The sequence below is a fragment of the Streptomyces flavofungini genome, from assembly GCF_030388665.1.
Lineage (GTDB): Bacteria > Actinomycetota > Actinomycetes > Streptomycetales > Streptomycetaceae > Streptomyces > Streptomyces flavofungini_A.
The window spans coordinates 8,890,957-9,002,793 of the sequence record NZ_CP128846.1; the positions used below are offsets into that span (position 1 = coordinate 8,890,957).

Annotated in this window: 111 protein-coding genes, 6 pseudogenes and 1 riboswitch (2 of these 118 cut by a window edge); of the genes and pseudogenes, 65 read left to right on the plus strand and 52 right to left on the minus strand. The window is 72.7% G+C overall.

Annotated elements, in window-relative coordinates; genetic code table 11:
- The 3 genes from QUY26_RS38430 to QUY26_RS38440 all read left to right on the plus strand — a co-directional run.
- Positions 1-261, plus strand: the 3' end of a protein-coding gene (locus tag QUY26_RS38430; protein WP_289955052.1) for an amidohydrolase family protein. It extends 720 nt beyond the left edge of the window; only the last 261 of its 981 coding nucleotides appear in the window; its start codon lies beyond the left edge, outside the window; its stop codon occupies positions 259-261.
- Positions 262-504: 243 nt separating this feature from the next.
- Positions 505-1,851, plus strand: coding sequence for an aminotransferase family protein (locus tag QUY26_RS38435; protein WP_289955054.1), 1,347 nt, complete (start codon positions 505-507; stop codon positions 1,849-1,851).
- Between the two features lie 72 nt (positions 1,852-1,923).
- Positions 1,924-2,733 carry a class I SAM-dependent DNA methyltransferase gene (locus QUY26_RS38440; protein WP_289955056.1) on the plus strand — a complete coding sequence of 270 codons (810 nt, stop codon included), beginning with the start codon at positions 1,924-1,926 and terminating at the stop codon, positions 2,731-2,733.
- A gap of 58 nt (positions 2,734-2,791) precedes the next feature.
- Here the strand turns inward: QUY26_RS38440 and ccrA are convergent, their stop codons facing one another.
- Positions 2,792-4,141 (minus strand): crotonyl-CoA carboxylase/reductase, encoded by a 1,350-nt coding sequence (ccrA, locus tag QUY26_RS38445; protein ID WP_289955058.1) that lies wholly within the window; start codon positions 4,139-4,141, stop codon positions 2,792-2,794.
- A gap of 209 nt (positions 4,142-4,350) precedes the next feature.
- On the opposite strand from ccrA, the gene QUY26_RS38450 reads away from it, so the two are divergent.
- Positions 4,351-5,217, plus strand: coding sequence for a crotonase/enoyl-CoA hydratase family protein (locus QUY26_RS38450; protein ID WP_289955059.1), 867 nt, complete (start codon positions 4,351-4,353; stop codon positions 5,215-5,217).
- Positions 5,218-5,285: 68 nt separating this feature from the next.
- On the opposite strand, the gene QUY26_RS38455 is transcribed toward QUY26_RS38450, so the two are convergent.
- Both QUY26_RS38455 and QUY26_RS38460 read right to left on the minus strand, forming a co-directional pair.
- Positions 5,286-5,939, minus strand: a complete 654-nt coding sequence (locus QUY26_RS38455; RefSeq protein ID WP_289955062.1) for a response regulator transcription factor — start codon at positions 5,937-5,939, stop codon at positions 5,286-5,288.
- A gap of 502 nt (positions 5,940-6,441) precedes the next feature.
- Complete coding sequence (locus tag QUY26_RS38460) at positions 6,442-6,855, minus strand: hypothetical protein (RefSeq protein WP_289955063.1); 414 nt, start codon at positions 6,853-6,855, stop codon at positions 6,442-6,444.
- Between the two features lie 978 nt (positions 6,856-7,833).
- Here QUY26_RS38460 and QUY26_RS38465 point away from each other — a divergent pair.
- Together QUY26_RS38465 and QUY26_RS38470 are read left to right on the plus strand one after the other, a co-directional pair.
- A complete protein-coding gene (locus tag QUY26_RS38465) occupies positions 7,834-8,349 on the plus strand; it encodes a lytic polysaccharide monooxygenase auxiliary activity family 9 protein (protein WP_289955064.1) in 516 nt (171 codons plus the stop codon).
- 341 nt (positions 8,350-8,690) lie between these two features.
- Positions 8,691-10,292 (plus strand): PucR family transcriptional regulator, encoded by a 1,602-nt coding sequence (locus QUY26_RS38470; protein WP_289955066.1) that lies wholly within the window; start codon positions 8,691-8,693, stop codon positions 10,290-10,292.
- Positions 10,293-10,373: 81 nt separating this feature from the next.
- Here the strand turns inward: QUY26_RS38470 and QUY26_RS38475 are convergent, their stop codons facing one another.
- A complete protein-coding gene (locus tag QUY26_RS38475; protein WP_289955068.1) occupies positions 10,374-11,519 on the minus strand; it encodes a serine hydrolase domain-containing protein in 1,146 nt (381 codons plus the stop codon).
- Between the two features lie 327 nt (positions 11,520-11,846).
- Between QUY26_RS38475 and QUY26_RS38480 the strand changes: the two genes are divergently transcribed.
- The 5 genes from QUY26_RS38480 (at position 11,847) to QUY26_RS38500 (ending at position 16,757) form a co-directional block, all read left to right on the plus strand.
- Entirely contained in the window at positions 11,847-12,869 is a 1,023-nt protein-coding gene (locus QUY26_RS38480; protein ID WP_289955071.1) for a dipeptidase, read from the plus strand.
- A gap of 222 nt (positions 12,870-13,091) precedes the next feature.
- Positions 13,092-14,174, plus strand: a complete 1,083-nt coding sequence (locus tag QUY26_RS38485; RefSeq protein WP_289956374.1) for a M20 family metallopeptidase — start codon at positions 13,092-13,094, stop codon at positions 14,172-14,174.
- A 137-nt stretch (positions 14,175-14,311) separates the two neighbouring features.
- Positions 14,312-15,046, plus strand: coding sequence for a GNAT family N-acetyltransferase (locus QUY26_RS38490; protein ID WP_436840555.1), 735 nt, complete (start codon positions 14,312-14,314; stop codon positions 15,044-15,046).
- Between the two features lie 62 nt (positions 15,047-15,108).
- Positions 15,109-16,218, plus strand: a complete 1,110-nt coding sequence (gene menC, locus QUY26_RS38495; RefSeq protein ID WP_289955072.1) for an o-succinylbenzoate synthase — start codon at positions 15,109-15,111, stop codon at positions 16,216-16,218.
- A gap of 71 nt (positions 16,219-16,289) precedes the next feature.
- The gene (locus tag QUY26_RS38500) at positions 16,290-16,757 is read left to right on the plus strand and encodes a hypothetical protein (RefSeq protein WP_289955074.1); all 468 of its coding nucleotides are present in this window, start codon (positions 16,290-16,292) and stop codon (positions 16,755-16,757) included.
- Positions 16,758-16,824: 67 nt separating this feature from the next.
- Here the strand turns inward: QUY26_RS38500 and QUY26_RS38505 are convergent, their stop codons facing one another.
- The 6 genes from QUY26_RS38505 to QUY26_RS38530 all read right to left on the minus strand — a co-directional run bounded on the left by QUY26_RS38505 (position 16,825) and on the right by QUY26_RS38530 (position 21,238).
- Positions 16,825-17,169, minus strand: coding sequence for a hypothetical protein (locus QUY26_RS38505; protein ID WP_289955077.1), 345 nt, complete (start codon positions 17,167-17,169; stop codon positions 16,825-16,827).
- A 275-nt stretch (positions 17,170-17,444) separates the two neighbouring features.
- Entirely contained in the window at positions 17,445-18,377 is a 933-nt protein-coding gene (locus QUY26_RS38510) for a helix-turn-helix domain-containing protein (RefSeq protein ID WP_289955078.1), read from the minus strand.
- Positions 18,378-18,572: 195 nt separating this feature from the next.
- Entirely contained in the window at positions 18,573-18,716 is a 144-nt protein-coding gene (locus QUY26_RS38515; protein WP_289955079.1) for a hypothetical protein, read from the minus strand.
- Positions 18,717-18,876: 160 nt separating this feature from the next.
- Positions 18,877-19,926 carry a glycoside hydrolase family 43 protein gene (locus QUY26_RS38520; protein ID WP_289955080.1) on the minus strand — a complete coding sequence of 350 codons (1,050 nt, stop codon included), beginning with the start codon at positions 19,924-19,926 and terminating at the stop codon, positions 18,877-18,879.
- 127 nt (positions 19,927-20,053) lie between these two features.
- The gene (locus QUY26_RS38525; RefSeq protein ID WP_289955081.1) at positions 20,054-20,554 is read right to left on the minus strand and encodes a DinB family protein; all 501 of its coding nucleotides are present in this window, start codon (positions 20,552-20,554) and stop codon (positions 20,054-20,056) included.
- Positions 20,555-20,587: 33 nt separating this feature from the next.
- Complete coding sequence (locus QUY26_RS38530) at positions 20,588-21,238, minus strand: class I SAM-dependent methyltransferase (protein ID WP_289955082.1); 651 nt, start codon at positions 21,236-21,238, stop codon at positions 20,588-20,590.
- An 87-nt stretch (positions 21,239-21,325) separates the two neighbouring features.
- Here QUY26_RS38530 and QUY26_RS38535 point away from each other — a divergent pair, with 87 nt between their 5' ends.
- Together QUY26_RS38535 and QUY26_RS38540 are read left to right on the plus strand one after the other, a co-directional pair.
- Entirely contained in the window at positions 21,326-21,931 is a 606-nt protein-coding gene (locus QUY26_RS38535) for a helix-turn-helix domain-containing protein (protein WP_289955084.1), read from the plus strand.
- 241 nt (positions 21,932-22,172) lie between these two features.
- Positions 22,173-22,922, plus strand: a complete 750-nt coding sequence (locus QUY26_RS38540; protein WP_289955086.1) for a dienelactone hydrolase family protein — start codon at positions 22,173-22,175, stop codon at positions 22,920-22,922.
- Between the two features lie 30 nt (positions 22,923-22,952).
- Here QUY26_RS38540 and QUY26_RS38545 read toward each other — a convergent pair whose 3' ends face one another.
- From QUY26_RS38545 to QUY26_RS38555, 3 genes are all read right to left on the minus strand, one after another.
- Entirely contained in the window at positions 22,953-23,972 is a 1,020-nt protein-coding gene (locus QUY26_RS38545) for a PHP domain-containing protein (RefSeq protein ID WP_289955088.1), read from the minus strand.
- 28 nt (positions 23,973-24,000) lie between these two features.
- Entirely contained in the window at positions 24,001-25,404 is a 1,404-nt protein-coding gene (locus tag QUY26_RS38550; protein WP_289955089.1) for an NADP-dependent succinic semialdehyde dehydrogenase, read from the minus strand.
- 174 nt (positions 25,405-25,578) lie between these two features.
- Entirely contained in the window at positions 25,579-26,172 is a 594-nt protein-coding gene (locus tag QUY26_RS38555; protein WP_289955090.1) for a TetR/AcrR family transcriptional regulator, read from the minus strand.
- Positions 26,173-26,283: 111 nt separating this feature from the next.
- On the opposite strand from QUY26_RS38555, the gene QUY26_RS38560 reads away from it, so the two are divergent.
- Positions 26,284-26,718, plus strand: a complete 435-nt coding sequence (locus QUY26_RS38560; RefSeq protein WP_289955091.1) for a nuclear transport factor 2 family protein — start codon at positions 26,284-26,286, stop codon at positions 26,716-26,718.
- Positions 26,719-26,767: 49 nt separating this feature from the next.
- Here QUY26_RS38560 and QUY26_RS38565 read toward each other — a convergent pair whose 3' ends face one another.
- Positions 26,768-27,379: a hypothetical protein gene (locus QUY26_RS38565; protein WP_289955092.1), complete on the minus strand. Its 612-nt coding sequence runs from the start codon at positions 27,377-27,379 to the stop codon at positions 26,768-26,770.
- Positions 27,363-27,764 (minus strand): helix-turn-helix domain-containing protein, encoded by a 402-nt coding sequence (locus QUY26_RS38570; protein WP_289955093.1) that lies wholly within the window; start codon positions 27,762-27,764, stop codon positions 27,363-27,365. Before QUY26_RS38570 ends, QUY26_RS38565 begins: the two co-directional genes overlap by 17 nt.
- A gap of 225 nt (positions 27,765-27,989) precedes the next feature.
- Between QUY26_RS38570 and QUY26_RS38575 the strand changes: the two genes are divergently transcribed.
- Both QUY26_RS38575 and QUY26_RS38580 read left to right on the plus strand, forming a co-directional pair.
- The gene (locus QUY26_RS38575; protein WP_289955094.1) at positions 27,990-28,466 is read left to right on the plus strand and encodes a hypothetical protein; all 477 of its coding nucleotides are present in this window, start codon (positions 27,990-27,992) and stop codon (positions 28,464-28,466) included.
- 239 nt (positions 28,467-28,705) lie between these two features.
- Positions 28,706-29,399: pseudogene (locus QUY26_RS38580) on the plus strand (GNAT family N-acetyltransferase); the annotation flags it as partial.
- Between the two features lie 57 nt (positions 29,400-29,456).
- Here the strand turns inward: QUY26_RS38580 and QUY26_RS38585 are convergent.
- Entirely contained in the window at positions 29,457-29,864 is a 408-nt protein-coding gene (locus QUY26_RS38585; protein ID WP_289955095.1) for a rodlin, read from the minus strand.
- Between the two features lie 297 nt (positions 29,865-30,161).
- Positions 30,162-30,635 carry a hypothetical protein gene (locus QUY26_RS38590; RefSeq protein ID WP_289955097.1) on the minus strand — a complete coding sequence of 158 codons (474 nt, stop codon included), beginning with the start codon at positions 30,633-30,635 and terminating at the stop codon, positions 30,162-30,164.
- Between the two features lie 244 nt (positions 30,636-30,879).
- On the opposite strand from QUY26_RS38590, the gene QUY26_RS38595 reads away from it, so the two are divergent.
- The gene (locus QUY26_RS38595) at positions 30,880-31,320 is read left to right on the plus strand and encodes a VOC family protein (protein WP_289955098.1); all 441 of its coding nucleotides are present in this window, start codon (positions 30,880-30,882) and stop codon (positions 31,318-31,320) included.
- A gap of 8 nt (positions 31,321-31,328) precedes the next feature.
- Here QUY26_RS38595 and QUY26_RS38600 read toward each other — a convergent pair whose 3' ends face one another.
- On the minus strand, positions 31,329-31,832 hold the full coding sequence (locus QUY26_RS38600; RefSeq protein ID WP_289955100.1) for an MFS transporter: 504 nt from the start codon (positions 31,830-31,832) through the stop codon (positions 31,329-31,331).
- 45 nt (positions 31,833-31,877) lie between these two features.
- Between QUY26_RS38600 and QUY26_RS38605 the strand changes: the two genes are divergently transcribed.
- The gene (locus QUY26_RS38605; RefSeq protein WP_289955102.1) at positions 31,878-32,192 is read left to right on the plus strand and encodes an ArsR/SmtB family transcription factor; all 315 of its coding nucleotides are present in this window, start codon (positions 31,878-31,880) and stop codon (positions 32,190-32,192) included.
- Between the two features lie 45 nt (positions 32,193-32,237).
- On the opposite strand, the gene QUY26_RS38610 is transcribed toward QUY26_RS38605, so the two are convergent.
- Positions 32,238-33,440 carry a serine hydrolase domain-containing protein gene (locus tag QUY26_RS38610; RefSeq protein ID WP_289955104.1) on the minus strand — a complete coding sequence of 401 codons (1,203 nt, stop codon included), beginning with the start codon at positions 33,438-33,440 and terminating at the stop codon, positions 32,238-32,240.
- 137 nt (positions 33,441-33,577) lie between these two features.
- A complete protein-coding gene (locus QUY26_RS38615; RefSeq protein WP_289955105.1) occupies positions 33,578-34,495 on the minus strand; it encodes a LysR family transcriptional regulator in 918 nt (305 codons plus the stop codon).
- Between the two features lie 70 nt (positions 34,496-34,565).
- On the opposite strand from QUY26_RS38615, the gene QUY26_RS38620 reads away from it, so the two are divergent.
- Complete coding sequence (locus tag QUY26_RS38620) at positions 34,566-35,507, plus strand: NAD-dependent epimerase/dehydratase family protein (RefSeq protein ID WP_289955108.1); 942 nt, start codon at positions 34,566-34,568, stop codon at positions 35,505-35,507.
- A gap of 15 nt (positions 35,508-35,522) precedes the next feature.
- Entirely contained in the window at positions 35,523-36,425 is a 903-nt protein-coding gene (locus QUY26_RS38625; protein WP_289955109.1) for an aldo/keto reductase, read from the plus strand.
- A gap of 54 nt (positions 36,426-36,479) precedes the next feature.
- On the opposite strand, the gene QUY26_RS38630 is transcribed toward QUY26_RS38625, so the two are convergent.
- The 4 genes and pseudogenes from QUY26_RS38630 to QUY26_RS38645 all read right to left on the minus strand — a co-directional run bounded on the left by QUY26_RS38630 (position 36,480) and on the right by QUY26_RS38645 (position 39,367).
- Complete coding sequence (locus tag QUY26_RS38630) at positions 36,480-36,866, minus strand: hypothetical protein (RefSeq protein WP_289956443.1); 387 nt, start codon at positions 36,864-36,866, stop codon at positions 36,480-36,482.
- A gap of 17 nt (positions 36,867-36,883) precedes the next feature.
- Positions 36,884-37,078: pseudogene (locus QUY26_RS41040) on the minus strand (M14 family zinc carboxypeptidase); the annotation flags it as partial.
- A 148-nt stretch (positions 37,079-37,226) separates the two neighbouring features.
- Positions 37,227-38,387: an alkaline phosphatase PhoX gene (locus QUY26_RS38640; protein WP_289955111.1), complete on the minus strand. Its 1,161-nt coding sequence runs from the start codon at positions 38,385-38,387 to the stop codon at positions 37,227-37,229.
- Positions 38,388-38,656: 269 nt separating this feature from the next.
- Entirely contained in the window at positions 38,657-39,367 is a 711-nt protein-coding gene (locus tag QUY26_RS38645; RefSeq protein ID WP_289956378.1) for a FadR/GntR family transcriptional regulator, read from the minus strand.
- A 234-nt stretch (positions 39,368-39,601) separates the two neighbouring features.
- Between QUY26_RS38645 and QUY26_RS38650 the strand changes: the two genes are divergently transcribed.
- The 4 genes from QUY26_RS38650 (at position 39,602) to QUY26_RS38665 (ending at position 43,685) form a co-directional block, all read left to right on the plus strand.
- Entirely contained in the window at positions 39,602-40,639 is a 1,038-nt protein-coding gene (locus QUY26_RS38650) for a sugar ABC transporter substrate-binding protein (protein ID WP_289956379.1), read from the plus strand.
- A 250-nt stretch (positions 40,640-40,889) separates the two neighbouring features.
- Positions 40,890-42,779 (plus strand): sigma-70 family RNA polymerase sigma factor, encoded by a 1,890-nt coding sequence (locus tag QUY26_RS38655; RefSeq protein ID WP_289955113.1) that lies wholly within the window; start codon positions 40,890-40,892, stop codon positions 42,777-42,779.
- 454 nt (positions 42,780-43,233) lie between these two features.
- Positions 43,234-43,416, plus strand: coding sequence for a hypothetical protein (locus tag QUY26_RS41045; protein ID WP_354670739.1), 183 nt, complete (start codon positions 43,234-43,236; stop codon positions 43,414-43,416).
- Positions 43,417-43,538: 122 nt separating this feature from the next.
- Positions 43,539-43,685, plus strand: coding sequence for a hypothetical protein (locus QUY26_RS38665; RefSeq protein ID WP_289955115.1), 147 nt, complete (start codon positions 43,539-43,541; stop codon positions 43,683-43,685).
- Positions 43,686-43,782: 97 nt separating this feature from the next.
- Here the strand turns inward: QUY26_RS38665 and eno are convergent, their stop codons facing one another.
- Positions 43,783-45,066 carry a phosphopyruvate hydratase gene (gene eno, locus QUY26_RS38670; protein WP_289955117.1) on the minus strand — a complete coding sequence of 428 codons (1,284 nt, stop codon included), beginning with the start codon at positions 45,064-45,066 and terminating at the stop codon, positions 43,783-43,785.
- 93 nt (positions 45,067-45,159) lie between these two features.
- On the opposite strand from eno, the gene QUY26_RS38675 reads away from it, so the two are divergent.
- The gene (locus QUY26_RS38675) at positions 45,160-46,029 is read left to right on the plus strand and encodes a winged helix-turn-helix transcriptional regulator (protein WP_289955118.1); all 870 of its coding nucleotides are present in this window, start codon (positions 45,160-45,162) and stop codon (positions 46,027-46,029) included.
- 128 nt (positions 46,030-46,157) lie between these two features.
- Here QUY26_RS38675 and QUY26_RS38680 read toward each other — a convergent pair whose 3' ends face one another.
- A complete protein-coding gene (locus QUY26_RS38680) occupies positions 46,158-46,427 on the minus strand; it encodes a hypothetical protein (protein ID WP_354670740.1) in 270 nt (89 codons plus the stop codon).
- 320 nt (positions 46,428-46,747) lie between these two features.
- Here QUY26_RS38680 and QUY26_RS38685 point away from each other — a divergent pair, with 320 nt between their 5' ends.
- The 7 genes and pseudogenes from QUY26_RS38685 (at position 46,748) to QUY26_RS38715 (ending at position 53,179) form a co-directional block, all read left to right on the plus strand.
- Positions 46,748-47,002, plus strand: a complete 255-nt coding sequence (locus QUY26_RS38685; protein ID WP_436840556.1) for an alpha/beta hydrolase family esterase — start codon at positions 46,748-46,750, stop codon at positions 47,000-47,002.
- A pseudogene (locus tag QUY26_RS38690) lies at positions 46,993-48,066 on the plus strand (ricin-type beta-trefoil lectin domain protein); the annotation flags it as partial. The gene QUY26_RS38685 and the pseudogene QUY26_RS38690, both read left to right, overlap by 10 nt.
- A 225-nt stretch (positions 48,067-48,291) precedes the next feature.
- Positions 48,292-49,179 (plus strand): siderophore-interacting protein, encoded by an 888-nt coding sequence (locus QUY26_RS38695; RefSeq protein WP_289955120.1) that lies wholly within the window; start codon positions 48,292-48,294, stop codon positions 49,177-49,179.
- Between the two features lie 73 nt (positions 49,180-49,252).
- Positions 49,253-50,248 (plus strand): ABC transporter substrate-binding protein, encoded by a 996-nt coding sequence (locus QUY26_RS38700; RefSeq protein WP_289955122.1) that lies wholly within the window; start codon positions 49,253-49,255, stop codon positions 50,246-50,248.
- A gap of 71 nt (positions 50,249-50,319) precedes the next feature.
- Entirely contained in the window at positions 50,320-51,324 is a 1,005-nt protein-coding gene (locus QUY26_RS38705) for a FecCD family ABC transporter permease (protein WP_289955123.1), read from the plus strand.
- 41 nt (positions 51,325-51,365) lie between these two features.
- On the plus strand, positions 51,366-52,361 hold the full coding sequence (locus tag QUY26_RS38710) for a FecCD family ABC transporter permease (RefSeq protein WP_436840557.1): 996 nt from the start codon (positions 51,366-51,368) through the stop codon (positions 52,359-52,361).
- On the plus strand, positions 52,358-53,179 hold the full coding sequence (locus QUY26_RS38715; protein ID WP_289955125.1) for an ABC transporter ATP-binding protein: 822 nt from the start codon (positions 52,358-52,360) through the stop codon (positions 53,177-53,179). Before QUY26_RS38710 ends, QUY26_RS38715 begins: the two co-directional genes overlap by 4 nt.
- Positions 53,180-53,255: 76 nt before the next feature.
- On the opposite strand, the pseudogene QUY26_RS38720 reads toward QUY26_RS38715, so the two are convergent.
- Positions 53,256-54,357 (minus strand): annotated as a pseudogene (locus tag QUY26_RS38720) (FAD-dependent oxidoreductase).
- Positions 54,358-54,543: 186 nt separating this feature from the next.
- Entirely contained in the window at positions 54,544-55,437 is an 894-nt protein-coding gene (locus QUY26_RS38725) for an NADP-dependent oxidoreductase (protein WP_289955126.1), read from the minus strand.
- 70 nt (positions 55,438-55,507) lie between these two features.
- Here QUY26_RS38725 and QUY26_RS38730 point away from each other — a divergent pair, with 70 nt between their 5' ends.
- Positions 55,508-56,077 (plus strand): TetR/AcrR family transcriptional regulator, encoded by a 570-nt coding sequence (locus QUY26_RS38730; RefSeq protein WP_289955128.1) that lies wholly within the window; start codon positions 55,508-55,510, stop codon positions 56,075-56,077.
- Here QUY26_RS38730 and QUY26_RS38735 read toward each other — a convergent pair.
- Positions 55,990-56,811 (minus strand): hypothetical protein, encoded by an 822-nt coding sequence (locus QUY26_RS38735; RefSeq protein WP_289955130.1) that lies wholly within the window; start codon positions 56,809-56,811, stop codon positions 55,990-55,992. The genes QUY26_RS38730 and QUY26_RS38735 overlap by 88 nt on opposite strands.
- A gap of 97 nt (positions 56,812-56,908) precedes the next feature.
- Here QUY26_RS38735 and QUY26_RS38740 point away from each other — a divergent pair, with 97 nt between their 5' ends.
- The 3 genes from QUY26_RS38740 to QUY26_RS38750 are packed head-to-tail and all read left to right on the plus strand — an operon-like array spanning position 56,909 to position 59,473.
- Positions 56,909-58,453, plus strand: coding sequence for a carboxylesterase/lipase family protein (locus tag QUY26_RS38740; RefSeq protein WP_289955132.1), 1,545 nt, complete (start codon positions 56,909-56,911; stop codon positions 58,451-58,453).
- Positions 58,454-58,459: 6 nt separating this feature from the next.
- Positions 58,460-58,933: an RNA polymerase sigma factor gene (locus QUY26_RS41260; RefSeq protein ID WP_436840469.1), complete on the plus strand. Its 474-nt coding sequence runs from the start codon at positions 58,460-58,462 to the stop codon at positions 58,931-58,933.
- 9 nt (positions 58,934-58,942) lie between these two features.
- On the plus strand, positions 58,943-59,473 hold the full coding sequence (locus QUY26_RS38750) for a GNAT family N-acetyltransferase (RefSeq protein ID WP_289955134.1): 531 nt from the start codon (positions 58,943-58,945) through the stop codon (positions 59,471-59,473).
- A 1-nt stretch (position 59,474) separates the two neighbouring features.
- Here QUY26_RS38750 and QUY26_RS38755 read toward each other — a convergent pair whose 3' ends face one another.
- The 8 genes and pseudogenes from QUY26_RS38755 to QUY26_RS38790 form a co-directional block, all read right to left on the minus strand.
- Positions 59,475-59,855, minus strand: a complete 381-nt coding sequence (locus QUY26_RS38755) for a hypothetical protein (protein ID WP_289955135.1) — start codon at positions 59,853-59,855, stop codon at positions 59,475-59,477.
- 90 nt (positions 59,856-59,945) lie between these two features.
- Complete coding sequence (locus tag QUY26_RS38760; protein ID WP_289955137.1) at positions 59,946-60,950, minus strand: HEAT repeat domain-containing protein; 1,005 nt, start codon at positions 60,948-60,950, stop codon at positions 59,946-59,948.
- Positions 60,951-60,970: 20 nt separating this feature from the next.
- Positions 60,971-61,639, minus strand: a complete 669-nt coding sequence (locus QUY26_RS38765) for a HEAT repeat domain-containing protein (RefSeq protein WP_289955140.1) — start codon at positions 61,637-61,639, stop codon at positions 60,971-60,973.
- A 65-nt stretch (positions 61,640-61,704) separates the two neighbouring features.
- A pseudogene (locus QUY26_RS41265) lies at positions 61,705-61,863 on the minus strand (phosphatase); the annotation flags it as partial.
- Positions 61,864-62,097: 234 nt separating this feature from the next.
- Complete coding sequence (locus QUY26_RS38775) at positions 62,098-62,223, minus strand: hypothetical protein (protein ID WP_289955143.1); 126 nt, start codon at positions 62,221-62,223, stop codon at positions 62,098-62,100.
- A gap of 69 nt (positions 62,224-62,292) precedes the next feature.
- Positions 62,293-63,237, minus strand: coding sequence for an NADP-dependent oxidoreductase (locus QUY26_RS38780; protein WP_289955147.1), 945 nt, complete (start codon positions 63,235-63,237; stop codon positions 62,293-62,295).
- Positions 63,238-63,380: 143 nt separating this feature from the next.
- On the minus strand, positions 63,381-63,725 hold the full coding sequence (locus tag QUY26_RS38785; protein ID WP_289955148.1) for a hypothetical protein: 345 nt from the start codon (positions 63,723-63,725) through the stop codon (positions 63,381-63,383).
- A 197-nt stretch (positions 63,726-63,922) separates the two neighbouring features.
- Positions 63,923-64,555: pseudogene (locus QUY26_RS38790) on the minus strand (IS5 family transposase); the annotation flags it as partial.
- 6 nt (positions 64,556-64,561) lie between these two features.
- On the opposite strand from QUY26_RS38790, the gene QUY26_RS38795 reads away from it, so the two are divergent.
- The 3 genes from QUY26_RS38795 to QUY26_RS38805 all read left to right on the plus strand — a co-directional run bounded on the left by QUY26_RS38795 (position 64,562) and on the right by QUY26_RS38805 (position 66,995).
- Entirely contained in the window at positions 64,562-65,140 is a 579-nt protein-coding gene (locus QUY26_RS38795; RefSeq protein ID WP_289955149.1) for a serine hydrolase domain-containing protein, read from the plus strand.
- An 87-nt stretch (positions 65,141-65,227) separates the two neighbouring features.
- Positions 65,228-65,674, plus strand: a complete 447-nt coding sequence (locus tag QUY26_RS38800; RefSeq protein ID WP_289955151.1) for a cupin domain-containing protein — start codon at positions 65,228-65,230, stop codon at positions 65,672-65,674.
- A 91-nt stretch (positions 65,675-65,765) separates the two neighbouring features.
- Positions 65,766-66,995 carry a serine hydrolase domain-containing protein gene (locus tag QUY26_RS38805; RefSeq protein WP_289955152.1) on the plus strand — a complete coding sequence of 410 codons (1,230 nt, stop codon included), beginning with the start codon at positions 65,766-65,768 and terminating at the stop codon, positions 66,993-66,995.
- A 24-nt stretch (positions 66,996-67,019) separates the two neighbouring features.
- On the opposite strand, the gene QUY26_RS38810 is transcribed toward QUY26_RS38805, so the two are convergent.
- Positions 67,020-67,871 carry a helix-turn-helix domain-containing protein gene (locus QUY26_RS38810; protein ID WP_289955154.1) on the minus strand — a complete coding sequence of 284 codons (852 nt, stop codon included), beginning with the start codon at positions 67,869-67,871 and terminating at the stop codon, positions 67,020-67,022.
- 250 nt (positions 67,872-68,121) lie between these two features.
- On the opposite strand from QUY26_RS38810, the gene QUY26_RS38815 reads away from it, so the two are divergent.
- The 3 genes from QUY26_RS38815 to QUY26_RS38825 all read left to right on the plus strand — a co-directional run bounded on the left by QUY26_RS38815 (position 68,122) and on the right by QUY26_RS38825 (position 72,340).
- Positions 68,122-69,864 carry a dihydroxyacetone kinase family protein gene (locus QUY26_RS38815; protein WP_289955156.1) on the plus strand — a complete coding sequence of 581 codons (1,743 nt, stop codon included), beginning with the start codon at positions 68,122-68,124 and terminating at the stop codon, positions 69,862-69,864.
- Between the two features lie 96 nt (positions 69,865-69,960).
- Positions 69,961-70,536: a PadR family transcriptional regulator gene (locus QUY26_RS38820; protein WP_289955158.1), complete on the plus strand. Its 576-nt coding sequence runs from the start codon at positions 69,961-69,963 to the stop codon at positions 70,534-70,536.
- Positions 70,537-70,615: 79 nt separating this feature from the next.
- The gene (locus tag QUY26_RS38825; RefSeq protein WP_289955160.1) at positions 70,616-72,340 is read left to right on the plus strand and encodes an acyl-CoA dehydrogenase family protein; all 1,725 of its coding nucleotides are present in this window, start codon (positions 70,616-70,618) and stop codon (positions 72,338-72,340) included.
- 106 nt (positions 72,341-72,446) lie between these two features.
- On the opposite strand, the gene QUY26_RS38830 is transcribed toward QUY26_RS38825, so the two are convergent.
- Both QUY26_RS38830 and QUY26_RS38835 read right to left on the minus strand, forming a co-directional pair.
- Complete coding sequence (locus QUY26_RS38830; RefSeq protein WP_289955162.1) at positions 72,447-73,028, minus strand: snapalysin family zinc-dependent metalloprotease; 582 nt, start codon at positions 73,026-73,028, stop codon at positions 72,447-72,449.
- A 73-nt stretch (positions 73,029-73,101) separates the two neighbouring features.
- Positions 73,102-73,902 (minus strand): SAM-dependent methyltransferase, encoded by an 801-nt coding sequence (locus QUY26_RS38835; RefSeq protein WP_289955164.1) that lies wholly within the window; start codon positions 73,900-73,902, stop codon positions 73,102-73,104.
- Between the two features lie 234 nt (positions 73,903-74,136).
- On the opposite strand from QUY26_RS38835, the gene QUY26_RS38840 reads away from it, so the two are divergent.
- Positions 74,137-74,916 carry a hypothetical protein gene (locus QUY26_RS38840; RefSeq protein WP_289955166.1) on the plus strand — a complete coding sequence of 260 codons (780 nt, stop codon included), beginning with the start codon at positions 74,137-74,139 and terminating at the stop codon, positions 74,914-74,916.
- 73 nt (positions 74,917-74,989) lie between these two features.
- On the opposite strand, the gene QUY26_RS38845 is transcribed toward QUY26_RS38840, so the two are convergent.
- A complete protein-coding gene (locus QUY26_RS38845; RefSeq protein ID WP_289955168.1) occupies positions 74,990-75,481 on the minus strand; it encodes an RrF2 family transcriptional regulator in 492 nt (163 codons plus the stop codon).
- Between the two features lie 137 nt (positions 75,482-75,618).
- Here QUY26_RS38845 and QUY26_RS38850 point away from each other — a divergent pair, with 137 nt between their 5' ends.
- Entirely contained in the window at positions 75,619-76,359 is a 741-nt protein-coding gene (locus QUY26_RS38850; RefSeq protein WP_289955170.1) for an SDR family oxidoreductase, read from the plus strand.
- Between the two features lie 57 nt (positions 76,360-76,416).
- On the opposite strand, the gene QUY26_RS38855 is transcribed toward QUY26_RS38850, so the two are convergent.
- Positions 76,417-76,941 (minus strand): MarR family transcriptional regulator, encoded by a 525-nt coding sequence (locus QUY26_RS38855; RefSeq protein ID WP_289955172.1) that lies wholly within the window; start codon positions 76,939-76,941, stop codon positions 76,417-76,419.
- A gap of 88 nt (positions 76,942-77,029) precedes the next feature.
- On the opposite strand from QUY26_RS38855, the gene QUY26_RS38860 reads away from it, so the two are divergent.
- The 4 genes from QUY26_RS38860 to QUY26_RS38875 all read left to right on the plus strand — a co-directional run bounded on the left by QUY26_RS38860 (position 77,030) and on the right by QUY26_RS38875 (position 79,882).
- Positions 77,030-77,476, plus strand: coding sequence for an HGxxPAAW family protein (locus QUY26_RS38860; protein WP_289955173.1), 447 nt, complete (start codon positions 77,030-77,032; stop codon positions 77,474-77,476).
- 47 nt (positions 77,477-77,523) lie between these two features.
- Positions 77,524-77,892, plus strand: coding sequence for a hypothetical protein (locus tag QUY26_RS38865; RefSeq protein WP_289955176.1), 369 nt, complete (start codon positions 77,524-77,526; stop codon positions 77,890-77,892).
- A gap of 530 nt (positions 77,893-78,422) precedes the next feature.
- Positions 78,423-79,616: a serine hydrolase domain-containing protein gene (locus tag QUY26_RS38870; RefSeq protein WP_289955178.1), complete on the plus strand. Its 1,194-nt coding sequence runs from the start codon at positions 78,423-78,425 to the stop codon at positions 79,614-79,616.
- 125 nt (positions 79,617-79,741) lie between these two features.
- The gene (locus QUY26_RS38875) at positions 79,742-79,882 is read left to right on the plus strand and encodes a hypothetical protein (protein WP_289955181.1); all 141 of its coding nucleotides are present in this window, start codon (positions 79,742-79,744) and stop codon (positions 79,880-79,882) included.
- 354 nt (positions 79,883-80,236) lie between these two features.
- On the opposite strand, the gene QUY26_RS38880 is transcribed toward QUY26_RS38875, so the two are convergent.
- A complete protein-coding gene (locus QUY26_RS38880; protein ID WP_289955183.1) occupies positions 80,237-80,710 on the minus strand; it encodes a winged helix-turn-helix transcriptional regulator in 474 nt (157 codons plus the stop codon).
- 254 nt (positions 80,711-80,964) lie between these two features.
- Between QUY26_RS38880 and QUY26_RS38885 the strand changes: the two genes are divergently transcribed.
- From QUY26_RS38885 to QUY26_RS38895, 3 genes are all read left to right on the plus strand, one after another.
- Positions 80,965-82,107 (plus strand): MFS transporter, encoded by a 1,143-nt coding sequence (locus QUY26_RS38885; RefSeq protein WP_289956387.1) that lies wholly within the window; start codon positions 80,965-80,967, stop codon positions 82,105-82,107.
- A gap of 220 nt (positions 82,108-82,327) precedes the next feature.
- A complete protein-coding gene (locus tag QUY26_RS38890; protein ID WP_289955184.1) occupies positions 82,328-83,824 on the plus strand; it encodes a DEAD/DEAH box helicase in 1,497 nt (498 codons plus the stop codon).
- A 239-nt stretch (positions 83,825-84,063) separates the two neighbouring features.
- The gene (locus QUY26_RS38895; protein WP_289955185.1) at positions 84,064-84,798 is read left to right on the plus strand and encodes a hypothetical protein; all 735 of its coding nucleotides are present in this window, start codon (positions 84,064-84,066) and stop codon (positions 84,796-84,798) included.
- A gap of 60 nt (positions 84,799-84,858) precedes the next feature.
- Here QUY26_RS38895 and QUY26_RS38900 read toward each other — a convergent pair whose 3' ends face one another.
- Positions 84,859-85,740 carry a barstar family protein gene (locus tag QUY26_RS38900; RefSeq protein WP_289955186.1) on the minus strand — a complete coding sequence of 294 codons (882 nt, stop codon included), beginning with the start codon at positions 85,738-85,740 and terminating at the stop codon, positions 84,859-84,861.
- Between the two features lie 700 nt (positions 85,741-86,440).
- Positions 86,441-87,208 carry a hypothetical protein gene (locus QUY26_RS38905; RefSeq protein ID WP_289955187.1) on the minus strand — a complete coding sequence of 256 codons (768 nt, stop codon included), beginning with the start codon at positions 87,206-87,208 and terminating at the stop codon, positions 86,441-86,443.
- Positions 87,209-87,409: 201 nt separating this feature from the next.
- Here QUY26_RS38905 and QUY26_RS38910 point away from each other — a divergent pair, with 201 nt between their 5' ends.
- From QUY26_RS38910 to QUY26_RS38940, 7 genes are all read left to right on the plus strand, one after another.
- Positions 87,410-88,192, plus strand: a complete 783-nt coding sequence (locus QUY26_RS38910; RefSeq protein ID WP_289955188.1) for a thioesterase family protein — start codon at positions 87,410-87,412, stop codon at positions 88,190-88,192.
- A 109-nt stretch (positions 88,193-88,301) separates the two neighbouring features.
- A complete protein-coding gene (locus tag QUY26_RS38915) occupies positions 88,302-89,273 on the plus strand; it encodes an immunity 49 family protein (protein WP_289955189.1) in 972 nt (323 codons plus the stop codon).
- Between the two features lie 130 nt (positions 89,274-89,403).
- Entirely contained in the window at positions 89,404-90,930 is a 1,527-nt protein-coding gene (locus QUY26_RS38920; RefSeq protein ID WP_289955190.1) for an alpha/beta fold hydrolase, read from the plus strand.
- A gap of 46 nt (positions 90,931-90,976) precedes the next feature.
- Positions 90,977-91,675, plus strand: coding sequence for a response regulator transcription factor (locus QUY26_RS38925; protein WP_289955191.1), 699 nt, complete (start codon positions 90,977-90,979; stop codon positions 91,673-91,675).
- Positions 91,675-93,036, plus strand: coding sequence for a HAMP domain-containing sensor histidine kinase (locus QUY26_RS38930; protein ID WP_289955192.1), 1,362 nt, complete (start codon positions 91,675-91,677; stop codon positions 93,034-93,036). The genes QUY26_RS38925 and QUY26_RS38930 overlap by 1 nt, the downstream gene beginning before the upstream one ends.
- A 12-nt stretch (positions 93,037-93,048) precedes the next feature.
- Complete coding sequence (locus QUY26_RS38935; RefSeq protein WP_289955193.1) at positions 93,049-94,290, plus strand: glycosyltransferase; 1,242 nt, start codon at positions 93,049-93,051, stop codon at positions 94,288-94,290.
- A gap of 52 nt (positions 94,291-94,342) precedes the next feature.
- Positions 94,343-94,753 (plus strand): VOC family protein, encoded by a 411-nt coding sequence (locus tag QUY26_RS38940; RefSeq protein WP_289955194.1) that lies wholly within the window; start codon positions 94,343-94,345, stop codon positions 94,751-94,753.
- 85 nt (positions 94,754-94,838) lie between these two features.
- Here QUY26_RS38940 and QUY26_RS38945 read toward each other — a convergent pair whose 3' ends face one another.
- Entirely contained in the window at positions 94,839-95,534 is a 696-nt protein-coding gene (locus QUY26_RS38945; protein ID WP_289955195.1) for a M15 family metallopeptidase, read from the minus strand.
- Between the two features lie 204 nt (positions 95,535-95,738).
- On the opposite strand from QUY26_RS38945, the gene QUY26_RS38950 reads away from it, so the two are divergent.
- The 4 genes from QUY26_RS38950 (at position 95,739) to QUY26_RS38965 (ending at position 99,334) form a co-directional block, all read left to right on the plus strand.
- A complete protein-coding gene (locus QUY26_RS38950) occupies positions 95,739-96,788 on the plus strand; it encodes an aldo/keto reductase (protein ID WP_289955197.1) in 1,050 nt (349 codons plus the stop codon).
- 121 nt (positions 96,789-96,909) lie between these two features.
- Entirely contained in the window at positions 96,910-97,950 is a 1,041-nt protein-coding gene (locus tag QUY26_RS38955) for a YncE family protein (RefSeq protein WP_289955199.1), read from the plus strand.
- A 50-nt stretch (positions 97,951-98,000) separates the two neighbouring features.
- The gene (locus tag QUY26_RS38960) at positions 98,001-98,540 is read left to right on the plus strand and encodes a DUF1707 SHOCT-like domain-containing protein (protein ID WP_289955200.1); all 540 of its coding nucleotides are present in this window, start codon (positions 98,001-98,003) and stop codon (positions 98,538-98,540) included.
- A 194-nt stretch (positions 98,541-98,734) separates the two neighbouring features.
- Complete coding sequence (locus QUY26_RS38965; RefSeq protein WP_289955201.1) at positions 98,735-99,334, plus strand: DinB family protein; 600 nt, start codon at positions 98,735-98,737, stop codon at positions 99,332-99,334.
- A 116-nt stretch (positions 99,335-99,450) separates the two neighbouring features.
- Here the strand turns inward: QUY26_RS38965 and QUY26_RS38970 are convergent, their stop codons facing one another.
- The 4 genes from QUY26_RS38970 to QUY26_RS38985 all read right to left on the minus strand — a co-directional run bounded on the left by QUY26_RS38970 (position 99,451) and on the right by QUY26_RS38985 (position 104,771).
- Positions 99,451-100,071, minus strand: coding sequence for a dihydrofolate reductase family protein (locus QUY26_RS38970; RefSeq protein ID WP_289955203.1), 621 nt, complete (start codon positions 100,069-100,071; stop codon positions 99,451-99,453).
- A gap of 806 nt (positions 100,072-100,877) precedes the next feature.
- Positions 100,878-101,996: an alpha/beta hydrolase gene (locus QUY26_RS38975; protein ID WP_289955204.1), complete on the minus strand. Its 1,119-nt coding sequence runs from the start codon at positions 101,994-101,996 to the stop codon at positions 100,878-100,880.
- An 82-nt stretch (positions 101,997-102,078) separates the two neighbouring features.
- Positions 102,079-103,740: a serine/threonine-protein kinase gene (locus QUY26_RS38980; RefSeq protein ID WP_289955205.1), complete on the minus strand. Its 1,662-nt coding sequence runs from the start codon at positions 103,738-103,740 to the stop codon at positions 102,079-102,081.
- 185 nt (positions 103,741-103,925) lie between these two features.
- Positions 103,926-104,771, minus strand: a complete 846-nt coding sequence (locus QUY26_RS38985; protein ID WP_289955206.1) for a dienelactone hydrolase family protein — start codon at positions 104,769-104,771, stop codon at positions 103,926-103,928.
- Between the two features lie 151 nt (positions 104,772-104,922).
- On the opposite strand from QUY26_RS38985, the gene QUY26_RS38990 reads away from it, so the two are divergent.
- Entirely contained in the window at positions 104,923-105,933 is a 1,011-nt protein-coding gene (locus QUY26_RS38990) for a GlxA family transcriptional regulator (RefSeq protein WP_289955207.1), read from the plus strand.
- Here the strand turns inward: QUY26_RS38990 and cpt are convergent.
- Together cpt and QUY26_RS39000 are read right to left on the minus strand one after the other, a co-directional pair.
- The gene (gene cpt / locus QUY26_RS38995; protein ID WP_289955208.1) at positions 105,926-106,459 is read right to left on the minus strand and encodes a chloramphenicol phosphotransferase CPT; all 534 of its coding nucleotides are present in this window, start codon (positions 106,457-106,459) and stop codon (positions 105,926-105,928) included. The genes QUY26_RS38990 and cpt overlap by 8 nt on opposite strands.
- Before the next feature lie 144 nt (positions 106,460-106,603).
- Positions 106,604-107,077: an NUDIX hydrolase gene (locus tag QUY26_RS39000; RefSeq protein WP_289955209.1), complete on the minus strand. Its 474-nt coding sequence runs from the start codon at positions 107,075-107,077 to the stop codon at positions 106,604-106,606.
- Between the two features lie 140 nt (positions 107,078-107,217).
- Positions 107,218-107,292, plus strand: a riboswitch (cobalamin riboswitch).
- A gap of 554 nt (positions 107,293-107,846) precedes the next feature.
- On the opposite strand from QUY26_RS39000, the gene cimA reads away from it, so the two are divergent.
- Both cimA and QUY26_RS39010 read left to right on the plus strand, forming a co-directional pair.
- Positions 107,847-109,634 (plus strand): citramalate synthase, encoded by a 1,788-nt coding sequence (cimA, locus tag QUY26_RS39005; protein ID WP_289955210.1) that lies wholly within the window; start codon positions 107,847-107,849, stop codon positions 109,632-109,634.
- A gap of 72 nt (positions 109,635-109,706) precedes the next feature.
- Positions 109,707-111,837, plus strand: the 5' portion of a protein-coding gene (locus QUY26_RS39010; protein WP_289955212.1) for a transketolase-like TK C-terminal-containing protein. The gene runs 194 nt beyond the window's last position; only the first 2,131 of its 2,325 coding nucleotides appear in the window; it begins with the start codon at positions 109,707-109,709; its stop codon lies beyond the right edge, outside the window.

Genomic DNA, 111,837 nt, shown 5'->3' on the forward strand with positions numbered 1-111,837 from the left:
CGCCACCGCCACGTCTACCTCGACATCTCCTCCCACCGGCCGCCGTGGATGGCCCGCCCCGGATCGGGCTGGGAGCCCCTGCTCCTGTACGGCAGCACCACGCTGCGCGGCCGGGTCCTGTTCGGCTCGGCGACCTGGGTCAACGCCGACCCGGTCGCCGAACTCGCCCGGCAGGTGGCCGACCTCGGCCTCGGCGACGAGGTCACGGACGGCTGGCTGTACGGCAACGCGGCCCGGCTGCTCGGGCTCGGACCGGGCTGAGCGCCGTGCGCCACCGCGCCCCACCGACACTCCCCGCCCCACCCGCCCCACCGGCACTCCGCGGCTCACCCGCCCCACCGACACTCCCCGACCGACCCGCCCCGCCGGTACCCCGCGGCCCACCAGGACGGCCGACACCCTTCCAGCCCACCCGCACGCCACCCGCACGCCACCCACCCCCCACTCCCATCCCGACCCCCCGATCACCACCAGCGAGCGCACCAGCAGAGAAAGGGACCTATCGTGATCGACCCCGCTGACTACGCCCTGTGGAACAGCGGCGTGCCGCGCCCGTACCTCAAGGCGCTGTCCCCCGAGGACCTGCTCGCCGAGTCCGACGGCGTGCGTGTCCGTGACTCCGGCGGACGCTGGTACCTGGACGGCCGCTCCGGACTGTGGAACGTGACGCTCGGCTACGGCAACACGCGCGTCAAGGAGGCCATCAAGCAGCAGGTGGACCGGCTGCCGTTCGCCAACAGCTACGGCTACGGACGCCCCGCCCAGGTCACCGTGGACTGCGCCGAGGCCCTCGTCGGCCACTTGCCCGACGGCATCAACCACGTCCGGTTCGCCAGCAACGGCGCCCAGGCGGTGGAGATGGCCCTGCAGCTCTCCCGCTTCCTGCGGCTGCGGGCCGGACAGCCCGAGCGGATGGCCGTGTTCGCCATGTGGGACGGCTTCCACGGACAGGGCCCCGGCGCGGGCATGGTGACCGGCGTCCCCTACCTGCACCACCAGACCGGCCCGATGCTCCCCGAGGTGCACCACGCCCCGGGCCCGTTCTCCGTGGGCGCGACGCCGGGCGTCAGCGACATGGAGCGGCTGATCAGGGAGTTCGGCCCGGAGCGTGTGACCGCGGTGATCGTGGAGCCGGTCGTCGGCGAGGGCGGGCACATCCTGTCGCCCGAGTACCTGGGCTCTCTCGGCCGGTTCTGCCGGGAGCACGACATCCACCTGATCTTCGACGAGGTCGTCACCGGCATGGGCCGCGTCGGCGACTTCACCCGGGCCGGTCAACTGCCCGACGTCACCCCGGACATCATCACCCTGGGCAAGGGCATCACCTCGGGGTACGTCCCGATGTCGGCCGTCGCCATCCACGACCGCCTCTACGACCAGCTGCACGAGCGCACCACGGGTGACACCGCGCTCAGCGTCGGCTCGACCAACGACGGCCACGCGGTGGCCGCGGCGGCGGCCCTCGCCGTGATCGGGGCCCTCACCGAGGACGGCGTCCTGGAGAACGTGCGCAGGCGCGAGTCGGACCTCCTCGCCGCCCTGGGCAAGCTCCAGGCCCAGCACCCCGAGCTGACCGGCTTCCGCTGCCTCGGCCTGTTCTGCGGCCTGGAGTTCGGCGAGCCCGGCGGTCCCTCGTGGTCGCCCGGCAAGGTCAACAAGCTGCGCATGGCCCTGGAGAGCCGGGGCGTGCTCAGCTCCAGCCTGCGCGTGGTGCCGAACCTGATGCTCATGCCGCCGCTCGTCATCACCGAGGACGACGTGGCGGAGATAGTCGGCGCGCTCGACGGCGCGCTCACCGACGTGAAGTCGGGCCGGCTGCCCGAGTCCGGCTTCGCCAAGGCCATGGGATGACGTCCCCGGGCCACCGCATGACCACGGGATTTCTCCCCATGACGATCCCCATGACGAGAGGTGAGTGACGAGATGGCCAGCCAGCACACCGGACGCAAGACCAGCAAGCAGTGGCAGGAAGAGGCGGCGGAGGAGTGGGACCGCTACGCCGACATCTGGGACAGCTGGACGCCCGACGACAGCAGGGACGACGCGGAGGAGGCAGCGGACTTCCTCGCGGCGCTCGCCAAGGACGGCTCGGCACTTGAACTGGGCATCGGCACCGGCCGTGTGGCGCTGCCGCTGGCGCAGCGCGGCGTGCGGGTGGCCGGCATCGACGCCTCGCCGAAGATGCTGCAGAAGCTGAAGGAGAAGCCCGGCGGGGACCAGATCGAGGTCTTCGAGGGCAACTTCGCCGACGTCGACGTCGAGGAGGAGTACGACGTCGTCTTCATCGCCCTGGCCACGCTGTTCGTCCTGCCCGACCAGGACGAGCAGGCGCGCTGCCTCGCCAACAGCGCCAAGCGGCTCAAGCCCGGCGGACGGCTCGTCGTGCAGAACATCGTGCCGGACATGACGTACTACCAGCGCGGGCGGCAGAACGACTACGGCATGACCGAGCCGTTCCGCATCTCGGGGCGCCTGGCCGGGCACCCGCGGCTCGCCTGGTTCGAGATGAACCACGTCGACCCGACGACGCAGATGGTCAAGCGCACCGACGTCATCATGAGCGAGAAGGGCAACAAGATCATCGCGGCGACCATGCGCTTCGTGTGGCCGTCGGAGCAGGACCTGATGGCCCGCCTGGGCGGTCTGGAGCTGGAGGACCGCTGGGGCGGCTGGCGCAAGGAGCCGTTCCACTACGACAGCAGGGACGCGGTGTCCGTCTACCGCAAGCAGTAGCGTCCCGACATGGGAGTGCGGGCCCGCGCGATGCGCGGGCCCGCACTCCCATGTCCGTTCAGGCCCGTTCGGGCCGCCGCGCGGCGAACGGGTTCCTGCCCTCCGGGTCCAGGGCCAGGCGCCGCTCGGGGTCGGTGACGCCGAGACCGGGCTCGGGCGCCAGGCACAGCACACCGACCTTGCCGAGGTGTTCGTTGCGCTGGACGAGGGCGGCCGCCTCGCCGACCTTCTCCAGCGGATACACGTCGGAGAGGACGGGGGTGAGGCGGCCGAGCTGGAAGAGGCGGTTGCACTCCCACTGCTCCTGCAGGTTGGCGGCGTGGCTGCCCACGATCCGCTTGAGGTTCATCCACAGATAGCGGTTGTCGAAGTGGTGGTCGTAGCCGGTGCTCGAACCGCAGGTGACCACGGTGCCGCCGCGCCGGACCACGAACACGGAGAGGCCGAACGTGGCCTTGCCGACGTAGTCGAAGACCACGTGCGGGTCCTCGCCGAGCGCGTCCCGGATCGCCCGCCCGAGCCGCTTGCCCAGCTCGATGGTCTGCTCCGGCGTGGGGTCGGACCCGCCCGCGTCGAGACCGAGTTCGGCGCGGTTGATGACGACGTCGCAGCCGAGCTGCCGCAGCGCAGCCGCCTTGCGCTCGGAGCCGACGACGCCCACGGCGATGCCCCCGGCGTTCTTCACCATCTGCAGGGCGTAGCCGCCGAGTCCGCCGGCCGCGCCCCAGATCAGCACGATGTCGCCCTGCTTGATCCGGGCACCCTTGTCGCTCACCAGCATGCGGTACGACGTCGCCGCGGTGAGCAGCACGGACGCGGCCTCCTCCCACGTCAGGTGCGCGGGCTTGGGCAGCAGTTGGCTGGCGCGCACCACGGCGTAGTGGGCGAGGCCACCGAAGTTCGTCTCGTAGCCCCAGATGCGCTGCTCGGCGCCCATCATGCCGTCGGCGTGCGTGGCGGGCTCCTGGTCGTCCACCTGGACGCAGCTCACCACGACGTGGTCTCCCGCGGCCCAGCGGCGCACGCCCGCTCCGGCCCGCACGACCACGCCCGCGGCGTCGGATCCCACGACGTGGTACGGCTGGTCGTGGCGGGCCGCGAACCCGCCCTGGCGGCCGAGGCGTCGCAGGAAGGAGAACGTGGGCACGGGCTCGAACGTCGCCGACCACACGGTGTTGTAGTTGATGGAGCTGGCCATGACCGCCACCAGGACTTCGTCCGGGGCGAGTTCGGGCATCGGTACGGTGTCGACGCGCAGAGTGGTGCGGACGTCGCGTTCCTCACCGGGCGCGAACCGGTCCATGTCCTCGGCCCGCAGATGAGCCGCCAGATAGGCGGCGGGCGGCGCCAGGCCCGCCCACTCGGGGGTCGGCGCACCGGCCTGCAAGGCCTCCGTCAGCGCGTCCATGGCAAACCTCTCCCTCGTCGTGCGGCACCGGGGGACGACCCCCCTCCCGCCTAGGGATTGCACGCGGGCCCGGGCGTGCCCGTACAGTCATCGGGGGTACTCAAACGGGCATCAGGACAAGTACTTCCAGGGCGTAGGTGGCCGCCGCCGCCCGCACTACGCTTGCTGGCCAAACCCCCGTAACGCGCCGATCCAGGGTGGGCAGAGGTGTGACCGGAGAGCTGAGGCAGGACCGCGCCGCCGAGGCGGACGGCGGCCGCGAAGAGGGCCGCGCCGACGGCGCCGCCCCCGGGAGCGCCGCCGACGTGCTCGTCGAGCGGCGCGGCCCGGTCCTCGTGGTGCGACTGAACCGGCCCCGCGTGCGCAACGCGCTGACCCGCGCGATGGCGGAGCGCATCGCCGCCGCCTTCGCCGAGTTGGACGAGAGCGCGGAGCTGCGGGTGGGCGTGCTCACGGGTACACCGCCGGCGTTCTGCGCCGGGATGGACCTCGCGGCCTTCGCCCGTGGCGAGCGGGCCTCCCTGCCGGGTCGCGGCTTCGGAGGCCTGACGGAGCGTCCACCGGCCAAGCCGTTGATCGCCGCCGTGGAGGGGGCCGCGGTGGGCGGTGGCTTCGAGATGGTGCTCGCGTGCGACATGGTGGTGGCGTCGGTGGACGCCGCGTTCGCACTGCCCGAGGTTCGCCGGGGCCTGGTGGCCGCGGCCGGTGGTCTGCTGCGGCTGCCGCGGGCGATCGCCCCCGTCGTGGCGATGGAGATGGCTCTGACGGGCGAACCGATCGACGCGCAGCGCGCTTTCGCGTTGGGTCTGGTCAATCGCGTGGTGCCGGCGGGGACGGCCGTGGCGGCCGCCTGTGAGTTGGGGGAGAGGATCGCAGCGCACGCGGGCCACGCCGTCCTGGCGAGCAAGGCCGTCCTTGCCGGGGCGCGTGACGGGGAGCTGGCCGAACAGTACCGCTCGCATCGTGCGTTGCTGGCCGACATCATCGATTCCCCCGGCGCGCGCGCCGGAGCACGCGACTTCGTCCACGGCCGTACGGGTGGGCATTCGGGTGGGCATTCGGGTGGGAGGAGATGACGTCTGCACGACATGACATCCGCGCGGGATGACATTCCGGGGTGACATCCGCGGGGCGGTCCGACTGTTCAGCCCCTGGCTCCGGCTCCGGTGGCCACGCTCGCCTGGAAGGAGTACTTGCGGAACAGCTCGCGGCGTCCGCTGACGCCCAGTTTCCGCAGCGCGCTGCTGACTTGGTTCTTTATGGTCTGCGGCGCCAGGGAGAGTTCGCCGGCGATCTCTTCGTTGGTGTACCGCCGCAGCACGAGGCTGAGGACCTCTTCCTCCCTGCGGGTGATGGCGGGCAGCCCGTCGGACGTGACGCTCCGGACGTCTATGTGGTCGCGTTCGTTCTTGCCGAGTATCCACATGCGCTGGCCGAGGTGGGTGCGCACCACCGCGTCCACCAGCTCGGCGCTGCCCACGCTCTTGTGCAGGAAGCTGTCAGCCCCGGCTGAGATCGCGGCGACGACGGCACCGGGTGAGGTGTCCCCGGTGAAGACGACGACCCGGGGCGAGTTCTCCATGGCCTTCACCTGCTGGCACAGGTCGGCGCCGCTGGTCGTGCCCTCCAGCTCCAGTTCGAGCACGACGACACCCGGGCAGGAGTTTCTGACGACGTTCCACGCCTCGTCGCTCGTCGCCGCCTCCGCGGTCCACGCCACTCTGGTGTCCAGCAGGGATGACAGGGCGTACCTGATGACGGGATGCCGGTCCACGACGAGGACACCTAACGCTTGCATGAAGAACTCCTCACACAGTGAGTGCAGCGGATGCGGGTCGGGTCTGAGATGCTCCGAGTAGTGGGGCGGCCACGCTCCGGGTGCCGTCCCGTGGGCGGCCGGCGGAGGGGGGAGGGCGCTGGCGCCTTAGGTGGCCGGGGGCCCGTTCGCGGCTGACTCCCGAGGGCTGGTCAGGCCGGGACTCGGAGCCATGCAACATCACTTAATCAATCGTGAGACAACACCCCGTTGGCATTCCGAAGACCGGAATCTATCGTTCCTTGACACCCCGTTGGACAATCCACGATCGGATTGAGTCGTTCCTTCCTGGCCGTTCAACAAAAGCCAGCCGACTGGCTAGAGACTGCCACGGACGCACGGTCCACCGGCAGCCACTCGTCGTACCGTGTACGAGAAACCGTACGGTACTGGCGGTACTGGTGGCGTCCATATCGGTGAACTTGCAGAGACTTGTGCGGGTCGGCCGACCCGAGGTCGACCGCGGGGTGTGGGGGCGAAACGCTCAACTTACCGCTGCTGAAACCCGGTTCGGGAACCCGACCGGATTCCGAACGTTCAGATGCGTGAACGCCTTGCCCGGACGTGAGACTGCGGCTCGAAATGCCCAGGAGGGCTGGTCCGGGGCGGCCTCGCGGATGTCGTACGCGAGCTTGTGTGCCTTGTCCGGTTCGGGGCGAACCTTGACGCGGAGGGAGAACTTCCCTGAGGAGGCGCGCTCGCAGTTCGTCGCCTCGGCGTCCGTCGCGGACCAACGCGGCATGCGTGGTGCGCCGGGCGCCGCGATCCGTGGCGCGTCGGTCGGATGCGGACCGTCGGCGGTGAGCCCGAGCGCGGCGACGATCGCGGCGCGCTCGTCCGGTGCCGGGTTAGCCGCCCCCCGCAGTTCGGTCGAGGACGGTGCCGGGAAGATGTGCACACCGCTGCCCTCGACGAGCCGCCTGTCCGGCGGAACGGCTCCGTGAACCTGTCCTGGGATTCCGTGAACGACCCCGAAGAGCTCTCCGGGTAGTTGGCGAAGGAGGGGGACTCGGCTCCGACCTGCCCGCCGCTCCAGTCGTCTCCGGCCCAGCCTCCCTGAGCGCGTAGATCCCTGAAGACGGCTGTGGACCACACTGCTGGACGTGTCTTCGCCGCCCACGTGAGGCGGAGAGGCGACGAACAGTCCGGCCTGCGCAGTCGGTCCGAGCCCGCTCACCTGCGCGGTGCCCACCTTGGTCCATTTCCTGCCGTCGGTGGAGGCATAGCCGGTGATCGTGTCGCCCGAGCGGTCCAGCCGCAGCCCGCGGGGGACGCGGGTGGAAACCTGACCAGGGGGCCCGGCCGTGTCGTTGACGTAGGCGTCCTGCGTCCGTACGCCGCGGTTGCCAGAAGCGTCGAGCTGGCCGAACGCTCGGCCTTGCCGTCGTCAGCGCCGTCACCCAAGCCCACCACGCCACCCTCACCACCACGGCACCCTCGGAAGGCGGCCTGTCCATCGCCGCAGGGTTGACGCATCCATCTCACCGAACCTCACTCAGTGGGTCGGTGCCGCAAGCGTGTGGGTGGCCGCGCCGCGTGGCTGTGCCGAGGCGGCGACACCTGTCTGCCCGCCCTGGCAGTCGATGAGAGCGACGACCCGGCCGGTGCTCACCATGCGGACGCGGGGCCTTCGACGGGCTCAGAGGCTGAGCGGAGCCGTGCGGACCCCGGCAGGGGCGCGCCCTCGGGTGCGCTCCGGTGCCTCCGGACGTGGCTCGAATTCGCTCTTGACCGTAACCTGCCAAAGTCTATGGTCCAGACTAATCGGCAGTCGCGCACAACAGGCCCCAACGTCCACGACGGTCTGCCGCACCTCACCCCCCACAACAGCACTTCACGTCACCCCCCCATGAAGCAATGCCGTGAAGGAGTACGCATGGACAAGAAGCGGAAGATAGCCGCCATGATCGGCGCCGGTCTGGCGCCGGTCCTCGCCCTCACCCTGCCGACCGGCTCGGCCAGCGCGCACGGATACGTCAACGCGCCCGCGAGCCGTCAGGCGCAGTGCGCCCAGGGCACGGTGTCGTGCGGCGAGATCAAGTGGGAGCCGCAGAGCGTGGAGGGCCCCAAGGGGCTGCGCAGCTGCAGCGGCGGCAACGCCAGGTTCGCGGAGCTCGACGACGACAGCAAGGGCTGGCGGGTCAGCGACGTCAGCAGGACACAGACGTTCACCTGGACGTTCACGGCGCGGCACCGCACCGCGAACTACGAGTACTTCGTCGACGGCACCAAGGTCGCCACCATCGACGGCGGCAACCAGCAGCCGCCCGCCACCGTCTCGCACCAGGTCAACCTCGGCAACGCCACCGGCAGGCACAAGGTCCTCGCGGTCTGGAACATCGGCGACACGGCCAACGCCTTCTACGCGTGCATCGACGTCAACATCCGCTGACGCCACATCCGACGTCGACGCGCGCTGAGCGGAAGCGCGCCGTGTGAGCGGAAGCGCGCCACGTGAGTGGAAGCACGGCATGTGAGCCAGAGCGCGGCAGGGCGGACGGCCCGGCCCTCTCGGGGCGCCGGGCCGTCACCGCGTGTGCCTGACGGTCCCACTGTGAGCCCGCGATCACCGTGCTGACGGTCGGGCCCGGCTCGCCAGGGTTGTCAATCCGGACAATACCGGCCTAGGTTTCTGTGGGGATCCGCCAAGGGGTCGGATGTCTCGGGGGAGCAGGCTGGGGTGTGAGGACGGCAGCCCGGCCCGATCTCAGGGCGATGCGACGAGGAGCACCGATGGACGCCTGTACGCTCGGCGACCTGGTGGAGGTCGTCGGGAGCCCGTCGCTGCGGCTGCGCACCGCGCCCGCCGGAGCCGCCGTCCCGGTCACCGAAGTGCTGCTGTACGACGCACACGTCCCGCTGCCGTACGCGCCCGGAGCCCTGCTGCTCGCGGTCGGTGTGCCGACGGCGGAGGCGGAACCGCTGGTGCGGGCCGCGGCACAGGCCGGGATGGCCGGTGTCGTGGTGCGGGGCGAGGGCGGGCCGGTCGGTGCGGCCGAGGCGGGCGGGGTCGCGCTGCTCACGGTCGACGACGAGGCGGCCTGGCACCACGTGCACCTGATGCTGGCCTCGGCGATCGACGGCCGGTCCACCCACGGTGTCGGCCTGGGGGACCTGTTCGCGCTGGCCGACGCGATCGCGGCGGCGACGGGCGGGGCGACGGCGGTCGAGGATCCGCGCGGACGCATCCTGGCCTACTCCACCGTGCCCGGCCAGCCGGTCGACGAGGACCGCCGCCAGGGCATCCTGGGCCTTCAGGTGCCGGGCAGCCTGGACAACGCGGAACAGGTCCGGCTGGTGTTCGCCGCGGACAGACCGGTGCGGCTGCCCCCGCTCACGGCCGGCGTCCTGCCGAGGCTCGCCACCGCCGTGCGGGCGGGCGGCGAGGCGCTCGGCTCGGTCTGGGTGGTCGACGACGGCACGCTGGCCCCGGACGCCGAGCAGACCCTGGCCCAGGGCGCGTCCACGGCCGCGCTCCTGCTCCTGCGCACCCGCGCGGCCCAGGAGCTGGCCCGGCACCAGAACACCGACCTGCTGCGCCGGCTGCTCGACGGCTCGGCGGACGCCTCGACGGCCGCGCACCGCCTCGGCCTCGACGCCGTGCGCGTGGCCGCGTTCGTGCTGGACTCGGCGGCGAGCGTGCCGGACGCCGAGCGGACGTCGCTGCGCCTGCTCGACGTCGTACGCCTGCAGTGCGAGGCGCGCTACGGACGGCACGCGTGCGTGCTCCTGGACGGGGTGGTGTACGCGCTGCTGCCCGCTTCGGGGGAGGCGGACGCGGGACGCGCAGCGCAGGAACGGGCGGGCGGCGGGCGGCACCGGCGTCTCGCCGAGGACATCGTGCGCCGGGCCGGGCGGTCGCTGCGGGTGCCGGTACGGGCCGCGCTCGGCGCGGTGGTGGCGGACCTCGGCGGGGTCGCGGACTCGCGCGCCGACGCGGATCTGGTCCTGCGGCTGGTGCACGACGCGCTGCCGGTCGCGACGGTCGACGAGGTGCGCCCCCGGGTGACGCTGCTGCGGCTCTCCGAAGTGATGCGCGAGCGACGGGAGTTCAAGGAGGGTGCCTGGCGTCGGGTGCTCGCGGCGGACGCCGAGCACGGCAGCGACTACGCCCGCACCCTGGTGGCCTGGTTCGACGCCGGATGCGACGTGGCGAGCGCGGCCAAGGCGCTCTCCGTCCACCCCAACACCTGCCGCTACCGCCTCAAGCAGGCCGGCCGCCAGCTCGGCATCGACCTGGAGGACCCCGACGAACGCCTCGTCCTCTGGCTGCAGTTGAGGACCCTGGCCGGGATCGGCGGCGCCGGATCCGGGCCGGGCGACACGCCGGGGTGAGGCACGCACCTGCCGGTCAGGGCGAATCCCGCCGGTCAGCGCGGACCGCGGAGACCGCGGAGACCGCGCAGGCCGCGCCGGTCAGCGCAGGTCGCGGATGAGTCGGCTGACGACGGCGTCCACCTTCTCCTCGTCGAAGGACTCCGAGCCGATGAGGAGCGTCACGGCCCGCTCGCCGTCGTCGGTGACGGCGTTCCTGAGCTTGTGGCCGGTCTCCATGTAGCCGCTGTGTCCCCACGCGACGAGGCCCGGCCCCGGCTCGTAGCGCTCGACTCCCAGGCCGTAGCGCGAACCCGCGGAGTCATCGGGGATCGTCCGCTTCATCTCGGCGAGCTGTGCGGGGGCGAGCAGCTTGCCGGACATCAGCGCCGTCCAGAAGGCCGTCACGTCCGCACCGGAGGAGACCAGCGCCCCTGACGCGTCGGCCGCGGAGGTGTTCCACTCCGTCTTGTCCACGAGGGTGCCGTTGCGCTCCACGTAGCCGCGCAGGTCCGGCTTGCGGAGGGTGACGCGGTCGCCGGGCCAGTACGTCTCGCGCAGTCCGAGCCGCTTGATGATGCGCCGCTCGATCTCGGTGCCGATGCTCCGCCCCGTGACCTCCGTGACGATCAGCCCGGCCAGGTTGTAGTTCGTGTTGGAGTACGAGAAGCCGTCCCGGGTCCTGTCGTCGGGCGGCGGCAGCCTCAGCGCCTGCTCGACCGTCAGCAAGGGCTCGATGTGGTCCCAGCGGTGCTCCTCGTCGTCCTCCCAGAACGGCGCTTCCAGGTAGTCGGGCAGGCCGCTGGTGTGCTGGAGCAGCTGACGGATCGTGATCTTGCGACCGTCGTAGTCCTTGGTGCGGATCAGCCCGGGCAGATGGTCCTCGACGGTGTCGTCCAGCCTGAGCTTGCCCTCGCCGACGAGCTGCAGCACGACCGTGGCGGTCCACGTCTTGGTGTTGCTGGCGATCCGGCTGTGCTCGTTGCCCATGGCCTTGCGGCCCGTCCTGAGGTCGGCGAGACCGACACCGCTCTTGCGCACGCCGCAGCGCGGACTCCGCACCGTCACGCTGATCCCCGAGGCGCCGACACCGCTCAGCGCCTTCAACGCCGCCTGGACGGGCTTGACGTCGCACCGGGGCGAGGAAGCAGGTCCCCCGGACGAGTCCGTCGCGGCCGACGCGGCCGGGGCCGTCAGCACGGAGGCCGTGAACGCCAAGGTCACGGCAGCGCTTGTCCTGCGTCGCATGAGTGTCTCCTTCTGCGTACGTGCGGTGTGACCGAAGAGGTCACGGGGGTAGCAGGGGGGTAGTGGTGCGCCACTCTAAGGACCGCGCCCCGCCCCGGATTTGTCCGTGCGTCCAAGCATCGGACCGCTGGTTTGTCCCACCGGACCAAGATCCCGCGGGTTCGTCGTGCGTACGTTGGGTGCCGTACGCCCGCCTCGTTCCGACCCGGCCCCGCACCCGGACCGCGTCGGTCCGCCTGTCCGGCCTGCCCCCCACCCCTGCCATACCGCCCTTGGGCGCAGTGCCGCGGCGTCACCCCGCTTCCCCGCCACGCGAAAGGTTCCGTCGTGTCTCTGGGCCTGCACCACCGCGCCGTCGTCGCCGACGCCCACAACGACCTCCTCATGGCCGTCTCCGCGCGCCCGCCGAAGCGGTGGGGAAGCTACTTCCGGGAGCGGTGGCTGCCGCAACTGCGCGAGGGCGGCGTCGACATCCAGGTCCTGCCGGTGTTCATCGATGAGCAGTACCGCCCCGAAGGAGCGCTGCGGCAGACCCTCCGCATGATCGAGTGCGGCCACGCCATCGCCGAGGCCAACGCCGGACACGTCGCCCTGTGCCTCGACGGCGCGGACATCGACAGGGCCCTCGCCGACGACAAGATCGCCCTCGTGCTCGCCCTGGAGAGCGCCCCCGGCGTGGACGCCTCCGTCGAACTGTTCTCCACCCTGCACCGGCTCGGCGTACGCATCGCCTCGATCGCCCACTGGGGACGGACACCGCTCGCCGACGGCAGCCGGGAGAACGCCACCGGCAGCCGCCTGACCGCCCCCGGCGTCGAGGCACTGCGGGAGATGGAACGCCTCGGCATGCTCTTCGACATCTCCCACCTGGGCGACAGCGGCGTCGCCCACGTACTGGAGCTCGCTTCCCGCCCGCTCATCGCCACCCACTCCTGCGCCCGCGCGCTGCGCGACCACCACCGTAACCTCACCGACGAACAGATCCGCGGCGTGGCCCGCACCGGCGGCGTGGTGTGTGTGAACTTCGTGGCGGACTTCCTGACCGACGACGAGTCGAAGGTGAGCGTCGAGCGGGTCGTCGACCACATCGAGCACGTCGTCTCGGTCGCCGGGATCGACCACGTCGGCCTCGGGGCGGACTTCCTCGACGAGATCATCGCGGACCTCACTCCGCCCTGCTGCGAGAACGCCGACGACGAGGACCCCCTGTTCCGCTTCCCCGGCCTGGAAGGCCCGGCCGACATGCCCCGGGTCACCGAGGCGATGGTCCGCCGGGGGCTGCCCGAGGAGGACATCCGCAAGATCCTGGGCGGGAACACCCGCCGCCTCATGAGCACGCACATGGGCTGACGCCGACTCAAGCCGTCAGCTCACCCCCATGCGCGTCACCACATACGCCTCACCACATACGTCGCACCACATACGCCTCACCACGTACGCGGCTCGCTTCGCGTGTTCAGCCGTGTTCAGCGTCGTGGCCGAACCACCCTGGAGGACCCACCCGTGCCACACGACGAAAGCCGCTCCCCGCAGCCGGGCCGACCAGCGGGCCCGGCGCCGCGCCTCGACGCGATGCTCGCCGACCTCGAAGAACTCGTCACCTGCGAGTCCTACTCGGCCGACCACGCCGCCGTGGCCCGCAGCGCCCAGGTGGTCGCGGCCCAGGGCCGCCGACTGCTCGGCGCCGCACCCCGAACCCTGGTCACCGCGGGCGTCACCCACGTGCGCTGGACCTTCGGCACGCCGCGCGTCCTGCTCCTCGGCCATCACGACACCGTGTGGCCGATGGGCTCCCTCGCCACCCACCCCTGGTCGGTGGAGCAGGGCATCGCCCGCGGCCCCGGGGTCTTCGACATGAAGGCGGGCCTCGTCCAGATGTTCCACGCCCTCGCCTCGCTGCCCTCCCTCGACGGCCTCTGCGTCCTCGTCACCGGGGACGAGGAGACGGGCTCGGACACCTCCCGCCGACTCATCGAGGACATCGCGCGCCAGTGCACGGCCACCTTCGTCCTGGAGGCCTCGGCGCCCGGCGGCGCCCTGAAGACGAGCCGCAAGGGCGTGTCCCTCTACGACATCACCGTCCACGGCCGCGCCGCCCACTCCGGCCTCGAACCGGCGAAGGGCGTCAACGCGGCCACCGAACTCGCCCACCAACTCCTCGCCCTGCAGAGCGTCGCCGACACCGTCACCGCCTCCACCGGGCCCGGCACGACCGTCACGCCCACCGTGATGCGGGCGGGCAGCGCGAGCAACACCGTGCCCGCGCGGGCCGAGCTGAGCGTGGACGTCCGCGTACCCGACGCGGCGGCGCAGGAAGCGGTCGACCGGCTCATCAGGAACCTGGAGCCGCGGAACCCCGCCGCCCGGCTGCAGATCGACGGCGGCCCCAACCGGCCGCCCCTCGCCCCCGACACCTCACGGAAACTGTTCGCCCTGGCCGTCGAGGAAGCCGCCTGGCTCGGCCTCGGCCCGCTGTCGCAGACCGCGGTCGGCGGGGCCTCCGACGGCAACTACACCGCCGGCGTCGGCTGCCCCACGCTCGACGGCCTCGGCGCGGTCGGCGACGGCGCGCACGCCGACCACGAACACGTACTCACCGCCACGATGCCGGACCGGGCCCGGCTCCTGGCCCGCCTGATCGGAGCGGTGCGATGACCGGACGACCCCTGCCGAACGCATCGACCCTCCTGACGGACACCTCCGTGATGAACGAGTCGCCCGCCGCACACGAGCCGCCCGCCGCGGACCCCTCGCCCGTCGTGAACGGACCGACCGTCCGGGAACTCCACACCATGGACGACTTCGAAGCGGTCAGCCTCCTCTACGCCGACATCTGGGGCAGCGAACCCGGCCGCTCACCCCTCTCGGCCGAGGCCATGCGCGCCCTCTCCCACGCGGGCAACTACGTGGCCGGGGCGTACGAGGACGGCCGCCTTGTGGGCGCGTCCGTCGCCTTCTTCGGCGCACCCATAGGCACCAGCCTGCACTCCCACATCACCGGCGCCGTCATGGGCCGCGGGGTGGGCCTCGCCCTCAAGAGGCACCAGCGGCAGTGGGCCCTCGCCCGCCGACTGACGCGCATCACCTGGACCTACGACCCGCTCATCCGCCGCAACGCCCACTTCAACCTCGTCAAACTCGGCGCGTGCCCGCGGGAGTACCTGACCTCCTTCTACGGGGCGATGGACGACGCCATCAACGGCGGCGACGAGTCGGACCGCGTCCTGGCCGCCTGGGACCTCACCGCCCCCGCTCCGCTCGCCGCGAGCGAGCTGCCCGCCGACGCCGCCCACGGACTGCGCGATCACGGAGGCCACCCGGAGACCGTCGCGATCGACGCCGACACCGTCCTCGTCGACCTCCCGGACGACATCGAGGCCCTGCGCCGCACGGACCCCGGCGCCGCCCGGGCCTGGCGCCTCGCCCTGCGCCACACCCTCGGCGGGCTCCTCGCCGAAGGCGCCCGTGTCGTCGGCTTCCACGAACGCCGCCGCTACGTGGTCCGCCGCACCGCCCCCGATTCCTGACCGCCACCCGAGACCACGACACCCCCGCACCCGAGACCCCGCCTGAAAGGGAGCCACCAGCCATGAGGACCAAGATCTCCGGCGTCGAACTGCGCCGGATCGCGATGCCGCTCGTCGCCCCGTTCCGCACCTCCTTCGGCGTGGAGACCAGCCGCGACGTGCTCCTGGTCCGCGTCGTCACCGCCGACGGCGAGGGCTGGGCCGAGTGCGCGGCCATGTCCGAGCCCCGCTACTGCTCCGAGTACGTCGACGGCGCCCAGCACGTCCTGCGCGAGTTCCTGATCCCCGCCCTGCCGAAGGACGGCCTGGACGCGCAGGCGGTCGGCCGGGTCCTGGACCCCTTCACCGGCCACCGCATGGCGAAGTCCGCGCTGGAGACCGCCCTCCTCGACGCCCGACTGCGGGGCGCGGGCGAGTCGTTCGGGTCCTACCTGGGTGCCGCCAGGGACCGGGTTCCGTGCGGCGTCTCCGTCGGCATCATGGACTCCGTCCCCGAACTCCTGGACGCCGTCGAGGCCTACATCGCCGAGGGCTACGTCCGGATCAAGCTGAAGATCGAACCCGGCTGGGACGTCGAGCCCGTGCGCGCCGTGCGCGAGCGCTTCGGCGACGAACTGCTCCTGCAGGTGGACGCCAACGCCGCCTACACCTTGGCGGACACCCAGCACCTCACCGCACTCGACGACTTCGGCCTGCTCCTGATCGAACAGCCCCTGGCGAACGACGACATGGTGCAGCACGCCGCACTCGCCAAGCGGCTGCGCACCCCGGTCTGCCTGGACGAGTCCATCGAGTCCGCCGCGCACGCGGCCGCGGCGATCACCCTCGGCGCCTGCTCCGTCATCAACGTCAAGCCCGCCCGGGTCGGCGGCTATCTCGAAGCCCGCCGCATCCACGACATCGCGAGCGCCCACGGCGTCCCCGTCTGGTGCGGCGGCATGCTGGAGACCGGCATCGGCCGCGCCGCCAACGTCGCCCTCGCCGCCCTGCCCGGATTCACCCTCCCCGGCGACACCTCCGGCTCCCACCGCTACTTCGCCACCGACATCACGGAGCCCTTCGTCCTCGCCGACGGCCACCTCGACGTCCCCACCGGCCCCGGCCTCGGCGTCCTGCCGCTGCCCGACGCCCTCGACGAAGTCACCACTTCCCGCGAGTGGATAGCCCTGTAACCGGCCCTCCGCGCCCTCCCGCCTGCTGGGCGTCCGTGGGTGGCGGGGCAGGCCCGTCCTGTCCTGGGGCCATGGATGCCGCAGCCGCGGGGGCGGCCGACCTCATGGCAGCGCTCAACGAAGCGGTGGTGGACTTCCAGTCCTACGGATACGACCAGTTCCTCGCCCACCAGAGCGCCGTCACGCCCCGCTACGGCGGCATCATGCCGCCCGCGGCCCAGGCCCACGTCTCCGTCGGCGTCTCCTTCGACCTGGTGGGCGGGGCGCGGCCCGACGGCCGGCGCGAGGCCCGCGTTTCAGTGCAGGTGGGCTTGCGTGACGGGATGTTCGTCGTGGCGGGTGAGGCGGGCGTCGACGCCCCCGGCTACAGCGACGAACTCTGGGAACTGCTGCGGGAGCTGCCCGAGGTGGCGGTCCAGGACCTGGACGAGTGCGTCGCGCTGATCCGCGACTACACCGCACGGCTGTGCGCGTACACCGATTTCCTGGACGGCATCGGAGTGCCCCGCACCTCCGAACGCCCCGGCCGCGCCTCCTGAGCCCCCGCTGCACCTGCCGTCGTCAACGCCCCTGTCGACGGCGGCATGTGGCTGTGCGAAGGTGCGGCTACGGTGCTCCGGTCCCGAACCACACGCTGTTGGCCCGGTAGGTCCCCCAGGTCACGCCCGTCCCGGCCGGTACGACCTCCTTCGCGCCCTGGCAGCGGAGCGCGCCGGAGCCGGCGTACACCGTGGCCTTGGTGTCGGTCTGGTTGTCGACGCCGAGCGAGGTCCTCGTGAGCTCGAGGCAGATGCCGTCGGTGGGATTGACCAGGAGGTTGTTGGATCCGTCGGTGCCGGAGTAGTGGAACTTGCCGGTGGCGGCGTGGGCGCTGGTGGGCAGGGCGGTCGCAAGGGCCAGCGCGGCGCAGGCGGCGAGCAGGCTCCGGACCCTTCTCCTGTGTGCGGTCATGGTGATGTCGCTCCTCGGTGATCCGGCCTCGCTGCTCCGCCAGGGAGGCATCCTGTGCTGCCGCTCCGCGAGAAGGGACGGGGGCAGCCTTCACGGCGAGGGTCCACCGTGGGCGGCACCCCCGGAAGAGCCCCTTCCGCAAACCGCCCGTTCGGTGTGTGTCGAGGTGAAGGGAGAGAGGGTCGGCGCCTCCCGGGCCGGTCCGTCCCCCTCCGCGTGTGCTCCGGCGCCCGGAGGAGCCGTCCGGCGCGACCTTCGGCCGGTGCGGGTGCCGCTCACGCCCACTTCTGGTGCGGCGTGGACGCGCAACGCATCGCCCGCAGTCCCGGACGGCTGTGGTCGGCCAGACACCTTCCCGTGACCGTGTTGCGCACCCCCACCGCCTCGTCGGGTCCCGCGACGAACAGCCACCGTTGAGACGCCGCGGCACCGCACGGCACCGTGCGCAGCCGCTTCGCGCCGTCGTCGAGGCACTTCCCCGTGGCGTGGTTGCGGAGCTGACGGCCGCCGTCGGCGGACCTGTTGACGGTCCACCACTGGTACGGCATCCCGTTGCACGCGTAGGAGCGCAGACCCTTGTCGAGGCTGTCGTCCAGGCAGTTGCCCGTGGCCCGGCTGACGAGGATCCGCGTCGCCTCCGGCGGCTTCGGCGCGTCGGCCGACGCCTCATCGGCCCGTACGCTCCCCTCCGCGACCGGCGCCTGCCCGGAGGGCGCGGTGGACGCTCCGGCACCGGCGGCGGGACGCGGCGGCGCGGACTGGAGCGTCAGCACCGCGACGACGACACCGGCGAGCAGTCCCGCCACGGCGCCCGCCGTCGCGAACGCCCAGCGGCTGGTGAGGAGGGCCCGCGCGGCGGCGATCCGGCCGGCAGCGGGGGCCGGCGGGTCGGCGGGCTCGGGCTCCGGAGCGGGTGGCGGCTCGGGTCGGCTGCGCTCGGCCGCCTCCCACAGCACCCGAAACTCGGTCGGGTCGCCGCCCAGGGCCCGGCACACGTCCCGCACCACCGGCCAGGGCGGCACGGTGTCGCCCCGGAAGTAGCGGGAGAGCGACGAGTCGCTGATCCGCAGCTGCTCCTCCAGGCTCCGCAACGTACGGCCCGAACGCTGCTGCAGAGCCCGCAAGGCCGCGCCCAACCGCCGTGCCGGGGCCGGGTGTTCACGTTCCCCGTGGGCCGGGGGCTGCTCACGGCCTCCGTGGTCGGTCATCGAGAACAGCCCCCTGGATGGCCGGCGACGGCGTCCTGCCCCCGCTGTCTCCTGTCCCGGGACGAGCACGTCCCAGCAGGTCGGGAATGTATTTGTCCCGGGATGCCGGAAGCAAACGGGACGCCGTGGTGCGGGCCCGGCGACCCCCGCAGACTCAGGTCACCGCCCCGGCGAATCACCTCTGCGGGTGAGCGCTCACCGCTGCGGGTGACCGCGCCGGTCGACGGCCGGGGCGATCCCGCCGATCCCGCCGACCGTGCCGACCGTCTCGATCGTGTCGAGCGAGCCGCACCGGCGCGGCGCCGCCGGACGATCCCCACCCATCCCGAAGGGACTCACCTCATGAACCGTGCACGCCTTGCCCTGCCCGCTCTCACGGCGGCCACCGCGACCGTCCTCGGCCTCGGTCTGACCCGCACCGACCGCTGACCTGGGCCGAGAACTGACCCGGGTGCGGCGCCGGCCCGCAACGACCGCTGGCCGAACCTGTCGTGGGCGCTCACGGCACCTCGATGTCGCCCACGACCGGTCGGCCGTCCGTGAAGCTCAGACCGGCGAGGTACATGGCCCGCTGCGTGTAGTCGGCGTTCCAGCCGTGGAAGACGATCCGGTCACGGCCGTCCGGGGCCCTCACCACGTCCTGACCACCCGGCCCCCGGACGGCACCGGAGAACCCGCTCGTCGTCAGGAGCGGCCCGGACGCCTTCACGTACGGCCCGGTCAGCTTCTCCGCCACGGCGTACGCCGTCAGGTACGCGTCGCCGCGGTAGAAGTGCGCCGAGTAGAACAGCACATGCCTGCCGCCGCGCCGCACGAGCGTGGGCGCCTCCACGAGCGGGCCCTCCCACTCCTGGTCCCGCCCGAGCAGCGGGACGGGCTCCCCGGTGACGCGGGTGCCGTCCCAGGAGGTGGGCTGGAGGTACAGCCAGGTGTCGAGGCCACAGCAGTTGCCGTCGTTCTTCCACAGCACGTACCGCCGCCCGCCCTCGGTGTGACTGGAGGCGTCGATCGCCCCGCCCCGCGCCGCGGGACAGATCAGCGGCCCCTCGCCCACGGGCCGGAACGGCCCGTCCGGTGAGTCGGACAGCGCGACGCCGACGCACTGCTTGTCGCTCGCGCGGTCGCGGGCGGTGTAGTGCATCGTGTAGCCGCCGCCGTTGTCGTACACCTCCGGAGCCCACACCAGGTCGCGCGCGGGCAGGGCCCACGCGCCGAGCTCCGGCAGCACGTCGGCGCTGTCGGCCCGCCAGTGCCTGAGGTCGGTCGACGTGGCGTGCTGGATGTTCTGCGTGACGCCGTGGGTGGCGTACGCGTGGTACGTGCGGCCCGCCTTGAGGATGTCCGGGTCGGGGAAGTCCTGGTCGAGGACGGGGGCGACGGCGGGTGCCGAGGGCGCGGGCGCCGCGGCGGGAGCGGGCCCCTGACCGAGGATCAGGGGGAGGGCAAGGGCGACGGACAGGAGCAGCGTGCGCCGGACCGGACGGCCGCGGAGCGGACGCTTGCCGACCGGATGCTTGCGGGCGGGGCGGCTGCGGGGATGAGCGCGCATGGTGCTTGGTCTCTCGTCTCTCGTCTCACGGGACCGGCAAGGTCACCTCACGGGACCGGCAAGGTCACCCGCCCAACGCCCGTAACGGCCCGCCGATACGGGCACGGTCGGAGAAGCAGCCCGAGAGTCAGCGGCCCGTCGAGCCGTCGACGAGTTCGCGGAGGATGTCCGCGTGGCCCGCGTGGCGTCCTGTCTCCTCGATCATGTGGGTGAGGGCCCAGCGGACGCTCGGGGCGGGCTTTCCCGGTCGTGGCCGGGGGACTGGCGCGCTGAGATCGCCGCAGCCGTCGAGGACGTCGTCGGCGCGCGCGACCGCTTCCCGGTAGCGGGCGACGACGTCGGCCACGCTGTCCGCCGGCGCGGCGTGGAACGTCGCCTGCCAGTCGGTGACCCGGTCCCCGAGGAAGAGGGCCCGTTCGACGTGGGTGAGGTGCTCCAGGAGGCCGAGCAGATTAGTGCCGGACGGCACTCCGGGGGTGCGGACCTGCGGTTCGGGAGCGCCTTCGACCTTCGTGGCCATCGAGGTCCGCAGGTAGTCGAGGAAGCCGCGCAGGACGTCGGCCTCGCTGCTTCCGGTACGGGGCGGCGGGGTGTCGTCGCGGCGGGCGCGGCGGGAAGTGGCGGGCATGGGGGTCTCCTTCGGGAGCAGGGGTACGTCGGGTCAGGCCGCGCGGCGGCGCTGGGCCGAGCCTGTGCGGCGGATGAGCAGGACGTGGTCGGTGACCTCGGCGGTGCGCCCGTCGGGTCCGGTCGCGGTCCTGCGCGGTGCGTCGGCCCGCTCGACCGTCCACGTGGCCGGGTCCAGGTCGATGCCCGCGGCGATGTCGTGCGCGGTCGGGAAGTGAGCGTCGGGGTCCTGGTTCCACGACCAGGGCGCGGCCGAGCCGTGGTCGACAACCAGCAGCCGTCCGCCCGGGCGGAGCGCGTGCGCGGCCCTGCGCAGGACCGTCGCCCGGTCGAGGGCGAAGGGCGTCTGGAGGTAGTGGGCGCAGACCAGGTCGTACCGGCCCGGTGGGAAGGACTGCTGCAGGTCGTGGCGCGCGGTGACGACCCGGTTGCCGAGGCCGCGTGCGCGGGCGAGGCCGGAGAGCCGCTCGACCGCCACGGCGGAGATGTCGACGGCGGTGACCCGCCACCCCTCGCGGGCGAGCCACAGCGCGTCGCCGCCGTCACCGCAGCCCAGGTCCAGGGCATCACCGGGCGGAAAGCCCGGGACGATCTCGGCGAGACGGTGGTTGGGCCGCGGGTCGGTGGCCGCCGCTCGGCCGCCGTACAGGTCTTCCCAGAAGGTGACCGCGTCGTTCGTGCTCATGGAAGCTCCTCGGGTCGGAATGCGCCCAGTGTCGGCAGGCCCTGCGGAACCTGGCACGCAATCTTGCGGTTCCGGCAAGATGGTCGGGTGGACCGTGGAACCGAAGACGTGCTCGACGCTGTGGGACCGAGGCTGCGCGCGCTGCGGCGTGAGCGCGGCATCACGCTCGCCGACCTGGCGGTGGCGACCGGCGTGTCCGAGAGCACCCTGTCCCGGCTGGAGAGCGGGCAGCGCAGGGCGAGCCTGGAACTGCTGCTTCCGATGGCCCGCTTGTACGACGTCCCGCTGGACGACCTCGTCGGCGCCCCGCGCACGGGCGATCCGCGGATCCATCTGAAGCCGATCCACCGGTTCGGCATGGTCTTCCTGCCGCTGTCCCGGCGGCCGGGTGGCGTGCACGCCTTCAAAATGATCATCCCCGCCCGCCCCCAGCCCCTCGAACCGACTCCGCAGACCCACGAAGGCCACGAATGGCTCTACGTGCTCAGCGGCCGGCTGCGGCTGGTGCTCGGCGAGCGCGACCTGACGCTGCCGGCCGGTGAGGCGGCCGAGTTCGACACGGCCACGCCGCACTGGCTGGGCAGCGCGGACGGCGGCGCGGTCGAACTGCTCGTCCTGTTCGGCCTGCAGGGGGTGCGGGCGCATGTCCGCCCGGGTCCACACCGGGGATCGGACGGCGCGGCCGGGGCGTGAGGGCGGTGCCCTCGACCGGTCAGGCGCGGTCCGTGTGTGCGGGGGAGGAGGATGTTCCTCGTCGTAGCGGCGCCGGTTGCGTGCCAGGGGTGACGGCACGCTGCTCCTGCCCGCCGGGGTCTCGAACACGGTCCCGGCTCTGTTCCCGGCCGGCGTCGGCATGGGGACGCGTGGCGGCCCTGACGGCGGGTAACCCGCCCTGGCGGTGGCAGAGTTGATCATCGCTGCTAGGTTCGTGGCCATGCCCACGAAGACACTGCGGATACCCACCCCCGACGGACAGGCCGACGCGTTCGCCGCGTTCCCCGACGACGGCGACCGGCACCCGGGCATACTGCTGTACATGGACGCCTTCGGCCTGCGGCCCGTCCTGGAGGGGATGGCCCGCGAACTGGCGGGGCACGGCTACTACGTGCTCGTCCCCAACGTCTACTACCGCCACGGCCCGACACCCGTCGTCGAACTGCCCGAGCACATCGGCGAGGAGGAAAGGCCCGGGCTCTTCGCCCAGCTGGTGCCCCTGGTCGAGGCACACACCACCGAACGCGTCCTGCGTGACGCGGACGCCTACCTCACGTTCCTCACCGATCAGCCCGAGGTGAGCCCGGGGCCGGTCGGCGTCATGGGCTACTGCCTGGGCGCCGTCCTCGCGATGCGCACCGCGACGGCCCACCCCGGCCGCGTGGCCGCCGTCGCCGGATTCCACCCCGGGGCCCTGGTCACCGAGGCGCCCGACAGCCCGCACCGCCGCATCCCCGAGCTCGCCGCCGAAGTCCACCTCGGCCTCGCCGAGGGCGACCTGACGCCCGAGGCCATCGGCGAGCTCAACGACGCGCTGGACGCCGCGGGCGTCGGGTACACCACCGAGATCTATCCCGGCACCGTCCACGGCTTCACCATGGCCGACACCTCGGCCTTCGACCCGGCGGCGCTGCGCCACCACTGGGACCGGCTGCTCCCGCTCCTCGGGCGCACCCTGAACGGCGGCTGAGGCCCCGGCCGCAGAAGGACCCGCCGACCGCTACGCCGACCCCCCGCCCGTCCACGCAAGCAGGTCGTCCACGCCCCACGTGGTGACCACGCGCTCGGCCGGGACCTCGCACTCCTCGGCCCGGGCGCACCCGATGATCTGCCAGTCGAGCTGGCCGGGCGCGTGGGCGTCGGTGTCGACGGCGAACAGGGTGCCCGCGGCGACCGCCCGGCGCAGGAGCCGCCTCGGCGGATCCTTGCGCTCGGGCCTGCTGTTGATCTCCACGGCCGTCCTGGACTCGGCGCAGGCGGCGAACACCGCGTCGGCGTCGAAGGTCGACTCCGGGCGGCCCCGCCCACCGAGAAGGCGGCCGGTGCAGTGGCCGAGGATGTCGGCGTGCGGGTTGCGCACGGCCGTCAGCATGCGGCGGGTCATCGCGGCCGCGTCCATCCGCAGCTTGGAGTGGACGGAGACGACCACGACGTCGAGCCGGGCGAGGAGTTCGGGCTCCTGGTCGAGGCCGCCGTCCGGCAGGATGTCGCACTCGATGCCGGTGAGCAGCCGGAACGGCGCCCACGTCGCGTTGAGTTCGGCCACCACGTCCAACTGTCGGCGCAGCCGGTCGGGCGAGAGCCCGCGTGCGATCGTCAGGCGCGGTGAGTGGTCGGTGAGGACGGCCCACTCGTGGCCGAGGGCGGCGGCGGTCCGGCCCATCTCCTCGATGCCGCTGCCGCCGTCGGACCAGTCGGAGTGCAGATGGCAGTCCCCGCGCAGCAGGGAACGCAGCCGCGTGCCGCCGTCGGCCACCAGCGGCTTCTGGGACGCCTCCTCCAAGTCGGCCAGATAGGCGGGCACGTCACCGGCGAGGGCCTCCCGCACCACCTGCCCCGTCTTCGGCCCGACGCCCTTCAGCGCCTCAAGAGTCCCCGACCGCACCCGTTCGGCCAGCTCGTCCGGCGACAGCGCGGCGACGGCGGCCGCGGCCGTGCGGAAGGCGCGCACCCGGTAGGTGGGGGACCGGGCGCGTTCGAGGAGGAAGGCGATCCTGCTCAGCGCCTCGACGGGTTCCATCCGCGCCACCTCCCGACCGCCGCGTGCCTCAGGCGCCGAACCACACTGTGGTGGCGTTGCAGAACTCCTTGATGCCGTGGCCCGCCAGCTCGCGGCCGTACCCGGAACGCTTGACGCCGCCGAACGGGAACGCCGGGTGCGAGGCGGTCATGCCGTTGAAGAAGACACCGCCCGCCTGGAGGTCGCGCACGAAACGCTGCACGTCGCCGTCGTCGCGGGTCCATACGTTGGAACTCAGCCCGAAGGACGTATCGTTGGCGACGGACACCGCCTCGTCCAGGTCGGCGACCCGGTAGACGGTGGCCACGGGGCCGAAGGTCTCCTCGGCGTGGATGCGCATCTCAGGGGTGATGCCGGACAGCACCGTCGGCTCGTAGAAGAAGCCCTCGCTCAGTCGCTGGTCGAGCCCTTTGGGCCGCTGCCCGCCGCAGTGCGTGACGGCGCCGCGGCGCACGGCGTCCTCGACCAGTTCCTCCAGGTCGGCCCGGCCCCGCGCGCTGGACAGCGGGCCCACGTCGGTGCCCTCGGCCATCGGGTCGCCGACGGTCAGGTCCGCCATGCGCGCGCTGAACCGCTCCAGGAAGGCGTCGTAGACCTCGGTGTGCACGATGAACCGCTTGGCGGCGATGCAGGACTGGCCCGCGTTCTGCACACGGGCGGTGACGGCGGTACGCGTGGCGGCTTCCACGTCGGCCGACGGCATCACGACGAACGGATCGCTGCCGCCCAGCTCGAGGACGGTCTTCTTGATCTCGTCCCCGGCCACGGAGGCGATCGCCCGCCCCGCGCCCTCGCTGCCGGTCAGCGTGGCGGCGGCGACGCGTGGATCGCGCAGGACGCCCTCGACGGCGCCGGACCCGATGAGCAGCGTCTGGAAGCACCCCTCGTCGAGGCCCGCGCGCCGGAAGAGGTCTCCCAGGTACAGGGCGGTCTGCGGCACGTTCGAGGCGTGCTTGAGCAGCCCGACGTTGCCTGCCATCAGGGCGGGCGCCGCGAACCGCACCACCTGCCAGAGCGGGAAGTTCCACGGCATCACGGCGAGGACCACGCCGACCGGCCGGTAGTGCACGCGCACCCTGCTCGCGCCGGAGTCGCGCACGTCATCGTCGGCGGGGTACTCGTCGGCCAGCAGTTCCGCGGCGTGGTCGGCGTACCAGCGCATGGTCTTGACGCACTTGCCGGCCTCCGCGCGGGCGGCGGCCAGCGGCTTGCCCATCTCCGCGGTGATGGTGCGCGCGACGGCGTCCGTCTCCTCTTCGAGGAGGGCGGCGGCGCGGCGCAGGTGGGCGGCGCGCTCGGTGAACGAGGTGGTGCGGTAGCGCTCGAAGGCCGCCGCTGCCCGGGCCAGGCACTCCTCGACCTCCTCGGCTCCCTGCGGCTCGAAGGTCCGCTCGGTCTCGCCGGTCGCCGGATTCACCGTCGCGATGGGCATGCGCCCGCCCTCCTGGTAGGTCTCAGCCGATGCTTCGACCTTGTCGCGTCGGGCGTGCGGGCGCAACGCGGAGAGTGGTGCGGGGCCGGGACGCCGAGGGGCCGTGCGCGAGCTGACCCGGAGGGGTTTCCGCGGTCCGTGCCGCATCGGCCAGGAGGAGGGCGGCTGAGGGCTTCAGGATTCCCTGGCAGCGGTGGCCGGTGCGAGCAGCCGCAGCAGCCCGGAGTGCAGGGCGGCCGTGGCGTCGGCGGCGGGCATGCGGCCGGCCCCGATCTCCTCCGCCGTGGCGTGGCTCAGGGCGATCACGGCCGCCACCTGCCAGGAGAGCGCGGGTACCGGGTCGAACTCCCCGCCGTCACGGCCGCGTCGCAGGACGCGCGCGATGCGGTCGGCGATCGGCCGGTGGCGGGAGCGGTCCTCCTCGGGCGGCGCGGGGCGGGCCCCGAGCCGGGCCAGGGCCGGGTACGCCCCGGCGGTGCGCCAGGCCGCGTCGAGCAGCCGCAGGAGCGCGTCCGGCGCCGGGCCCTCGTCGGCGTCCGCGGCGTCCATCGCCTCCGCCACCGTCTCCGTCACGCGCTCGACGACCGCCGTGAGCAGGTCGTCCCGCGAGGAGAAGTGGGCGTAGACGGTCTGCCGGGTGACCCCGGCCGCGGTCGCGACGGCCGCCATGCCCGCGTCGGGGCGCTCGCCGAGGAGTCGGACGGCCGCGTCGAGGACGGCGGTACGGCTGCGTTCGGCGTCGGCGCGACGCCGTGGAGGAGAGGTCAACTCTTACACCTTGTCAAAGTTGTCGGGCGCTTCATATCTTACAGGCTGTAAGAGTTAGTGCGGGCGGTGGCACGCGGACCGCTCCGCTTCGCCGCGCCCGGAGGGAGCACCATGAGACCGCTGGCCCAGAGCACGCCCGAGCAGTTCATCACCGACTTCTTCACCACCTTCCACGAGCAGGTCGTACGGGGCGACCACGACCCCGCCCCGGCCATGGCCCGCTTCTACACGCCCGACATCCTGATGGTCAGCGACGGCATCCCCCTCGACTGGGACAAGCTCCTCGCCCACATCCGCCCCGTCCGCAAGAACCTGGCGCCGGACGACGAGGCCCGGTTCGAGGTGCACGAGGCCATCGCGGACGGCGACCGGATCGCGGCACGCCTCACGATCCACGCGGCCACCCGCAAGAAGCGCGTCACGACGGAGGTCGTGGCCTTCTACACCTTCACACCGGACGGCCGCATGGCCGAGTCCCACGGCTGCACCCGGATCGTCACCGAGGCGTCGACGACTCCGGAGGCGGAGTCGGAGCGGCGGGAGTAGCGGGGGCGCCGGGCGCCCCGGCTCCTCTGCCCGCGAAGGCGCGGCCTCCCTACGTGCCCTGCCGCGCCCACTTCGAGGAGTCCCGCCAGCTGTACGAGGGGCGGCCCTCGCGGCTGCTGGCGCGGAACGGCTTGCCCTGGTCGTCGACGCGCAGCACGCTGTGCCGCTTGCCGCTGGACCACTCGATCTCCACGTACCACCGCACGTCGTGCAGTTCGGTGGACGCCCTGACGCGGAAGACCTCGGCGTCGTCCTGACTGACCTTGTACGGGAAGTCGCGTTGGCCCGCCCCGGGTGTGACGCGGGGCGCCGGGTCGTCGAGGTCGACGGCGAAGGACTTGGTGGGCGCCCTGCCCTCGCGGCCGGACCCCGACTGGAAGCTGTTCCAGGCCAGCGGCGCGCCGGTGCTCTGCACCCGGACGCTCATGTCCCGCAGGGCGACGGTTTCCCGGCCCGTGCCCCGCACGGTGACCTCGACGTACTGGTCGCCGGCCGCGACCGCCCCGAGGTCGCCCACCCGGCCCGGCGTGTCCTGCGCGGCGGGCGGCTCCGGCACCTCGTCCGGCTTCCGGTTCACCAGGAAGCCGCGCCCGCAGCCGTCCTCGTACGCGTACGGCCCGGCGTCGCGCCGGTGCTTGTCGTCGTCACCGCCGCCGTTCATTGGCGAGGGCGACGGAGCCGACGGCGAGGACCGCGGCGACGGAGGCCGCGAGAACGAGGTTGCGGCGCCTGCGGGAGGGAGGCGGCGGTGCCGAGGCGGTCACGGGCTCCGGGCCGGGGGCGGCTTCGGGGTCCGATTCGGGTTCGGGCTGCGGAGCGGGCTCGCGCTGTGGCGTCGGCTCCCTCTTCGGCGTGCGGGCCGGGGCGCCGACGGCCGGGGGCTCCGTCTTCCGCCCCCGGTCCGTGTCCGCCAGGATCCACCGCCGATGGACCTCCACCAACTCCTCCGGCGTCGCCCCGCAGAGCCGGGCGAACCGCTCCACCGGACGGAAGTCGGCGGGCACCGCGTCCCCGTTGCAGTACCGGTGCAGCGTGGACGTACTCATGTGGAGCCGCTTGGCGAGCACCCCAGGTTCCGGATGCCGGGACGCCGAGAGGATCGACCGGGGTTCCATTCGTGTTCGAATCCAGTCGGGGTGGACGTCCCGTGACCGCCGACCGTCATCACGGCCGACGGTCCTTCACTACAACCGGTCTGCTGTGCGCGACAGCCCGCGAGGGCGCCGCAATCGGCCGTACAGTCGCAGCAGTTGACGGGAAGGGCGCATCGCATGATCCATGACATGGGTGAACTCGGCCGCGTGGGCAGGGCGCTGAACGAGGTCCTGGGGCTGTTCGAGGGCGAGCGGAGACGGCTGGAGGAAGTGCACGGCCCGGCGCCGTACGGGGACAGCTCCGCGGGCAGCCCCATGCAGACGATGCACGGGATCGGTGAACTCTCCCGCGGCGTGCAGGACGCGCTCAAGTACCTCGCCCTGGGTGCCGGATACATCTCGTTCGGCCTGGACAAGCGGGCCGACCACGCGGTGTCGATGGCGCGGCGGAAGCCGGTGGGCGTCCCCTCCGGCGTGGACCGCATGGCGCGCCCCCTCGGCGAGGACACCGTGCGGGGCCTCGAGATGATCCGCGACCTCGACGACTTCTTCTCCGACGACATCGGGCTCGCCGTGGACGTGGCCCTCTCCGCCCCGGAAGCCACGTATCCGCCGAGCGACTGGTCGGTGTACCACCGCGAGGGCCCGTCCTGACCGGACCGGCGCGGACCGCGTGCGGCGGGCGACCGCGCGCCCGCGACGCGCACGCCCGTACGCCACCCGCTCGTTGGTCGATCGACCTGGCCCCGGGGCGCCGTTGCACTGGGGCGCGACACCACGAGCCGTGGTGCGCGTACCCCGGGAGGCCACCGCAGTATGGACATCCGCCCCACGATCGACCAGGATTTCGACGCCTTCGTCGACACCATGCTTGCCGCGTTCGGACGGTTCCTGGACGCGCCGACCAACGGCGGCGGGCCGAGTGCGGGGACACCCTCGCAGAGATCTACGACCGCTACCGCCGCGCACAGCCCGGCGCCCTGTCCCGGCCGCCCCGCCGGTGGGCCCTGGGCGCGGGACAGCCCCCGGTCTCGCGGGCGCCGCGCTACGTCGCCGTCCACCGCGACGCCGACGGCGCACCGGACGGCTACGCCGGCTACACGCTCGTCGACCCCGGCCCCGACTCGACGGTCGACGAGACCGTCGCCGTCGACGACGCCGTGTCCACCGCCCCGGCCCGGTGCGACCTGGGACAGACCTCGTCAGCCATCGTGTTCGAGCGCTTCCCTCGCGAGGACCCGCTGCGCCGACAGCTCGCGGACTTCCGGCCGGGCAGGTCAGCGACGACACCGACGGGCTCTGGCTACGGCTCCTGGACATCCCGCGCGCACTCACCCCTCGCGGCTGGTTCCTGGACGGCGAGCTCGTCCTCGACGCGACGCCCCCTTCCTCGGCGAGCGCGGCCGCCATCTGCTGACCGGCGAGGACGGCAAGGCCGACTGCGTCCCGGCGGACCGCGAGCCCGACCTGTCCGCCGACCTGCGGAGCTGGGCGCCGCTGGTCGCGCTGCAGAGACGGCCTGGAGGTGGAAGCCCGCCGCTGACACTCGGTCGGCTCCTGGGCGGCCACACGGAGGCCGTGGTGCCGTACCCCCCAAAGGCAACGCCCCGCGGGCCGCACGACGCGGCCCGCGGGGCGCTCGGCTCAGTGGTTGTCGACGCCGTTGCCGGAGAGCGCGGAGATGTCGTCAAGGATGTGCGAGCCGGGCTCGTCGCCCTTCGCCTGCGTGGAGCCCTCGGCGCACTGCTGGTTCTGCGGGGCCGAGAGGACCGGGATGTCCTGGACCGCGACCGGGACGAGGAGGCCGACGATGGCGCCCGCGTTCGCCTTCACGGGCACGCCGAGGCAGAGCTTGTTCAACGAGCCCTGGACCGCGGCCCCCTGCGCACTCAGGTTCCCCTCGGTGGTGCTGTTGCCGAACGCCTGCTCGGCGCCGTTGCCACTGAGGCTGGAGGTGCTCTCGTCGTCGCCGATGGCGGCGGCGCTCCCGGTGGCCCCGGTGAGGGCGAGGGCGGCGACGCTGACGGCGTAGGGGAGGTTACGGATGTGCATGTCACTCCAGTGCAGAGCATTGGTCAGGGAGACATGAATCAATACATCCTCCAATGCCCCGAGTCGGTGGATATTCGCCCATTGGCGGGGTGTCGGCGGGCCGGGGCTGACGGAAGTCACCCCATGAGATGAGGCCGAACGGCTGAGACGCCGTGTGGAGGTGGGGAAGAGCGTGGGCGGGGCCGGCGACGCCTGCCGGATCGGTCCCGGCACGGGCGGGTGCGGCTCACACCAGCGGCGTGAAGCGCGCCAGGCGTCCCTGGCGCGCTTCACCTTTTCCCCCGGCAGTGGATCTGCCTACTCACGGAAGCAGTGCTTGCCGGTGCAGCCCTTCTGGGACCCGTTGTTCCAGCCGCACACCGGGAAGTAGGCCTTTTCGTCGTTCGGGGTCTTCTTCCGGATCGTTTTGCTGTTGCCGTAGGCGCGGACCTTCTCGTACAGGTCGCCATCGCTCTTGTAGACCCGCGGCTCCGACGAGCGGCCGTCGAGGGGCCTGTCGTCGAGGGTGAGACTGTCCACGTCCGCACCGCCGGAGGTGTAGTCGTTCCAGATCACATGGGCGTAGCGGTGGTTCTGGATGTACGCCTTCCAGGCGTAGCCGTCCGGAGTGTCGTTCGCTATCGTCCTCGGCTGGGCGGTGGTGGCCGTGCCCGCTGCCCGGGACCCGGGATCGGCGGCGAGCGCTGACGGCGCACCGACTGCGCCGGCCGACAGCAGGACTGCCGCGCCGGAGGCGACGAGCGTTCGTTTGAACGCGTGTGACCTTGCCATGTGTCATCCCCGTCGCTGTTGTCGGTCGTCGGCGCCGGGTGTGGCGCCGACGTGGGAATGAGCATGCTGGGGACCGGTCGACGGAATCCATGTGTTTCGGACCGGACCGAAGGACGCTCGGAACTCGGCAGCCTGCGGATGTCGAGAACGGGTCACCGGCTCCGTCCCAGGGGTGTCAGAGGCTGCCACCGGCCGCACGGGACACGAGGGCCACGAGGAACACGAGGAAGAAGGAGAAGCCGCCATGGCGATTCAGCGGATGGACAACGTCGGTATCGTCGTCGAGGACCTGGACGCCGCCATCGCGTTCTTCGTGGAACTCGGTATGGAACTGGAGGGCAGGGCGGTGGCCGAGGGGCCCTTCGCCGACCAGTGCACCGGACTCGACGGTGTCCGCTGTGACATCGCGATGGTCCGGACCCCCGACGGTCACGGCCGGCTCGAATTGGCGAAGTACCTCAGCCCCGAGGCGATCAGCGCGGGACCGCGCGACAAGCCGCACCACATCCTCGGCACGCACCGCGTGATGTTCGCCGTCGACGACCTCAAGGACACCGTCGCCCGGCTGCGCCCTCACGGTGGCGAACTCCTCGGCGAGATCGCCCGGTTCGAGGACAGCTACCTGCTCTGCTACGTCCGTGGCCCGGAAGGCATCATCGTCGGTCTGGCCGAGCAACTGCGCTGAGGGGATGGTCAGGCCTGCGGGGAAGGGGCGGTGAGGCTCTGGGGTTCGGGCTCGGTCCGACGAGGCCCGCGGGTGTTGGCCAGGGCGACGAGGAGGCCCAGGGCGGTGACCGCGGCCGCCGGTATGCCGAGCCACTCGGGGGCGACCGACTGCTGGGCGAGGCCGCCGAGCGCGCCCCCCAGGGCCACGCCGACGTAGATCGCCGAGGCGTTGAGGCCGAGGAGCACCGGTATGGCCGCCGGGGCGTGGGCGATGAGGCGTTGCTGCTGCGGGACAACCGGGAGGCCCGCGCACAGGCCGAGCGCCGCCGTCCACACGAACGCGGTCCCGAGGGCCTCCGCGGCCACGCGGCCGGTGGCGAGCACGACGACGGCGGCGGCGAGGCTCCAGAGCAGCACCCGCTCGGGCCGGTGGCGGTCGGAGAGTCGCCCTGCCAGCAGGTTCCCGCCCAGGACCCCGAGCCCGAACACGAACAGCACGGCCGTGAGCGTGGCCTCGGATCCGTCCGTCACCCCGGTCTTTAGCCTGGCCGCTGTGAAGCTACGGACAGGTCGGTCATGCGAGCAGTGACGCAACCAGCGAAGGACGAGATCAAGCTCGTCGAGGTCCTCCACGCGCTGGCGGATCCGGTCCGGCTCGCCATCCTCGCGAGGCTCGCCGACAGCGGCCGCGAGAGCTGCTCGGGCATCAGCGAGACCATCGACGTCCACCAGACGACGATGTCCCACCACTACCGCGTGCTCCGCGAGGCCGGACTCACCTGGACCACCGTGGAGGGCCGTTCACGATTCGTCAGCCTGCGTCGCGACGATGTGGACGACCGCTTCCCCGGCCTCCTCGACGCCGTGCTCACCCAACTCCGGTCGGATTGAGCCCCTGCCGGGCCCGCGCCTTCGGTCCGGGTGACCGGCGGCGGCTCACTCGCAGAGCGCCGTCCGGACAGCCGCCTTCATGTCGTCGCTCTGCGCGTCCGTACCGCCGGGGTCGACGTTCACCATGACCGTCGCCTGCCTGCCGCCGACCCTGGCCCCGGCGACCGTCTCGTAGCCGAACATGTCGCCGCTGTGCCCCCAGTAGAGGCCGCCGCAGGGCAGGGGCCTGCTCTCCAGGCCGAGGCCGTACGCCCGGCCGTCCGGATTGCCGGTCGGGCGGGTCCGCTTCATCTCGCGGAGCTGGGCCGGGCGGAGCAGCCTGCCGCCCAGGAGCGCGTCCAGGAACCGGTTGACGTCGGCGCCGCTGGAGATCATCTCGCCGCCCGCGCCCGCGACCGACGGGTTGATCGCGGTGAGGTCCACGAGCGGCGCGTTCTCGCCCGGCCGCACGTACCCGCGCGGATGCGGCCCGGGGATCCTCGACGCGTCCCCCGGCACGAACGTCTCGCGCAGGCCCAGCGGCTCGATGACGCGGCGCCGGATCTCGTCGCCGTACGGACGCCCTGTGACCCGCTCTATGATCATGCCTGCCAGGAGGTAGCCCGTGCTGGAGTAGCGCCAGCCCTTGCCCGGCGCGAACGTCGGGGGGTGGGCGAGCGCGATGTTCACGAGATCACGCGTGTCGCGGTGGGCGAGGGGGTCCTTGAGGATCTCCTGCGGCTTCAAGTGGTCGAGGATGTCGGGCACGCCGCTGGTGTGCTGGAGGATCTGACGGACCGTCATGCGGCGGCCGTCGTTGCCGTTCCCGCGTACGACACCGGGCAGGTAGCGCTCCACCGGCGCGTCGAGGACGACGCGCCGCTCCCCGACCAGCTGGAGCACGACCGTGGCCACGAACATCTTGGTCATGCTGCCGATCCGGAACCTGCTGTCGCCGCGCACCGGAGCCTGGCTCCGCACGTCCGCGACCCCGCTGGTGAGCACCGTGCCGCCCCGCCGGTCCCGCACCGCGACGAGCGCCCCCGGCCCGCCGTCGACCGTGGTGAGCCGTCGCAGGAGCGCACGCAGCCGGGCGTGTTCGGTGGCAGAGGCGGTGTCGGCGGTGTCGGCGGTGGCGGCCGACGCGGCGGCGGCCGGTGCGGAGGCGTGCCGCCGCGGCAGGTCGGCGGCCGTCAGCGTGCCCATCGCGACACCGACCACCACGGTCAGGGCGATGGGGCCACGCAACGCTCCTCTGTGCTCAGTCACTTGTGCTCCCTTGGTCGTCGCGAGGGCTGGCCGCCACGGAGGGGCCGAGGTGGCTGCGCTCCATGTGCCCGCCGTCGCACGATGTCCCCGGCGGGGGAGCCGGCGCGATGAGGCGACCGTCCGGATCGGTGCGGGGGTTAACCCCCGTGCGCGGGCCCGGAACCGCGCGCCTCCTCGCGGAGCGCCTCGACGAACGCCGTGACATGGGGGCGGTCGTGCCCGCGCTCGATCGTGGCGACGCCGATGTGCCGGGTCGGCGCCGGTGGCCGCACCGGGACGGCACGCAGACCCGGCACCATCGGGGTGAGCGCGATGGCGGGGATCAGGGAGATGCCCACGCCCGCGGCGACGAGCGAGCGGGCGAAGAAGTAGTCGGTGGTGCTGCCGCGCACGTCCGGTTCGAAGCCCGCCTGCTCGGCGTAGCGGCGCAGGTGCGCCTCCGTCTTGAGGCAGCCGAGCACCCAGGGCTCCGCCGCGAGCTCACCGATGTCGAGCGCCGCGCGGTCGGCGAAGCGGTGCCGTTCGGGCACCACGACGTGCAGAGGATCCTCCAGGAGCGGCGTCCACCGCAGGCTCGCCGGGCTCGGCCCGACGGGCAGCGGCCCCTCGAAGTGGTAGGCGAGCGCGACGTCGACGGCGCCTTGGCGGACCAGCGGCAGGGTGGCCTCGGGCTCGCCCTCCCTGATGTGGAGCTGGGTGTTGGGATGGGCCGCCATCAGCCGGGGGAGCGCGCCGGGCAGCAGGTGCTTGCCGCCGCTCGTGAAGGTGGCGACGGTGAGCTGGACGCGGCCCGTGCTGAGCCGCTCGACCTGCCGCCTGGCCTGTTCGAGCGCGGCCGCGACGGACTCGGCGGCCCCGACCATGACCTGGCCCGCCGCAGTGAGGGTCACGCCGCGCGTGCTGCGCGCCACGACCTGGGCGCCGAGGCTGCGTTCGAGGACCGCCACGTGCTGGGACACGGCGGACGGAGTGAGGCGGAGTGCCACGGCCGCCCTGCTGAAGCTGCCGTGGTCCGCCACCGCCCGCAGGACGCGGAGCCGCTGCACATCGATCAACAGTTTTCCTTAAAGCGTTTCCAGTAAGCCACCACTTCTGCTGAAGACAGTAGGTGTCCAGAGTGGACGCATGCAACGGATCTGTGTCATCGGCGGAAGCCGCTACTTCGGAAAGCTCCTGGTCGAGCGCCTGCTCGCGGGCGGCCATCACGTCACCGTGATCAACCGCGGCACCACCCGGCCGCCCGTCGGCGTCGAGCACCTCGTCGCCGACCGCGACGACGAGGCGGCCCTCGTCGCCGCCCTCGGCCCCCGCACCTTCGACGCGGTCGTCGACCAGGTCTGCTACACCCCTGTGCAGGCCGCGATCGCCGCCCGCGCCTTCGCCGACCGCACCCGGCGCTACGTCATGACCTCCACGATCGAGGTGTACGACCCCGCGACCGCCGCCCTGCCGACGGTGCCGGCGGGCACCCAGGTCCGCGAGACGCACGTCGACCCGCGGGCCTGGCAGGTCGCCATGGACCTGCCCTGGCACGACGAGGGCTATCTGGCGGCCCACTACGCCGAGGGCAAACGCCAGGCGGAAGCCGTCCTCACCCGGGCGCGCGGCTTCGCGTTCACCGCGGTGCGCAGCGCGCACGTACTGGGCGGCGGCAGCCAGGAGTTCACCGGCCGACTGGCGCACTACACCGAGCGCGTCGCCCGGGGCGAGGCGATCGCCGTGCACGCCGACGCGCTGCCGACGGTGTTCATCCACCACGAGGAACTGGCGGACCTGCTCCTGTGGGCGGCCACCGCCACCGCTTTCACCGGTCCGGTCAACGCCTGCTCCGACGGCCTGCTCGATGTGCGCGACCTGACCGCGATCGTCGCGGCGTGGACCGGCCGCGAGCCCGTCCACGAGACCGTCGCGGCGGGCGAGGCGGCCTCACCGTTCTCCTACGACCGCCACTACGCCATGAGCAACTCCCGCGCGAAACAGCTGGGCTTCGCCTTCTCCCGTACGACCGACTGGCTGCCCCGCGCCGTCGCCGAAGCCCTCGCCGCGTCCACTGCCCCCACTGCCTGAGGAGCCCCGACCACCATGCGACACCGCTTCATCGGAGACACCGCCGTCAGCGCCGTCGGCCTGGGAGCCATGCCCCTGTCCATCGAGCACCGCCCCGACGAGGCACGCGCCATCGCCACCGTCCACGCCGCGCTCGACGCAGGCGTCACGTTCATCGACACCGCCGACAGCTACCACTGGCACGCCGACGAGGCGGGCCACAACGAACTCCTGATCGCCCGCGCCCTGGCCCGCTACGGCGGCGACACCTCCGCCGTCCTCATCGGTACGAAGGGCGGCCGTGGGCGTCCCGGTGACGGCAGCTGGACCGTGACCGGCACCCCGGCGCACCTCAAGCGCGCCGCCGAGGCCTCCGCCAAGCGTCTCGGCGTCGACGCGATCGGCCTGTACCAGCTCCACAAGCCGGACCCCGCCGTGCCGTGGGCGGAGTCCGTCGGCGCCCTGCGCGACCTGCTCGACGCCGGGACCATCCGTGCCGCCGGGATCTCCAACGTGACCGTCGACCAGATCCGCGTGGCGCACCAGATCCTCGGCGACCGACTCGTCTCCGTACAGAACCAGTACTCACCCGCCGTGCGGGACAGCGAGCCCGAACTGGAGCTGAGCGCGGAGCTCGGCCTGGCGTTCCTGCCGTGGAGCCCTCTCGGCGGCATCTCCCGCAGCTCCCTGGACGGCCCGTCCGGCGCGTCCGGCTCGTCTGGATCTCCGAGTGGCGGCACCGCCTTCCACCACGTCGCGGCCGAGCACGGCGTCAGCCCGCAGCAGATCGCCCTCGCCTGGCTCCTGAGCCGGTCCCCGGCGGTGATCCCGGTGCCCGGAGCCAGCCGTCCGGCCTCCATCGCCGACTCGGCGCGGGCCACGGAACTCGTCCTGAGCCCGGGGGAGCTGGCGCGGTTGGGGGAGGTCCTGCCGGGCTGACGTGCGGTGCGGAGCCGAAGGGGCGTGCCCGGTCGGCTGCGCCCCCCGGTCTCCTCACTTCGGCATCGGACCCCGCCCCATCAGGTCCCGCGCGACCTCGCCCGACGACACCCGCCGCGCACGGTCGACGGCCGTACTGACGGCCTTCAGGCCGGCGCGGACCTGCTCGTCCTTCGCCCCGGCCCGCTCGGCGAGGTCACCGAGGAGGGCGAGCCCCTGATCGGCGTCCTCGTCGCTCACCATGAGCTTCTCGTCCGCGACCAGCCTCCCCGCGCGTTCGATCATCGCGGCGGCCCGGACATCAAGCCGCTCGTCGGCCAACAGTACGGCGGCGACGGGCAGTTCGACCCGCTCGACGAGGGTGACCCACTCCCGTCCCGCCTCCGAGGTCGCGAGCTGTTCGTCGCGGACCCGGCGCAGCGCGTTTCCGTCACGCCCCACACGAAGTCCGCGTTGCGGTTCAGGTCGACGCCGTCGCACGTGGTCCCCGGGTTGTCGCGGAGGTTGCCGCGCCACATGTCGTCGACGGTCATCACACGCTGGCGCCCGTCGGGGTTGGCGCAGGGCACGATCCACACGTCCACCGGCGCGTGCAGCCGGACTTCGTAGCCACTCTCCAGCAGTCGAGGGCACGCGTCCGAGGTGACGAGCACCCGGACCGCGCCCTCCGGGTCGGGGATCCGGTCCGGGTCCAGATCGGCGACGCCCCGCAGATCGCGGTGTGCCGTTCCGGGGCCGCCGTCGTCGTTGTGCCTGGGCGGCCCCGGAGGGAGGTCGTTGGTGGTTTTCCAAGAGTGCGCCTCAGGTGCGGAAGGGCCCCGTCACCTCGTAGGTGATGCCGCCCGACGAGCTCCCGGAGGTGCCGCGCTGGCTGGAGAAGTACAACCGGGACCCGTCGGGCGAGAAGGCCGGGCCGGTGATCTCCGAGCCGGACTGGCCGCTGATCCGCAGGAAGGGCGCGACGATGTCGTCCGGGGTGATGAGGCAGATCTCCATGTTGCCGCCGTCCTCGGCGACGAACAGGTCGCCGGAGGAGGAGCCGGTGACGTTGTCGACGCCGGTCAGCGGGGCGGGGCCGGGGTTGACCAGGTTGTCGTCGTACGCCAGCTCGTAGGTGCTGTTCGTGAGGTTGAGCTGCCAGAGGCGGTTGTCGCCCTTGGTGGTGAACCAGACGGTGTCGCCCGCGTAGTGGCAGCCCTCGCCGCCGTTGAAGCGCTTGGCGCCGGAGACCTGGTTGCGGGTCGCGGTGGGGGACCCGTCCGGGTCCGGCACGTTCGCCCAGGTGAAGGAGCCGGAGGTGCCGCTGCCCGCCACGAGCACCTGGAGGGTGCCCGCGGACAGGTTGCCCCAGGTGGTCGGCCGGAAGCGGTAGAAGCAGCCGTCGCCCTCGTCCTCGGTGAGGTAGATCGCCTGACGGCCCGGGTCGGCGGCCGCGGCCTCGTGTTTGAAGCGGCCCATGGCGTCGCGCCGGGTGGCGGCGTTCACGCCCCACGGGTCGGTCTCGTAGACGTAGCCGAGGGAGACCTCCTCGCAGGAGAGCCAGGTGTTCCACGGGGTGGCGCCGCCCGCGCAGTTCTGCCGGGTGTTGGAGAGGACGCGGTGGGCGCCGGTGACGGTGCCCGAGGAGTCGAACTTCACGGCGCTCGCGCCGCCGCCTGGGTTGATCTCCGAGTTGGACACGTAGATCCAGCCGGTGCCGTCGGCGAAACACGCGCCGCCGTCGGGGGCGTTGTGCCAGGTGTAGGACGTGCCGGGGACGACCTGGGTGGAGCGGGCGATGACACGGCTGGTGAAGCCGCTGGGCAGTCGGATGCCGTTGGCGTCGGCGGCGCCGAGCGCGCCGTACGGGCCGGGGCCGTTCTGGGCCGGGGCCGCGTAGGCGGCGCCCCGCATCAGGGTGCCGCCGAAAGCGGCGGCCGAGGTCCCGATGACGGCTCCGCGCAGGAAGGTACGACGTTCCACATGTGCTCCTTCGTCGAGGAAGGGCGGACAACGAGGGGTTGAGCACCGTGCCGACTGGTCATCGAGGAGAACCTAGAGGCCGCCGCACCGGTCGATGAGGACCCCGCAGACGAACTCTTTCTGGCCGGCGGGTGAGCGGGACTCTGCGCCCAGGGGCCGGCGGGTGCGCCTCAGGAGCCCTCGGCCGGGGAGGACCCGGCCGGTGGGTGACCTCGGCCGGGGAGCCCTCGGCCGGTGGGCGACCTCGGTAAATCTCGCCCAGGCGAGCCTCAGTGGCCCTCGGCCAGCCGCTCGCGGAGCCACTGCTCGACCTCGCCGACGTGCGCCGCGGCTGCGACCCGGGCGGCTTCCGGGTCCCGGGCGACCAACGCCCGGTGGATGCGGGCGTGTTCGTGGCGCGTGCGCTCGATGGCGCCCTCTTCCTGGTGGCCGCGCCGGACCCGGGTGCGGAAGGTGCGGGAGGAGAGTCCGTCCAGGACGGCGGCCATGGTGTCGTTGCCCGCGGCTTCGTTGATCGCCCGGTGGAAGGCGACGTCGTGGGCGAGGATCTCCTCGGTGTCGTCGGTGGCGTCCATGGCCCTCAGGTGCCGCTCGACCTCGGTGAGCTGGTCGGCGTCGATGCGGGCCGCCGCCAAGGCCGCCGTGGTGGATTCCAACACCTTGCGGATCTCCAGAAGTTCGACCATCTGCGGGCCTCGGGAGAGGTCGGCGACGACGCCGAAGGACTCCAGGAGGTCACCGGCGGCGAGCTGGGTGACGTACACCCCGGATCCGTGCCGTGCCTCCAGGGCGCCCATGAAGGTCAGCGCGCGCACGGCCTCGCGCATGGAGCTGCGCGACACTCCGAGCTGGACCGCCAAGTCCCGTTCCGTGGGAAGGCGTTGGCCGGGATCGAGCAGCCCGTCGGCGATCATCGCCTTGATCTGGTCGATGGCGCGCTGTGTCACAGTGCCCTTCTGCGGGGCGGTGCGCACGTCCAGATCCTCCACTGCCTGCCCTCCAAGTTACCTCTCGCTCAAGCCCGTTGCGCCTGAGTCTAACCATGGGAGTGATCAGACCAATGTGGGGGAGTCCGGTGAAGATCAGTCCCTCTGAGCCATTGACTCCGCCGAGTGATCTGATGAACATTCGGAGCCACTGACGGCAGGACGTCGGAACCCCTCACTCTCACCACTCTTGTATGGAGCCGATACGTGGCCAGAACAACCCTCGGGATCAGAGCACGGGCAGTGCGCGTGGCGGCAGTTGGCGCCAGTGCCACCCTGGTGCTCTCGGCCTGTGGCAGCACGAATGACACCGCGGGATCCGGTGGCGGGGGCGGTGGTGAAGGCAAGGTCGGCGTGATTCTGCCGCTGCTGACCTCGCCGTTCTGGCAGTCGTACAACGACTACGTGCCGAAGATGGCGAAGTCCGAGGACGTCGACGCGCTGAAGACCGTGAACTCCAACAGTGATCCGGCGAAGCAGATAACGGACATCAACAGCCAGCTCGACCAGGGAGTGAAGGGCCTGATCGTCGCCCCCATCGACAGCGCCGCGATCTCGGCGGGCCTGGACCAGGCGGAGCGCAAGGGCGTGCCGGTGGTCGCCGTCGACGTGGCGCCGGAGAAGGGCAAGGTCGCGATGGTCGTGCGCGCGAACAACCGCGCGTACGGGCAGAAGGCCTGCGACTACCTCGGCGACGAGATCAAGAGCGGAAAGGTCGTCCAGATCATGGGCGACCTGGCCTCCGTGAACGGCCGGGACCGGTCCAAGGCCTTCCGCCAGTGCATGAAGGACAAGTACCCGAAGGTCAAGGTCCTGGAGATTCCCGCGAAGTGGGAGTCGGACGCCGCCGCGTCCAAGCTGGACACGCTCCTGAACAGCAACCCCGACATCAAGGGCATCTACATGCAGGCGGGCGGCGTCTACCTCGCGCCGACGCTGCAGACCCTCAAGAAGAAGGGGATGCTGAAGAAGGCGGGCACGAAGGGCCACATCACGATCGTGTCGAACGACGGCATCCCGCAGGAGTTCGAGGCGATCAGCAAGGGCGAGATCGACGCGACCGTCTCCCAGCCCGCCGACGCGTACGCGAAGTACGGCATGTTCTACATCAAGGCGGCGATGAACGGGGAGAAGTTCAAGCCCGGACCCACCGATCACGGCTCGACGATCGTGCGGCTGCCCAACGGCATGCTGGAGGACCAGCTCTCCGCGCCGCTGGTGACCAAGGAGAACGTGGGGCTGTTCCACGAGGGTGCTGATCAGTGACCGTGATCACCACTCGATGATCGCCGGTCTGTGATCGCCGGTCTGTGATCACTGGCTGGTGACTGGTGACTGGTGACTGGTGACTGGTGACTGGTGACTGGTGATCACTGATCCGCGACCGGTTGTGGTCGAGTCCGTCCCGTCCGCTGCTCGTTCTTTGTCACTCCTGTTTCTGTTATCTCGCCCCCGGCCTCGGGTCTCCCTAGTGTCGGACGGAAAATGCGGGGGACAGGAAAGGACGTGGGCGGCTGTGACAGCGACTGAGGAGCACCGTGCCGCGGTGGTCGAGGCGGCGCGGCAGGGTGCCCTGTGGGCGCAGGACGAGCTGGTCACCGAGTATCTGCCGCTGGTGTACAACATCGTGGGCCGGGCGCTGAACGGGCACGCGGACGTCGACGACGTGGTGCAGGAGACGATGATCCGCGCGCTCGGCTCGCTCGGCTCGCTCCAGGACCCGCGCAGCTTCCGGTCCTGGCTGGTCGCGATCGCGATGAACCAGATCCGCGGGCACTGGCGCAAGCAGCAGGCCGCACCCGTGGGCTCCGGGCTCCAGGACGCGTACGACGTGGCCGACCCGGGCGCCGACTTCGTGGACCTGACGATCCTGCGCCTTGGCCTTGAGGGGCAGCGGCGGGAGGCGGCCGAGGCCACCCGCTGGCTGGACACCGACGACCGCGCGCTGCTTTCGCTGTGGTGGCTGGAGGCGGCGGGCGAGCTGAGCCGTGCCGACGTCGCCACCGCCATGTGTCTGTCGCCGCAGCACACGGCTGTGCGTGTGCAACGCATGAAGGCGCAGCTTGAGACCGCTCGCCTGGTCGTGCGGGCGCTGTCCGCGCAGCCGTCGTGCGCGGGGCTCGCCTCGGTGCTCGGAGTCTGGGACGGCCATCCGTCCGGGCTGTGGCGCAAGCGCATCGCCCGGCATGTGCGGGACTGCACGGCCTGCTCCGGGTACGAGGCGGGTCTGGTCCCGGCCGAGGGGCTGCTGGTGGGCCTCGGTCTTGTGCCGGTGGCGCTTGCCGGGCTCGCGGGGCTTGCCGCGCTGGGGCGTGGCGGGGCTCCGGGCATGGGACTCGGCCATGGTGGCGATGTCGCATACGGTGCGGAATCGGGCCATGGGTCGGACTTCGTCCAGGCGGCGGACCTGGCCCAGGGTGCTGGCTCGGCCTATGGCGCGGACTCGGCTCAGGGTTGGGGTCCGGTCCATGGCGCGGACTCGGCGCACAGCGTGGGCTCGGTCTACGGCGCGGAGTCGGCTCACGGCGTGGGCTCGGTCTACGGCGCGGAGTCGGCTCACGGCGTGGGCTCGGTCTACGGCGCGGAGTCGACTCAGGGCGTGGGCTCGGCTTACGGCGCCGACGTGCCCGCCGACGCCACCTCCGTCCTCGCCACCGTCGGCGAGGCCCCGCCCCCCGGCCCTCGCAGCCACCGCCGCGAGGGCCGAATAGCCAAGCGGCGGCGCGCCACCGTCCTCGCTGCCGCCGCCGTCGTACTCGTCACCGGAGGGACGATGGCGACCCTGAACCTGCTGCCGGGCGACGGTGAGGACGACAAGGCGACCTCCGCGGCCGACAAGGAGCCCGAGGCGTCCACCGCCCCCGAGAAGTCGCCCACCCCCACCCCCACCCCGTCCTCCCCGTCGCGCAAGCCGAAGGCGAAGCCGAGCAAGTCCGAGGCGCCCGAGCCCAAGCCCTCGCGCACGAAGAAGCCCGCCCCGAAACCGCCCAGGACCGAGGCGCCGAAGCCCAGGACCACCCCGCCCGCGGCCCCCGCGAACACCACGGCCGAGAAGGTCCTGGCCCTGGTCAACACCGAGCGGGCGGAGGCTGGTTGCCGTCCCGTGAAGCTGGACAGCAGGCTGTCGCGGGCCGCCCAGCTCCACAGCGAGGACATGTCCGAGAACGGCTACTTCGACCACACCGGCCAGGACGGCCGCTCGTTCGCCGACCGGGCCACGGCCCAGGGCTATCCGTCGCCCGGCGCCGAGAACATCGCCCGCGGCCAGAACTCCCCCGACTCCGTGATGCAGTCGTGGATGAACTCGCAGGGACACCGCGAGAACATCCTCAACTGCGACCTCACCACGATGGGCGTCGGCGTGGTCGAGAAGGACTGGACGTGGACCCAGGTGTTCGGGCGGTAGCGGGCCAGAGTGCTGAGGGTCCGGCCGTGGGTGGGGAGAGCTGAACGCGCAGAGAGGCGGATCAGAGCACTGAGGTGGATCAGCGCACTGAGGTGGATCAGAGCACTCTGAGATATTCCTTGCCGAGAATATGCGTCAAGGTAAGTACCGCCTCTCATGGACGCAGCCGCACTCCTCACCGCTCTTGCCGCCCCGGCCCGCTGGCGGCTCGTGACCCCCTGGCCGAGCGGCCCCGCCCGGTCGGCGTGCTCGCGCAGCCCGCCGAGGCGTGCCAGCCGCAGGCGACCAAGCATCCGCAGCACCTCGAGCGCGCCGGTGTCGTCACGTCGCAGCGCACCGGCCAGCGCCGCGTCTACGCCCTCCGGTCCGCCCCCCTGCGGGATCTGGCGGCCGTGCTCGACGGGCTCGCCGAGACCGCGGACCGGGCCGGGGGGGCGGACACGGCGAGGGCGTCGTGGAGGACGCACGCCCCGGTGAACGCCTCGCGTACCGGCTCTCTCCGCAACCGCCCGACGGCAGACCCGCCTTCACCGCCCCCGCCGACCTCGGCGCGATCGTCCGCTACGTGACCACCGACGCCGCCCGCGACCACCTCACCCGCATCCGGGACGGCGCGACGACGGCCCTCCTTGGGTGACGCGACGCCGAGGGTTCCTGGGCTACTGACCGACCGTCGCCGAGGACGGGAGCGCCGACCCGCGCGACCGGGGCTGTGCCAAGTGGCTGCTCGACACGGAGAAGGTGGTCCTGTCGACCACCTTGACCGAAGCCCCGCGGGAACGCGCCCGCGTCGTGAACGCCCCGGCCGCCGACGTCGTCGCCGATCTCAAGGCCGACGGCGAGGGCGACATCCTCGTCACAGCAGCGCGAGCGTCATCAAGGCCCTGCTCGCCGCCGCTCCGCTGAGGCGTCGGGCACCCGACACGGTGCACGGGGCACTCGCCCCTCGAAGCCGAAGCCGAAGCCGAAGCCGAAGCCGTTGGCGTTGGCCTTGGCCTTGGCGTCAGCGGCGCAGCCCCAGGGCCTCCCGCCCCGCGTACCGCGCCTGCGTGCCCAACTCCTCCTCGATCCGGAACAGTTGGTTGTACTTGGCGGTGCGGTCCGAGCGCGACAGGGAACCGGTCTTGATCTGGCCGCAGCCCGTGGCGACGGCGAGGTCGGCGATCGTGGTGTCCTCGGACTCGCCGGAGCGGTGGGACATCACGACGGTGTAGCCGGCGCGGTGGGCGGTTGAGACGGTGGCCAGGGTCTCGGTGAGGGTGCCGATCTGGTTGACCTTCACCAGGACCGAGTTGGCGACGCCGTCGCGGATCCCGGCGCGCAGCAGCGTCTCGTTGGTGCAGAAGACGTCGTCTCCGGTGAGCTGGCAGCGGTCGCCGAGGCGGGCGGTGAGGTCGCGCCAGCCGTCGTGGTCGTCCTCGGCCATCGGGTCCTCGATGGCGGCGACGGGGTAGCGGTCGACGAGGGCGGCGAGGTAGTCGGCGTGCTCGGCGGGGGTGCGGCGGACGCCTTCGCCCGCGTAGTCGTAGCTCCCGTCGTGGAAGAACTCCGAGGTGGCCGGGTCCATGACGAGGGTGATGTCGGTGCCGGGCTTGTAGCCGGTCTGCTCGATGGCCCGTACGACGAAGTCCAAGGCTTCGTCGGCGGTGCGCAGGTCGGGGGCGAAGCCGCCCTCGTCGCCGACGTTGACGCTGTGACCGGCGGCGATCAGGCTGCCGCGCAGGGTGTGAAAGACCTCCGAACCCATCCGGACGGCCTCGGCGAAGGTGGCCGCGCCGATCGGGGCGATCATGAACTCCTGGAAGTCGAGCGGATTGTCCGCGTGCGCGCCGCCGTTGACGATGTTCATCATCGGCACCGGCAGGACCCGGGCGTCGACCCCGCCGACGTAGCGATACAGCGGTATCCGGTGGGCGGCCGCCGCGGCCTTCGCGGTGGCCAGGGAGACCCCGAGCAGGGCGTTGGCGCCGAGGCGCGACTTGTTCTCGGTGCCGTCCAGGTCGATCATGGTGCGGTCCACGGTCGCCTGGTCCTCGGCGTCGAGGCCGGTCACGGCGTCCGCGATGGACTCGTTCACGGCGTCGACGGCGCCCCGGACCCCCTTGCCGTGGTACCGGCCCGGGTCGCCGTCACGCAGTTCCACCGCTTCCCTGGCTCCGGTGGAGGCGCCCGACGGCACGGCCGCGCGGCCGAGCGAACCGTCCTCGAGTTCCACGTCGACCTCGACGGTGGGGTTGCCCCGGCTGTCGATGATCTCTCGTGCGACGACCCGGCTGATGGCGGTCACGGTGCGACTCCTCACGCTCGGCCCGCGCGATGGCGGGCGTTAAGTTTCAAGCAGAAACAAAGTGGGTCCCGAAAAGGAACCTACTATGGGTCCATGAGGATGCACAACGCTGACGAGACCTGCGGCATCGCCCAGGCGGCCCTGGTCCTTGGGGACTGGTGGAACGTGCTGGTGCTGCGCGAGGTCGCCCGCGGCCACGTCCGCTTCGACGCGCTCGCCGCCGAGCTCGGACTGTCCCGCAAGGTCCTCACTGAGCGGCTCGGCCGCCTCGTCGCCCAGGGAGTGCTGCGCCGCAGTCTCTACCAACGGCGTCCCGTGCGTTACGAGTACGTCCTCACCGACGCCGGAGCCGCGCTGCTCCCGCTCCTCGTCGCCATGCAGGACTGGGGCGACCGGTGGGTGCTCGGCGACGGCAGCCTCACCGGCACGACCGAGACGGACAGCGCCGAGCACGCCCGCGTCCACGCCCTCGCCGGGACCCGCCTGCCCGAGGGCCTCGTCCTTCCCGGCTCGCAGGGCGCCGAGATGCCCGTGATCTCGCCGGACGCCGCCGCGACCGTCCTGTTCACCTACCCCGGCACAGGCATCCAGTGGGGCGAGCCGCCGATCCCCGGCGCGGTCGGCTGCACCCTGGAGAACCGGCTCTTCCGCGACGCCTGGACCGACTTCCGCGCGGCGGGCGTGGACGTACGCGGCATCAGCACCCAACTCCTGCACGAGCAGGCCGAGTTCGCCCGCGCCGAGCAGCTCCCCTACCCGCTCCTCTCCGACGCCGCCCACCACCTGTCGGCCGCCCTGCGGTTGCCCACCTTCCGCGGCGCGGGCAGGCTGCGCCACAAGCGCCTGATCCTGATCGTCGACGCCGAACGGACCGTGCGCCACACGCTGTTCCCGGTCGTCGACATCCCGCACGCGGTCGACGAGAGCCTGCGCCTGGCTGCGGGGTGCGCCACCTCCCCGTGAGCGCACGCCCTGGTGCCCGGCGCGGACGCCGCCCCGCCGGGCACCAGGGGTGAGAAGTCCGGCCTGCTCGGGCCCCGGGTCGCCGGAACTGCTGGTCGGCGCTGTGACCTTCGGGTACCTCGGCAGCGTCAGCCGGGTCCGGGCCGGGAACGGCAGCGGCAGCCGGACGTACTGCGAGTCGTTGACCGCAGGTCGGTGGAGCCGTGGACGGGCACGGCCTTGACGTTGCTGCCGCCGTCGCGGTTCTCGCCGGACCAGTAGGAGGCGGAGCCGACCTTGATGACCCCGCCGCCGTGGGCGTGGACCGGGGCCCCGCTCGTCTCGCTGAACTGCGTCCCGTTGGTGACCGTGACCGGGGCGGCCTGTGTGCGAGGCGCAGTTGTGGGGCGCGACGCCATGTCGCGGGATCCGGGGCGCTCCTAGGGTGACCGGCACCTCACTGGCCCGGGAGTCCCCATGACCTTCGAGACCGCCGAACTACCCACCCAGGAAGGCCAGGTGGCCCGACGAGCGAAAGGGCGCAGGCGTTCACCTCGCAGAATCGGCACGCTTCTCTCAGCCCTCGCGCTCGCCTCGGGCGCGGGCCTGTCCGCCCCCGCCCCCGAGGCGCGCGCGGCGGTCGCCCTGGAGCGCGTGAGCGACTTCGGAGCCAACCCCGGGGCCCTGAACATGTACGTGTACCGGCCGACGTCCCCTGTCCGCCGATCCGGCCGTGGTGGTGGCCCTGCACGGCTGCACCCAGAACGCCCAGCTCTACGCCGACAACTCCGGCCTGACGAAGTTCGCCGACCAGAACGGGTTCCTGCTGGTCTTCGCCGAGACCACGGCCGCGAACAACCTCAACAAGTGCTTCAACTGGTTCCAGAGCGCCGACACCCGGCGCGGGCAGGGCGAGGTCGCCTCGGTCCGGCAGATGGTCGCCAAGGCGGTCTCCGCGTACGGCGCCGACCCCACCCGTACGTATGGTTCATGACGAAGAGCGGCTACGTCTCCGGGGGCTTCGACGCCAACGAGGATCAGCTGAGGCCGGACTCCGTGGACGACTTCACCGCCTACCTCGCGGGCGCGACACGGCGCCTGGAGAAGGCGCACGGCATCAGGGTGAAGACGCTCGATCCCTTCAACGAGCCCAACACCGACTACTGGAGCACCGTGCTCGGCCCCGACGGGCAGCCCACAGGCGGTCGCCAGGAGGGCGCGCACATGGGCCCCGGGCTGCAGAGCGACGTCATCCGCTCGCTGGCCACGGCGCTCAGGAAGTCCAAGACCCGCGCGAAGATCTCCGCGATGGACGAGACCAACCCCACGAAATTCGCCGAGAACTGGAATTCCTACCCGCAGGAGGTGCGGCGCCTGGTCGACCAACTCAACGTCCACACCTACGGCACCGCGGGCCGCACCACGGTGCGCGACCTGGCGAAGGCGGCGGGCAAGCCACTGTGGATGAGCGAGGTCGAGGGGGAGTGGGACCCGGACGGGCAGGACTTCGAGGACATGAGGTCGGGCCTCGGCCTGGCCCAGCACATGATCGACGACCTGCGTGAACTGGAGCCCAGGGCCTGGGTGTTCTGGCAGCCCGTCGAGGACTACAACAACATGAGGCCCGGCGGTGAGAGCGCCAAGGGCGGCAACTGGGGCAGCATCCAGCTCCCCTTCGACTGCACGGCCGACGACACCCTGAAGACCTGCCCCATCAGGACCAACACCAAGTTCGACACCGCCCGCAACTTCACCCACCACATCCGTCCGGGAGACCGTCTGATCACGGTGGACGAAGCCTCCAGCGCGGCGGCGCTCGACGCGGACGGCGAGGGCGCGACGGTCGTCCACGTCAACTCCACCGGGGCGGAGCGGGCGGTGACGGTGGACCTGTCGAAGTTCGGGTCCGTCAGCCCGAACGCGACCGTGACGCCGGTCGTGACCAGCGCGGACGGCGCACTCGAACGCCAGGACCCGGTCCCGGTCGCCGCCGGGCGCGCCACGGTGACAGTCCCCGCCCAGTCGGTCACCAGCTTCGTCGTGGACGGAGTCTCCGGCCGTAGTTGAGACCCGGGGTCCTGACCTCCCGACCAAGATCTGTATTAGGTTAGCCTTGCCTGAGTTTCGCATCAGGGGAGGGGATTCCATGCTGACTTGGAACACGGAGGCGGGACGGGCTCGGTCGCCCTGGCCGCCAGGGCGACCGAAGTCCCGCCGGAGCCGCGCACGGGCCGAACGGCCCGAGACCGTGCGCCGCACGGCGCCGCCGTGGGGCGGTGCCGCATGAGCCTCATCGACCACCGGCACCGGCACCTGGAGCGGATCGCCGAAGTCAGAGCGGGCCGGCATGCCGAGAAGGTGGGCTACCCGATCCGCATCCGGGAGACCGAGGTCGTGCGCACCGCCATGGTCGGCACCGGCCTGCTGCGGGTGACCCTGGGCGGTCCCGGCACCGAGGGGTTCGAGGCCCACGCGCCCGACGAACACGTCAAGTTGCTGTTCCCGGAGCCCGACGGCACGCTGCGGCTGCCCGAGCCGAACGGGAACATGCTGCGCTGGCCGCGCCCCGCGCCCACCTCGCGCGAGTACACCGTGCGCCGCTACGACCCCGCCACCGGCGAGATCGACATCGACATCGCCCTGCACGACGGCGGCCTCGCCTCGCAATGGGCCCACGGCGTCCACGTGGGCTGCGTCCTGGACGTCGCCGGGCCGCCCGGCGGACTGATCGTCCCGCACGTCCACGACCGCTACCTCCTCGCGGGCGACCTCACGGCGCTGCCCGCCATCGCGCGCTGGCTGGAGGAACTGCCGAGGAACGCCAAGGGCTGGGCCTTCGTCGAAGTCGCCGACGCCACCCAGGAGATCGAGCTGTCCGCGCCCGAGGGCGTCGAGGTGCGCTGGCTGCACCGCGGCGACCGCCCGCCGGGCACCGGCGACGCCCTCGCGCGCGCCGTGACCGCGGTGACCGTGCCCGAGGGCGAGCGGCTCTACGTATGGGCCGCGGGCGAGGCGGGACAGCTCAAGCCGCTGCGCCGCTGGGTCCGCGACGACCTGCGGCTCGACAAGGCCGACCACGACATCACCGGCTACTGGAAGCGCGGCGTCGCCGACTTCGACGACGAGCACGAGCACGGCCATGACCACGGCCACGAGCACGTCCACCACTGACCGGACAGCCGAACGGGGGCGGGACAACGCCGCCGGACCAGGCGCGCCCTCCCGCACGAGCAAGGAGCAACGCATGTCCCTCCGCAGATCGTCGACCCTGGTCGGCGCCGTGGCGCTGGCCCTGGTCGTGACCGGGTGCGGGTCGTCCAAGAACGACTCGGACTCCGGCGGCAAGGGCGAGACCCGGGTGTTCGCCGCGGACAACGGCAGGATCACCATCCCGGCCCGCCCCGAGCGCGTGGTGGCGACGGGCTACGCCGTGCCCGCCATGATCGAGGCCGACGCGTCACTGGTCGGCATCTCCTCGTGGAAGCGCGGGGAGCCGCTGATGAGCGAGAAGGACCTCGCCACGTACAAGAAGCTCCCCAAGGTGGCGGGCGAGCTGGCGAAGGAGACCAACTACGAGGCCATCGCCGAGGCCGAACCCGACCTCATCGTCATCGGTGTGCCCGCCCCGGTCCTCGGCGACATCGACGTCAAACGCCTGGAGTCCATCGCCCCGGTGGTGGCGATCGGCCCGACCGTGCCGTCCGCGTGGCGCGAGCTGACCCGCAAGCAGTCCGACGCCGCGGGCTCCCTGAAGAAGTTCGACGCCGTGCAGAAGCTGTACGAGGCCAAGGCCGCGAAGCTCGCCAAGAAGTACGAAGGCGTGCTGCCCGAGCTCGACCTGGGCCACGTCGGGGCGTACGGCGAGGTCGCCAAGGGCACCTTCCAGCGCGAGTTCGGCAGCTCGTGGGGCACGAACATCGCCGAGGACATCGGCGCGAAGTACTACGGCAAGGTCAAGAAGCCCGGCCCCGGTTCGCACGCGGTCAGCGAGTACCCGTCCATCGAGGAACTGCCCGCCTCGCTCCGCGACGCCGACGCGATCACGTACTCGGTGCAGGCCGACGGCAGCGTCCCCAAGGCGGTGCGCTACGTCATGGACTCGAAGCTGTGGAAGAACCTGCCCGCCGTCAAGGCCGGGAAGACCTTCCCGCTGCGCTGCACCGAGGCCGCGACCTACGGGCAGGCCATGAAGACCCTGGACGCGATCGACAAGTCGTTCGCTCCGCTCCTGAAGCGGTGACGGCACCGGGCCGCGCGTCCCGGGCGACGGCACCGGGCCGCGCGTCCGGGACGACGGAACCAGGAGGCGGCGTGCCCGGCGCGAAGGCGCCGGGGCGTGGCACCTCACGCGTCGCCCTGCTCGCCGGCGGTCTCGTGCTCCTCGCGGTCGTCGCCGTGGTCGGCGTCGGCGTCGGCGCCCGCTCGGTGCCGCCCGCCGAAGTCCTCCGCGCGTTCTACGACTTCCGGGGCACCGACGACCACCTGATCGTGCGGGACGTCCGGGCGCCGCGCGCGCTCCTCGCCGTCGCCGTGGGAGCCGCGCTCGCCGTGGCGGGCGCCCTCATCCAGACGCTGGCCCGCAACCCGCTGGCCGAGCCCGGCATCCTCGGGGTCACCGCGGGCGCCGGGTTCGCCATCACGCTCGGCTCGGCGCTCGGCCTGACCGGCGGTCAGGCAGGCGAACTGGGCTTCGCCGTCGTCGGGTCCGTGCTCGCGGCGCTGCTCGTCGCCGCGGTCGGGCGCCGCTCGCCGCTGCGCCTGGTGCTCACCGGCGTGGCCCTGACCGCGGTCCTCGGCGGCGTCGCCATGGGCCTGCGGCTGATGCTCCCGGACGTCTTCGACTCCTACCGCTTCTGGTCGATCGGCTCCCTCGCGGCCCGCGAACAGGCGCCGCTCGCCCTGCCGTTGACGGCGATCGGGGTGTGCCTGGCCGGCGCGCTGCTGCTGAGCCGCGCCCTGAACGTCCTGTCGCTCGGCGAGAGCGTTGCCCACACGCTGGGCGCGGGCGTGGGCCGCGTGCGCTTCGCCGCGCTGGCCCTGATCACCGTGCTCAGCGGCGCGGCGACGGCCGTGGCCGGGCCGATCCTGTTCGTCGGCCTGATCGTGCCGCACCTGGTGCGCAGGCCCGCGGGGGGCTCGGTGCCGTGGCTGATCCTCCACTCGATGGTCGTCGGCCCGATCCTGCTGCTCGTCGCCGACATGGGATCCAGGGTGCTGCTGCCCACCGGCGAGGTGCCGGTCGCCGTCGTGACCGCGTTCCTCGGCGGCCCCATGCTGATCTGGGCCGTCCGCCGCCACGGGGCGGGGGCGCTGTGACCGTGCCCAAGGCCGTCGCTCCCACGCGGCGTCCGGGTGCCCTGGCCGGGCTCGGACTGCGCCCCGAACGCCGCACGGTGATCCTGGTCGCCGTGCTCACCGCCCTGATCCTCGGCCTCGGCCTGCTCGGGCTCTGCTACGGCGCGTCCTGGAAGAGCCCCGGCGAGGTCCTGGCCGCACTGAGCGGGGCGGAGCCCTCCGTCGTGATCCAGGACTGGCGGCTGCCCCGCGTGCTCGCGGCCCTGGTCTTCGGCGCCGCCCTCGGCGTGTCCGGTGCCCTGTTCCAGAACCTCACCCGCAACCCCATGGGCAGCCCGGATGTCATCGGCCTCGACGCCGGTGCCTACACCGGCGCCCTGGTCGCCCTGACCGTCCTGTCGGGCACGTCCGCGCAACTGGCCCTGGGCTCCGTGCTCGGCGGGCTCGTCGTCGCGGCCGTGATCTACGTCCTCGCCTACGACCGGGGGTTCTCCGGGCTGCGTCTGGTGGTCATCGGTGTCGCCGTCAACGCGATGGTGACCGCGCTCAACTCGTGGATCGTGCTGCGCGCCGAACTGGAGGTCGCCATCGCGGCGGTCGGCTGGAACGCGGGCTCGCTCAACGGCGTGGGCTGGGGCGACCTCGGCATCCCGTTCACCGTCATCGGTGTGCTCCTCGCCCTGATGGCGGCCCGCGCGCACGCCATGCACCAGGCGGCACTCGGCGACGCGGTCGCGGTGACCACCGGCGTCAGCCTCGACCGGCTGCGCCTGGTCATGGTCCTCGTCGGTGTCGGCTGCACGGCCACGGTCACCGCGGTCGCCGGACCGATCGCGTTCATCGCGCTCGCCGCCCCGCAGATCGGCCGCAGGCTCGCGGGTGCGCCCGGGGTGCCGCTGCTCCCCGCCGCGCTCACCGGGGCGGTCCTGCTCCAAGGCGCCGACCTGATCGCGCAGATGCTCCTCGCCCCCGTCGCCCTGCCCGTCGGAGTGGTGAGCACCGCGATCGGCGGCTGCTACCTGATCTGGCTGCTCACCAAGGAGGTGGCGCGCGCGTGACCGCACGCCTGACCGCGCGGGACATCACCCTGCGCTACGGGGACCGGGTGGTGTCCACCCACCTGAGCCTCGACGTACCCGACGGCGCCTTCACCGCCATCGTCGGCCCCAACGCCTGCGGTAAGTCCACCCTGTTGCGCGCCCTCGTCCGGCTGCTGCGGCCCGCCGCGGGGGAGGTGTGCCTGGACGGCCGTGACGTCGGCGGCTACGCCACCAAGGCGCTGGCCAAGCAGCTCGGGTTCCTGCCGCAGGACCCCCTCGCCCCGGACGACATCAAGGTTCGCCAACTCGTCGGCCGCGGCCGCTTCCCGCACCAGTCGCTCCTGGCCCTGTGGTCCCAGCGGGACGAGGACGCCGTCGTCGCGGCGATGGCCGCCGCCGGGGTCGAGGACCTGGCCGACCGGCCGGTGCAGGAGCTGTCCGGCGGTCAGCGCCAGCGGGTCTGGATGGCCATGGTCCTCGCCCAGGAGACGCCCTGTCTGCTCCTCGACGAACCGACGTCGTTCCTGGACATCACGCACCAGTACCAACTCCTCGGCCTCCTCGCGGGGTTGCGCGACGAGGGCCGCACGGTGATCGCCGTGCTGCACGACATCAACCAGGCCTGCCGGTTCGCCGACCATCTGATCGCCATGAAGGGCGGCTGCGTGGTCGCCGAGGGCGACCCCGGCGCGATCGTCGACGCCGCCCTGATCAAGGACGTCTTCGACCTGCCGAGCGTCATCGTCCCGGACCCGGTGACGGACACGCCGATGGTGGTGCCGACGCTGCGAGGGACGCCCCGGGCCGTGAGGAGCGCGCCGCGCGAGCCCCGGTGACCGGCCGGACCGACCCTGTGGGTGACGTGCGGCGCTGCCGCGTTCGGCTCGTTCCTGAGCGGTCGTACCCGGGCGGTCAGCCGGTGAAGAAGCGGATCATTTCCTGGGGCGTCGGGTCGTGGGTGACCGCGGAGGCGGCCGCGGCACCGCGGGGGAACAGATCTCGCTCGTACGCCGTGAGGGTGGTCTCGACGTCGTCGGGATGCGCGACGAGGGCCCGGCCGAGTTCGGCCCCGTCGAGCATGGCCACGTCGGCGCCCTCGCCGTTGGGCGTGGCGAGGTGGGCGGCGTCGCCGAGCAGGGTCGCTCCCGGCACCCGGTCCCAGTGGTGCCCGACCGGCAGGGCGGGCAGCAGGCGCAGGACGGGCGGGGTCTCGCAGGCCGTGATCAGGGCGGTGAGTTCCGGTGCCCGACCGGCGTCTCCTCGGCGATCCGCGCCGTGGCCGCGGCGACATCGGTGAAGTCGACGGTGGCGAACCAGTCCTGAGGCTTGGTCAGGGTGATGTGGGCGCGGAGCGTCCCGCCCTTCTCCCGGTGGGCCACGAACCACTTCCCCTGCTCGTGCGGGTCCAGGGCGACGAGCGTCCCGCCGCCGACGGCCTTCGCGGTGGCGGGATGCCGCGTCTCGGCGTCGTACAGGCAGGTCTCGACGAAGGCCCGGCCGACGTGCGCGGGCGTGGTCTCGGACAGCAGCGGCCGGACGCGTGACCAGGCGCCGTCCGCGCCGACCAGCAGCTGTGTGACGGTGGTGCTGCCGTCCGCGAAGGTCACCTCGTGGCGGCCTCCGCCGAGCGCGCGGACGCCGGTGGCCTTGTGGCCCCAGCGGACGGTGCCGTCGGGGAGCGCGTCGAGCAGGAGCTGACGCAGCTCGCCGCGCTGCACCTCGGGGCTGGTGCCCGTGCCGTCGTCGGACCTGTCGAACAGGACGGTTCCGTCACGGTCCCCGAGCCGTGTCGCTTGGCGGCCCTCCAGGACGAGCCCGCGGAACCCGTCCGTGGCCCCGGCCGCTTCGAGGGCGAGCCGGCCGTTGTGCCCGTGGATGTCGAGCATCCCGCCCTGCGCGCGGTCGGGGATGACTCCGCCTCGTGGATCGCGACCGGGACGCCGTGGAGGTGCAGGACGCGGGCCAGTAAGAGGCCGCCGAGTCCGGCGCCGATGACCGTGACGGGCGTGTGCATGGGGCTCCTTGTGTGCCGTACGGGTGCCGGGTGGGCGCCGGCGGGATCGGGGGAGGGGGCGGGATCAAGGGAGGGGAGCAGGTGCTGGAAGGAGGGCCCTGCCCGGCCGCGCGCCGGGTCAGGGCCCTTGAAGCGGACGGCTCGGACGACTCGGAGGGCTCAAGCAGCTCAGAAGGCTCAGTCAGCTCAGACGATGACGACCCGCCGCCCCCGCGTGTGCCCGGCCTGGCTGTCGATGTGGGCCGCCGCGGCCTCGGCGAGTGCGTACGTCCTCTCGACCGGGATGCTGAGCCTGCCCCGGGCGATGAGGTCGCAGGCCTCGGCGAGCGCGGCGGGCACGTCCCCGGTCACGCCGGAGAACCGGGCACCGTGCTCCGGCGCGCCGAGGTCGGCGATGGAGACCACGGTCCGCGGGTCCCCGGTCAGTTCGACCAGCTCGCGGATCACGCCCGCGCCCGCCAGGTCGAGCGCCGCGTCGACCCGGCCGAGCCCCCGCACCCGCTCGACCCAGCCGTCTCCGTACGTCGTGGCGAGGGCGCCGAGGCCGCGCACGTACTCCTGGTTCGCGGCCCCCGCCGTGGCGATCACCGTGATGCCGCGGTCGCGGGCGATCTGCAGGACCGCCGAACCGACGCCCCCGGAAGCACCGCTGACCAGCAGGGTCTGTCCGGGCCGCACACCGGACTGGCCGATGACGCGCAGCGCGGTCTCCACCACGGAGGGGTATCCGGCCGCCTCCTCGAACGTCAGCCCCTCGGGGATCGGGGCCCAGGCCGAAAGGACGGCGAACTCGGCATAGGTGCCCGAGCCGCGCCCGAACACGAGGTCGCCGACCTCGACCCCCGAGACGCCCGCGCCGACCTCGTCCACCACCCCGGCGGCGTCCTGGCCGACCCCGGCGGGCAGCACGACCGGGCGGACGTGCTGGAACTGGCCTTCCCTGATGCGCCAGTCGACGGGATTCACCCCTGCCGCCCGCACGGCGACGCGTATCCGGCCGGGGCCCGGGTCGGGCACCTCGGCGTCGGTGAGTCGGAGAACGTCGGGACCGCCGAACTCGGCGAAGCTCACTCTCTTCATGCCGCCGACCGTAACACTAACGGTTAGTGTTTTGTAACCGTTACGGATGCGCACCTGATAGCGTCACTTCATGACCACGCCGACCGGACGCCGTGAGCGCAAGAAGGCCGCGACGCGCCAGAAGATCGCCGACACCGCCCTGCGGCTCTTCCTCGACCGCGGGTACGACGCGGTGGGGATCCGGGACGTCGCCGCCGAGGCCGACGTGGCCGTCACCACGCTCTTCTCCCACTTCGCCTCGAAGGAGGCCCTGGTCTTCGAGCGGGACGGCGACTTCGAGCAGCGCCTCACGCGGGCGGTCACCGACCGGGCCCCGGACGACCCGTTCGTCCCCGCGCTGCGCCGCGAGATCCACGCCATGGTCCGGCACTGCACGGCCGACGGCGCCGCCCCGGTCTACCGCATGATCGACGAGTCGCGTGCCCTGCGGGAGTACGAGGAGTCGATGAGGCTGCGGCACGCGGAGTCGCTGGCCGCGGCCCTCATCGCCGATCCCGGTCTGACGCGGAGCGACACGGCCTGCCGGACCCTCGCGAGGTTCGTGATCGCCGCCTACGCGCTGGCCCGGGACGCGGCCGACCCGGAGGCCGCCGTGGACGAGATCTTCGAGATGATCGAGGCGGCCTGGGCGGTGGCCTGACGTCCTGTCAGGAGCCGGCCGGACCTGTGATCGGCCATGGGCCCGGCGGGGGGCGAGGGCCGCGACCGGTGGCGGGTGAGGGGCGCGGGGCAGGGGCGGGCGAGAGGAGCCACTACCGCGCGGAACGTGAAGCGCGGCAGCCCCTGCTCGGGATCCAGCGCGGGCCGCGTACGCGCGGACGTCCGCGTCGGGATCGGGCGACGCCTCGGCGAGGGCGGGGACGGCCGGGTCGGCCAGCCCGTGCCGCCGGGCGTGACCTCGGCGTGCCCCAGGGGCCCGCCGGTCAGCGCCTCCAGGGGCCGGAACACGTCCGTGTTCTCCAGGTCGCGGCCGAGAAGTTCACCACCCACGTTCAGGAGCAGACAGGGCAGGTCCAGGGAGAGCGGAAGCCCGTTGAGGTGCCGCAGTCGCTCGATACAGAGCACGTCGGTGGGCACCACGTTGACCTGGCACATGCCGACGAGCGTGCCGTCCTGGGCGATGGCGTAGTGGTACCCCTCGCCGCTCGCCCACTTCGACTCCGACCGCGTGAGGAAGTCCCGGGCGGGCTGCTCACTGTGCTCGGCGACCCACGGCTCCCACGGGCGCAGATGGCTCAGGGACTCCTCGACCAGCGCGAACGCGGCAGCGAAGTCGCGCTGCCCCCGGCCAGCGGCGCAGGGTGAAGTCGCCGCACTCGATGAGGGGGCTCGGTCGTCGTACGACGGCCATGACTGTTGCGAAGGACCCTTCACCGCAACGGAGTTCGAGCCCGCGCGGCCGAGAAAACGGTTCGCGTCGGCGTCGGGCGAATGGGACGATCCGCGAGGTTCCTTCCGAGAGGTAGCTGTGATGTCCGTTGCCGCGTCCCAGTCGTCCGAGTCCGCCTCCGCTCCGGTCGTCCGCACGGCTGCCGGTGCGGTGCGTGGCAGCCGGGAGGAGGGCGTGGCCGTGTTCCGGGGCGTCCCGTTCGCCGAACCACCCGTCGGAGAGCTGCGGTTCGCCGCACCCCGGGCGGTGCGCGAGTGGGACGGGGAGCGGGAGGCCGTCGCGTACGGGCCGCCACCGCCCCAGGCCGGAGTGTTCGGGATGGACGCGCTGTCGCAGGCGGCACCCGGGGACGACTGGCTGACGGCGAACGTCTGGTCGCCCGATCCGGGCGCGGGTGCGGGGCTGCCGGTGATGGTGTGGATCCAGGGCGGCGCCTATGTGATCGGCATGTCCGGGCTGCCCGAGTACGACGGCGGCCGTCTCGCGCGCGAGGGCGGCGTCGTCGTCGTGACGTTCAACTACCGCGTCGGGATCGAGGGGTTCGCGCAGATCGACGGGGCACCGGCCAACCGGGGCCTGCTCGACCAGGTCGCCGCGCTGGAGTGGGTGCGCGACAACATCCGGGCGTTCGGCGGGGACCCGGACCGGGTCACCGTCTTCGGCCAGTCGGCGGGCGGCGGATCGGTCGCCGCGCTCTTGGTGATGGACCGGGCGCGGGGGCTGTTCCGGCGGGCCGTCGCGCAGAGCGTCCAGGGCACGTACTTCTCCCCGGAGCTCGCCGCCGACGTGACGGTCGCCTGCGCCGCCGAGCTGGCGCTGCGGCCCACGGCAGCGGACCTGGCCACCGTCGACCCGGTCCGGCTCGCCGCCACCGGCGACGCCGTCACCGCGAAGATCTCCCAGTGGGCGGAGCGCTGGGGCCGCCCCGCCCACCGGACGATCCCGTTCGCCGCCGTCGTCGACGGCGACGTCCTGCCCACCACGCCCTGGGAGGCGCTGGCCGCGGGGTCCGCCCGGGACATCGAGCTGATCGCCGGCCACGCGCGCGACGAGCACCGGCTGTTCGGCGCGATCGACGGCACGCTGGGCCAGGTCACCGAGGAGCAGGCCGAGGCGGCGCTGAGGATCCTCGCCCCCGCCCCCGACGGCCCCCGGCGCTACCGCGACGCGCTCCCCGACGCCGGACCGGACGAGCTGTACGAACGCGTCCACGCGGACTGGCTGTTCCGCATGCCCTCCCTGCGTCTCGCCGAGGCTCAGATCCAGGGCGGAGGCCGCGCCCACGTCTACGAACTGACCTGGTCCGCACCGGGCATGGGTGGCGTCCTCGGGGCCTGCCACGGCCTCGACGTGCCGCTCGTGTTCGGCAACCTGACCCACGGGCAGACCGCAGGGCTGCTCGGCGAAGGCCCCTCAGCGCAGGCCGAGTCGCTGTCGGCGCACATCCGGGGCGCGTGGACGGCGTTCGCCACCCACGGCGACCCGGGCTGGCCCGCGTACGACAGCGCACGGCGCCTGACCCGGCTCTTCGACACCCACCCGACCGTCGCCCCCGACCCGGAGAAGACTTCCCGCCTGCTGTGGCAGGACCACACCTTCGCGGCCCTGCCGCTGTTCGGCCAGTAGCGGCATGTGGACGCCGTGACGCGGCTCGTGGCGCGGCGGGTGAGTGATCCGCACACCGTCGCGGATCTGACCGCCGACGTCTTCCTCGCGGTGGGCGACTCCGCGGACGGATACCGTCCCGGGCTCGGCAGCGAGGCGGCCTGGCTGGTCGGGATCGGCCACAGCATCGTCCGCGCCGAGTACCGGCGCAGTTCGCGGCAGGCCGGACCCGGGGCCCGGATCGCGGGGCGGCGACTGCTCGACGACGACATCGCGCGGCTCGAGGAGACAAGGCCGCACCCTGCGACCCGATCCCGCGCACACACCCGCCCCAGACTGCGCCGACGCACCTGCGCCGGCCCGTCGGCGGACAGCACGGCGTGCTCGAACGCCTCGGCGTGGAGGACATTGACGTCCGCGTCGGCGAACGCACCGCGCCACTCGTACGTGATCGTCATGGGCGCGGCGCAGGCCGACGGCAGGAAGGAGCGGACTCCGTAGGATTCCCGGATGCCAAGCACCGAACACCGCCTGCAGGGCCCGCGCGTCGCCATACGGCGCGTCCGCCGTGAGGACTACGCCGAGATCGCGGCGCTGACGCGGGCCAGCGCCGACATGCTCGATCGCTGGTTGGGCGCGCGCGAGAACACCGCGGCCGCCTTCGAGCAGCGCCTCGCCCGGTTCGAAGAGCCCACCCACGAGGGCTTCGTGGTCTGTCTGCGCGCCACCGGGGAGATCGTGGGCGGCGTCAATGTGAACAACATCGTCCGGGGCAGCCTCCAGAGCGGCACTCTCGGATACACCGCCTACGCGTCCACGACCGGCCACGGCTATATGACGGAAGGCCTCGGGCTCGTCGTCCGGATCGCCTTCGGCCCGATGGAACTGCACCGTCTCGAGGCGAACATCCAGCCCGACAACACCGCCTCCTTGAACCTCGTCCGACGCCTGGGCTTCCGACGCGAGGGCTACTCGGCCGCGTTCCAGTTCGTCAACGGTGCATGGCGGGACCACGAGCGCTGGGCCCTCACCGCCAGATGACCTACGACGCGGCGGTGACGGCGCGCCGGTACGCGCGCGGCGGGACGCCCCGGCGGCGTACGAACTGTTCGCAGAGGACGGCCGCGCTGCCGTAGCCCACGCGGTGGGCGAAGGAGCGTTTGCTCATCGTGGCGCGGCGGGCCGGTTCCGCGACGGGGAGCGGCTCGTGGAGGTTCGCGCGGGACCAGGCGAGGATGTCGGCGCTCGACACCGAGCCGCACGTTCGCGTCCGTCGCCAGCGGCCCCAGCCGGTCGGCGCGCGGGCGAAGTCGAAACCGGGGAAGGCCGCCCCGCGAGGGGTGAACACCTCGCACACGACACCGACGGCGAGCATGCGGACTCCGGGCGGGGCCCACGCGGCGATGGACCTGAAGGGCGGCACGGGCGCGATGTGGCGCGCGGGGCGGTGATCCCGGGGCCGCAGGCAGCCCTGCCCCTCGGGACGTGCGGGCCCGCACCGGGGGCGATACACCTAGTGGCCGTCGCGCATCCGGAGGACGTACGCGGCGGTCAGCGCGACGGTCCGGTCCTCGTCCTCGGTCAGGTCCGTGAGGGCGCGTGCCGCCTCGGCCCCCGGGATCTCCGCGAGTGCCTGGGTGAGGCGCAGTCGCGCGGGCGCGTCCACGGCGTCGTCGGCGAGCAGGTCGACGAGCCTGGCCGTGATCCGCTCGGCAGACGCGGGCCCGCTCGCCAGCGCGCTGAGGGCGTCGGCCGCGTCGACGTCGTTCGCCTGCGCGACGACCATGTCGACGAGCGTCGGCACCGCGTCGGCGACCCCGCGGGCCCCGAGCGCCAGCGCCGCGCACCTGCGGACCACGAGGTCGGCGCTCGCGAGGGCGTCCCGTAGCACCGCGGTCGCCTCGGCGTGCGGGATCTCGGCGATGGACTGGACGGCACGCTCGCGCACGTCGGCGACCGGTGAACCGAGAGCCTGAGCCAGGAGCGGCAGGCCGCCGTCGGCCGATTGCGCCAGCGCCCAACGGAGAGCCCCGGCGACGCTCGGGTCCGACTCGCGCAGCACCGCCTCGACCAGGGCCTCCACGGGCACCGGAACCCCGTCGACCGAGGACAGGGCGGCGCGCTGACGCTGCCCCGGGCTCTGCGACCCCAAGGCCTGGAGGAGCGCCACGGTCTGCAGGACGTCCCCCCAGCCGGCGGGCTCCGCGGCACCGATCCGCCGGAGCCGCGTGAGCAGCGCCGTCTCCTGCGCGATGCGTTCGCGCGTCCGGTGCACGAGGTCGGCGATGAGGGAGGCGGGCGTGAAGCAGGGGTCGTCGAGCGCGGACCCGACCTCACGCAGCGAAAGCCCCAGCGCCCGCAGGCTCTCGATGTGGAAGATGCGCCGGATGTCCTCGGCCGCGTACTCCCGATAGCCGCCGCCGGTGCGCCCCGTCGGCCGCAGCAGGCCCAACGACTCGTAGTGCCTGAGCATGCGGGCGCTGACCCCCGACCGCCGGGCCACCTCACCGATCAGCACTGCGCCTCACCCCTCACGTCTCACTCCTCCTGAATCGCCGTGCCGAGAACCATGACGCGCTTCGCCTCTTCGAGCGCGAACGCGAAACCGGCGTCCGGATCGCGAGCCAGCCGCTCCGTGGCGATCGCGTGCTCGCGCACGCGCGGGTCGGGAGCCGTCGTCGCGGCGCGCAGAGTCGGCGCAGCCGCATCACCGAGCGCGATCAACGCCCGGCTGAGACTCAGCTGCGTCTCGTGTCCGCCGCGCCCCAGCTGCGTCGCGAGCACCGTGGCCAGCCCGGCCTCCGCGCCTTCCGGTACGAGCACGACGGCCGCCCGCCAAGCGCTCCGCGCCACCTCGTCGTCGGCGTCGGACAGGAGCGCCCGCGTGAGCGCGGGCCAGGCCCGCCCGTCGCCGATCTTGGACAGGGTGTGCAGCGCCTGGCTCCGTGCCTGCGCGCGCTCCGAGCGGAGTTGCAGGAGCAGTGCCGGAACCGTCAGGGACGCCGCGTGGCGGGTGAGGGCCCACGTCAGCATTTCGCGTACGGAGAAATCGGGCTCGATCCCGCACCGCTCGACGAGCTTGTCCAGGAAACGCGGGTCGGGGTTCGTGCCGACCGCGAGCGCCGCCCGCAGCCGCAGGGACGAGTCGCAGTCCTCAAGGCCCCTGAGGGCTCGCGTCGCATCCGTGTCCTGTGTCGGCAGGGTCATCGGGACCACCTCCTTGGCGCAGTGATGACCTTGACCGCAGTGAAGACCTTGTCACGGTGTCAAGGTCAAGCGCGCCGCGGCTGAGCTCCGCTCGCGAAGGCGAGTAGGTGCGGCACCGCCTCGCGCAGGCTCCCGACGTGGCGGTGCGCGCCGGCCACCGCGAAGGGAGCGTTGACGCCCCACACGGTCATCCCGGCCCGGAGCCGGGCCTTGACTCCGGCCGGCGGCCACCTCGTGGACGGTGGCGGGGGCGAGGCCGTAGCGCGCGGCCCACGCCTTCCGGGCCTGGCGCTGGTTCGCGACGGCGTCGATCAACGTGCCGTCGACGTCGAACAGCCCGTACGCAGCGGAACGGGGCTGTGCGAGGTCGCTGGTCACGGGTCGATCATGCCATCAGCCCGCGGGGCGGCAGGCTCCCGCCCGTTGAGCCGTCGCCCGCCCGTCGGACTCCTCGGACCTCAGGCTCCCGCCTTGTCGTCCTGTCGGCGCACCGGCTCGTTCACCGCGCGCGTCCTGGCGCCATCGAGCTCGGCCGGCTCGGCCGTCACCTCGGCGACTGTCCTTTTGTCCGTCGTCCCGGCCACGCCGGCCTCCTGTCCGTCCTGGGCGGGTTCACCCCAGTGCGGAAGTCGGCGCGGTCGTCCTCGGGAGAGTCAGGAGAAGTCGAGGACCAGCCTGCCCCGCAGCCCGCCGGACTCCAGCATGCGGTGGGCCTTGGCCGCCTCGTCGGCGGGCAGCACCTCGGCCACGCGCAGCGTCAGGGTGCCGTCCTCGGCCTGGCGGCGCAGCGTGTCGAGGCGCTCGGTGTCGGTGAGGGCGTCGGCCACCATCACCGGATGCACCCGGATGCCGCGCGCGGCCGGTCCGGACCAGCCCCGCAGCTCGGCCAGCGCCCCGCCGTCGGCGACGGCGGGCACCGTGTCGGTGGTCTGCAGGGAACCGTCCACGAGGCCGGGGACACCGTCGGGGGCCAGTGCGCGGATGCGGTCGGCGACCCCGGAGCCGCGCTCGACGACGTGGTCGGCGCCGAAGCCGCGCACCGCCTCGACGTCGTGGCGGGCGGCGTCCGCGATCACGGTCAGGCCGTCGGCCTTCGCCAGCTCGACCGCGTACCCGCCGACGGCACCCGCGGCACCTGTCACGGCGACGGTCCCGCCGTGCGGCAAGGCCAGCGCGTCCAGGGCGAGGCGCGCGGTCATGGCGTTCATGAGGAGGGTGGCCGCGGCGGGGAAGTCCGCGCCCTCGGGTGCCGGAACCACGGACGCTGCCGGGACGACGATCCGCTCGGCGTAGGCCCCGCCGCGCGGGCCGGTGAACAGGACCAGGGCGACGACCCGTTGACCCACGCGGAGCCGGTCGTCAGCCCCGGGGCCGACCTGGTCGATCACTCCGGCGGCGTCCATGCCGGGCACGAACGGGGGCCGCCGGTCGGGCATGCGGACGGCGTGGCCTCCGGTACGCAGCATCACGTCCGTGGGGTTGACGGCGGCCGCGTGCACGCGGATGCGGACCTCGCCGGGGCCCGCCTGCGGTTCGGGCAGATCCAGGACCCGCAGTGCTTCCGGGCCGCCGTAGTCATGGACACCTATGGCTCTCATGCCGCCCTGCAACTCCGGGTGTCCGGACGGTATTCCGCGCGGGTCGACCAGGGCCTGTCCGACGGGTCGAGTGTCCTCCGGGCGCGGGACCGCCCCGGTACGGGGGCGTACGCCGTACCGGGGCGGGAAGGATCAGGTCTTTACTACGGCCAGTACACCGACTTGAACAGGCGCAGCGGCCCGTCCTGGGAGCCCGCGACCATTTTTGTGTAGGGGCCGTCGCACCCGTCTTCCGTGAAGAGCCACACCGTCTGCACGGTGCTGTTGATGGGACTGAAGGCGTTCAGCAGTGGCTTGTCTTCGACCTGGGGGATCTGGTGGCAGACCTCCGTCTTAGGGCTGACGATCTCTCCGTAGTTCGTTTGGCCGGGGAGACCCCACTGGTACTTGAAGATGCCGGCGGCGTCGGCGTGGGCCGCCGAGGTGGGGATCGTGACGGCGAGGGCGAGGGCGCCGAGAGCGGCGCCGACGGTATGGCGAAGACGCATGGGGGATTCCCTTGCTTGGCGGACGTTGACCGGCGGCCAACCATCCAGTGGGAATCTTGTCCCCTGGCCGGGCACCTGTTGAGTGATCGTTTCAGCGCAAAGGAGTGATCCCGGGGCGTGCGGAGGTGTCATCTGCAGAAGGAGTGCAGGGTTGGGCGCTCCGCCATCCGAGTCACCTCCCGATGCGCGCCGGTGGGTCAGGAGTGCAGCCACAGGTAGAGGGCGGCGACGGTGGCGTGAAAGACGTACGCCCTCTTGTCGAAGCGCATGGCCACGGCCCGGTGGATCTTCAACCGGTTGATCATCCGTTCGACTTCGTGCCTGCGCGTGTAGCGTGCCGCATCGAATCCGGTGGGCCTGCCCCCGTTGCTGCCCGGGCGTTGCCGGTGGGCCCGTTGGTCGCGGCGTTCGGGCATGGTGTGCTTGGTCTGCCGACGCCGCAGATACCGGCGGTTGCGGCGGGAGCTGTACGCCTTGTCACCGGCGAGATGGTCCGGCCGGGTGCGGGGGCGACCACCGGCCGGGCGGAGCACGCGAATGCGCTCCAGGACCGGGATCATCTGCGGGGCATCGCCCCACTGCCCTGGCGTGAGCAGCATCGCCAACGGCCGCAGCGCGCCCTCACCGACCGGGTGGATCTTCGTCGTCAAGCCGCCGCGTGAGCGGCCGAGGGCTTCGTCGGGCCGGTGCTGGGCAGGCCGGGTTCGTTTGCCGGGCTTGTGCGGTGCCTGTCGGCGGGCACCGGCCGCGTGCTGGTGAGCGCGGCACACGGTCGAGTCCACGCTCACCGACGACCAGTCGATACGTACTCCGGCGTCGGCTACTTGCTGCTCGGCATGGACATCGAGAAGGCCACCGGCCGCACCTGGCACGTCGAGGTGCGCGAGCGGCTCCTGAAGCCGCTCGGGCTGCGGCACACGTACCACCCGGACGACTCGGCCCGCATCAGGACGCCGCACGCCCGCGGCTACCAGCGCTTCGCCACCGAGCCCGAGCTGGTGGACGTCACCCTCCTGAAGGGCGCCAACGCCTCGGGCGGCCTGGTCGGTACCACCGCCGACCTGAACCGCTGCTTCCACGCCCTGCTCGCAGGCAAGGTCCTGAAACCCGCTCAGCTCAAGGAGATGGAGCGCACCGTCCCACTGAACAAGGAGTTCCAAGTGCCCTACCCCGGGGCGCGCTACGGCCTCGGACTCCTGAAGGGCAGGCTGCCGTGCGGGGGCTGGTACTGGAGCCACGGCGGGGACGAACTCGGCTATACGAGCCGCGACGCCGTCAGTGACGACGGGAGCGTCGCCGTCACCGCCTCGATGTCCACCGAGTGGAGCACGTCGGCCGCGGACACCCTGCCCCAGCACCGGGCCGTGACGCGCATGGTCACACGGGCGCTGTGCGACCGGCGCAACTTGCCATAGCAGCAACATTAGTTGTCGATCTGGCGCTCGTCGTCACAACCTGATGTCCGGCCGACGGGCCCTCGTACACCATCAGGAGGACAGGCGATGAACACCCGCGAAGACGTCGCAACGGCACCGGTCACGGGCGGCGACGCGCCGCTCAACAACCGTGTCCACCACGTCCGCTCCGACGAGTTGGACGGCTACGCAGCCATCAGCGGCGGCACGGTCGGCTCCAGGAGGCTGTGGATGGGGCGGGTCGAGAACCCGCCGCTGAGCGCGACGGACAACCATCACCACGGCGCGTCGGAGGCGGGGATCTACGTGGTCAGCGGCCACCCCGTGTTCGTCTTCCACGACGGTACGCAGGAGGTGCGGATCACCGCGGACCCCGGCGACTTCGTGCTCGTGCCGCCGTTCGTCCCGCACCGTGAGGAGAACCCCGACCCGGACGAGCCCGTGGTCGTCGTGATCGCGCGGACCACGCAGGAACCGATCAAGGTCTCGGTGCCCGAGCTGTACCAGCACACCGGCGCGGAAGCACAGCCGTAGCCCCGAGCCGCGGTGTCCATCCGGCCTGCCCCCGTTCTCGAAGGGGGCCGGCCGGATGGGCCGTTGCCTGCGGTGTTCCTAGCCTCGGGGCATGATCATTCGTCGATTGTTGTGGTCAGTCGGCGCGTTGGCGCTCGCTGCTTCGGCGCTGCCGTCCGCGGTGGCATCGGCACTGCCCCGCCCCGCCGCCGAGGGCCGGCCCGCGCAAGGCGACGCCGGACAGCGCGAAGCCCCGCACCCCGGGCAGCGCGAAGCCCTGCAACGGGACGCCGACGCCCTGCGCGACGCGGGCGTCACGGGCGTGGCCGTGCGCCTCGAAACCCCGCGCGGCTCCTTCGAGGCCCGGTCCGGAGTGCGCGACCTGAAGACCGGGCGACCGGTCCCGCGGGACGGCTACCTGCGGCTCGGCAGCATCACGAAGACGTACGTCGCCACCGTCGTGATGCAACTCGTGGGCGAGCGGCGGCTTTCCCTCGACCAGTCGGTGGACGAGATCCTTCCCGGTGTCGTCTCCGGCTCCGGGAACGACGGGCGCGCCCTCACCGTCCGCGATCTGCTGCGGCACACCAGCGGTCTGTACGACTACACGCGCGACGTCTTCCCCGACCCCAGCGCCCGGACCTACTTCGCCAAGCGTCGGCAGACCTACCGGCCCGAGCAGTTGGTGGCCCTGGCCGTGCGTCACGAGCCGGAGTTCGCCGCGGGCAAGGGCTGGGCCTACTCCAACACCAACTACGTGCTCGCCGGAATGATCATCGAGAAGCTGACCGGCCGGACCTGGGAACGGGAGGTCGAGGACCGCGTGCTGCGCCCCCTCGGGCTGCGGCGGACGGACACCGGCACGTCGCCGTTCCTGCCGGGCCCGCACACGGTGAACTACCAGCAGTTCGCCGCGGGCGGCCCGAGGATCGACACCACGTACCCCTACCGCCCCTTCGACAGCGGCGCCGACGGCTCGATGACCGGCACGGCACACGAGGCGAACCGCTTCTTCTCCGCCCTCGCCGCAGGACGCCTCCTCGGGCCCGCCGAGCTGGCCGCCATGCGGACCACCGTCCCGGTGCCGCCGGACAGCGGCCACCCGGCGGGGACCGAGGACGGCCTCGGCCTCTTCTCCACCCCGCTGTCCTGCGGCGGGAGCTACCTCGGGCACGGGGGCAGCGGCTTCGGCTACGTCATGCGGACCGCCACCACCCCGGACGGCAGGCGCACCGTCACCGTCTCCGCGCACAGCCGCTCGGCGGAGCCGAAGGCCGCGGCCCGGCAGGAGGACGTCCTGCGTGAGCTGGTCGACAACGCTCTGTGCCGCAGCGCGGGGTGACGGGCCGCGCGGGCCCCAGCCGTGTCACGGGAACGTGAGGGTCCCGTCCTTCGGGATCACCAGGTACCAGCGCAGCGACGTGTCGTCGTACGGGCCGCAGGCCAGCACACGGACGTCGACGGGGTCCGGTGCGAGCAGCGGGAAGTACATCGGGCGCACGTCGTCCTCCGGGGCCGGCTCCGTCGGCGCGGGTGCCGGGGCGTCCCAGAACGCCGCGACGCCCGGAGCGGCGCGCACCGTCCCGACGACCTCGTCGAGGCGGGTGTTGTCCGGCCAGCGCTGCCAGGCCAGGCGCAGCCGGGTGAGCAGCGGCACGGCCCAGCTGCTGTCCCAGTCCCGCAGCTGGTAGCGGGCCTCCTGCGAGAACGCCCAGGTCATGACGTTCGCGCCGGGGCGCACCAGCCAGGGGCAGTGGCGGGCGGCGACGGTGTTGGCGTCGACCACGTCCCAGGCCTGGTCGCAGAGGAAGCTGACGTGGCGCTGCTCGCGCATGAGCTGGACGAGCGCGGGGTCGAGCGCGCCGCCCGATCCGGTCCCTGGCCCCGCGCCTTCCTCCGTCCCCGCGGGTGCCGTGTCGGGGCGGCGCGCCGGGGGCTCGTGGCCCGTGCCCCGGTGCAGTGCGGCCGTCTGGCGCGGGGACAGATCCAGGATCCGGGCGATCCCGGCGATCATCTCGCGGCCGTACCTGCGGTCCTCGCCCTTCTCCAGCGCCCGGTACCAGCGCTCGGAGACGCCGAGCAGCAGCGCGATGTCGAGCTGTGTGAGGTAGCTGCGGTGGCCGCGCGCGGGTGCGATGCCGGGCACCCGTGCGGGGTCACGGGCCATGCGCCAGGAGCGGAGCATGCGGCCGAGGTCCTCGCGTCGCGCGTTCGTCAAGGGTAAAGACCTCGCAAAGATGATGGGGCTGATCAGGGGTTTTTCGGTACGGGCGGTGGATTCGCGGCCTTTCGGCGCAGGTGGCAGGATCGCATGCCGGACTCCCTCACCGGAACCTCATGGTTCCGGAACGCCACCGTTCCGATCTTGGGCGCGGTACGACGTCCAGGGTGGGCCCGGTCGGCACGGCCGGCGGCGCCAACGACGCTCCGCCACCGACCCCGCGCCCTGACCTACGGAGAAACGACCGATGACCTACTTCCTGCCGGAAACCGACCCCGTCCTGACCGCAGCGCGCGGTCTCGCCCTCGTCCACCCCGACAAGGTCGAGGTCAACGCCGCGCCGCTGTTCCTGCGGGCCCGCGCCCCGCACCCCGACCGGCGGGTGGCGCTGGTGTCCGGCGGCGGCTCGGGGCACGAGCCGCTGCACACCGGTCTGCTCGGACGCGGCGGTCTGGACGCGGTGTGCCCCGGTGAGGTGTTCGCCTCCCCGCACAACCGGCAGATCTACGAGGCCGGTGTCGCCGCCGCCAGGAGCGAGGGCGTCCTCCTGATCGTCAAGAACTACACGGGCGACGTGATCAACTTCCAGATCGCGGCCGAGCGTCTGCGGCACGACGGCATCCCGGTCGCCACCGTCCTCGTCGACGACGACCTGGCCACCGACGCCGCCGACAGCGCCACCGGCCGCCGCGGCACCGCCGCGACCGTGGTCGTGGAGAAGCTGCTCGGCGCCGCCGCCGACCGGGGCGCGTCCCTGGTGGAACTCCAGGAGCTCGGCACCCGCGTCGTGGCCCGGTCCCGCAGCATCGCCGTCGCGGCCCGCGCCCAGACCTCGCCCACGACGTCGGCGCCCGCCTTCACCCTGGACGCCGGAGTCCTGGACTACGGCGTCGGCATCCACGGCGAGCGCGGCACCCGCACCATCGCGAGGCCCCCGGTCGACGACCTCGTCCGGCGGATGGCCGACGACCTGCTCGACGCGCTTCCGGCGGGCCCCGACGAGGTCCTTGCCCTGGTCAACGGCCTCGGCGCCACCACCGACCTCGAACTGCACGCCGTGAGCGTCCTGCTGACCGAGCGGCTCGCCGAGCGCGGCCTGCGCCCCGTCCTCACCGTCGCGGGGACCTACACCTCCGCCCTGGACATGTCCGGGTTCTCGCTCACCCTCACCCGCCTCGACGAGGGCTGGGCGGACCTGTGGACGGCACCGGCCGAAACGCCCCTCACCCTGCCCCGTCCCCTGGGCGCCGACAGTGCCGCCACGGCACCGGAGCGGTCCGCGACCACCACCTCGGTCGCCGAGCCCGCGCCCGCCCTCGCCGCCGGCAGCCGCGAAGTGCTCGACCGCTACGCGGACATCGTGGCCCAGGTCCGCGACAACCTCACCAAGCTCGACCAGCTCGTCGGCGACGGCGACTTCGGCGACAACCTCTCCGGCGGCGTCCGGCGCGCGGTGAAGCTCGCCGACGAGTCGGGCGCCGACGGCGTGGCCGCGCTCGCCGAGGCGTTCCTCAACGACGTCGGCGGCACCAGCGGCCCCCTGTTCGGCCTGCTCTTCCAGCACCTGGCGGCCGCCGAGCCCGGCGCCGGGCGGGCGCCGTCCGTCGCGGCCCTCGCCGAGGCCACGGCGGGCGCGCAGGCCGCGATCCACCGCGTGGGCGGGGCGCAGGTGGGCGACTGCACCATCGTCGACGCGCTGGCGCCCGCCGCCGAGTCCCTGGCCGCCGCGGCCGAGGGCGGGCCCGCGGACGGTTCGGAGAACGCGCAGGCGCCGCTGACCACCGCCGCGCAGGCCGCGATCCGCGGCGCCCTCTCCACCGCTTCGCTGCGTCCCCGGCGCGGCCGCGCGAGCTACGTCGGCGACCACGCGCTCGGCGTGCCGGACCCGGGCGCGCTCGCCGTCGCCCTGCTCTTCGTCGCGCTCGCCGACATCCACGAGCCCACGATGGCCACCCGTCTCCCCGCCCCCGGGTACGTGACCGTGCTCTGACCCGGCCCGGCCGGATACCGCCCTGCCCAGGTGAGCCGTGTCTCACCTGGGCAGGGCCACTTGTCTATGCAACGAGTTGCATAGAAGGATTCGGGCATGGCGCTCGAGCACGCGATCCTCGTCTCCCTCCTTGAGAAGCCGGGCTCCGGTTATGAGTTGGCCCGGCGCTTCGACCGGTCCATCGGCTACTTCTGGGCCGCGACCCACCAGCAGATCTACCGCGTCCTCAAGCGCATGGAGAACGACGGCTGGGTCGACGTCCGCGAGGTGGCGCAGCCGGACCGGCCGGACAAGAAGGAGTACTCCGTCGCCGCGGCAGGGCGGACGGCGCTCTCCCGGTGGCTGCACGAGCCGATCGAGCCGGAGAGCGTCCGGCACGAGCTGGCCGTGAAGATCCGCGGCGCCGCCTTCGACGACCCGGCCGCCCTGATCGACGAGGTGGAGCGCCACCGCCGAGCGCACGCCGACCGGCTCGCGCACTACCTCGCGGGTCAGCGGCGCGACTTCACCGGCCCCGAGGCCCCAGAGGCGCGCGACGCCGGTCAGGAGCTTCAGCACGTCGTCCTGCGCGGCGGCATCGCGTACGAACGCATGACGCTCGCCTGGCTCGACGACGTGATCACGACCCTGCGACGACTCGGCGAACTCGGCCGCCCCGGCCCCGAGCGCTGAACCGGGCGCGAGCGCCCTTGCCCGAAGTTCCTCTCCCCGAAGCCCTCCCTCAACTCCCGAGCCGGAAAGGCGAACCGCCATGGCCGACCAGCTGCTGTTCAACCCGCGCACGTACGACCCGACCCACTTCGACGCCGAGACGCGCAGGCTCCTTCGCGCGACCGTCGACTGGTTCGAGGCGCGCGGCAAGCGCAAGCTGATCGAGGACTACCGCTCCCGCGCCTGGCTGGCGGACTTCCTCGCCTTCTCCGCGAAGGAAGGTCTGTTCGCGACCTTCCTCACCCCGGCGGCGGACGCCCAGGAAGGCCACGGCGACAAGCGCTGGGACACCGCCCGGATCGCCGCCCTCAATGAGATCTTCGGCTTCTACGGCCTCGACTACTGGTACGCCTGGCAGGTGACCATCCTCGGCCTCGGCCCGGTCTGGCAGAGCGACAACGCCGCCGCCCGCGCCCGCGCCGCCGAACTCCTCAGCCAGGGCGAGGTGTTCGCCTTCGGCCTGTCCGAGAAGACCCACGGCGCCGACATCTACTCCACCGACATGCTCCTGGAGCCCGACGGCCAGGGCGGGTTCCGGGCCAGCGGCTCCAAGTACTACATCGGCAACGGCAACGCCGCCGGTCTCGTCTCCGTCTTCGGCCGCCGCACCGACGTCGAGGGCCCCGACGGCTACGTCTTCTTCGCCGCCGACAGCCGCCACGAGGCGTACCACCTGGTCAAGAACGTCGTCGACTCCTCCAAGTACGTCAGCGAGTTCCGCCTGGAGGACTACCCGGTCGCGGCCGCCGACGTCCTGCACACCGGCCGTGCCGCCTTCGACGCCGCCCTCAACACCGTCAACGTCGGCAAGTTCAACCTCTGCACCGGCGCGATCGGCATCTGCGAGCACGCGATGTACGAGGCCGTCACGCACGCCCACAACCGCATCCTGTACGGCCGTCCCGTCACCGCCTTCCCGCACGTGCGCCGGGAGCTGACCGACGCCTACGTCCGCCTCGTCGGCATGAAGCTGTTCAGTGACCGCGCCGTGGACTACTTCCGCTCCGCGGGCCCCGACGACCGCCGCTACCTCCTCTTCAACCCGATGACGAAGATGAAGGTGACCACGGAGGGCGAGAAGGTCATCGACCTGATGTGGGACGTCATCGCGGCCAAGGGCTTCGAGAAGGACACCTACTTCGCCCAGGCCGCGACCGAGATCCGCGGCCTGCCGAAGCTGGAGGGCACGGTCCACGTCAACCTCGCCCTGATCCTGAAGTTCATGGGCAACCACCTCCTGAACCCGGCCGAGTACGCGCCCGTGCCCACCCGCCTGGACGCGACCGACGACGACTTCCTGTTCCGGCAGGGCCCCGCCCGCGGCCTCGGCGCCATCCGCTTCCACGACTGGCGCACCGCCTTCGACGCCTACGCCGAGGTGCCGAACGTCGCCCGCTTCCGCGAACAGGCCGACGCGCTCTGCGAGTTCGTCACCACCGCGGCCCCCGACGAGAAGCAGAGCCGCGACCTCGACCTGCTGCTCGCCGTCGGCCAGCTGTTCGCGCTCGTCGTGCACGGCCAGCTGATCCTGGAGCAGGCCCGCCTGACCGGCCTGGAGCAGGACGTGCTCGACGAGCTGTTCGCCGTGCTCGTCCGGGACTTCTCCGCGTACGCCGTCGAGCTGCACGGCAAGGACTCCGCCACCGGGGCGCAGCAGGCCTGGGCGCTCGGCGCGGTCCGTCGCCCGGTCGTCGACGAGGCGCGCTCGGCGCGGGTCTGGGAGCGGGTCGAGGCGCTGGCCGGGGCCTACGAGATGGCGCCCTAGCCCTGCGGGCCGACGGCGAGGTGCCTGGCCGCGTGGGGTCGCGGCCAGGCACCGTGGCGCTGTGACAGTGCGGGGTGCTACGGACGTTTGCGCGCGGGGGAGGTGACTACCGCGCGTCGACCAGGGTGCGGCCGTCGGTCGGGAAGCGCGCTGCGGCGCCGTTGCGGTAGGCCGCCTCGACGCGGGCCTGCTCGGCCGCGTCGGGGACCGCGTTCTTGCAGCTGGTACCGGCGCTGGAGCCCGACATCAGCTGGGAGCACGGGCCGGGCTTGGTGTCCGGCAGGCCCAGATTGTGGCCGAGCTCGTGGGCGGCGATGCGGGTCTTGTCGTGCCCGTCCGTGACCGCCTGCTGGCCGAGTTGGACCTGGGCCCTGCCGCCGGGGCGGACCGGGCCGAGGGTGGCCTGCGGCCAGCCGCTGGTGGCCACGATCTGGATCTCGGCGCGGGTGCCGGGCGGGGCCTCGACGAGCTTGACGTTGTCGACGTTGGAGTTCCACGAGGCGACTCCGGCCGCGATGGCCGCCTCCCAGCCGGCGGCGCGGCTGTCGTCATAGCGGAGCGTCACGACGGCCGACGCCTTCTTCGCCGCGTCCGGTTCGGGCGCGGACAGGGCGTTCGCGGCGGGCGCCAGGGTCAGGGCGACCGCCGCGGCGGTGCCGGCTATTCCTAGCCGTATGTAGTGCACCATTGCTTTCCCTTCACTTGTGGGGGGGGCTCGGCTCCGTGCGGGGCCGAGAGTGTGGGGAGAGGGTGCGGCGGTCTCAGGGCTTGCGTGCCACCGCCCCGTACATGGCGATGTCCCGGTCGCGGACGTCCCGCTGTCCGCTGCCGGGCCGCCATTTGTGGACCTGGGTCACTCCGGGCTCGACCAGGTCGAGCCCGTCGAACAACGCTGTGGTGGTCGGCAGGTCGCGGAGCACCATGGGCATGTTCTGCCGGGCGTACTCCTCGGCGACGCGGCCGACCTCCTCCGGCGCGAAGTCGGCGGTGCCGATGGTCATCGCCAGGTAGCTGCCGGAGGGGAGCGGGTCGAGGAGGCGCCGCACCAGCCGCCCGTCGTCGGGCGGCAGGATGAAGTGCAGCATGCCGATGATCATCAGGCCCACCGGCTGGTTCAGGTCGAGGAGTTCGCGCATCTCCGGGCTGTCGAGGATGGCGTCGGGGTCGTGCATGTCGGCGTCCACGTACGCGGTCGCGCCCTCGGGGCTGCTCTGCAGCAGGGCGCGGGCGTGGGTGAGGACGATGGGGTCGTTGTCGACGTAGACCACGCGGGCATCCGGGGTGACTTCCTGCACCACCTCGTGCAGGTTGGGGGCGGTGGGCAGCCCGGTCCCGATGTCGAGGAACTGCCGAATTCCCCTGTCCTTGGCCAGGAAGCGCCCCGCGCGGTGCATGAACCGCCGGTTCTCCAGCATGTGCACCGGCAGCGACGGCCAGTGCCGGCACATGGCGTCGCCCGCCTCGACGTCCACGAGGTAGTGGTCCTTGCCGCCCAAAATGTAGTCGTACACCCGAGCGGAGTGCGCTGTTGAGGTGTCGACTCGATCCAGGGGGCTGGACATGCGTGGGCTCCGTTCCTCGCTGTGGTGGGTCGTGCCAGACGGTACAGCGCTGAACCTCTGCGCGAACAGCGGCCTCACGGCCAACAAAGGGGAAGTCCACGGCAGTTGTGCGCGAGCGGGGCCGACGAGGCTCCGCGATGCCGCCGAAGCCGGCGCACCGCGTGTCCGATTCACGCGCTTGTCGACAAGTCGCCCGCTCGCCACGCTGGCCGCTTCCGCCAGGCAGGGAGACACATGACGCCCTTCAGCAAGCAGCCCGACCACACCGAACACCTCGACCGGATCCGCGTCGACCTCGCCGAGCTGCGGCAGCAGGTCAACGACCAGCGACACGCCGTCGACCAGGCCCGCCAGGACGCCGACGCCGCCATCACCACCGGCCTCGCCGAGCTCCGGGCCGTCGTCCGCCAGGGCCTCGACCGGGGCCACGACACCCTCCGCGACCCGCTCGCGACCCTCGGCGCGGAACTGGTCGCCATCCGCGCCGCACTGAACGACATCAGCCGTGGACAGCGGCGGGCCGAAGAGTCACCGCGCGCCCCCGAGGAACCGCCGTGCGGAGCCGACGAGGCCGGGCGGCAGGAGGGAGAGTCCGTGCGTCACGACGAAGCCGACCGCGGCCACGTCGACCTGCTCCGCAAGGCCGCGGGGATCTCCGCCGCGAAGGTCACGGTGCACCGCGACACCTGGGCCTTCCTCGTCGCACACGCCGGGCAGGACCGGCACTTCCGCATCCCCGGCGACGTCAAGGAGGAGCAGGGCGCCGTCACGGTCGACGTCTCCGGTCTCAGCCTGGTCGCGGCCCTCACCAGCCTGCGCGCCGTCGAGCACGCCCCAGGCGTCGACCCCGGCACTGCGGCCATCGCCCACCACCTGTACGAGCGCATCGCCGCGACCGTGCGCTCCCTGACCGCCTCACCGCGCCCCGGCGCCGAACCCGTCCAGATCCTCATCGACGACCGTGCGGCACCCGTCACCGACGAGGACCAGCCATCGGACTCGCCGCAACCTTGAAGTGACCGTGACCGTGACCGTGTGCACGGCCGAGGCCCGGCTGTCGCGACGGCTGCTGCCGCGCCCGTGCCGTTCAGGCGCCGGTGCTGTTCGCCGTGTTGAGCCACACGCCGATCGTGGGCAGGGCCTCGGGACCGCTGTCCTGCTCCACGGTGCCGACGAGGTCCGCGATGGACACGGCCCGTAGGGACGCCCGCCAGGCGGCTTCGGCGGCGGCCATCGTGCGCGCGACAGGGCATGCCTTGGCGCAGTCCTCCGGTGGGGTCCCGAACGGGCCCCGCTGGCGGATCTCGGTGCACACGAACGCCGGGCCCGCCCCGTCGACCGCCTGGACCACGTCCAGGACGGTGATCTCGGTGGCGGGCCTGGTCAGGACGTATCCACCGGTCTTGCCCTGGACCGACTCGACGAGGCCCGCGCGGGACAGGGCCTGCATCTGCTTGGCCAGGTAGCTGGGGGAGACGTCGTGCAGCTCGGCCAGCCGGGCCGCAGGGACCGGCTCGCTCGCCGCGGTCAGCACCACGCAGCAGTGCACCGCCCACTCCACGCCGCCGGACATCTTCATGTGCTCTCCCCGTGTGACGCGCTCGCCCCGCTTGACCCGGACACAGACTATCCGAGTATTATCTCGGACATTAGATATCCGAGTTAATGGCGTCGGGTGACGCCACCGCGGCGCTCGGTTCACGGAAGGGCACGATCATGAAGATCACCGTCATCGGCGGCACCGGCCTCATCGGATCGCAGCTGGTCTCCAGGCTCCGTGAGGCCGGGCACGAAGTGGTCGCCTCGTCCCTGTCGACCGGGCTCGACCTGCTCACCGGCGCGGGCCTCGACGAGGCGCTCGACGGCGCGGACACGGTCGTGAACGTGTCGAACTCGCCCACGTTCGACGAGGCCTCCCCGGCGTTCTTCCGCACCAGCATGGAGAACCTGCTGGCCGCGGGGGAGCGCGCGGGCGTCACCCATCAGGTCGTCCTCTCCATCGTCGGCGTCGACCAGGTGCCCCAGCTGGACTACTACCGCGCGAAGGTGCTCCAGGAAGAGCTGCTGCGCGGCGGACCCACGCCCTACTCGATCGTGCGCGCCACCCAGTTCTACGAGTTCATGGACGCGGTCATGTCCTGGACCTGCGACGACGAGACCGTCCGGCTGCCCGCCACCCCCGTCCAGCCCATCGCCGCGGCCGACGTGGTCGCCGCCCTCGCCGACGTCGCCACCGCCCCGCCGCTCAACGGCATCCTCGACGTCGCGGGCCCCGACGCCTTCTGCCTGGACGACCTCGGCCGCCTCACCCTGGAGCACCGCAAGGACCCGCGCACCGTCGTCACCGACGACAAGGCGGGCATGTTCGCCGCCATCGAGGGCGACGTCCTCGTCCCGCAGTCCGGCGCGCGCCTGGCCGCCACTCGCTACGAGGACTGGCTCGGCACTTCGCGGTAGCCGGCGCCGGAACGCCGTCCCGCGCCCGGGCCGGGTGGCCGCACCCGGCCCGGGCGCTCAGTTCTCGGTCCCGGCCGGTTCGGCGTCGCCCTGGCGGATCTCGTCGAGCGACTCCTGGAGCAGCGCCTTGGCGCGGGTGAACCAGTCCGCCAGTACGGCGACCTCGTCCGGGCCGTAGTCGGCGAACAGCAGGCCCAGGCGCCGATAGAAGGGCCCGTACACCTCCAGGACGCGGCTCCGCGCGGACTCCTCCATGGTCACGTGGACACGCCTGCGGTCCTTCGGGTCGGCCTGGCGCCGTACGTAACCGGCCTTCTCCAGGCGGTTGAGGACCCCGGTCACCGCTCCCGTGGTCAGCCGGGCGCGCTCGGCCAGATCGCCCGCCACGAGGGACTCGCCGGCGTCGGCCGCCTCGATGAGGAAGCCGAGACAGGTGAGGTCCGTGACGTTGAGGCCCATGCGCCGGGCGATGTCCTGCTGCCCGAACTGGGCCGTCGCGATCATCCGGTCCATCGCGTACAGCGCCTGGTCGGCCGTCGCCGCCGGGCGCTTCTTGCCCTGCACCACAGATCCCCTTAGCATCTAAGTAAATTATCTCGCGAGGTAAGACGTATGGGCGCGGGTGCGTCCCGATCACCCGTCACAGCATCCCATTCCCGAGGAGACGGCCATGAGCATGCACGGAGACCACGACATGGGCCACACGGTCGCGGGCTGGACGGGCACCTGTACGGCCGTGCTCGGCGGCGCGGTGGCGGGCGTGGCGCTCGCCGCCGACTCGACCGGGGGACTGGTCGCGGGCGGCGCCGTCGTCGTCCTCGCCGCAGTCGTCACCTGGGTGCTGCACCTCGCCGGGTGGGGCAAGCCCTCGGGGCCGCGGCCGGTCGCGCAGCACCCGTGGCGGATCCGCGACACGGCGGCGCGCGGCGGGCACCCCGACTGCCTCGGCTGCCGCCTGGCGGGGCGGAAGGGGGCAGTGGTGCCGGTCGCCGCGCCGACTGAGGTGTCCGCCGATGACGTGACCGCTGTCGCCGTGGCCGCCGCTGCGGCAGAGCGCGCGCCCGCGGTGGAACGCGTACCGGCGGAGGAGCGCGTACCGGCGGCGCAGCGTTCGTAGCCGCGAGGGCCTGGGCAGGCGCGGATCGGCCGCGAGAGAATCCCCCGGTGTTTGTCATCACCTGTGCGAGCTGCGGCGAGCTTCTGACCGACGAACTCCGCCAAGTCCCCTTCCCGCCCACCCCGAAGAAGTTCACGGGTGAGCGCCTGGGCCTGCCCCTGCTGCAGGAGGGCACGTACGCGATCAACCCCGAGACGGGGGCCCTCACCCTGCACCCCGACGGCGCCCCGGGCACCGGCCCGCACACCGGGCCGGGGCGGCAGAACGGCTGCTGCGCGCCCGACGGTCTCGACGGCCCCAACCTCGTCTGTGCCGACTGCGGGGCCGAAGTCGCCACGCTGAAGTCGGATTGCTGGCAGGAACAGCTCGTCGCGGTCATCCCGGAAGCCGTTGAGGTCCATTGGATGGGCCCCTGAGGCGACGGACCCGGCGCGGCCTGCGCGCTCGCACGGCCGGCCCCGGCCGACGCACCACCCGTACCGACCCGGTCCGGTCGGTCCTGGGCGACCACGGAATCCTCGCTGAGGAGGTCGTCGACCGACTCCGCGGCCGGCCGCCGTCCGCCCTCACCGGTCGCCCCGGTCTGCTGAACCTGGACCACCTCGACTCCTGCGTACGCAGCGGCCGTTCCGCGGGCCGCCCCGACACCGGCCCGGCCGTGCTCCTGAGCCGCCTCGGCATCCGGGACCACACGGTGTCGACGGACGGCGGGACGGCGGCGGCGCTGATCGCCCTCATCCGCGCGGAGGCGCACCCGCACACCTCCTGGGACAACGTCGGCCCCACTCCGAGCACCGGGCCTGGATCGCGGGGGAGGGGGGCGCGCAGGCGCGCGGAGCGACAGGGAGTGGCCCCCGGGCCGAACGGGTTGCTTCCCTCGCGCCGTGCGCGGGAGCCAACCGTCGCGCGGGCAGCATGTGTCCCCTCCGGTGAGAGGGAGGTTCGCATGACGTTGCGTACGGTACGAACCACACTGACCACCCTGTTCGCGGCGGCCGCCATGGTCGCCGCAGCCGGGCTGAGCGCCCCGTCGGCGGCGGCCGAGGCATCCGCCGCACCGCTTCGGGGACATGAAGCGACCCGGGCCGCCGTGCGGGCCGCGGTGAAGGCGGGAGTGCCCGGCGTCCTGGTGCGGGCGCACGACGCGCGCGGCACCTGGCGCGGCGCCGCGGGAGTCGCCGACCTCGGTACGGGGCGTCCGCCGCTCGCGGTCGACCGGTTCCGGGCGGGCAGCATCTCCAAGGTGTTCATCGCCACGGTCCTGCTCCAACTGGAGGCCGAGGGGAGGCTGAGCATGTCCGACACCGTGGAGGACTGGTTGCCCGGGTTGGTCCGCGGCCACGGCCACGACGGCCGCAAGGTGAGCCTCCGCCAACTCCTCAACCACACCAGCGGCATCTACGACTACACCGAGGACCCCGACCTGCACCTGCAGGGCAAGGTCTTCCTCGACCACCGCTACGACACCTGGCGGCCCGAACAGCTCGTGGCCCTCGCCATGCGCCACAAGCCCACGTTCGCCCCCGGCTCCGGCTGGAACTACACCACCACCGAGTACGTCATCGCCGCGATGGTCGTCGAACGGGCCACGGGCCGCAGCTACGCCTCCGAGGCCGAGCGGCGGATCTTCCGACCGCTCGGACTGCACGCCACCAGCCTGCCCGGCACGGGCGTCCGGATCCCCGCGCCGAGCGGGCGGATGTACACGAGGTTCCCCGACGACCCGCAGCACACCGTCCACGACATCACCGAGTTCAACCCCTCCTGGGGCTGGTCCGCCGGCGAGATCATCACCAGCACCGGCGACCTCGACCGCTTCCTCACCGCCCTGATGCGCGGCGAACTCCTCCCCGAAGCACAGCTCGAGGAGATGACGACCACCGTCCCCGCACCCGACTTCGGCGACGGCCAGGACGACGGCCTCGGGATCTTCCGCGCCGAGCTGCCCTGCGGCAAGGTCGTCTGGGGACACACCGGCTTCCTGCCCGGAGCGCAGTCCATGGCGTACACCACCCGCGACGGACGCCACCGCCTGGTCGTCAACTTCAACACCGACTGGGCGGGCGACACCGACGCGGCCGCCTCCGTACTCCTCGCCGAATTCTGCGGAACGACCCCTCCGGCCACCCTCACCCGGTGACAGCAGCAACCGCACCGCGCGGCTGTCCGTCCGGCGGGGCCTGACACGATGACGCGAGGGAACAGGTACGTCAGGCCGTCAGCCCAAGGTCACCGCTGGAGCCGCAGATCGGCTTCTCCCGCGCGGTGCGTTCGGGACCGTACGTCGCCGTCGCGGGAACGGCACCGATCGGGGACGACGGCTCCACCGTCGGCCCCGGCGACGTCTACACCCGGACCGTGCGGTGCCTGGACATCGCCGAGCGCGCGCTGCGGGAGGCGGGCTGAGCAGGGGGGGGAGTCCGGGGGCACGGGGAGCACCCGGAGTCCGGGGAACACGGGGACAGGGGCCACCCGTACGTGCGGGTGACCACGTGGCCGTTGCCGCCGCCGGGCAGCAGTAGGCGTCTCGCGCCGAGGGCGCGGAGCACCGCCAGGGTGCCGGAGCCGGAGGTGGCCCTGTCCGACTTCGACGGGGACGGGGGCTGCGATCTCGCCGTCGGGGGCGAGCCAAGCCGCATGCCCGCCCCTGCGTGGCGCCACCCCGCGTCAGCCGACATGATCCGCCGGACAGGCTCTGGGGCCGCCCGGACGGGCGGGGGCCGGTCCCGGCAGGACGCCGCTGACCGGAGGCCTTGATGCCTACCGCGGCGGGCTCGACGCCGCCGCCCCCTCGACCTTCTTCACCACCGTGTCCTCCGGCCCGAGGAGACGCCCGTCGGCGGAACGGGCCTCCAGGGTGCGAAGCGGGCGGCCGTCGCGGAGGTCCACCAACTCCGAATGCGGTTCGCCGGACGCGAAGAAGTGGCTCTCGCCCCACTGCCGCAGCGCCACGATGACGGGGAAGAGGTCCAGCCCCTTCGGGGTGAGGACGTACTCGTGGTAGGCGCTGCCGTCGGACGCCGGTACGACGTCGAGGACGCCGCCCGCCACGAGGCCGCGCAAGCGGGTCGACAGGATGTTCTTCGCCACGCCCAGGCTGCGCTGGAACTCGCCGAAGCGCCTGCTGCCGTCGAAGGCGTCCCGCACGATCAGCAGCGACCACCAGTCGCCGATCGCGTCGACCGACCGGGCGACCGGACAGTCGCTCTCGTCCAAGCGGGTCCGTCTGACCACGGCGGTCTCCCTCCACGAGCTGATGGTTGCAACATGCTACCAGTCGGGGCTACGTTTCCTGCCTGGTAGCAACATGCAACCACCAATCGGAAAGGTGTGCCGTGACCTCCTGCGACGAAACGACCCGGGTCGGCGACGCGACTGGGGACCCCGAGGTGACCCGCGGCCCCGGGGTGGCCCGGGACCCCGAGGCGCCCCGGGCCGACGAGGCGACCGGGCGGGCCCCGGCGCCCGCGCTCTCCCGCCGCACCACCCTGCTCTTCGCCCTCGCCGGGGCGGTGGCGGTCGCCAACGTCTACTTCGCCCAACCGCTCCTGGCCACCCTGAGCGCGGACTTCGGAATCAGCGAGGGCGCCGTCGGGGCCATCGTCACCCTGACGCAGATCGGCTACGGCCTCGGCCTGTTCTTCATCGTGCCCCTCGGTGACCTGCTCGACAGAAAGCGCCTCATCCTCGTCCAACTCGTCCTGCTGGCGCTGGCATTGACCGTGGTCGGCGTCTCGGGAACGGCGTCGGTCCTGCTCATCGGCATGAGCCTGATGGGCTTCCTCGCGGTCGTGACCCAGTCCCTCGTGGTCTTCGCCGCGTCGCTGGCCGGACCGGCCCAACGCGGGCGCGTGGTCGGCCTGGTGACCAGCGGCGTGGTCATCGGCATCCTGCTCGCCCGCACGGCCTCCGGGCTCCTGGCCGACCTCGCGAGCTGGCGGGCGGTCTACCTCGCGTCGGCGGCGCTCACTCTCGTCCTCACCCTGGCCCTGCACCACGAGCTCCCGCACCGGACCACGCCCCGTCCGGACCTCGACTACGGCCGGCTGCTCGCCTCGACGGTCAGCCTCTTCACCCGGGAACGCGTCTTCCGCGACCGCGCCCTGCTGGCCCTCCTCGTCTTCGCCGCCTTCAGCACGCTGTGGAGCTGTGTCGCCCTGCCGCTGAGCGAGCCTCCCCAGTCGCTGACGCACACCGCGATCGGCGCCTTCGGGCTCGTCGGGGCGGCGGGCGCCCTCGCCGCCGCCCCGGCCGGGCGCCTGCACGACCGCGGCTTCGCCCAGCGCACCACCGGCACAGCCCTCGCCCTCCTCGTCGCCTCCTGGCTGCCCTTGGCCTTCACCCGTGAGTCACTGTGGGCCCTGGCCGTCGGCGCCATCGTCCTCGACCTCGCCGTCCAGGCCGTCCACGTCACCAACCAGAGCCTGATCTACGGCCTCCGCCCCGACGCGGGCGGCCGACTCATCGGCGGCTACATGGTCTTCTACTCCATCGGCAGCGCCACAGGAGCACTCGCCTCGACCACGGTCTACGCGGCCGCCGGATGGGGAGCCGTCTGCGTGCTGGGCGCCGCGATCAGCGCCGCGGCCCTCGTCCTGTGGGCGGCGACCCGGCACAGGGCGCGGGCCTGAACGACCGGGGGTCCGGGACGGGGAGCGCACTGCCACGGTCACGGGCCGACCAGTCACTTTGTGTTATCCTCAACCGTTTGTACGGTGCCGAGGCGAACGGATTCCGCAGGTCAGGGTCAGGCTACTGACCGCGGTGGTGGCCGCTCACTCCTTACTCCTCGCTCCCCGTTCCATTCCTGCCGGGCCTTCCTCGGTACGTCCCTCATACGGAAGGCTCGTCATGAACCACCCGGACCACCCGGACCGCGCTGACCACAAGGACCGCCCGCAGCGCCAGGCCGACCCGGGCCGCCCCGGCACCCCGCACAGCGCCCCCGCCGAGCCGGAGGCCGCCGCCCCCGCCGCGCCCCCGGTGACCTCCTTCGCCGACCTGGACCTGCCCGCCCCGGTGCTGCGCGCGCTCGAGGAGCGCGGCGTGAGCGAGCCCTTCCCCATCCAGGCGGCCACGCTGCCCAACGCCCTCGCCGGACGCGATGTCCTGGGGCGCGGCCGCACCGGGTCGGGCAAGACGCTCGCCTTCGGCCTGCCCCTCCTCGTACGGACGGCCGGGCGGCGCGCGGACGCGAAGCAGCCCCTCGCCCTGGTCCTGGTGCCCACGCGGGAGCTGGCCCAGCAGGTCACCGAAGCGCTGACGCCGTACGCCGAGGCGCTGCGACTGCGGATGGCCACCGTCGTCGGCGGCATGTCGATCGGCCGTCAGGCGGCCGCGCTGCGCGAGGGGGCCGAGGTCGTCGTCGCCACCCCCGGCCGCCTGCACGACCTGATCGAGCGCAAGGCCTGCCGCCTGGGCCGGGTGCGGATCACCGTCCTCGACGAGGCCGACCAGATGTGCGACATGGGCTTCCTGCCACAGGTCACCGAGGCGCTCGACCAGGTGCACCCCGACGGCCAGCGCATGCTGTTCTCGGCCACCCTCGACCGCGACGTCGACCACCTGGTCCTCAGCTACCTCCACGACCCCACCGTCCACTCGGTCGACCCGGCCGCGGGCGCCGTCACGACGATGGACCACCACGTCCTGGTCGTGCACGGCCCCGACCGGTACGCCGTCGCCACGGAGATCGCCGCCCGCGACGGCCGCGTCCTGCTGTTCCTCGACACCAAGCACGGCGTCGACCAGCTCACCCGGCACCTGCGGGCCAGCGGCGTGCACGCGGCGGCCCTGCACAGCGGCAAGTCCCAGCCGCAGCGCACCCGGACCCTCGCGCAGTTCAAGAACGGCCAGATCACCGTCCTCGTGGCGACCAACGTCGCGGCCCGGGGCCTGCACGTCGACGACCTCGACCTCGTGGTCAACGTCGACCCGCCCACCGACCCCAAGGACTACGTGCACCGCGCGGGCCGCACCGCCCGGGCCGGCGAGCGCGGCAGCGTCGTCACCCTCGTCCTGTCGGGCCAGCGCCGCGAGATGAGCAAGCTGATGGCCGAGGCGGGCATCCGGGCCAAGACCACCAAGGTCCGCTCGGGCGAGGCCGAATTGAGCCGCATCACCGGAGCCAAGGCCCCCTCCGGCACCCCGCTCGACGGCGGGGTGGCCGCGCCCCGGCCCAAGAACACCAACCTGCCCTTCCGCGGCCTCGGCACCAGCAAGGACACCTCGCGCGGCACCGGAGGCGGCGGCACGGGAGGCAAGGGCGGCCGGAAGTCCGGCAAGTCCAGCGAGGCCCGCAAGCTCGCCGAGGCCCGCAAGGCGGCCCGGGTGCGCCGCGGCGGCTGACCCGCCCGCACCAGGACTTCGGCAGGCATGCGACAGGACTTCGGTACGCGCTCCGCACGCCTGCGGGCGGAGCGAGCCCACGACCGGTGAGCGAACGCCCTGCCCCGTTCGCGCCATCCCCCTGACACCAGGGGCGAGTTCACGGCGTACGAGCGGCCGCGTCCCGGCTGTCCGAAAGGGCACCTTGCGGGGCGCCCCGGCCGCTTAGTCCGCTGATCAAGCGGCTAGCCTCCGTACGCATGACCGATCTTCAAATTCCTGACCAACTTGCGGACAAGGGCGCGAGACCCCCGGCCCGCCGTGTCCTGTGGTGCGCCGCGGGCGCCACCGCGGCGCTGCTCGTCGCCGACCTCGGTACGCGTGCGTACAACCACTACGACTCCATACCGGCCATCCGCAAGTTGGTGAACGTCGACGTCGAGGCCAACCTGGCCACCTGGTGGAACAGCACGCTGCTGTTGGCCGTGGCTGGCGTCGCCCTGCTTGCCGCGCTGCTCAGTGGACCCGACACGCGCCCAGGGCGGCTGTCCTGGCTGGGCCTCGCCGCCGCGACCGCGCTGCTCAGCGTCGACGAATCGGTCTCGCTGCACGAACGCCTCGGCGAGGTCGGCCAGTCGTGGAAGGAGTGGGCCGGGGGATCGCTGCCCACGCACGCCTGGGTGCTGCCCGGCGCGCTGCTCGCGGTGACGGGCACCGTGATCGCCGTGCTGTGGGCACGCAAGCTCCCACGTGACCTGCGGAACGGGATCCTTGCCGCACTGGGGGTGTATCTGGGCGGGGCGCTCGTGACCGAGGCGTTCAACGGCTGGGCGCTGGAGAACGGCCACCGCACCGTGCTCATGCTGGGAACGCTCGTCGAGGAGGGCCTTGAGATGAGCGGCTGCATCGTCGCCCTCGCCGCCCTCAGCCGGTATGTGATCTTCGAGCGTGACCCGGCGTCAGGGCGCGCCACGGTGAGGCTTCGGGACAACTAGGGCGGACGGCCAGGGGGCTGTGTCCGGGCCTTGGACGGCGGTGGGGGCGGCCCCGGATCCTCAACAACGGTGGGAGTCGAGCCATTCGTCGCCGTTCCACAGGACGGGCATCGCCCCGACCGGATCGAACCGGATGCCGGGGTCGTCGCTGTGGACCAGGGCGAAGAAGCGGCGCCGCCCCACCGCCGCACGGCGGGCCAGGACGGCGATGACGTCGAGCAGGCTGTGGGCGTCTTCGGGGCACGCGGCGGCGAAGCGGTCGTAGCCGGTGAAGGACAGGACCAGTCCGGCGCCCGCGGGGGAGTCGTCGTAGGAGCCGGAGAGGGCCACGTCGCCCAGGCAGTCGTTCAGGGCGGACAGGTTGTGGCCGTAACAGGAGGGGAACCGCAGGGCCGCGGCCAGGCCCTGGTGCATGTGCCGGGCGGACGTCCAGCCGTCGGCCGGGATGCGGACGACGCGGAAGCCGTGGTCCTCGAGCCGCTGGACGGCTTCGTCGAGAAGCCCGCGCCGCCAGAAGAGCGTGACGAACGTGCTGATCGTGTACGGGAGGTCGGGGCGCCGCGCCCTCAGGTCGTCCGGCGTGGGCGTCCGCGCCGGGTCGGCCTTGAAGGCGTCCAGGAGCCGGAAGAACTCGTCGACCGGCGTCGAACCGGCCGGTGTGCGGCGTTCGATCTCCGCGGCCCAGGTGAGGGAACTTTCCGTCCCGTAGTGCCCGCGGAGCCAGTCGGTGAAGTCCTCCTCGGGCCAGAAGGCGAAGGGCTCGCTCCCGGCGTGCACGGCGAGCGCCAGGCGGTACCCGGCGAGGAGGGACTGCAGGTGCTGAAGCGAGCCGCCAGGCAGCCACGCACCGGGCCGCAGTCGGATCTGCTCCAGGACGTCGTACACGTCGGAGCACCCCCGCATGGGGCCGAGGGCGTCGACGGGGCTGTGGTCGGTCGGCATGGGGCCAGCCTACGGAAGCGGATCTTCGCGCCTTGCGGCAGCCGTGGCCCGGGGGCAGCACAGCCGAGCGCTGGGGCGGGCACCCCTCGGCGCCTCGCTGCGCCGTCGAGGATCGCGGCCACGGTGAGTCGGCCGGCGCCCTGCCCCGCGCCGGGCGGGCTCGCCAACCACAGCGCGGAGCCGGTGGGGCGCGGAGAGGCGAGGCCATGGCAGGACAGGTGGACCACGGACACCGGTGACGGACCGCCGGGCAGTACGGCGAGCAGCTCCTCCGGCATGCCCTCGGCGTCTCGGGGCTCGCCAGTGGCGACGAACTCGCCGTAACGGAGCGCCTCGGGGGAGCAGACGGAGCACAGGGCTGCCGTCTCCACCTCGGCCCAGGGCAAGGTCAGTTCCGGGTCGGCGACGAGGACCTGCCGCCCGGCGGCAGGAGGCATCCGGCTCCGGTATCGCTCCAGGGGCGGGCCGCACGGGGCCATCAGCTCGGGCAGGGGACGTGCGGTCGGGCCTGTGCCCGGGCGAAGGATCAAGGCGTAGCCGGGGAGCGGGCCGTCAGGCAGGCGCGTGCCGGGCACCAGGTAGACCAAGGCGTCGGTGCCCGTGGCGGCGAGGCCGGAGGCCAACTTGGTCACATCCGCCGCCCCCGCCAACTGATGGGCGTTCGGGGTGTTCTGAGCTCCCAGGCCGGCGCCCGGCGCCCTCAGCGCCTTGCGCCGCAGACCGCCGGGGACCGGCGGATCATCGATCGGCAGCGGTGCTGGATCCTCCGCGGGCGCGGGTGCCGGCTCCCCGAAGGGTGCGTCTGGTGCGTCCTCGGGCGGCAAGGGCGGCGGAATTCCGTCCGTCCCGAGCCGGGGCTGGTCGGCGGGGGCCTGGGCGCGCCACTGCCGGGCCGACTCGGGGTCGCCTGCGGCGTCGAGGAGCTCGGGGACGCCCCGGGACACGGCAGCGGCTTGAAGCACAGGGCACGCCCCTTCTCCAGGTCGGCCACCGCGTCGGCGGGACGCTGGGCGCTGACGGCGACGAACGCCAGCCGCCGCGCCAGTACGGCACCGCTGAGGGCCGCCGACAACCCGTGGTCGGACCCGGCCTGGAGCAGCACGTCGGCGGCCAGTTCGCCCAGCGCCTCGCGGGTGAACGCCACGAACGCCCTCGCGTCCGCGTCGGCATGGGGGCCGCCCTGCGCGGCACGCCCGATGCGGGCTTCGGCCAGCTTCGCCAGGACGTCCGCGCGGCGTGTTCTGCCGCGCTCCGCGACGAGGAGCACGCGGGCCCGGGTCAGCTCGGTGATGGCCTCGTCCAGCTGTGCCGGTGTGCCCTCGCCGCCCCGCACGGCGAGGAACAGCCGCAGGCCGAGCGTGGCGCGCAGGTGGTACTCCTGCTCGTAGTACGTCTCCGGACGTGCGAGGTCCCGACGGATCTCGGCAATCGTGAGTCCCAGCGCGTTCGGCTCCGAGCTCTCGGGCACACCGCTCAGCGGGTCGGTGATGTGCCCTGCCGGCGGCGGCCGCGGTCGCGCCTCGTCCACTTCCTCCGAGGCCGGCGGCGCACCGCCCGGGCCGTCCAGCAGCCGTCGGATGTACCCTGCACGTTTCTGCCCCTGGTCCGCACAGCCGATCTGCCCAGCGCGGCAGCACGGCCCATCCGCACAGCCGAGAGGTCAGCACCGTTGAACACCGGCAGCTACTACGAGCCCATCGACGCGCACCGCTACAAGCCCACCCTCCACGCCGGTGGCGCCTGGAGCGCGGACGAACAGCACTTCAGCCCGCTCGGGGGCCTCATCGTCCACGCCGTCGAGCGCCATCTGGCCGACCGCCCGGGCAACGGCCTCCTGCTGTCCCGGATCAGCTTCGACATCCTCGGGCGCCCCGCCCTCGACGAGTGCGAGATCCGCGTCGAGACCGTCCGGCCGGGCCGCACCATCGAACTCGTCGAAGCCGTCGCGCTCATCGGCGGCCGCTCCGTCGTCCGGGCCAGGGCCTGGCTGCTCGCGCCCGTCGACACCACCGCCGTCGAGGGCGGCGCCGCCGACCGGCTCCCGCCTCCTGACGCGCTCACGTCCTGGGAGATGGGCTCCGTGTGGCCCGGCGGATACATCGCCTCCGTGGACGTCCGCCCCCTCGCGCCCCCGCAGCCGGGGCGCACCACCGCCTGGGTCTCCACCGCCCTCGACCTCGTCGCCGGACAGACCGTCAGCCCGCTCGCGTCCTACCTCGCGCTCGTCGACACCGCCAACGGCATCGCCGTACGCCGGCCGCCCACCGCCTGGATGTACCCCAACGTCGACCTGACCGTGCACCTTCACCGCCAACCGAAGGGCCGCTGGACCGGCCTGGACACCACCGTCACCTTCGGCCCCACCGGCCAGGGCATCACCAGCACCGTCCTGCACGACCTCGACGGCCCGGTCGGCACCGCGCAGCAGATGCTCACCGTCCGCCCCCTGTAGGGCTGTTCAGGAGCGGGGGACCGGCTCCTCCGGTGGACCGAGAGCGATGTCAGAGCCCGCTGGTAGCGTGCCGCGTCCGAGCCGAGGATCTTGGGAAAGGGCGAAAGCCGTGCGGGACGTGACATGCCACGAGGTGGGGGAAGACCACCTCTCCCGGGCTCTGGACGACATCACCGGGCGCACCTGGGAGCGGTGGCGCTGGATGCGGTACGACGATCCGTCGCCGAGGAAGATGCGCGGGACGGGGGACGAACTCCTCGATCACGTCGCGGCCCGCACCGTGGCGGGCGGCGCGCTCGACGAGACCGCGGCAACGGCGCTGCGGACCGCCGCGGAATGCTTTCTCGGGGAGCTGAGCGTCGGCTGCTTCCCCGGCGGCGACCAGGAGGTCCTGCTCCCGCTCATCGAGGAACGGCTCAGCAGTGACGACATCGGGTTCGCCGACGTCGTCGCGTACGGCAGCGGGACCGGAGAGGGCCCCTCGGCCCGGACGTGGCTCGACGCCTTCGCCGTGTGCGTGGTCAGCGGCCTCGTGTGGGACTGGCAGCGGGTGACCGGGCTGCTGCTGAGAAGCGACTACGCGCCCGCGATCCGCGACGGGGTGCCGTACTCGACGCTGCCCTCGAGGTCGGATCCGGCGGACCTCGCCGCGATGGACGCGCTGTGCTGCTACCTGAGCGAGGCGAAGGGACACCTCCCGCGCGACTGGCCCACCGTGCCGCTGTGCAAGCCGGACGCCGACGAGCGCGCCGAGGCCGCCCGGCAGCTGGACGGAGCCGGGGCTCTCCCACCGGACCACCGGCTCCTGCGCGTCCTCATCGACGACGACCAGGACGCCTTCGAACAGGCCCTGGAGGCCCGGCTCGTCGAGCACAGGGACAGCGTCGGCGCCGACCCCGCCCCCAGGACCCTGCTGCCGCTCGGCCCTCTGGTCCTCGCCGCCCTCGCGGTCCAGACGCACGGGTGGGAGCTGCGGGTGCGCTCCGGATATCTGCCGGGCGACCTGGTGGGTTCCCCGGGCGCGCTGCGGCAGGCGGCCGACTCCGCTGCGAACGGCCTGGGGAAGTGGGCCGCGAAGTAGCCGCTGCGGGTGCGCGGGCGGACGCCCCGCGCGCCCGCGGTGCCCGCGCGTTCTTACCTGGTTCTGTCATTGCTCTGCCGTCCCTCTGAAGTGGCCCCGCCACTGTGGTGCCCACAGGAGAGGAGCAACGATGACCTACAAGAACACGGTGCGGCGGACGGTGCTGGCAGTGAGCATGCTGGCCCTCCTCACCTCGGCGACACCCGCGGCGGCGGCCGCGCCGACCGAGCGGAGCGGCAACCCCACGTGGTGCCCCACCGTGGACGACCACCGGGTGGACTGCGGGTCGGTGACCCGCCCCCTCGTGGCCGGGAAGCCGAAGCTCGGCACGATCGACGTGAGCTACGCGGTCGTACGGCACCGGGGTCCCGGCGCCGCCAAGGGGACCGTGGCCGTGAACCCGGGCGGCCCCGGAGAGGTCGCCGTCGACCGGGCCGCCGAGTTCGCGACGGGCCTTCGCACCGTGCTCGCGGACCACGACGTCCTGCTCGTCGACCCGCGGGGCACCGGCAGGTCCGAGCGGATGCCCTGCGGGGTGAGCGACGTCGAGTACCGCTTCGGCTCGCGGCAGGAGCAGCGCGACGCCGTCGCCCGCTGCGCCCGCAACCTCGGCCCCAAGGCGGAGGGCTACACCACGGCGGCCACCGCCGACGACATCGACGCGATCCGGGCCCGCCTCGGCGCGCGGAAGCTCACCCTGTACGGGCTGTCCTACGGCACCTACCTGATGCCGGTGTACGCGAGCCGCCACCCCGAGCGCGTGCGGTCCGTCGTGCTGTCCGGGGCGTACCCGCTCGGGTTCGACCCGCTCGTGCGCCCCAGCGCGCAAGCCGTGTCGCTGGCCCTGCGCCGGATCTGCGACCGCTCCGTCCCGGCGGCCTGCGACGGCGACAAGGCCGTGCGGGACCTGCGCACCACGGCGGCGCGGCTGCGGCAGCGCCCGATGGACGTGCGTTTCGAGGCCGCGGGGGCCGAGCGCCGGCTGCGCTTCACCGAGGGCCAACTCGCCAACCTGCTCTTCGAGGCGGCCAGCAGGGGAGCGGGCGCCGTCCCGCGCGAGCCCTCGCTCCTCGGCCGCGTGCCGCACGCCCTGGACCGCTTCGTCCACGACGACCCCGCGCCGCTGCGGCGCCTCGTCAAGGAGGAGGCCTCGTCGGCCGGCAAGGAGGACCAGGCGCCGTACGTGGCGGTGGTCTGCAACGACTACCGCAAGGCGTGGTCCACGCGGGCGTCGAAGGCCGAGCGGTGGCGCCAGTACCGCGCGGCGCTCGCGGCCACCGAGCCCGGCGAGCACGGGGCGTTCAGCGCCAAGGGGTTCACCGAGGGCCCCACGGACGGCGGTGACGTGTGCATCGGCTGGCCCCGCAGGAACACCGCGAGCCCCCAGCCCACGCGCCCCGAGATGCCCGACGTACCGGTCCTGGTGATCTCCGGTGACCTCGACGCCAACACCCCCGACGCCAACGGCCGGGCCGCCGCACGCCAGTTCGCCCGCAGCGAGTTCCACTCGGTCCGCAACGTGGGCCACGTACCGGACCTCGAACAGAGCGGCTGCGTCACAGGAGTCACCGGCCGTTTCGTCCGGACCGGCACCCCCGGCGACACCTCCTGCCTGAAGAACCTCCCGCCGATCGCCGTCGCCCCCGTGCGCCACTGACCGGGCCACCGCCGTGACCACGTCCACCACCAGCGAAGATGTCCCCATGACGAACGCTGTCGAGTCCCACCGCACCGTGCTGGTCGTCGAGGACGACCCGGGGGTGCGCAGCACCCTGGAGCAACTCCTGCGATTCGAGGGCTACCACGTCCTCGTGGCGGCCGACGGGCTCGGCGCCCTGAGCGTGCTGGAGGAGCAGCGGCCGGACCTCGCGATGGTGGACGTGGTCATGCCGGGCCTCGACGGCCTCGAACTGTGCCGGATCCTGCGCAGGCGCGGCGAGCGCCTGCCCATCCTCGTGCTCACCGCCCGCCACCTGATCGGCGACCGCGTCGCGGGCCTGGACGCCGGGGCCGACGACTACCTGGCCAAGCCCTTCGCCACCGAGGAACTCCTGGCCCGCGTACGCGCCTTGCTGCGCCGCGCCGACCCGCCCGCCGACGCGGGCCTCCTGCGGGCCGCCGACCTCACCCTCGACCCCGCCGCCCGCCGTGCCGCGCGCGGCCCGCGGGACCTCGACCTCACCAAGACCGAGTTCGACGTACTGGAACTGCTCCTCAGGCACCAGGGGGCCGTCCTCACCCGCACCCGCATCTACGAGCGCATCTGGGGCTACGACCTCGACGCCTCCTCGCGCTCCCTCGACGTGTACATCGGCTACCTGCGCCGCAAGACCGAACAGGACGGCGGTGAGCGTCTGATCCACACCGTGCGCAACGTCGGCTACACCCTCAGGGTCGCGTGATGCTGCGCACCAAGATCACCGTCCTGGTGGTCGCGGCCGCCGCGCTCGCCATCGCCGTCACCGCCTTCGCCTCCTTCCGCAACGTCAGCGACGTCGTCGGCGACGAACTCGAACGCGGCCTGGAGGACCGCACCGACACGGTCCGCACCCTGCTCGCCGCGGACCGCACCCCGCCGGAGCGGGACGACATGATCGAGCAAGTCCTGTCCCCGAAGGGCGCCGTGCGGCCGCTGGCACCGGGGCGGACGGCGCTGCCCGTCTCCGCAGCCGACCGGCGCGTGGCCCGCACGGGCCAGGGCACGAGCCGCCAGGACGTGATGGTCTCCGGCACCGAGTACGGGATCCTCACCCGGCCCCTGCCCGACGGCGGCGCGGTCATGGTCGGCCAGAGCTACCGCGACGCCGTGCGCCTCGAACGCGACTTCCTGTGGCGCATCTGCCTCACCACGGCCGCCGCCACCGGACTCTCGGCCCTGCTCGGCTGGCTCGCCGTCGGCCGGATCCTGCGGCCGGTGCGCCGCCTGGTCCGCGCGACCCGGCGCATCACCAGCACCCAGGACCTCTCCACGTCCCTTCCGCCCGCGGGCAAGGACGAGATCGGCCAGCTCACCCTCAGCTTCGACACCATGCTGAGCGCCCTGCGCCGCTCCCGCTCCCAGCAGCAGGAGCTGGTCCACAACGCCAGCCACGAACTGCGCACGCCCCTCACCTCGGTGCGGGGCAGTGCCGAACTCCTGCAACGGGCCCAAGGCCGACTCGATCCCGAGGACGAACAGAAGATCCTCGCCACCCTGGTCACGGAGGCGGTCGCCCTCGACGACCTCGTCCGCGAACTGGTCGAACTGGCCACTGACCGCTACACCGAGGACGAGCCCACGAGCGTCGACCTGCCCACCCTCGCCGAGGACAGCGCGCGCCGCCACAGCCGACGCACCGGGCGGACCATCACCGTCACCACCACCAGTCCCACCCCGGTCCACGCCCGCACCCGCGCCCTCCAGCGCTGCGTCGACAACCTCCTGAACAACGCCGTCAAGTTCAGCCCTCCGGGCACCCCCATCACCCTCCACATCGACGGCTGCCGACTGTCCGTGCGCGACCGGGGCCCCGGCATCCCGCCCGAGGAGCGCACAGCCGTCTTCGACCGCTTCCACCGGGGTCCCGGCACCCAGGCCATACCCGGATCCGGGCTCGGTCTTGCGATCGTCCACGACCTCGTCGAGGCGGAGCACGGCACCGTCTTCGCCACCGAGGCAGCGGGCGGTGGCGCGGAGGTCGGCTTCCGGCTGCCGCCGCGGACCGGCGGTGAGGACGCCCCGCCACCGGGGTGCGCCACTTCGACCGGGACGCCGCGCCTCTGACATCCTGCCGTCGTGCGCGTACTGATCGTGACGGCAGGGAGCTGGGGCGACGTCGCCCCGTTCATCGGCCTCGGCGTGCGGCTGCGCGGCGCGGGCCACGACGTCGTCCTCGCCACGCACGAGCGCTTCGAGGAGGCGGTGACGGTCCAGGGCCTGGGCTTTCGGCCCCTGCCCGTCGACCCGCGCCAGGAGCTGGCCTCCCAGGTCGGCCAGGGCCTCGCCAAGGCGGCGAGCCCGCCCGCGGAGATGGCGCGGATCATGCGCATGGCGCGGGCGTTCATGCCCCGCCTCGCCGTGGGCGTCGCGGACGCCGTACGAGCGGGCGCCGACGTCGTCCTCAGCTCCACGGTCACCGACTCCCTGTGCGCGACACTCGGTGAGGCGCTGCGGGTGCCGAGCATGGGGGCCTACCTCCAGCCGATCCAGCCCACCCGCGCCTTCCCGCCGATGATCACCGGTGCCCGCTCGTTCGGATCCCTCGGCAACCGCCTGGCCGCCCTCGCGCTGTGGGCAGGCACGGACCGGATCTTCGCCCCGGCCGTCGGCGCGCTGCGGCGCGAACTCGGCCTGCCGCCACGGAGGTTCGGCGGCCCGCTGGGCCTGCCCCGCGGGCGCACCGTCCTGCACGGCTTCAGCCCGACGGTCGTGCCCCGCCCGGCGGACTGGCCCGCCGGACACGAGGTGTGCGGCTACTGGTGGCCGCAGCCCCCGCCCGACTGGCGGCCCGACGCCCGCCTCGCGGACTTCCTCGACGCGGGCCCGCCACCGGTCTTCGCGGGCTTCGGCAGCTTCGTCACCACCGAGGCCGAGCGGCTGAGCGGCCTGCTCGCCGAGGCCATGCGCCTGGCGAAGGTGCGCGGGGTCGTCCAGGCCGGGTGGAGCGGCCTGCACGCCGAGAGCGACGACCTGATCACCGTGCAGGACGTCCCGCACGCCTGGCTGTTCCCCAGGACCGCCGCCGTGGTCCACCACGCGGGCGCGGGCACGACATCGGCGGGACTGCGCGCGGGCACCCCCGCCGTCCCCGTCCCCGTCCAGCTCGACCAGCACTTCTGGGCCGCCCGCCTGCACACCCTCGGCGTGGCGCCCCGCCCGCTGAGCTACCGCCGTCTGACCGCGCGGCGGCTCGCCGATGCCCTCACCGCCGCCGTCCACGACCCCGGCCCGCGGACACGCGCCGGCGACCTCGCCGGGGCCCTCGCGCGGGAGGACGGCGGCCGGCGGGTCGTCGCGGCACTGGACCGGCTCAGCTGAGCCGGTCGAGATCTCTCTCGAAGCCGCTGCGGGCTTGTGGCAAGATCGCGGGATGCTGCGATTGACCGACTTCATCATCGACTGCCCGGACACGATGAAGCTGGCCGCCTTCTACTCCGAGGTGACGGGCCGTCCGATCAAGGACGGCAGCTCCGAGGAGTGGGCCGGCATCCAGTTCGGCGAGATCGAGCTCGCCTTCATCCGGGTGGACGACTACCGCGCTCCGCGGTGGCCCGACACCGAGCACCCCAAGCAGTTCCACCTCGACTTCGAAGTGGACGAGATCGAGCCCGAGCAGCGCCGCGTCCTCGCCCTCGGCGCGACGCTCAGGCAGGACTTCATCGGCCCCGAAGGCTACGGCTGGCGGATCTACACCGACCCGATCGGCCACCCCTTCTGCCTGTGCCGCAACAAGGGCGTCGTCTGGACCGACCAGGGCCCGGTCTGGCCCGAGCGCGGCTGAGCGCCGAGCGTGCCGAGCCGCTGAGCGCCCGGGCCGCCTGCCCGACGAAGGCCCGGGCCCCGGCCGACAGACGTCGGCCTTCCTCTCAGCCGGCTTCCGTCCGCCCGCGCTCCTGTGCCGCCGGGGCGGCGGACAGCTCCCGCGGCCCGTAGTAGGCGCGCTCGGCGCCCGTGGCCAGCGCCCAGTAGCGGTCGCCGAGCGACCAGTGCCACCACTCGGTGGGGTAGTTCACCAGGCCCACGGCCGTCAGTGCGGCGCCGAGGATCCGGCGGTTCTCCCGCGCCTCGGCGCTGATGTTGTCGGCGTCCGTGTAGCAGGCGCCGGCGCTCTCCTCGGGGGAGGCGTTCATCGCGGTGCCCAGGTCCTGTTCGCGCCCGTCGGTGTCGGCCAGCGTCAGGTCGACGGCGGCGCCCGCGCTGTGCGGCGCGATGGCGGGCGGGGAGACGTAGCGGCTCGCCGCCGCGTGGATCGGCCCGGCCGGCCAGTCCGGGTGGAGGGCCCGCAGCTCCTCCTCGTACTCCTCGAAGTACGTGCGCTGCAACGACAGCGGGCGGTAGCCCTCGACGAACAGCAGCCGCAGCCCGTCCGGCAGCAGCGTCTGGGCCTGAAGGAGGCGCTCGACGACGCCTTCCCGCAGGTACGCGAAGGCGTTCTCCGGGTCCTTGAGGCGGTCGTCCACCAACAGGGCGGTCTCACCGCGCACATCCACCAGCGGCTCACCGCGTTCCAGGACGGGGATGGAGGTGACCTTCGGATCGGACATCAGGATGATCTCGCTCATGGCGGGATCATCTCCTGACGCCTGGTCGCGCCGGGACGGCGGCCCCGGTCCTCCCCTCTGCCGTCAGCCGTCGCTGGACGCTTGCCTTGGAGCGCGCTCCACCTCGTACAGTCACGGCACTCAAAGAGGGCAACGGGGACCACGAGGGCCGGGGGAGACCAAGGGCCGCGGGGACCACGAGGACCAACGGGCAAGGAGAGTCGCATGCGCCACCGCGTTCTGGGCGGTACCGGGATCGAGGTCAGCCCCTACTGCCTCGGCACGATGATGTTCGGCTCCGTCGGCAACGCCGACCACGACGACTGCGCCCGCATCATCCACGCGGCGCTCGACGAGGGCATCAACTTCGTCGACACCGCCGACATGTACTCCGCCGGGGAGTCGGAGACGATCGTCGGCAAGGCGCTCAAGGGCCGCCGGGACGACGTGGTCCTCGCGACGAAGGTCCACTTCCCGATGGGGGAGGGCCCCAACCAGGGCGGCAACTCCCGGCGTTGGATCGTCCGGGAGGTGGAGAACAGCCTGCGGCGCCTCGGCACGGACTGGATCGACCTGTACCAGGTGCACCGGCCGGACCACACGACCGACATCGAGGAGACGCTCTCCGCGCTGACCGACCTGGTGCGCCAGGGCAAGATCAGGGCGTTCGGCTGCTCGACGTTCCCCGCGGCCGACATCGTCGAGGCGTACCACGTCGCCGACCGCCGCGGGCTCCAGCGGTTCCGCACCGAGCAGCCGCCGTACTCGCTGCTCGCCCGCGGGATCGAGAAGCAGGTCCTGCCGGTGGCGCGGCGCCTCGGCATGGGGGTGCTGACCTGGAGCCCGCTGGCCTCGGGCTTCCTCACCGGCCGCTACCGCAAGGGCCGGGCGCTCGACCTGAGCAGCGGACGCCCCACCCTGAACCCCGACCGCTTCGACCCGTCGGCGCCGCGCACCGCCGCGAAGCTGGACGCCGTCGAGCAACTCGTGGCGGTGGCCGATGAAGTGGGCTGCACGCTGCCGGAGCTGGCGATCGCCTTCCCGCTCGCGCATCCCGCCGTCACCTCGGTGATCATCGGCCCGCGCACGATGGAGCAGCTGCGCGCCACGCTCAAGGGCGCCTCCGTGGCCCTGGACGACGCCGCCCTCGACCGGATCGACGCGATCGTCCCGCCCGGAACCGACGTCTACCCCCCGGACGGCGCGTGGACGCCGCCGTCGCTCACCACACCGTCGCTGCGGCGCCGGGCGGCCGGGGAGAGGGCGGCCCTCTAGAGGGGGCGGAGCGGGGCGGGAAGTGAGGGGGGCGGGTCAGGTCGAGAGAACAGGGGAAGGGAGCAGGTCGAGGGAAGCCGGTGGCGAGAAGCGGGCCGAGTGATCGGGGTGAAGGACTGTGGTGACGCGTCGTACGGTGATCAAGGCCGCGGGGGCCGGGACGTTGGCGAGCGGGGTGACCGTGCCCAGCGGGCTGAGCGCGCCCGCCGCGGCCGCCTCCCGGGCGCGGGACACCGACGTCCTGGTGGTCGTGGAGAAGAGCAGCCACGCCGTGAGCTTCTACGACGTCGCTTCGGGACGGCGCCTGGACAGCGTGGAACTGCCCGACTACCCGCATGAGATGGTCGTCGACTCCGAGCGGCGCTTCGCCTACGTCGGGCACTACGGCGTCCGCATGTCCGCCACCGTCGGCGAGGGCGGCGCCGCCGTCCTCGCCGTCGACCTGGCCGAGCGGGCCCTGGCCAGGACCATCGACACCCGCCCGTTCAACCGCATCCACGGCATGGGCATCGACGGCCAGGACCGCCTGTACGCCCTGAGCGAGGAGAAGGCGGTCCTGCTCGGCTTCGACAACCCCGCCACCGACACGGCCCCGACCCGGGCGGTGCCCACGCACGGTGTCAAGACGCACCTCTTCTCGCTCAGCCGCGACGGCGAACGGGCCTACGTCACCGACTTGTTGTCGCACACCGTGAGCCTCGTCCGCCCCCACGACGCGGCGGTCCCCCCGCTCCTGGCGACCCCCGGCCAACTGCCCGAGAGCAGCTGCCTGAGCCGGGACGAGAAGACCCTGTTCGTCGGCGCCCGCAAGAGCGGTTCCCTGGTCGCCGTGGACGCGCGCACCATGAAGGTGCGCCGGAGCCGCACGGTCGGGGGAGACCCCCTGCGTGTCTACACCGTCGACGACGAAAGGGTGTTGGCGACGGACATCGCCGCCAACACCCTCACCCTGTTCAGCGCCGACCTGCGACCGATCCGCTCCCTCCACCTGGACGGAACCCCGGCCGCCGTGTCGTTCCACCCCACGAAGCCACGCGCGTACGTCTCCCAGCTGGGCAACAACCGGATCACCGTCGTCGACCTGGACCGGCTCGCGATCGTCGGCGGCTTCGCCACCCAGCTCGAACCGGACTCCTCCGTGCTGCTCCCCGCGACCTCGTAGCCCCCCGAGCGCGGCTGGTCGCCGCAGCACGGTGCCGCTAACGTGGCGACATGTCGCATGACCTGCCCGACCTGAGGGCATCGCACGAAGACCGTGACCGCGTCGTGGATGCGCTGCGCGTCGCCGCCGGTGACGGCCGACTCGACGCGGAGGAACTCGACATGCGCCTCGAACGCGCGCTGTCGGCCAAGACGCTCGGCGAACTCGCCGACCTCACCACCGATCTGCCGGGCGCACCCGCCGCCAAGGGCAAGGACGTGCTCGTGGTCGACCAGCACGGCGGCAAGTTCGTACGGGAGGGGCGCTGGTCGGTGCCCTCGCGCATCGAGCTCCGTACGGCGGAGTGCCGCGTCACCCTCGACTTCACGCACGCCGTGCTCACTTCGGACGTGCTGCGCATCGAGACGGACATGGCGCACGGCAAGCTGGTCCTCGTCGGCTCGCCGGACATCGTGATGGACACCGACGGACTCAACCTCACCTACTCCAAGATCAAGCTCCGCCCCAAGAACACCGTCGCCAAGCCCCGCCTGCGCATCGAACTCGTCGGGAAGCTCCTGCACGCGAAGATCGTCGAACGGCGCAAGTGAGGTGAGGCCGGGGCGCGCGTGGTGGCGCGGGCCGTGCGCAGGAGGAGCCGCGGGCCGTGCGCGTGAGCAGGCCGCGGGCCCCGCATGACGAGCCGTCCGCCGTGCGCCTGGTGATGCCGTGCCCCGGTACACAGGCTGATGCCGCGCCCCGTACACGCGACGATGCCGCGGGCGGTGCGCACGATGATGGACACATGACACACCTTCCCCAGGGACACATCGCCCGGCGGCGAGCCGAACTCTTCGAAGCCGCCCCGGCCGTCGACGGCGCGGCGGCGCCGACCGGCGCCGCGGACCGGTTCACCGGCCCCGCCACCGGCGACGAGCGCGCGCTGCTCGTCGGATTCCTCGCGGCGCAGCGGACGACGCTCGCGCTGAAGTGCGCGGGCCTCGGCGCGGAGTTGGCGCAGCGGTCGGTCGCCCCCTCCACGCTCTCCCTGCTCGGCCTGGTTCGGCACCTCGCCGACGTGGAACGCCGCTGGTTCCGGAGCGTGCTCGCCGCGGCGGACGCGCCGTCCCTGTTCTCCTCACCGGCCGAACCCGACGCGGACTTCACCGGTGCGCTGCCCGACGCCGCCCTCGCCGCGGCGGCCTGGGACGCCTGGCACGCCGAAGTCGCCTTCGCCGAGCGTTTCGTGACCGACGCGCCCCACCTCGACGTGGAGGGAACGGACTCCTGGCGCGGCACCGTGTCCCTGCGCTGGGTCCTCGTGCACATGATCGAGGAGTACGCGCGCCACAACGGCCACGCCGACCTGCTGCGCGAGCGGATCGACGGGGCGATCGGCCTCTGAGACGAGGCGTCGCCCGGGAGACGATGTCGGGGGACCGGCCCGTTCATCGGCGCGAACCACGCCTGCAACGGTCCGGCTCAGTTCGCCGACAGCCGGATGCCGCTGGTCGCAGGCGGTCACGGGGCCTGGGCCCCGGCCCCGTAGTGCCCGTACTCCGGAAGGCCCGCCGCCTCGAAGGTGTGCACCGACAGGCCACCCGGCGTCGTCCGCTGGTCGACGAGCCGCAGCCCGGCCGGCGCGCCGCCGTCCGGGAACAGCCGTCGTCCCTTGCCCACGACGACCGGGGCGATGGCGAGCCGGAAGGTGTCGACAAGCCCGGCGGCCAGCAGGGACTGGGCCAGCAGGGCACTGCCGTGGATCTGCAGCTCCCGCCCCGGCTGCTTCTTCAGCTCGGCGACCTGGGCGGGGGCCTCCCCGGACAGGATGGTGGTCGGATCCCAGTCGGCCTCGACCGGGCTGTGGGCGGCCACGTACTTCGGCAGCCCGTTCATGATCGGGGCGAAGGGGTGGTCGGTCATCGTCGGCCAGTCCCGCGCGAAGTTCTCGTACGTCCGGCGGCCGAACAACAGCGCGTCGGCCTCACCGAGCCACGTACCGACGAGGTCCACGAACTCCTCGTCCATGTGCGGCACGAACCAGCCGCCCCGCGTGAACCCGTCACTCGTGTCCTCGTCCGGGGCCCCCGGCCCCTGCGACACACCGTCGAGCGACAGAAACTCCTGCACGACCAGCTTCATTGCGCACCACACTCTCTTCGGCCTCGGCGGAGAGACGCGATCGTCCCACTTCTCCGACCCCGCGGAGCGCAGACACTCATCGGTCGGGACGCGCTGTGCCGCGAGCGACGCCGTCAAGAGTCCAAGCCCACCCCTCGACGAGTCCATGTCGCCAGGATCCACCGCTGAGTACAAGGGGAAGGCGCCGTCGAGGTCGCCCTCCCCACGGACAAGGGCGCCCCCCCACAGAGAGGAGCAGCACATGCCAGTGCGGACTCTCCGCCTCAGTGCCGCCGCAGGCGCGGCCATGGGCCTGCTCCTGCTGTCGCCCCGGACGGCCGCCGCCGACGTCGGCGGCGAACGTCCCGGTCAGCTGGTCCCTGCCCGGCACCCCCTCCCGAGGGAGCGGACGGCGGGCCCGGTGCGACGTGTGCGGTGGACCTCGACGCCGGGTACGGCCACCGGGACGACATCAAGGTCCAGCGGACCGGGCCCGACACCTGGACCGGCACGGCGAGGAACACGGCCACCGGTGTCTGCACGCACCCGGGCACGTACACCCTGCCGTCCGGCAGCGGGAACCTGAAGGGTGCCCAGGGTTCGTCGAGTACGACGCGGGCATCCCGAGCTGCGCCCAGATGCCCAGGTCGGACGTCGCCTCGGCGGGCCCACCGGCACCGACGCGGGCGGACCGAGCGGTACGTCCAGGGCCGACTACGAGGCCGGCGACTGCGTCGGCGAGGCCGGCTACCGGGCCGAGAACGACGGAGCGGGGACGCACGTCACCCGCGGCTTCGTCTCGTGGGCTCCCTGCGCCGCGGTGAGGATCACTGGTCCGTGGGCGCTCCGGGGCTTCCGGTCCCGGAGCAGCAGTCGTCGGGTTTCCCGTCGGCGGGACGGTCGGGGGCGCCGGGCCGGTATCCGGACTGTGTGAGGAGGCGTCGGAGCCAGCGCGTGCGGGCGTCGCGGGCGTCCTTGGTGAGTGCCGCGCGCGGCGCGATGCCGTCGAAGCCGTGGTATCCGCCGGACCACACGTGCAGTTCGGCCTGGCCGCCTGCCTGCCAGAGGGCGTGCGCGTACGCCACGTCCTCGTCGCGGAACATCTCCGCCGAGCCGACGTCGATGTACGCCGGGGGCAGGCCGGAGAGGTCCGTGGCGCGGGCGGGGGCCGCGTACGGCGGCAGGTCGGCGGCGCCGTACCGGTCACCGAGGTACGCCCGCCACGCCGTCGCGTTGGAGGTGAGGTCCCACATGCCGATGCCCGTCATCTGACGGCTGGAGAACGTGTGGTCGCGGTCGTCGAGCATCGGGCACAGCAGCAGTTGCCCCAGCGCCCTCGGGCCGCCCCGGTCCCGGGCGAGGAGGGCGAGCGCCGCGGCGAGCCCGCCTCCCGCGCTCTTGCCGCCGATGACGACGCGGTCCGCGTCGATGCCGAGGTCGGCCGCGTGCGCCACCGCCCAGACGAGTCCGGCGTAGCAGTCCTCCAGCGGCGCCGGGTACTGCGCGTCGGGCGCGAGCCGGTACTCGACCGAGACGACGGCCAGGTTCAGCGGCAGCACCCACTCCCGGAGGATCCGCGGCAGCACGGACCACGCGTTGCCCATGACCAGGGCGCCGCCGTGCAGGTAGTACAGCAGGGGCAGCGGCCCGACGACTCCCGCGGGCCGTGCGCTCACCAGCGTGACGTCAGGGCCGCCCGCCGGCCCCGGCACCCGCAGCTCCGCCACCTCGAACCGCCCGTCGGCGCGCAGCTCCTTCGCCGTCGGCCTGGGCCTGGCCGCGGCGTCCCGCGCCTGCCGTGCCGGAAGGTTGGCCGGGGTCATCGGCTCCCACGCCTCCCGGCCCAAGGCGTCGAGGACGGGGCTCAGTTCGGGGTCGAAGGGCGGTGCCGCTGCCCGAGGCGTCGGGATCCGGTGCGGCCGCGCGGGCGCGTGACGGTCAGTCATGAATCACTCCACGGTCGGGTGGTGGGTCGGGCGGGTGCGTGGCCGCGTCGTGCCCGGGCAGGAGGGCCGGGCCGGCCGGTCCCTATGCCCGCCACACCGTCATGTCGGCGGTCAAGAAGCTGATTCCGCTCTTCGGCAGCGCCGTCGACTTCACCTGGACCACGAGCAGCGCGATGTCCCCGGAGGGGTGCTTGACGCAGATCTCGCTGCCCGCCGCCGCTGCGGCCAGGGGGAGGCGGCGGCTGTCGGCACCGCGCAGGGCGATGCGGCAGGAATCGCGGGTGGCGCCCGGCTTGCCGTACAGCATGGTGATGACGCTCGTGTCGCTCTCCAGCGAGCAGTTGGTGTCGTTGCAGACGAAGCGGATGTCGCCCTTGCGGTCCTTGCGTTCGACCGGCTCCTTGATGTTGAGCGAGTTCTTCTCGTCCAGCCACTGGAAGGGGTACGGGATGGCGCGTGACGGATCGGGCGCGTCCGACGTGGATCCCTTGGTCCCCGACTCGGTCGACTCCCGGGACTCCGCCCCACCCGACTTCGAGCCGTCCGACTTCGAGCCGTCCGGCGCGGACCCGCGCGACCCTTCCTCGGAGTCCGACCGCGACGAGGACCCGTCCGACTCGGCAGACGCGTCCGCGCCGACCGGAGACGCCCCGGCGGCCGTACGGTCACCGGACCCGTCCCGCGACTCCAGGACCGTCCATGTCGAGCCGCCGAGCACCAGTGCGCCCGCAGCCAGGGCCGCGGCCGTGATCAGCCCGGTACGTCTCCTGCGTGCCCGCTGCTCGCCCGGCCCCGTCGGCCGGGGCTGTGCCATGAGCGCCATCGTGTGCACGGGAGTGGGGTCGGGGACCGGCCCCGGAACCCTCAACTCCGGTCCCATGACCTCCCGCCAGACCTCCGGCCCGGGGCCCGGGTCCCGGCCGAGCCGCTGGCGGCACCAGTGGACGATCTCCGCCGGTGTGGCCCGCAGCGCGGGGTCGGCGACCAGGCACCGGGCGATGATCGGGCGCAACTGCTCGGGCACCCGGGACAGGTCGGGCTCTGAGTGCACGATCCGGTACAGCACGCTGACCGAGGGGCCGTCCCCGTACAGCGGCTCACCGAGCGCCGCGAACGCCGCCGTCTGCCCCAGCGCGAAGACGTCGGTCGCCGCCGTGACCTCACCCCCGGACGCCTGCTCGGGAGCCATGAACTGAGGGGTGCCGACGGCGGAGCCCGTGACGGTGTGCGAGGTGATGTCGGAGGCGAGCGAGATGCCGAAGTCGATGACCCGCGGCCCGTCGGCGGCCAGCAGCACGTTGGACGGTTTGAGGTCCCGGTGCACGATGCCCTCGCCGTGGATGGCCTGTAGCGCCTCGGCCACCCCCGCCACCAGCCACAGCACCGCGGACACCGGCAGCGGCCCGCGTCGCGCGACGGCATCCGCGAGGGAGGGCCCGGGTACGTACAGCGTGGCCAGCCACGGCGGTACGCCGTCCGCGTCGGCGTCGATCAGCTCGGCCGTGTAGGCCCCCCGGACCCGGCGGGCGGCCTCCACCTCCCGGCGGAACCGCCGCCGGAACTCCGGGTCGTCGGCGAGTTCGGGACGGACGACCTTGATCGCCACCGGGCGGCCGCCCCGCGTGTGCGACAGATAGACGCGGCCCATGCCGCCCGCGCCGAGCCTGGCCGCGAGTCGGTAGTCGGCCACCAGCGGTGGATCGTCCGCCCGCAGTGCCTTGAACACCTCAGCCGGATGGTTCATCGGCGCTCTTCCCCCCGGTCACCATCTGGCCAGCAGAGGGGCTGACCAGCCACAGAAGCTTAAACGGACGGCAAACAGGGGGGAGCGGAGGGGGATCAGGTACCGAGGTGCGCCCGGCCGCGCCCAGGGCCCACGGAGCCTTGGTCGTGTCGACGGCGGCACGCAGTGGGCGGCCCGCGGCCGCCTCAGTGGCGGGTGTCCGGGGCGGCGACCTGTGCTCCGAGCCGTTCGGCGAGGAACGCGATGATCTCGTCGCGGGCGCGCACGGTCGGGTGGCCCTCCTCGTCGACGAGGTGCGCGGTGACGACGCTGTGGGCGCAGCCGACGCTGTCGCGGAAGAACGGCGGGGGGTCCGTGCGGGCCACCTCGTCCGGCAGGACCCGGCCGTCGAACGCGTCGCCGAGCAGCGCGCGGTAGGCCGCGAAGCGTTGGCCCGTGCACCACTTGTCGTCGGCGAAGCGGTACGCGAGGACCTTCAGGCCGTCGCGCGCGACGCGTTCGGCCACGGCGACAGCGTCCTCGGCGCCGATCTCCAGGGCGCCGGGGTCGTCGAGCGGCAGCGACGGATGGTTGACCACCGGCGCGATGACGGCGGGCTCCAGTGCCATCGTCAGGGCGAAGTTGCCGGTGAAACACAGGCCCACGGCGCCGACACCGGGCCCGCCGCGCTCGGCGTGCGCGATGCGGGCGAGACCGCGCAACCAGGAGACGACGGGGCTGGTGCCACCACCGGCGAACGCCCGGAACTCGGCGCTGACACAGGCACGGCGGACGACGGCCTGGCCCTCCTTGACGAGCGGATAGGCGCCGTCGATCCCGAACAGGGACGGCATATAGACCGAGAAGCCCGCGTCGCGCACCCAGCGCGCGAACCGCGCGAGGTCGGGGCTGATGCCCGGCATCTCCGGCATCAGGACGACGGCCGGTCCCGACCCGCACACGTACACGGTCTTGCTGACGCCATCGACGTCGACGGTCCTGCGGGAGAAGTCCCCCAGGAGGTCGTCACGTTGTCCTCGCACGGTTGTCATGAGGCACAGGATGACGAGAGGCTGCCCCCACGGAGAAGCGGCGAGATCGCCACGTTGCACGGTGATCTCGCCAAGCGATCGGGTGCGCGAGTGTCCCGGGTGCCCGGGTGGCTGGGCGCAGGAGCGCCGCAGGTTCGGAGGAGGATGCCGTATGGTCCCGCTGCGGGTGAGTGTGCTGGCCTACCCCGGCTGCTTCGGCTCGGAGGTGTTCGGCGTCATCGACCTGCTCACCATGGCCGGCCACGTCGCCGCCGCGCAGGGAGTGGGGGAGTCGTCCTACGAGGCCTCGATCGTCTCGCCCCGCCGACGGGTGACCCTGTCGGGCGGCGCCGGCGTCGACGTCTGCGCGATGCGCCCCGCGGACGTACTGATCGTGCCGGGCTTCGAGATCTCACCGGCGGTCGACCTCGACGCGACCCTCGCGGACCTGAGGCCCGAAGTGGCCGCCATCCGAGCGCGGGCCGCGGCCGGGACCGCGGTCGTGTCGATCTGCGTGGGCGCCTTCCTCCTCGCCGAGGCCGGGCTGCTCGCGGGGCGCGAGGCGACGACGTCCTGGCTGTACGCGGACCGGTTCGCGCGCCGGTACGCCGATGTGCGCGTGCGCGCGGAACAGCTGGTCGTGACCGACGACGGCGTGACGACCACGGCGGCCTTCAGCGCGATGTACGACTTCGCGCTGCGCTTCGTCCGCGAGCACGACGGCCCCCGCGTGGCCCGCAGCACGGCCCGCGTCGCCCTCCTCGACGACGCCCGCGCCACGCAGTCCGCGTACGTCGACGTGGGGCTCCTGCCCGCCGTGGGCCGGGGCTTCTCCCTCGGCGTGAAGCGGTGGCTCGACCAGAACCTGGAGGCGCGCTACGACCTGCCCGCCCTCGCCGAGGAGTTCGGCGTCAGCACCAGGACCCTGCTCCGCCGCTTCGGCGACGAGGCCGGTCAGACCCCGCTGTCCTACCTGCACACCGCCCGCGTACGCCGAGCCAGACACCTCCTGGAGACGACGGACAGGACCGTCGCGCGCATCGCCGCCGACGTCGGGTACCGCAACCCCGGCGCCTTCGCCCAGGTCTTCACCCGCCACACGGGCCGGCAGCCGAGCGCGTACCGCGCGGCCTTCCGCCGCCATGACGCCCCGGCGCCCCGGAGGGAGCCCGCGCCTAGCTGACGTGCGCCGCGATGACCCGTGCGCACGCCATCGACTCGGCGTGCCCGGTGTCGACCTCCACGTCGTACGCCATGCCCCGGTGGACCACATCGGCCTGGGAGGCGGCCATCCCGACGACGCGGTCCCCGCGCGCGACCTCGCGATCCGCGGCGATCGCCCCGTCGCACCGCACCCCGACCCACAGCACCCGCAGCTCGCCGAGCGCCTCCTGCCACCGCCGCTGCGACTGCGCGCCGCTGAGGAACACCTCATCGACGATGATCCGCGCCCCGGCTCCGGCCATCGCCGCGAGCCCCGCGATCCAGGCCCCCTCCAGAGCCCGGAAGTCCGCCCCGACGACCACTTCACCGCCCGGCCCGAACTCGATCCCCGCATCCGACGCCCGCAGCGCCGCGGGCAGCGCGTCGACGAACGTATCGACCCCGAAGGCCAGCCACGGCCCCGGCAGCACGTCCTGCAGACACCGCACGATCCCGGACTTCCCCGAGCTGGAACCACCGTTGAGAACGATCACCTGCGTCTTCACCGCGCCACAGTAGCCACACGGCGACGCCGCGCCCAACGGATTTCAGGGCCCCGGGACAAGGATGGTGAACCGGAACGCCTGGTCGGTTCCCCGTGGGAGTTCCGGTTTCCTCACGGCGAACAGTGAGGTCGCCCTGCCTGGCCGTCAGTGCTGGATCAGCCCACCGACCGCGACGGGCGCCACATGCCCGGTCGGCGGGACGGTCCGCGCGAGGTCGAGGCCGATGTCGACCAGGGACGAGCGGCGCAGGCGCGCGACCTCCGGGATCGGGGTCCAGCGCGACTCGGCGATCTCGCCGTTCGGCTCCGGGCGGAGGGAGCCGCCGGTGATGCGGCAGCGGTAGAAGACGCCGACGTTCTGGTGCTCGGGCAGGCCGGGGGAGGGGCGGTCCGCTGCGGGGATCACCCGTGAGTCCACGCCGAGGAGGCGTTCGACCACAGCGTCGCAGCCCGTCTCCTCGGCGACCTCCCGGATCACCGCGTCGAACGGATCCTCCGCGTGCTCCACCCGGCCTCCGGGAAGAGTCCAGGTGGGTTCGCCGTGAGGCGGCACGTGCCGCGCCAGCAGCACCCGGCCGCCCTCGACGCACACGGCGTACGCCGCGAGCCGGAAACTCATCCGCTACCCCCTGTTGGACGCCGGTCCGATGCCCCCACCCTGCCCGAGAACGGCTCCCGGGGGTAGCCGAGTGGGGGTCGGTAGGGGGTGACCGGCACAAGGGCGACTGCTACACATGAAGGGTCAACACCCGCGGCACGGGGAAGCCGGTGAGAATCCGGCACGGTCCCGCCACTGTGACCGGACGAGCCCCGGCTCCCGGAAGTCAGATCGCCGCCCGCGGGTCCGCGACGAGGCCCACGAGGATGGCGCTGAAACGTCGGGGAGTCTTCTGCCATGCTTTTCCGCTGCTTCTTCAGTGTGAGCGGAACCGGTGCTTTGCGACATCAGTACGTGGGTGTGTCGGCCCCGCCCTGATGCCCACGGTACTTTCCCACCCAGGCCTCCTGCCTGCCTTGCCGCATTCCCGCTCGCACCGCGGCCCACGCGATGACACCGGACACACCTCTCCGGTACCGCTGGGCTTCGCGCTGTGTTCCTGCGGCATCCGCCCTGCGGGGCAGCCGCCCCGCACACCCGCGTGCGGCTCCTGAAGTCCCAGCGTCCACGGACCCGAACAGGTCCCTTCGCGCGAGCAGTCGCAGCCGTGGCCCACCGCCGCCGCACCCCTGCCGACTGCGCACGACTCAGGAACCCCTGCCTCCCAGGCGCTGCCGCCTGGCCTCCAACGGTCCTGCTCCGCCGGTGATCCCGGCACGGACAGGCGACCGGCCGCGCCTGCCGTACGGGAAACCCCACCACCACCACCACTGCTCAGGAAGGACGCCCGGTGGCTCACACGCGCACCGCACCGGCCGGAACCCCGCTCGGCGACAGCTTCCACCTCTACGACACGACCCTCCGCGACGGCGCGCAGGGCGAGGGCATCTCCTACTCCGTCACGGACAAACTCGCGACGGCACGTCTGCTGGACTCTCTCGGGGTCGGATTCATCGAAGGCGGCTGGCCCGGGGCCATGCCCAAGGACACCGAGTTCTTCCGGCGCGCGGCGGCTGAACTCGACCTGAGGCACGCGGCGTTGGTCGCCTTCGGCAGCACGCGCAAGCCGGGGCGACGGGCGCAGCAGGACGCGCAGGTGCTCGCCCTGCTGAACTCCGGCGCCCCGGTGATCACGCTGGTCGCCAAGGCCGACAGGCGGCACATCGAGCGCGCTCTGCGCACCGACGTGGCGGAGAACTGCGCGATGGTCCAGGAGACGGTCCGCTTCCTCACCTCCGAGGGGCGCCGGGTCTTCCTCGACGCCGAGCACTTCTTCGACGGCTACGCCGACGACCCCGACACGGCGCTCCGCGTCCTGGACGCGGCCATGGCGGCGGGCGCCGATGTCGCCGTGCTCTGCGACACCAACGGAGGCCAGCTTCCGGGCCGACTCGCCGAGGCCGTCGCCGAAGTCGTGGAGCGCACCGCGTTCCGGGTCGGCATCCACTGCCAGGACGACACGGGATGCGCCGTCGCCAACACCGTCGCGGCCGTCGAGGCCGGGGCCACGCACGTGCAGTGCACGGCCAACGGGTACGGGGAGCGCACGGGCAACGCGGACCTGTTCGCGGTCACCGGCAATCTCGCCACCAAGCTGAACATGCCGGTGCTGCCCGGGACGCGCCTGTCCGAACTCACCCGGACCGCCCAGGGCCTGGCCGCGATCGCCCACGTCAGTCCGGATCGGCACCAGCCGTACGTGGGCGCCGCGGCCTTCGCGCACAAGGCGGGCCTGCACGCCAGCGCGATGAAGGTCGACCCCGGTCTCTACCAGCACATCGACCCGGACGTCGTCGGCAACGAATCCCGCATCCTGGTGACGGAGATGGCGGGGCGCGCCAGTCTGGAGCTGAAGTGCCTCCAGCTCGGCTTCGACGTCCAGGACACGGACGCCGTCTCCCGTGTGGTGGACCGCGTCAAGCAGTTGGAGGCCGCGGGGTGGTCCTTCGAGTCCGCCGACGCGTCGCTCGCGTTGCTCTTCCACGACGAGCTGGCGAACACGGCCACGGGCCGGAACGCCCCGCGAGGCCCCCGCGCGGCCTTCGCGCCCCTCACCTACGAGGTGGTCGAACGCCGCGCGGCGGACGGCGCAGTGGTGTCCGAGGCGAGCGTGCGGCTGCGCGTGGGAGGCCCCGAAGGCGTCGGGGAGGTCTCCGCGGGGGCCGATCGCGCCGGGGAGGTCTCCGCGACGGCGGTGGGTGACGGCCCGGTCGCGGCCCTCGACTCGGCCCTGCGCGGAGCCCTCGCCCCGCACCTGCCGTGGACAGCCGAGACCGCGCTCGTGGACCACAGCGTGCGGGTGCTCGAAAGCGGCCCCGGCACTTCGGAGTTGACCCGTGTGCTCGTCGTCTCCCGCGACGCGGACGGCGAATGGACCACCGTCGGTGTCCACAGCAGCGCGGTCGTGGCCGCCATGCTCGCCCTCTGCGACGCCCTTGCGTACAAGCCCCTCAAGGACGCGCTGCGCGATGCGGACGCATCCTCTCGCGCGGACGCGTCTCCTCGCGCGGACGCGCCCCCTCGCACCGACGCGCCCCCTCGTACTGCCGCGGCGCAGGCACCGGTCCCCAGCCGTTGAGACACCCCCGCCCCGCGACCCCCTCACCAGGTACTCAGGAACATGCAGGCATCACACCGAAGAGGTTCGACGATGAAGAGCTCCCCGAACAGCGCACGGCGGATCCAGCCCGAGCTGGACGTCCTGGCCGAGATCGAGGACCGGGTGCTGTGGCTCTCGTCGGCGATCGTCCATCACGCCAACCGGGTGCGGCCGAACCCCACCGGTCTCAAAGTGGGGGGTCATCAGGCCTCGTCCGCGTCGATGGTGTCGATCATGACCACGCTGTGGTTCCGGCATCTGCGGGCCGAGGACCGGGTGTCGGTGAAACCGCACGCCTCCCCGGTGCTGCACGCGATCAACCACCTCCTCGGGCGTCTCGACGCCTCGTACCTGCCGAGGCTGCGGGAGTTCGGGGGCCTGCAGAGCTACCCGAGCAGGACCAAGGACCCGGACCCGGTGGACTACTCGACCGGATCGGTGGGCATCGGGGCCACCGCTCCGGTCTGGGGTGCCCTCGCACGCCGCTACACCGCGTCCGCGGGAGGCGATCCTGGCACCGGACGCCAGTACTCGCTGCTGGGCGACGCGGAACTGGACGAGGGAGCGATCTGGGAAGCGGTCCTCGATCCCTCGGTGGTGGAACTGGGCGAGATCGTCTGGGTCGTCGACATGAACCGGCAGTCGCTGGACCGGGTCGTGCCCGACATCGCGGCCGACAAGCTGCGGGGGATGTTCGCCGCCGCCGGGTGGCAGGTCCTGACGCTGAAGTACGGGCAGCTGCTTGAGGGCCTGTTCGAGCGCCCCGGCGGCGGCGAACTCCGGCGGCGCCTCGACGGGATGACCAATCCGGAGTACCAGCGGCTGCTGCGCTGCGAAGGCCCCGAGCTGCGCCGCCGCCTGCCCGGCGCCGGACCCGAGGCACCACGCGTCACCGAACTGATCGCCGACATCGACGACGACGTCCTCGTCGAAGCGGTGGCCAACCTCGGCGGCCACGACCTCCAAGCCCTCGACACCGCCTTCGGCGCGATCGACGACACCCGGCCCACCGTCATCTTCGCCTACACGGTCAAGGGCCACCGCCTTGCGACGAAGGGGCATCCGCAGAACCACTCCGCGCTGCTGACCGAGCAGCAGCTGCACGACCTCGCCACCCGTGTCGGCGCGGACCCGGCCGACCCCTGGCGGGCCCTCCCCGCCACCGGCGAGGCGCACCGCCTGTGCGAGAAGACAGCCGAGCTGCTGCACCGCCCGGACGTCCGCCGGACCCCGCCCCCGGAGCTGCCGACCGACTTCGGCCGCACCCCGAAGGGCTCGACCACCACGCAGGCGGTCCTCGGCCGCGTCCTGCTCGACCTGACCAGGCAGGCCCCCGAGGCCGCCCGCCGCATCGTGACGGTCAGCCCGGACGTCAGCTCCTCGACCAACCTCGGGGGCTGGGTGAACAAGGTGGGCGTCTGGTCCCCGCGCGAGCGCCGGGACTGGTTCGCCGACGACGCCGAGACGATCCTGCACTGGAGCGAGAAGCCGACCGGCCAGCACATCGAACTGGGCATCGCCGAGACCAACCTGGTGGGCCTGCTCTCCGAACTCGGCGCGACCTGGAGCCGATGGGGCGAGCCCCTGCTGCCCATCGGAGTCGTCTACGACCCGTTCGTCGAGCGGGCCCTCGAACCGTGGTCGTACGGGATCTACGCGGGCGGGCAGTCCCTCCTCGTGGGCACGCCCTCGGGCGTCTCCCTCGCGTCCGAGGGCGGAGCCCACCAGTCGCTCAAGACCCCGTCGATAGGCCTGCAGCAACCGGGGTGCGTGACGTACGAGCCCGCCTTCGCGATCGACACCGAATGGACGCTGCTCGCCGCCCTCTCCCGGCTGGGCCGCGCCGACGGCAGCTCCTCCTACCTGCGCCTGTCGACCCGCCCCGTGGACCAGTCCCTCGCCGCCGTCCCGGCCGATGGGGCCGCCCGGGCGCAGCGCCGCCGGCAGGCCGTGGCGGGCGCCTACGCGCTGAGGCGGCGCTCCGGTGCGCGGGTGACCGTCGCGGCCATGGGGGCCGTGGTCCCGGAGGCGCTGGCCGCGGCCGACCGCCTGGAGACGGAGGGCCTGCCCGTCGACGTCATCTGCGTGACCAGCCCCGACCTGCTGTACCGCGCCCTGCGCGCTCGGCAGGGCCACGAGCACGCCGAATCCTGGATCCTGGACCAGGTGTTCCCCGCGGACC

Bases quoted from the DNA above. Each gene is read 5' to 3' on its own strand.
- QUY26_RS38825 (WP_289955160.1), top strand. From the start codon at position 70,616: ATGGCCGACCAGCTGCTGTTCAACCCGCGCACGTACGACCCGACCCAC.
- QUY26_RS38835 (WP_289955164.1), bottom strand. From the start codon at position 73,902: ATGTCCAGCCCCCTGGATCGAGTCGACACCTCAACAGCGCACTCCGCT.
- QUY26_RS38890 (WP_289955184.1), top strand. From the start codon at position 82,328: ATGAACCACCCGGACCACCCGGACCGCGCTGACCACAAGGACCGCCCG.
- QUY26_RS38950 (WP_289955197.1), top strand. From the start codon at position 95,739: ATGCGCCACCGCGTTCTGGGCGGTACCGGGATCGAGGTCAGCCCCTAC.
- QUY26_RS38965 (WP_289955201.1), top strand. From the start codon at position 98,735: ATGACACACCTTCCCCAGGGACACATCGCCCGGCGGCGAGCCGAACTC.
- QUY26_RS38695 (WP_289955120.1), top strand. From the start codon at position 48,292: ATGAGCCTCATCGACCACCGGCACCGGCACCTGGAGCGGATCGCCGAA.
- QUY26_RS38625 (WP_289955109.1), top strand. From the start codon at position 35,523: ATGCGACACCGCTTCATCGGAGACACCGCCGTCAGCGCCGTCGGCCTG.
- QUY26_RS38725 (WP_289955126.1), bottom strand. From the start codon at position 55,437: ATGAAGAGAGTGAGCTTCGCCGAGTTCGGCGGTCCCGACGTTCTCCGA.
- ccrA (WP_289955058.1), bottom strand. From the start codon at position 4,141: ATGGACGCGCTGACGGAGGCCTTGCAGGCCGGTGCGCCGACCCCCGAG.
- QUY26_RS38985 (WP_289955206.1), bottom strand. From the start codon at position 104,771: ATGACAACCGTGCGAGGACAACGTGACGACCTCCTGGGGGACTTCTCC.
- QUY26_RS38575 (WP_289955094.1), top strand. From the start codon at position 27,990: ATGATCCATGACATGGGTGAACTCGGCCGCGTGGGCAGGGCGCTGAAC.
- QUY26_RS38470 (WP_289955066.1), top strand. From the start codon at position 8,691: ATGGACGCCTGTACGCTCGGCGACCTGGTGGAGGTCGTCGGGAGCCCG.
- QUY26_RS38560 (WP_289955091.1), top strand. From the start codon at position 26,284: ATGAGACCGCTGGCCCAGAGCACGCCCGAGCAGTTCATCACCGACTTC.
- QUY26_RS38570 (WP_289955093.1), bottom strand. From the start codon at position 27,764: ATGAGTACGTCCACGCTGCACCGGTACTGCAACGGGGACGCGGTGCCC.
- QUY26_RS38730 (WP_289955128.1), top strand. From the start codon at position 55,508: ATGACCACGCCGACCGGACGCCGTGAGCGCAAGAAGGCCGCGACGCGC.
- QUY26_RS38525 (WP_289955081.1), bottom strand. From the start codon at position 20,554: ATGCCCGCCACTTCCCGCCGCGCCCGCCGCGACGACACCCCGCCGCCC.
- QUY26_RS38510 (WP_289955078.1), bottom strand. From the start codon at position 18,377: ATGACCGACCACGGAGGCCGTGAGCAGCCCCCGGCCCACGGGGAACGT.
- QUY26_RS38595 (WP_289955098.1), top strand. From the start codon at position 30,880: ATGGCGATTCAGCGGATGGACAACGTCGGTATCGTCGTCGAGGACCTG.
- QUY26_RS38490 (WP_436840555.1), top strand. From the start codon at position 14,312: ATGGACGACTTCGAAGCGGTCAGCCTCCTCTACGCCGACATCTGGGGC.
- QUY26_RS38485 (WP_289956374.1), top strand. From the start codon at position 13,092: ATGCTCGCCGACCTCGAAGAACTCGTCACCTGCGAGTCCTACTCGGCC.
- QUY26_RS38945 (WP_289955195.1), bottom strand. From the start codon at position 95,534: ATGAGCGAGATCATCCTGATGTCCGATCCGAAGGTCACCTCCATCCCC.
- QUY26_RS38750 (WP_289955134.1), top strand. From the start codon at position 58,943: ATGCCAAGCACCGAACACCGCCTGCAGGGCCCGCGCGTCGCCATACGG.
- QUY26_RS38740 (WP_289955132.1), top strand. From the start codon at position 56,909: ATGTCCGTTGCCGCGTCCCAGTCGTCCGAGTCCGCCTCCGCTCCGGTC.
- QUY26_RS39000 (WP_289955209.1), bottom strand. From the start codon at position 107,077: ATGAGTTTCCGGCTCGCGGCGTACGCCGTGTGCGTCGAGGGCGGCCGG.
- QUY26_RS38540 (WP_289955086.1), top strand. From the start codon at position 22,173: ATGCCCACGAAGACACTGCGGATACCCACCCCCGACGGACAGGCCGAC.
- QUY26_RS38855 (WP_289955172.1), bottom strand. From the start codon at position 76,941: ATGCTAAGGGGATCTGTGGTGCAGGGCAAGAAGCGCCCGGCGGCGACG.
- QUY26_RS38565 (WP_289955092.1), bottom strand. From the start codon at position 27,379: ATGAACGGCGGCGGTGACGACGACAAGCACCGGCGCGACGCCGGGCCG.
- QUY26_RS38675 (WP_289955118.1), top strand. From the start codon at position 45,160: ATGAGGATGCACAACGCTGACGAGACCTGCGGCATCGCCCAGGCGGCC.
- QUY26_RS38805 (WP_289955152.1), top strand. From the start codon at position 65,766: ATGATCATTCGTCGATTGTTGTGGTCAGTCGGCGCGTTGGCGCTCGCT.
- QUY26_RS38500 (WP_289955074.1), top strand. From the start codon at position 16,290: ATGGATGCCGCAGCCGCGGGGGCGGCCGACCTCATGGCAGCGCTCAAC.
- QUY26_RS38590 (WP_289955097.1), bottom strand. From the start codon at position 30,635: ATGGCAAGGTCACACGCGTTCAAACGAACGCTCGTCGCCTCCGGCGCG.
- QUY26_RS38920 (WP_289955190.1), top strand. From the start codon at position 89,404: ATGACCTACAAGAACACGGTGCGGCGGACGGTGCTGGCAGTGAGCATG.
- QUY26_RS38925 (WP_289955191.1), top strand. From the start codon at position 90,977: ATGACGAACGCTGTCGAGTCCCACCGCACCGTGCTGGTCGTCGAGGAC.
- QUY26_RS38990 (WP_289955207.1), top strand. From the start codon at position 104,923: ATGGTCCCGCTGCGGGTGAGTGTGCTGGCCTACCCCGGCTGCTTCGGC.
- QUY26_RS38455 (WP_289955062.1), bottom strand. From the start codon at position 5,939: ATGCAAGCGTTAGGTGTCCTCGTCGTGGACCGGCATCCCGTCATCAGG.
- QUY26_RS38800 (WP_289955151.1), top strand. From the start codon at position 65,228: ATGAACACCCGCGAAGACGTCGCAACGGCACCGGTCACGGGCGGCGAC.
- QUY26_RS38620 (WP_289955108.1), top strand. From the start codon at position 34,566: ATGCAACGGATCTGTGTCATCGGCGGAAGCCGCTACTTCGGAAAGCTC.
- QUY26_RS38520 (WP_289955080.1), bottom strand. From the start codon at position 19,926: ATGCGCGCTCATCCCCGCAGCCGCCCCGCCCGCAAGCATCCGGTCGGC.
- QUY26_RS38840 (WP_289955166.1), top strand. From the start codon at position 74,137: ATGACGCCCTTCAGCAAGCAGCCCGACCACACCGAACACCTCGACCGG.
- QUY26_RS38860 (WP_289955173.1), top strand. From the start codon at position 77,030: ATGAGCATGCACGGAGACCACGACATGGGCCACACGGTCGCGGGCTGG.
- QUY26_RS38845 (WP_289955168.1), bottom strand. From the start codon at position 75,481: ATGAAGATGTCCGGCGGCGTGGAGTGGGCGGTGCACTGCTGCGTGGTG.
- QUY26_RS38475 (WP_289955068.1), bottom strand. From the start codon at position 11,519: ATGCGACGCAGGACAAGCGCTGCCGTGACCTTGGCGTTCACGGCCTCC.
- QUY26_RS38700 (WP_289955122.1), top strand. From the start codon at position 49,253: ATGTCCCTCCGCAGATCGTCGACCCTGGTCGGCGCCGTGGCGCTGGCC.
- QUY26_RS38530 (WP_289955082.1), bottom strand. From the start codon at position 21,238: ATGAGCACGAACGACGCGGTCACCTTCTGGGAAGACCTGTACGGCGGC.
- QUY26_RS38440 (WP_289955056.1), top strand. From the start codon at position 1,924: ATGGCCAGCCAGCACACCGGACGCAAGACCAGCAAGCAGTGGCAGGAA.
- QUY26_RS38895 (WP_289955185.1), top strand. From the start codon at position 84,064: ATGACCGATCTTCAAATTCCTGACCAACTTGCGGACAAGGGCGCGAGA.
- QUY26_RS38545 (WP_289955088.1), bottom strand. From the start codon at position 23,972: ATGGAACCCGTCGAGGCGCTGAGCAGGATCGCCTTCCTCCTCGAACGC.
- QUY26_RS38820 (WP_289955158.1), top strand. From the start codon at position 69,961: ATGGCGCTCGAGCACGCGATCCTCGTCTCCCTCCTTGAGAAGCCGGGC.
- QUY26_RS38900 (WP_289955186.1), bottom strand. From the start codon at position 85,740: ATGCCGACCGACCACAGCCCCGTCGACGCCCTCGGCCCCATGCGGGGG.
- menC (WP_289955072.1), top strand. From the start codon at position 15,109: ATGAGGACCAAGATCTCCGGCGTCGAACTGCGCCGGATCGCGATGCCG.
- QUY26_RS38970 (WP_289955203.1), bottom strand. From the start codon at position 100,071: ATGAAGCTGGTCGTGCAGGAGTTTCTGTCGCTCGACGGTGTGTCGCAG.
- QUY26_RS38870 (WP_289955178.1), top strand. From the start codon at position 78,423: ATGACGTTGCGTACGGTACGAACCACACTGACCACCCTGTTCGCGGCG.
- QUY26_RS38765 (WP_289955140.1), bottom strand. From the start codon at position 61,639: ATGACCCTGCCGACACAGGACACGGATGCGACGCGAGCCCTCAGGGGC.
- QUY26_RS38550 (WP_289955089.1), bottom strand. From the start codon at position 25,404: ATGCCCATCGCGACGGTGAATCCGGCGACCGGCGAGACCGAGCGGACC.
- QUY26_RS38830 (WP_289955162.1), bottom strand. From the start codon at position 73,028: ATGGTGCACTACATACGGCTAGGAATAGCCGGCACCGCCGCGGCGGTC.
- QUY26_RS38465 (WP_289955064.1), top strand. From the start codon at position 7,834: ATGGACAAGAAGCGGAAGATAGCCGCCATGATCGGCGCCGGTCTGGCG.
- QUY26_RS38975 (WP_289955204.1), bottom strand. From the start codon at position 101,996: ATGACTGACCGTCACGCGCCCGCGCGGCCGCACCGGATCCCGACGCCT.
- QUY26_RS38795 (WP_289955149.1), top strand. From the start codon at position 64,562: ATGGACATCGAGAAGGCCACCGGCCGCACCTGGCACGTCGAGGTGCGC.
- QUY26_RS38815 (WP_289955156.1), top strand. From the start codon at position 68,122: ATGACCTACTTCCTGCCGGAAACCGACCCCGTCCTGACCGCAGCGCGC.
- QUY26_RS38585 (WP_289955095.1), bottom strand. From the start codon at position 29,864: ATGCACATCCGTAACCTCCCCTACGCCGTCAGCGTCGCCGCCCTCGCC.
- QUY26_RS38605 (WP_289955102.1), top strand. From the start codon at position 31,878: ATGCGAGCAGTGACGCAACCAGCGAAGGACGAGATCAAGCTCGTCGAG.
- QUY26_RS38785 (WP_289955148.1), bottom strand. From the start codon at position 63,725: ATGCGTCTTCGCCATACCGTCGGCGCCGCTCTCGGCGCCCTCGCCCTC.
- QUY26_RS38780 (WP_289955147.1), bottom strand. From the start codon at position 63,237: ATGAGAGCCATAGGTGTCCATGACTACGGCGGCCCGGAAGCACTGCGG.
- QUY26_RS38505 (WP_289955077.1), bottom strand. From the start codon at position 17,169: ATGACCGCACACAGGAGAAGGGTCCGGAGCCTGCTCGCCGCCTGCGCC.
- QUY26_RS38960 (WP_289955200.1), top strand. From the start codon at position 98,001: ATGTCGCATGACCTGCCCGACCTGAGGGCATCGCACGAAGACCGTGAC.
- QUY26_RS38980 (WP_289955205.1), bottom strand. From the start codon at position 103,740: ATGAACCATCCGGCTGAGGTGTTCAAGGCACTGCGGGCGGACGATCCA.
- QUY26_RS38930 (WP_289955192.1), top strand. From the start codon at position 91,675: ATGCTGCGCACCAAGATCACCGTCCTGGTGGTCGCGGCCGCCGCGCTC.
- QUY26_RS38850 (WP_289955170.1), top strand. From the start codon at position 75,619: ATGAAGATCACCGTCATCGGCGGCACCGGCCTCATCGGATCGCAGCTG.
- QUY26_RS38940 (WP_289955194.1), top strand. From the start codon at position 94,343: ATGCTGCGATTGACCGACTTCATCATCGACTGCCCGGACACGATGAAG.
- QUY26_RS38680 (WP_354670740.1), bottom strand. From the start codon at position 46,427: ATGGCGTCGCGCCCCACAACTGCGCCTCGCACACAGGCCGCCCCGGTC.